100 protein-coding genes and 1 pseudogene (1 of these 101 cut by a window edge) are annotated in these 115006 nt (G+C 73.2%); 58 read left to right on the top strand and 43 right to left on the bottom strand.

Annotated features, from left to right (window positions below; translation table 11 throughout):
- From infB to J4557_RS04900, 13 genes are all read left to right on the top strand, one after another.
- On the top strand, positions 1-1635 hold the 3' portion of the coding sequence (infB, locus tag J4557_RS04960) for a translation initiation factor IF-2 (protein ID WP_208265151.1). 1362 nt of this gene lie to the left of the window's left edge; 1635 of the gene's 2997 nt are visible here — the last part of the coding sequence; its start codon lies beyond the left edge, outside the window; the stop codon is at positions 1633-1635.
- 227 nt (positions 1636-1862) lie between these two features.
- Positions 1863-2171, top strand: a complete 309-nt coding sequence (locus tag J4557_RS04955; RefSeq protein WP_307799411.1) for a DUF503 domain-containing protein — start codon at positions 1863-1865, stop codon at positions 2169-2171.
- A gap of 114 nt (positions 2172-2285) precedes the next feature.
- Positions 2286-2795 carry a 30S ribosome-binding factor RbfA gene (gene rbfA, locus J4557_RS04950; protein ID WP_208265150.1) on the top strand — a complete coding sequence of 170 codons (510 nt, stop codon included), beginning with the start codon at positions 2286-2288 and terminating at the stop codon, positions 2793-2795.
- 344 nt (positions 2796-3139) lie between these two features.
- Entirely contained in the window at positions 3140-4138 is a 999-nt protein-coding gene (locus J4557_RS04945; RefSeq protein WP_208265149.1) for a DHH family phosphoesterase, read from the top strand.
- Positions 4139-4149: 11 nt separating this feature from the next.
- Positions 4150-5022 (top strand): tRNA pseudouridine(55) synthase TruB, encoded by an 873-nt coding sequence (gene truB / locus J4557_RS04940; RefSeq protein ID WP_208265148.1) that lies wholly within the window; start codon positions 4150-4152, stop codon positions 5020-5022.
- Positions 5023-5207: 185 nt separating this feature from the next.
- Complete coding sequence (gene trhA / locus J4557_RS04935) at positions 5208-5912, top strand: PAQR family membrane homeostasis protein TrhA (protein WP_208265147.1); 705 nt, start codon at positions 5208-5210, stop codon at positions 5910-5912.
- A 109-nt stretch (positions 5913-6021) separates the two neighbouring features.
- Positions 6022-6963 carry a bifunctional riboflavin kinase/FAD synthetase gene (locus J4557_RS04930; RefSeq protein ID WP_208265146.1) on the top strand — a complete coding sequence of 314 codons (942 nt, stop codon included), beginning with the start codon at positions 6022-6024 and terminating at the stop codon, positions 6961-6963.
- 189 nt (positions 6964-7152) lie between these two features.
- On the top strand, positions 7153-7422 hold the full coding sequence (gene rpsO, locus J4557_RS04925) for a 30S ribosomal protein S15 (protein ID WP_021599383.1): 270 nt from the start codon (positions 7153-7155) through the stop codon (positions 7420-7422).
- A gap of 280 nt (positions 7423-7702) precedes the next feature.
- Positions 7703-10039 carry a polyribonucleotide nucleotidyltransferase gene (locus J4557_RS04920; RefSeq protein ID WP_208265469.1) on the top strand — a complete coding sequence of 779 codons (2337 nt, stop codon included), beginning with the start codon at positions 7703-7705 and terminating at the stop codon, positions 10037-10039.
- A gap of 109 nt (positions 10040-10148) precedes the next feature.
- Positions 10149-11462: a M16 family metallopeptidase gene (locus J4557_RS04915; RefSeq protein ID WP_208265145.1), complete on the top strand. Its 1314-nt coding sequence runs from the start codon at positions 10149-10151 to the stop codon at positions 11460-11462.
- Between the two features lie 274 nt (positions 11463-11736).
- Positions 11737-12111, top strand: a complete 375-nt coding sequence (locus tag J4557_RS04910; RefSeq protein ID WP_208265144.1) for a phage holin family protein — start codon at positions 11737-11739, stop codon at positions 12109-12111.
- A 73-nt stretch (positions 12112-12184) separates the two neighbouring features.
- A complete protein-coding gene (gene dapB / locus J4557_RS04905; protein WP_208265143.1) occupies positions 12185-12925 on the top strand; it encodes a 4-hydroxy-tetrahydrodipicolinate reductase in 741 nt (246 codons plus the stop codon).
- On the top strand, positions 12925-13464 hold the full coding sequence (locus J4557_RS04900) for a transglutaminase-like domain-containing protein (RefSeq protein ID WP_208265468.1): 540 nt from the start codon (positions 12925-12927) through the stop codon (positions 13462-13464). Before dapB ends, J4557_RS04900 begins: the two co-directional genes overlap by 1 nt.
- Here the strand turns inward: J4557_RS04900 and J4557_RS04895 are convergent.
- Positions 13461-13934: a nitroreductase family deazaflavin-dependent oxidoreductase gene (locus J4557_RS04895; protein WP_208265142.1), complete on the bottom strand. Its 474-nt coding sequence runs from the start codon at positions 13932-13934 to the stop codon at positions 13461-13463. The two genes, J4557_RS04900 and J4557_RS04895, sit on opposite strands and share 4 nt — an antisense overlap.
- A 50-nt stretch (positions 13935-13984) precedes the next feature.
- The gene (locus J4557_RS04890; RefSeq protein WP_208265141.1) at positions 13985-14860 is read right to left on the bottom strand and encodes a sigma-70 family RNA polymerase sigma factor; all 876 of its coding nucleotides are present in this window, start codon (positions 14858-14860) and stop codon (positions 13985-13987) included.
- Positions 14861-14961: 101 nt separating this feature from the next.
- Between J4557_RS04890 and J4557_RS04885 the strand changes: the two genes are divergently transcribed.
- Positions 14962-15813: an SCO6745 family protein gene (locus J4557_RS04885; RefSeq protein WP_208265140.1), complete on the top strand. Its 852-nt coding sequence runs from the start codon at positions 14962-14964 to the stop codon at positions 15811-15813.
- Here the strand turns inward: J4557_RS04885 and ftsH are convergent.
- The gene (gene ftsH / locus J4557_RS04880; protein ID WP_307799409.1) at positions 15810-17864 is read right to left on the bottom strand and encodes an ATP-dependent zinc metalloprotease FtsH; all 2055 of its coding nucleotides are present in this window, start codon (positions 17862-17864) and stop codon (positions 15810-15812) included. The genes J4557_RS04885 and ftsH overlap by 4 nt on opposite strands.
- A gap of 159 nt (positions 17865-18023) precedes the next feature.
- Entirely contained in the window at positions 18024-18818 is a 795-nt protein-coding gene (modA, locus tag J4557_RS04875) for a molybdate ABC transporter substrate-binding protein (RefSeq protein WP_208265138.1), read from the bottom strand.
- A gap of 114 nt (positions 18819-18932) precedes the next feature.
- Here modA and J4557_RS04870 point away from each other — a divergent pair, with 114 nt between their 5' ends.
- Together J4557_RS04870 and J4557_RS04865 are read left to right on the top strand one after the other, a co-directional pair.
- Entirely contained in the window at positions 18933-19613 is a 681-nt protein-coding gene (locus J4557_RS04870) for a uracil-DNA glycosylase (RefSeq protein ID WP_208265137.1), read from the top strand.
- Positions 19614-19729: 116 nt separating this feature from the next.
- Positions 19730-20755 (top strand): hypothetical protein, encoded by a 1026-nt coding sequence (locus J4557_RS04865; protein WP_208265136.1) that lies wholly within the window; start codon positions 19730-19732, stop codon positions 20753-20755.
- On the opposite strand, the gene J4557_RS04860 is transcribed toward J4557_RS04865, so the two are convergent.
- From J4557_RS04860 to J4557_RS04845, 4 genes are read right to left on the bottom strand one after another with little or no spacing between them, the layout of a single operon-like run.
- On the bottom strand, positions 20719-21585 hold the full coding sequence (locus J4557_RS04860) for a 1,4-dihydroxy-2-naphthoate polyprenyltransferase (RefSeq protein WP_208265135.1): 867 nt from the start codon (positions 21583-21585) through the stop codon (positions 20719-20721). The two genes, J4557_RS04865 and J4557_RS04860, sit on opposite strands and share 37 nt — an antisense overlap.
- 43 nt (positions 21586-21628) lie before the next feature.
- Entirely contained in the window at positions 21629-23293 is a 1665-nt protein-coding gene (locus tag J4557_RS04855; protein ID WP_307799406.1) for an MFS transporter, read from the bottom strand.
- Positions 23294-23353: 60 nt separating this feature from the next.
- The gene (locus J4557_RS04850) at positions 23354-23908 is read right to left on the bottom strand and encodes a GNAT family N-acetyltransferase (RefSeq protein WP_208265134.1); all 555 of its coding nucleotides are present in this window, start codon (positions 23906-23908) and stop codon (positions 23354-23356) included.
- A 51-nt stretch (positions 23909-23959) separates the two neighbouring features.
- Positions 23960-24505 carry a CGNR zinc finger domain-containing protein gene (locus J4557_RS04845; protein ID WP_208265133.1) on the bottom strand — a complete coding sequence of 182 codons (546 nt, stop codon included), beginning with the start codon at positions 24503-24505 and terminating at the stop codon, positions 23960-23962.
- A 100-nt stretch (positions 24506-24605) separates the two neighbouring features.
- On the opposite strand from J4557_RS04845, the gene J4557_RS04840 reads away from it, so the two are divergent.
- Together J4557_RS04840 and J4557_RS04835 are read left to right on the top strand one after the other, a co-directional pair.
- Positions 24606-24884 (top strand): hypothetical protein, encoded by a 279-nt coding sequence (locus J4557_RS04840; RefSeq protein WP_208265132.1) that lies wholly within the window; start codon positions 24606-24608, stop codon positions 24882-24884.
- Positions 24881-25234 (top strand): VOC family protein, encoded by a 354-nt coding sequence (locus J4557_RS04835; RefSeq protein WP_208265131.1) that lies wholly within the window; start codon positions 24881-24883, stop codon positions 25232-25234. The genes J4557_RS04840 and J4557_RS04835 overlap by 4 nt, the downstream gene beginning before the upstream one ends.
- A gap of 63 nt (positions 25235-25297) precedes the next feature.
- Here the strand turns inward: J4557_RS04835 and J4557_RS04830 are convergent, their stop codons facing one another.
- A complete protein-coding gene (locus tag J4557_RS04830; protein WP_208265130.1) occupies positions 25298-26686 on the bottom strand; it encodes an aminotransferase-like domain-containing protein in 1389 nt (462 codons plus the stop codon).
- On the opposite strand from J4557_RS04830, the gene J4557_RS04825 reads away from it, so the two are divergent.
- The 10 genes from J4557_RS04825 to J4557_RS04780 all read left to right on the top strand — a co-directional run bounded on the left by J4557_RS04825 (position 26685) and on the right by J4557_RS04780 (position 39387).
- A complete protein-coding gene (locus tag J4557_RS04825; RefSeq protein WP_208265129.1) occupies positions 26685-27707 on the top strand; it encodes a DMT family transporter in 1023 nt (340 codons plus the stop codon). The two genes, J4557_RS04830 and J4557_RS04825, sit on opposite strands and share 2 nt — an antisense overlap.
- A complete protein-coding gene (locus J4557_RS04820) occupies positions 27682-28707 on the top strand; it encodes a hypothetical protein (protein WP_208265128.1) in 1026 nt (341 codons plus the stop codon). Before J4557_RS04825 ends, J4557_RS04820 begins: the two co-directional genes overlap by 26 nt.
- 564 nt (positions 28708-29271) lie before the next feature.
- On the top strand, positions 29272-30327 hold the full coding sequence (locus tag J4557_RS04815; protein ID WP_243775308.1) for a glycoside hydrolase family 18 protein: 1056 nt from the start codon (positions 29272-29274) through the stop codon (positions 30325-30327).
- Between the two features lie 137 nt (positions 30328-30464).
- Positions 30465-30686 carry a hypothetical protein gene (locus J4557_RS04810; RefSeq protein ID WP_208242688.1) on the top strand — a complete coding sequence of 74 codons (222 nt, stop codon included), beginning with the start codon at positions 30465-30467 and terminating at the stop codon, positions 30684-30686.
- 201 nt (positions 30687-30887) lie between these two features.
- Positions 30888-31826, top strand: a complete 939-nt coding sequence (gene dapA, locus J4557_RS04805) for a 4-hydroxy-tetrahydrodipicolinate synthase (protein WP_208265127.1) — start codon at positions 30888-30890, stop codon at positions 31824-31826.
- The gene (locus J4557_RS04800) at positions 31823-33508 is read left to right on the top strand and encodes a ribonuclease J (protein WP_208265126.1); all 1686 of its coding nucleotides are present in this window, start codon (positions 31823-31825) and stop codon (positions 33506-33508) included. Before dapA ends, J4557_RS04800 begins: the two co-directional genes overlap by 4 nt.
- 134 nt (positions 33509-33642) lie before the next feature.
- Positions 33643-36306: an FtsK/SpoIIIE family DNA translocase gene (locus tag J4557_RS04795; protein WP_208265125.1), complete on the top strand. Its 2664-nt coding sequence runs from the start codon at positions 33643-33645 to the stop codon at positions 36304-36306.
- 218 nt (positions 36307-36524) lie between these two features.
- A complete protein-coding gene (locus tag J4557_RS04790) occupies positions 36525-37280 on the top strand; it encodes a helix-turn-helix domain-containing protein (protein ID WP_208265124.1) in 756 nt (251 codons plus the stop codon).
- Between the two features lie 95 nt (positions 37281-37375).
- Entirely contained in the window at positions 37376-38803 is a 1428-nt protein-coding gene (rimO, locus tag J4557_RS04785) for a 30S ribosomal protein S12 methylthiotransferase RimO (RefSeq protein ID WP_208265123.1), read from the top strand.
- Positions 38800-39387: a CDP-alcohol phosphatidyltransferase family protein gene (locus J4557_RS04780; RefSeq protein WP_208265122.1), complete on the top strand. Its 588-nt coding sequence runs from the start codon at positions 38800-38802 to the stop codon at positions 39385-39387. The genes rimO and J4557_RS04780 overlap by 4 nt, the downstream gene beginning before the upstream one ends.
- A gap of 12 nt (positions 39388-39399) precedes the next feature.
- Here the strand turns inward: J4557_RS04780 and J4557_RS04775 are convergent, their stop codons facing one another.
- Entirely contained in the window at positions 39400-40182 is a 783-nt protein-coding gene (locus J4557_RS04775; RefSeq protein WP_208265121.1) for an MOSC domain-containing protein, read from the bottom strand.
- A gap of 88 nt (positions 40183-40270) precedes the next feature.
- On the opposite strand from J4557_RS04775, the gene J4557_RS04770 reads away from it, so the two are divergent.
- The 4 genes from J4557_RS04770 to J4557_RS04755 all read left to right on the top strand — a co-directional run bounded on the left by J4557_RS04770 (position 40271) and on the right by J4557_RS04755 (position 43732).
- Entirely contained in the window at positions 40271-40783 is a 513-nt protein-coding gene (locus J4557_RS04770) for a DUF1990 domain-containing protein (RefSeq protein WP_208265120.1), read from the top strand.
- A gap of 450 nt (positions 40784-41233) precedes the next feature.
- A complete protein-coding gene (locus J4557_RS04765) occupies positions 41234-42646 on the top strand; it encodes a CinA family nicotinamide mononucleotide deamidase-related protein (RefSeq protein WP_243775307.1) in 1413 nt (470 codons plus the stop codon).
- A 111-nt stretch (positions 42647-42757) separates the two neighbouring features.
- A complete protein-coding gene (locus J4557_RS04760; RefSeq protein ID WP_151538353.1) occupies positions 42758-43111 on the top strand; it encodes a helix-turn-helix domain-containing protein in 354 nt (117 codons plus the stop codon).
- Positions 43112-43264: 153 nt separating this feature from the next.
- Complete coding sequence (locus J4557_RS04755) at positions 43265-43732, top strand: Dps family protein (RefSeq protein ID WP_190856244.1); 468 nt, start codon at positions 43265-43267, stop codon at positions 43730-43732.
- A gap of 176 nt (positions 43733-43908) precedes the next feature.
- On the opposite strand, the gene J4557_RS04750 is transcribed toward J4557_RS04755, so the two are convergent.
- From J4557_RS04750 to J4557_RS04720, 7 genes are all read right to left on the bottom strand, one after another.
- Positions 43909-44793, bottom strand: a complete 885-nt coding sequence (locus tag J4557_RS04750; protein ID WP_208265119.1) for a LysR family transcriptional regulator — start codon at positions 44791-44793, stop codon at positions 43909-43911.
- Positions 44794-45024: 231 nt separating this feature from the next.
- Entirely contained in the window at positions 45025-45813 is a 789-nt protein-coding gene (locus tag J4557_RS04745; protein WP_208265118.1) for a DNA-formamidopyrimidine glycosylase family protein, read from the bottom strand.
- Between the two features lie 15 nt (positions 45814-45828).
- Positions 45829-46293, bottom strand: a complete 465-nt coding sequence (locus J4557_RS04740) for an RrF2 family transcriptional regulator (protein ID WP_208265117.1) — start codon at positions 46291-46293, stop codon at positions 45829-45831.
- Between the two features lie 129 nt (positions 46294-46422).
- The gene (locus J4557_RS04735; protein WP_307799400.1) at positions 46423-47889 is read right to left on the bottom strand and encodes a glycoside hydrolase family 3 protein; all 1467 of its coding nucleotides are present in this window, start codon (positions 47887-47889) and stop codon (positions 46423-46425) included.
- The gene (locus J4557_RS04730) at positions 47886-48776 is read right to left on the bottom strand and encodes a carbohydrate ABC transporter permease (RefSeq protein WP_208265116.1); all 891 of its coding nucleotides are present in this window, start codon (positions 48774-48776) and stop codon (positions 47886-47888) included. Before J4557_RS04730 ends, J4557_RS04735 begins: the two co-directional genes overlap by 4 nt.
- Positions 48773-49744, bottom strand: a complete 972-nt coding sequence (locus J4557_RS04725; protein WP_208265115.1) for a carbohydrate ABC transporter permease — start codon at positions 49742-49744, stop codon at positions 48773-48775. Before J4557_RS04725 ends, J4557_RS04730 begins: the two co-directional genes overlap by 4 nt.
- Before the next feature lie 168 nt (positions 49745-49912).
- Positions 49913-51187 carry an extracellular solute-binding protein gene (locus J4557_RS04720; RefSeq protein WP_208265114.1) on the bottom strand — a complete coding sequence of 425 codons (1275 nt, stop codon included), beginning with the start codon at positions 51185-51187 and terminating at the stop codon, positions 49913-49915.
- A 252-nt stretch (positions 51188-51439) separates the two neighbouring features.
- On the opposite strand from J4557_RS04720, the gene J4557_RS04715 reads away from it, so the two are divergent.
- A complete protein-coding gene (locus tag J4557_RS04715; protein WP_208265113.1) occupies positions 51440-52663 on the top strand; it encodes an ROK family transcriptional regulator in 1224 nt (407 codons plus the stop codon).
- A gap of 117 nt (positions 52664-52780) precedes the next feature.
- Here the strand turns inward: J4557_RS04715 and J4557_RS04710 are convergent, their stop codons facing one another.
- On the bottom strand, positions 52781-52921 hold the full coding sequence (locus J4557_RS04710) for a hypothetical protein (RefSeq protein WP_208265112.1): 141 nt from the start codon (positions 52919-52921) through the stop codon (positions 52781-52783).
- A gap of 232 nt (positions 52922-53153) precedes the next feature.
- Here J4557_RS04710 and secA2 point away from each other — a divergent pair, with 232 nt between their 5' ends.
- On the top strand, positions 53154-55487 hold the full coding sequence (gene secA2 / locus J4557_RS04705; RefSeq protein WP_208265111.1) for an accessory Sec system translocase SecA2: 2334 nt from the start codon (positions 53154-53156) through the stop codon (positions 55485-55487).
- Here the strand turns inward: secA2 and J4557_RS04700 are convergent.
- Complete coding sequence (locus J4557_RS04700; RefSeq protein WP_208265110.1) at positions 55468-56046, bottom strand: TetR/AcrR family transcriptional regulator; 579 nt, start codon at positions 56044-56046, stop codon at positions 55468-55470. The genes secA2 and J4557_RS04700 overlap by 20 nt on opposite strands.
- A 79-nt stretch (positions 56047-56125) precedes the next feature.
- Here J4557_RS04700 and J4557_RS04695 point away from each other — a divergent pair, with 79 nt between their 5' ends.
- Positions 56126-57151: a DMT family transporter gene (locus J4557_RS04695; RefSeq protein WP_208265109.1), complete on the top strand. Its 1026-nt coding sequence runs from the start codon at positions 56126-56128 to the stop codon at positions 57149-57151.
- On the opposite strand, the gene J4557_RS04690 is transcribed toward J4557_RS04695, so the two are convergent.
- Positions 57072-61748, bottom strand: coding sequence for an ATP-dependent helicase (locus tag J4557_RS04690; RefSeq protein ID WP_208265108.1), 4677 nt, complete (start codon positions 61746-61748; stop codon positions 57072-57074). The two genes, J4557_RS04695 and J4557_RS04690, sit on opposite strands and share 80 nt — an antisense overlap.
- Before the next feature lie 118 nt (positions 61749-61866).
- Between J4557_RS04690 and J4557_RS04685 the strand changes: the two genes are divergently transcribed.
- Together J4557_RS04685 and J4557_RS04680 are read left to right on the top strand one after the other, a co-directional pair.
- Positions 61867-63144 carry an alpha/beta hydrolase fold domain-containing protein gene (locus tag J4557_RS04685; protein WP_208265107.1) on the top strand — a complete coding sequence of 426 codons (1278 nt, stop codon included), beginning with the start codon at positions 61867-61869 and terminating at the stop codon, positions 63142-63144.
- Between the two features lie 9 nt (positions 63145-63153).
- On the top strand, positions 63154-63348 hold the full coding sequence (locus J4557_RS04680) for a DUF3046 domain-containing protein (protein ID WP_208265106.1): 195 nt from the start codon (positions 63154-63156) through the stop codon (positions 63346-63348).
- Between the two features lie 24 nt (positions 63349-63372).
- On the opposite strand, the gene J4557_RS04675 is transcribed toward J4557_RS04680, so the two are convergent.
- From J4557_RS04675 to J4557_RS04665, 3 genes are all read right to left on the bottom strand, one after another.
- The gene (locus J4557_RS04675; RefSeq protein WP_208265105.1) at positions 63373-64530 is read right to left on the bottom strand and encodes a glutathionylspermidine synthase family protein; all 1158 of its coding nucleotides are present in this window, start codon (positions 64528-64530) and stop codon (positions 63373-63375) included.
- A gap of 2 nt (positions 64531-64532) precedes the next feature.
- Positions 64533-64850, bottom strand: a complete 318-nt coding sequence (locus tag J4557_RS04670) for a hypothetical protein (protein WP_208265104.1) — start codon at positions 64848-64850, stop codon at positions 64533-64535.
- A 170-nt stretch (positions 64851-65020) separates the two neighbouring features.
- Positions 65021-65890 carry an ATP-grasp domain-containing protein gene (locus J4557_RS04665; RefSeq protein WP_208265103.1) on the bottom strand — a complete coding sequence of 290 codons (870 nt, stop codon included), beginning with the start codon at positions 65888-65890 and terminating at the stop codon, positions 65021-65023.
- Between the two features lie 245 nt (positions 65891-66135).
- On the opposite strand from J4557_RS04665, the gene recA reads away from it, so the two are divergent.
- The 4 genes from recA (at position 66136) to J4557_RS04645 (ending at position 71763) form a co-directional block, all read left to right on the top strand.
- A complete protein-coding gene (recA, locus tag J4557_RS04660; protein ID WP_208265102.1) occupies positions 66136-67290 on the top strand; it encodes a recombinase RecA in 1155 nt (384 codons plus the stop codon).
- An 875-nt stretch (positions 67291-68165) separates the two neighbouring features.
- Positions 68166-68741 carry a regulatory protein RecX gene (locus J4557_RS04655; RefSeq protein ID WP_208265101.1) on the top strand — a complete coding sequence of 192 codons (576 nt, stop codon included), beginning with the start codon at positions 68166-68168 and terminating at the stop codon, positions 68739-68741.
- 458 nt (positions 68742-69199) lie between these two features.
- Entirely contained in the window at positions 69200-70771 is a 1572-nt protein-coding gene (gene rny / locus J4557_RS04650) for a ribonuclease Y (RefSeq protein WP_208265100.1), read from the top strand.
- Positions 70772-70824: 53 nt separating this feature from the next.
- Positions 70825-71763 (top strand): trypsin-like serine peptidase, encoded by a 939-nt coding sequence (locus J4557_RS04645; RefSeq protein WP_208265099.1) that lies wholly within the window; start codon positions 70825-70827, stop codon positions 71761-71763.
- A 90-nt stretch (positions 71764-71853) separates the two neighbouring features.
- Here the strand turns inward: J4557_RS04645 and J4557_RS04640 are convergent, their stop codons facing one another.
- The 5 genes from J4557_RS04640 to J4557_RS04620 form a co-directional block, all read right to left on the bottom strand.
- Positions 71854-73845, bottom strand: a complete 1992-nt coding sequence (locus J4557_RS04640; protein WP_208265098.1) for a S9 family peptidase — start codon at positions 73843-73845, stop codon at positions 71854-71856.
- Between the two features lie 200 nt (positions 73846-74045).
- Positions 74046-75053 carry an amino acid ABC transporter permease gene (locus J4557_RS04635; protein ID WP_208265097.1) on the bottom strand — a complete coding sequence of 336 codons (1008 nt, stop codon included), beginning with the start codon at positions 75051-75053 and terminating at the stop codon, positions 74046-74048.
- A complete protein-coding gene (locus tag J4557_RS04630; RefSeq protein WP_208265096.1) occupies positions 75050-75733 on the bottom strand; it encodes an amino acid ABC transporter permease in 684 nt (227 codons plus the stop codon). The genes J4557_RS04635 and J4557_RS04630 overlap by 4 nt, the downstream gene beginning before the upstream one ends.
- A gap of 106 nt (positions 75734-75839) precedes the next feature.
- Complete coding sequence (locus J4557_RS04625; RefSeq protein ID WP_208265095.1) at positions 75840-76709, bottom strand: glutamate ABC transporter substrate-binding protein; 870 nt, start codon at positions 76707-76709, stop codon at positions 75840-75842.
- 40 nt (positions 76710-76749) lie between these two features.
- Complete coding sequence (locus tag J4557_RS04620) at positions 76750-77472, bottom strand: amino acid ABC transporter ATP-binding protein (protein ID WP_307799460.1); 723 nt, start codon at positions 77470-77472, stop codon at positions 76750-76752.
- Between the two features lie 261 nt (positions 77473-77733).
- Between J4557_RS04620 and miaB the strand changes: the two genes are divergently transcribed.
- On the top strand, positions 77734-79272 hold the full coding sequence (miaB, locus tag J4557_RS04615; protein WP_279575978.1) for a tRNA (N6-isopentenyl adenosine(37)-C2)-methylthiotransferase MiaB: 1539 nt from the start codon (positions 77734-77736) through the stop codon (positions 79270-79272).
- Between the two features lie 76 nt (positions 79273-79348).
- A complete protein-coding gene (locus J4557_RS04610; RefSeq protein WP_208265093.1) occupies positions 79349-80101 on the top strand; it encodes a class III extradiol ring-cleavage dioxygenase family protein in 753 nt (250 codons plus the stop codon).
- Here the strand turns inward: J4557_RS04610 and J4557_RS04605 are convergent.
- Positions 80098-80319, bottom strand: coding sequence for an antitoxin (locus J4557_RS04605; RefSeq protein ID WP_208265092.1), 222 nt, complete (start codon positions 80317-80319; stop codon positions 80098-80100). The two genes, J4557_RS04610 and J4557_RS04605, sit on opposite strands and share 4 nt — an antisense overlap.
- A 124-nt stretch (positions 80320-80443) precedes the next feature.
- On the opposite strand from J4557_RS04605, the gene miaA reads away from it, so the two are divergent.
- Both miaA and dapF read left to right on the top strand, forming a co-directional pair.
- Entirely contained in the window at positions 80444-81334 is an 891-nt protein-coding gene (gene miaA / locus J4557_RS04600; protein ID WP_208265463.1) for a tRNA (adenosine(37)-N6)-dimethylallyltransferase MiaA, read from the top strand.
- Between the two features lie 30 nt (positions 81335-81364).
- Positions 81365-82195 (top strand): diaminopimelate epimerase, encoded by an 831-nt coding sequence (gene dapF / locus J4557_RS04595; protein WP_208265091.1) that lies wholly within the window; start codon positions 81365-81367, stop codon positions 82193-82195.
- Between the two features lie 261 nt (positions 82196-82456).
- Here the strand turns inward: dapF and J4557_RS04590 are convergent, their stop codons facing one another.
- Positions 82457-84421 (bottom strand): sensor histidine kinase, encoded by a 1965-nt coding sequence (locus J4557_RS04590; protein ID WP_208265090.1) that lies wholly within the window; start codon positions 84419-84421, stop codon positions 82457-82459.
- A 328-nt stretch (positions 84422-84749) separates the two neighbouring features.
- On the opposite strand from J4557_RS04590, the gene J4557_RS04585 reads away from it, so the two are divergent.
- The 4 genes from J4557_RS04585 to J4557_RS04570 are packed head-to-tail and all read left to right on the top strand — an operon-like array spanning position 84750 to position 90374.
- Positions 84750-85751 (top strand): ABC transporter permease, encoded by a 1002-nt coding sequence (locus J4557_RS04585; RefSeq protein WP_208265089.1) that lies wholly within the window; start codon positions 84750-84752, stop codon positions 85749-85751.
- Positions 85748-86656, top strand: a complete 909-nt coding sequence (locus J4557_RS04580; RefSeq protein WP_208265088.1) for an ABC transporter permease — start codon at positions 85748-85750, stop codon at positions 86654-86656. Before J4557_RS04585 ends, J4557_RS04580 begins: the two co-directional genes overlap by 4 nt.
- Entirely contained in the window at positions 86653-88695 is a 2043-nt protein-coding gene (locus J4557_RS04575) for a dipeptide ABC transporter ATP-binding protein (protein WP_208265087.1), read from the top strand. The genes J4557_RS04580 and J4557_RS04575 overlap by 4 nt, the downstream gene beginning before the upstream one ends.
- The gene (locus tag J4557_RS04570; RefSeq protein WP_307799396.1) at positions 88692-90374 is read left to right on the top strand and encodes an ABC transporter family substrate-binding protein; all 1683 of its coding nucleotides are present in this window, start codon (positions 88692-88694) and stop codon (positions 90372-90374) included. Before J4557_RS04575 ends, J4557_RS04570 begins: the two co-directional genes overlap by 4 nt.
- 15 nt (positions 90375-90389) lie before the next feature.
- On the opposite strand, the gene J4557_RS04565 is transcribed toward J4557_RS04570, so the two are convergent.
- The 5 genes from J4557_RS04565 to aceB form a co-directional block, all read right to left on the bottom strand.
- On the bottom strand, positions 90390-91091 hold the full coding sequence (locus J4557_RS04565; protein ID WP_208265085.1) for a hypothetical protein: 702 nt from the start codon (positions 91089-91091) through the stop codon (positions 90390-90392).
- Positions 91092-91232: 141 nt separating this feature from the next.
- Complete coding sequence (locus J4557_RS04560; RefSeq protein ID WP_208265084.1) at positions 91233-92519, bottom strand: (Fe-S)-binding protein; 1287 nt, start codon at positions 92517-92519, stop codon at positions 91233-91235.
- Entirely contained in the window at positions 92520-93725 is a 1206-nt protein-coding gene (locus J4557_RS04555) for an FAD-binding oxidoreductase (protein WP_208265083.1), read from the bottom strand.
- Positions 93725-95173: an FAD-linked oxidase C-terminal domain-containing protein gene (locus tag J4557_RS04550; protein WP_208265082.1), complete on the bottom strand. Its 1449-nt coding sequence runs from the start codon at positions 95171-95173 to the stop codon at positions 93725-93727. The genes J4557_RS04555 and J4557_RS04550 overlap by 1 nt, the downstream gene beginning before the upstream one ends.
- A gap of 78 nt (positions 95174-95251) precedes the next feature.
- Complete coding sequence (gene aceB / locus J4557_RS04545) at positions 95252-96859, bottom strand: malate synthase A (protein WP_208265081.1); 1608 nt, start codon at positions 96857-96859, stop codon at positions 95252-95254.
- Between the two features lie 222 nt (positions 96860-97081).
- Here aceB and hflX point away from each other — a divergent pair, with 222 nt between their 5' ends.
- The 6 genes from hflX to holA all read left to right on the top strand — a co-directional run bounded on the left by hflX (position 97082) and on the right by holA (position 106074).
- Positions 97082-98527: a GTPase HflX gene (gene hflX, locus J4557_RS04540; protein WP_208265080.1), complete on the top strand. Its 1446-nt coding sequence runs from the start codon at positions 97082-97084 to the stop codon at positions 98525-98527.
- 537 nt (positions 98528-99064) lie between these two features.
- Positions 99065-100279, top strand: a complete 1215-nt coding sequence (gene hutI, locus J4557_RS04535) for an imidazolonepropionase (RefSeq protein ID WP_173099701.1) — start codon at positions 99065-99067, stop codon at positions 100277-100279.
- Positions 100280-100302: 23 nt separating this feature from the next.
- Positions 100303-101148, top strand: coding sequence for a DegV family protein (locus tag J4557_RS04530; RefSeq protein ID WP_208265079.1), 846 nt, complete (start codon positions 100303-100305; stop codon positions 101146-101148).
- A 101-nt stretch (positions 101149-101249) separates the two neighbouring features.
- Complete coding sequence (locus J4557_RS04525) at positions 101250-102059, top strand: helix-hairpin-helix domain-containing protein (RefSeq protein WP_208265078.1); 810 nt, start codon at positions 101250-101252, stop codon at positions 102057-102059.
- A 776-nt stretch (positions 102060-102835) separates the two neighbouring features.
- Positions 102836-104953: a ComEC/Rec2 family competence protein gene (locus J4557_RS04520; RefSeq protein WP_307799393.1), complete on the top strand. Its 2118-nt coding sequence runs from the start codon at positions 102836-102838 to the stop codon at positions 104951-104953.
- A 170-nt stretch (positions 104954-105123) separates the two neighbouring features.
- Entirely contained in the window at positions 105124-106074 is a 951-nt protein-coding gene (gene holA, locus J4557_RS04515) for a DNA polymerase III subunit delta (protein ID WP_307799391.1), read from the top strand.
- Positions 106075-106196: 122 nt separating this feature from the next.
- Here the strand turns inward: holA and J4557_RS04510 are convergent, their stop codons facing one another.
- Both J4557_RS04510 and J4557_RS04505 read right to left on the bottom strand, forming a co-directional pair.
- On the bottom strand, positions 106197-106616 hold the full coding sequence (locus tag J4557_RS04510; RefSeq protein ID WP_208265077.1) for an SRPBCC family protein: 420 nt from the start codon (positions 106614-106616) through the stop codon (positions 106197-106199).
- Positions 106556-107482 carry a LysR family transcriptional regulator gene (locus J4557_RS04505; protein WP_208265076.1) on the bottom strand — a complete coding sequence of 309 codons (927 nt, stop codon included), beginning with the start codon at positions 107480-107482 and terminating at the stop codon, positions 106556-106558. Before J4557_RS04505 ends, J4557_RS04510 begins: the two co-directional genes overlap by 61 nt.
- 69 nt (positions 107483-107551) lie before the next feature.
- Between J4557_RS04505 and J4557_RS04500 the strand changes: the two genes are divergently transcribed.
- Positions 107552-108076, top strand: coding sequence for a hypothetical protein (locus J4557_RS04500; RefSeq protein ID WP_208265075.1), 525 nt, complete (start codon positions 107552-107554; stop codon positions 108074-108076).
- Here the strand turns inward: J4557_RS04500 and J4557_RS04495 are convergent.
- Both J4557_RS04495 and rpsT read right to left on the bottom strand, forming a co-directional pair.
- Positions 108021-108554, bottom strand: a complete 534-nt coding sequence (locus J4557_RS04495) for an RNA 2'-phosphotransferase (RefSeq protein ID WP_208265074.1) — start codon at positions 108552-108554, stop codon at positions 108021-108023. The genes J4557_RS04500 and J4557_RS04495 overlap by 56 nt on opposite strands.
- A 90-nt stretch (positions 108555-108644) precedes the next feature.
- Positions 108645-108914 (bottom strand): 30S ribosomal protein S20, encoded by a 270-nt coding sequence (gene rpsT, locus J4557_RS04490; RefSeq protein ID WP_208265073.1) that lies wholly within the window; start codon positions 108912-108914, stop codon positions 108645-108647.
- Between the two features lie 270 nt (positions 108915-109184).
- On the opposite strand from rpsT, the gene lepA reads away from it, so the two are divergent.
- The gene (lepA, locus tag J4557_RS04485) at positions 109185-111026 is read left to right on the top strand and encodes a translation elongation factor 4 (protein WP_208265072.1); all 1842 of its coding nucleotides are present in this window, start codon (positions 109185-109187) and stop codon (positions 111024-111026) included.
- A 51-nt stretch (positions 111027-111077) separates the two neighbouring features.
- Here lepA and J4557_RS04480 read toward each other — a convergent pair whose 3' ends face one another.
- From J4557_RS04480 to J4557_RS04470, 3 genes are all read right to left on the bottom strand, one after another.
- Positions 111078-111635, bottom strand: a complete 558-nt coding sequence (locus tag J4557_RS04480) for a DUF4870 domain-containing protein (RefSeq protein ID WP_208265071.1) — start codon at positions 111633-111635, stop codon at positions 111078-111080.
- Between the two features lie 138 nt (positions 111636-111773).
- Positions 111774-113198, bottom strand: coding sequence for a hypothetical protein (locus J4557_RS04475; protein WP_208265070.1), 1425 nt, complete (start codon positions 113196-113198; stop codon positions 111774-111776).
- A 127-nt stretch (positions 113199-113325) separates the two neighbouring features.
- Positions 113326-114237 (bottom strand): HU family DNA-binding protein, encoded by a 912-nt coding sequence (locus tag J4557_RS04470; RefSeq protein ID WP_208265069.1) that lies wholly within the window; start codon positions 114235-114237, stop codon positions 113326-113328.
- 205 nt (positions 114238-114442) lie between these two features.
- On the opposite strand from J4557_RS04470, the gene J4557_RS04465 reads away from it, so the two are divergent.
- Complete coding sequence (locus J4557_RS04465) at positions 114443-114883, top strand: antitoxin YezG family protein (RefSeq protein WP_208265068.1); 441 nt, start codon at positions 114443-114445, stop codon at positions 114881-114883.
- On the opposite strand, the pseudogene J4557_RS04460 reads toward J4557_RS04465, so the two are convergent.
- A pseudogene (locus J4557_RS04460) lies at positions 114880-115006 on the bottom strand (IS481 family transposase); the annotation flags it as partial. The gene J4557_RS04465 and the pseudogene J4557_RS04460 overlap by 4 nt on opposite strands.

Genomic DNA, 115006 nt, shown 5'->3' with positions numbered 1-115006 from the left:
GACTTCGAGGTCCATGTCGTCAGCCCCGAGGAAGAGGACCGCGCGCTGCTCGAGTCGTTCGACATCGAGTACGGCGAGGACGAGGGCGGCGAAGAGCACCTCGAGTCCCGTCCGCCGGTGGTCACCGTCATGGGCCACGTCGACCACGGTAAGACCAAGCTGCTGGACGCCATCCGGCACGCCAACGTGCAAGCGGGCGAGGCCGGCGGCATCACCCAGCACATCGGCGCCTACCAGGTCGAGACCGAGGTCGACGGCGAGGAGCGCAAGATCACCTTCATCGACACCCCGGGCCACGAGGCGTTCACCGCCATGCGTGCCCGCGGTGCCGACACCACCGACCTGGTGGTGCTGGTGGTCGCCGCGGACGACGGCGTGAAGCCGCAGACCACGGAGGCGATCGACCACGCCACGGCGGCCGGGGTGCCGATCGTCGTCGCGGTCAACAAGATCGACGTCGAGGGCGCCGACCCGAACCGGGTGCGGGCGCAGCTCACCGAGTACGGCCTGGTCGCCGAGGAGTTCGGCGGTCAGACCCAGTTCGTCGACGTGTCCGCCAAGCAGGGCACCAACATCGACGGGCTGCTCGAGGCGATCGTCCTGACCGCCGACGCCGAACTGGAGTTGCAGGCCAACCCCGACATGCCCGCCCAGGGCTCGGCCATCGAGGCCCACCTGGACAAGGGCCGGGGCGCCGTGGCGACCGTGCTGGTGCAGCGCGGCACGCTGCGGGTCGGCGACTCGATCGTCTGCGGCGTGGCCAGCGGCCGCGTCCGGGCGATGCTCGACGAGAACGGCAACAACGTCGAGGAGGCGGGCCCGTCCCGTCCGGTGATGGTGCTCGGCCTCGCGGCCGTGCCCGGCGCCGGCGACAACTTCCTGGTCGTCGAGGACGACCGGGTCGCCCGGCAGATCGCCGACAAGCGGGTGGCGCGCAAGCGCAACGCCGAACTCCTGCGCAGCCGCAAGAGCAGCTCCCTCGAGGAACTGTTCAAGGACTTCCAGGAGGGCAAGCGGCAGGAACTGCTGCTCATCCTCAAGGGCGACGTCTCCGGTTCCGTCGAGGCGCTGGAGGACTCGCTGCTCAAGATCGACGTGGGCGACGAGGTCAGCCTGCGGATCATCCGCCGCGGTGTCGGCGCGATCACGCAGGACGACGTCAACCTGTCGCTGGCGTCCGAGGAGGGCGCGGTCATCATCGGCTTCAACGTCCGGCCGGAGCGCAACGCGCAGGAACTGGCCGACCGCGAGGGCGTCGACATCCGCTACTACTCGGTCATCTACCAGGCGATCGACGAGATCGAGGCGGCCCTCAAGGGCATGCTGAAGCCGGAGTTCGAAGAGGTCCAGCTGGGCACCGCCGAGGTCCGGGAGATCTTCAAGGTGCCGCGGATCGGCAACGTCGCCGGTTCGATGGTCCAGTCGGGGATCATCCAGCGCAACGCCAAGGCCCGGCTCGTCCGCGACGGCGTCGTGGTCGCCGACAACCTCACGGTGTCGTCGCTGCGCCGCTTCAAGGACGACGCGACCGAGGTCCGCGAGGGCTTCGAGTGCGGCATCGGGGTCGGCTACAACGACATCAAGCTCGGCGATGTCATCGAGTGCTTCGAGATGCGGGAGAAGCCTCGCGTCTGAGGCCCGCGCTCGCGGCACCCGATCGTCCGCGGTACGGACCCGTCCGCGCGGACCAGGCCTCCGGGCCCGGTCCGCGCGGGCGGCCGTCCGGGACGGACCGGTGAGAAAATGTGACACGACGCCAGGCGGTTCTTCTAGCCTGGCGTCTGTCATTCCCGGGCGCCCGCCCGCCGGGCGGCCCGGGAACACGGCGGCCGACCGCCGTCGTTCCTACTGTGGATCCCGAGGTGATCGACCAGGTGTACGTGGGTGCGCTGACGCTCGACCTGCTGCTGGGGGACGTACGGTCGCTAAAGCAGAAGCGGTCGGTGGTCCGGCCCATCATCGCCGAGGTGCGCAAGCACTTCCCGGGGGTGGCCGTCGCCGAGACCGGTGACAACGACCTGCACCGCAGGGCGGAGATCGGGATCGCCGTGGTCTCGGGCACCGCGGCCAACTGCACCCGGGTGCTCGACCAGTGCGAGCGCCTGGTGTTCGGGCGGCCGGAGATCGAGCTGCTGTCCGCGCGGCAGCGGCTGTACAACGACGAGGACTGACCGGCAGGAGTCCGTGCGCCGCCCCGGCGGAGCGGAGGACGACCGGCCGGCACACCGGGGCCCGCGGGGGTTCGTCCCCCGCGGGACCCCACCATAGAGAAAGGGAGTGCGATCATGGTGGACGCAGCTCGGGCGCGCAAGCTCGCCGACCGCATCCAGCAGATCGTGGCCGAGATGCTGGAGAGGCGGATCAAGGATCCGCGGCTCGGCTTCGTGACCGTGACGGACACCCGCATCACCAACGACCTGCGCGACGCCACCGTGTACTACACGGTGTACGGGTCGGACGGCGAGCGCGCCGAGACGGCGGCGGCCCTGGAGAGCGCCAAGGGCGTCATCCGGTCGGAGGTGGGCAGGAAGACCGGGGTCCGGCACACGCCCAGCATCACGTTCGTCATGGACTCCCTGATGGAGAACGCGGCGCACATCGACGACCTGCTCGCCAAGGCCCGCGCGAAGGACGCCGAGGTGGCGAGGGCGGCGCAGGGCGCGGCCCCGGCCGGGGAGGCGAACCCCTACCGCGAGCCCCCCTCCGCCGAGGACCTCGCCGAGGACGAGGATCTGGACGACCTGGGCGCGGCGGAGGACGGTGAGGACGGCCGGTCCGGACGCCCGTCGTCGTGAACGGGCCGGAGGGGCGGGCGGAGGCATCGGGCTCCGCCCGGACCGGGGACTGCGCGCTGCACGGGACGGGCGGACATCCGGCGAGCGGCCATGACATCGTGCCCGGCGGTGCCGCAGTCCGCGGCGGTTCACCGGCGCAGCCCGCCCTGATCTCGAACGGCTCCGCGCCCATTGCGGCCGGTCCGAACGGGGCCGGTCCGAACGGGACTGGTCCGAACGGGGCCGGGGCGAACGGTGAGGAGGCGAGGGCGGCCGTACCGGCGGCCCTCCGGACGGCGCCGCGGACCCCGTGCGCCGCCACGGCCGCCGACGGCGCCGACGCACCGGACGCCGCAGCGCGCGGCATGGACTGGGACCGGGCCGTCGAGCTGATCGAGGCGGCCGACGAGGTGTGCCTCGCCTGCCACATCGCCCCGGACGGGGACGCGCTCGGCTCGATGCTCGCGCTCGCGCAGGCGCTGCACGCGCTGGGCAAGCGCTGCCTGGCCTCGTTCGGCGAGCCGTTCGCGGTGCCGGCGATCCTGCGGTTCCTGCCGGGCCAGGAGTTCCTGGTCGAGCCCGCGCGGATGCCGGCCGCACCGGCGCTGATGATCTCCCTGGACGCCGCGGGGCAGGCGCGGCTCGGGTCGCTCGCCGGGGCGGCGGGGCGGGCCGGCGCGCTGATCGTCATCGACCACCACGCGTCCAACGTCGGGTTCGGCGGCGTCCGGCTGGTCGATCCCGACGCGGCCGCGACCGCGGTGCTGGTCGAGGAGCTGATCCGGCGGCTCGGCGTGCCGCTCGACGGCGACATCGCGCAGGGCCTGTACGCGGGCCTGGCCAGCGACACCGGCTCGTTCAAGTACCCGTGCACGACGCCGGAGGTGCACGACCTGGCGGGACGGCTGCTGGCGGCGGGCGTCCGGCCGGAGGAGGTGAGCCGGGAGCTGTGGGACCGGGCGCCGTTCGGCTACCTGCAGGTGCTGGCCGGGGCGCTCTCGCGGGCCCGGCTGGAGCGCGACGCGGCGGACGGCCGCGGCCTGGTCTGGACGACCATCGCCCGCTCCGACCGGGAGGCCCGCGACGTCCCCTACGACCAGCTGGAAGGCGTGATCGACCAGCTCAGGCGGACCGACGAGGCCGAGGTCGCGGTCGTGCTGAAGGAGAACGACCGGGGCGAGTGGTACGTGTCGACGCGCGCGAAGGGCGCGGTCGACGTCGGCCGGGCCTGCGTGGAGCTGGGCGGGGGCGGGCACCGCACCGCCGCCGCGTTCACCATGGGCGGGGAGCCCGCCTGGATCATCGACCGGCTCCGGGCCGCGCTGCGCGAGCCGGACCGCACCGACGAGCAGACCGACGAGTAGAGAGCGCGCGCGTGGAGAACTCGGGACTTGTCATCGTGGACAAGCCGGCGGACTGGACCTCGCACGACGTGGTCGGGAGGATGCGGCGGCTGGCGAAGACGCGGCGCGTCGGGCACGCCGGGACGCTGGACCCGATGGCGACGGGCGTGCTCGTCCTCGGCGTCGGCAAGGCGACCCGTCTGCTCGGCCACCTCGCCCTGACCGAGAAGGGGTACGACGCGACGATCCGGCTGGGCGAGTCGACCAACACCGACGACGCCGAGGGCGAGATCACCGCGACCGCGTCCGCCGCGGCGGTGTCCGATGAGGCGCTGGCCGCCGGGATCGCGGCGCTGACCGGGCCGATCGAGCAGGTCCCGCCGCAGGTCAGCGCGATCAAGGTGAACGGGCAGCGGGCGTACAAGATGGCCCGCAAGGGCGAGGAGGTCGAGCTCGCCGCGCGCCCGGTGACGGTGCACGAGTTCCGGGTCCTGGACGTCCGCCGGCACGGCGAGGTGATCGACGTGGACGCGTCGGTGTCGTGCTCGTCCGGCACGTACATCCGGGCGCTGGCCCGCGATCTCGGCGCGTCGCTCGGCTGCGGCGGGCACCTGACGGCGCTGCGCCGCACCCGGGTGGGCCCGTACGACCTGGCGATGGCGCGCACGCTCGACCGGCTCGGCGAGAAGCTGGAGATCCTGCCGATGGCGGAGGCGGTCGCGGCGGTGTTCCCGCGCCGGGACGTCTCGGAGGACGACGCCCGCAGGGTCGCGCACGGCGGGCGCCTCGCCGCGGCCGGCCTGGGGCCGGGCCCCGTCGGCGTCTTCGCGCCGGACGGGACCCTGCTGGCCCTGGTAGAGGAGCAGGGCCGGCTCGCCAAGCCCCTCGCCGTCTTCGTCGGCTGACGAGGCGGCTCGGCCGGGGGGGTTGAGAACCGGGGCCCGGGCAACGGATCATGCGTGTCGACGGACACTCGCGCTCGCCGGGCGGAGGGGGCGCCGTGGCGAGCGTCACCTCCCGGCGGCGGTGCGCACGAACCTACGGTCGCGTAACCTACGTGACCGTAGGTTAGTTGCAGAGGAGGGTGCCAATGAGCACGGTGACCGATCCCGTGACCGACCCCGCGGGCGACCCGGAAGCGGGCGCCGCGGCCGCGTCCCCGACCAAGCCGCGGATGCGCGGCTGGCTGCACCTCGGCGCGTTCCCCGCCGTCATGGTCGCCGGGCTCGTGCTGGTCGCGCTCGGCCCCACCCCGCTCGCCCGGCTCTCCTCGGCCGTCTACGTCGCCACGTCCGGGCTGCTGTTCGGGATCTCGGGGACGTACCACCGGCAGGCCGACTCGCACCGGCTGATCGAGGTGCTGCGCCGCTTCGACCACGCCAACATCTACCTGATCATCGCGGGGACCTACACGCCGTTCGCCGTGCTGGCCCTCGACGGCGGCGTCCGCATCGCCGTCCTGATCACGGTGTGGACGGGAGCCGTCGCCGGCGTGGTGTTCCGCACCACCTGGATCGGCGCCCCGCGCGCGCTCTACGTGACCCTCTACATCGTGCTGGGCTGGGTCGCCGTGTTCTTCCTGCCACAGTTCCTGGACGGCGCCGGCGTCGTCGCCTGCATCATGGTCGCGCTCGGAGGCGTCTGCTACAGCGTCGGCGGGATCGTCTACGGGCTGCGCAGGCCCAATCCGTCGCCGCGCTGGTTCGGGTTCCACGAGGTGTTCCACGCCTGCACGCTCGCCGCGTACGTCCTGCAGTACATCGCCGTCTCGCTCGTCGTCTACCAGTCCGGGTGACGAGCGGGCGGGCCTGAAGCGCGCCCCCTCGGTAACGGCACCAGACGGCGCATGGCACCCTTATGTCGACAGAAGAACCCGCAGGGACGTCCGACGCAGGGAGAGCATGGTGCGGCGCTGGCATGGCCTCGACGAGGTTCCCGCCGACTGGGGCCGTTCGGTGGTCACCATCGGGGTGTTCGACGGGGTGCACCTCGGTCATCAGCGGATCGTCCGCGCCGCCGCCGAGGAGGCGCGCCGCCGCGGCCTGCGCTCGGTGACGATCACCTTCGACCCGCACCCCGACGAGGTCGTCCGGCCTGGCACCCACCCCCCGCTGCTGGCCACCACCCAGCGGCGCATCGAGCTGCTGGAGGGCCTCGGCACCGACGCCGTCGTGGTCGTGCCGTTCACGCTGGAGCTGTCGAGGACGCCGCCGGACGAGTTCGTCCAGCAGGTCCTGGTGGACCGGCTGCACGCCGCGCACGTCATCGTCGGCGAGGACTTCCGGTTCGGGCACAAGGCCAAGGGCGACGTCGCCCTGCTGAAGGAGCTCGGCGCCAAGTACGACTTCACGGCCGAGGGCATGCCGCTGGTCGCCAACGGCGACACGATCTCCTCCACCTACATCCGGGAGCGGCTGGAGTCCGGCGACGTCGCGGGCGCTGCGGCGGCGCTCGGCCGCCCGCACCGCGTCGAGGGCGTGGTCGTCCGCGGCCACCAGCGGGGCCGGGCGCTCGGCTTCCCCACCGCGAACCTGGAGACGCTGCCGCACACCGCGATCCCCGCGGACGGCGTCTACGGGGGCTGGCTGGTCGCCGACACCGACCGCTACCCCGGCTTCCGCTGGCCCGCCGCGATCTCCATCGGCACGAACCCGACGTTCGAGGGCGCGGGGGAGCGGACCGTCGAGGCCTACGCCCTCGACCGCGACGACCTCGACCTGTACGGCGAGCACATGGGCGCCGACTTCACCGCCCGGATCCGGGACACGCTGAAGTTCGACTCGATCGAGGCCCTCATCGAGGAGATGCGCCGCGACGTGGCGAGGGCCCGCGAGATCACGTCCTGAGGCCGCCCGGCGGGGTCCTCGGGCCGGTAACGCGGCCGAGCCGACATGGTACGGTGAATAGTCGCCGGGTGGGTCCCGGCGCGGCTGGCTGCACCCTCATGCGGCTCGCCACTTCTCAAAACGCACCATGCGGACCCGTGCGCCCACCGGGCCCGGATCTGCGGGTGACGATCTCATCGAAGGAGCCACGTGTCGCTCGACACCGCCACGAAGAACCAGATCATCGCCGAGTACGCGACCACTGAGGGTGACACCGGATCGCCGGAGGTCCAGGTCGCGCTGCTGACGCGCCGCATCAACGATCTGACCGAGCACCTCAAGGAGCACAAGCACGACCACCACAGCCGCCGTGGCCTGCTGCTGCTGGTCGGCCGTCGCCGCCGGCTCCTGAAGTACCTGAGCAACAAGGACATCAACCGCTACCGGCAGCTGATCGAGCGACTCGGTCTGCGCCGCTAGCACGGTGAGGGAGTGGCCGGACAGGCCGCTCCCTCTCTTTCTATGAGCCGGGCGGGGCAGCGACGTCCCGTCCGGCGGTCAAACCGAAGAGAAGAGCCTCGCGGACACCGCTGGTGCGGGCCGGTCCTCGGTAGTGGCTTCCGGATCCGTCCCGCCGCATCGGCGGGCCTGACGATCCGGGTGCTTCGATCGAAGACCGGCAGCGTGATAGCCACGGGAAACGGCCGCGAGGACCGACGAAGGAACCCTGAGGAGGTTTCCCGTGACAGAAGCCGTGCGCATCGACGGTGCGCAGAGCACCGAGGCCGTGATCGACAACGGCACGTTCGGCACCCGCACCATCCGCTTCGAGACGGGCCGGCTGGCCCGCCAGGCGGCCGGCTCCGCCGTCGCCTACCTCGACGACGAGACGATGGTGCTGTCGGCGACGACCGCGTCGAAGAAGCCCAAGGAGAACCTGGACTTCTTCCCCCTGACCGTGGACGTCGAGGAGCGGATGTACGCGGCCGGGCGCATCCCCGGCTCGTTCTTCCGCCGGGAGGGCCGGCCGTCCGAGGACGCGATCCTGACCTGCCGGCTGATCGACCGCCCGCTGCGGCCGTCGTTCCGCAAGGGGCTGCGCAACGAGATCCAGATCGTCGAGACGATCATGGCGCTGCACCCCGACCACCTGTACGACGTCGTGGCGATCAACGCCGCGTCGATGTCCACCCAGCTCGCCGGGCTGCCCTTCTCCGGCCCGATCGGCGGCGTCCGCGTCGCGCTGATCGAGGGCCAGTGGATCGGCTTCCCGACCCACCCCGAACTGGAGCGCGCGACCTTCGACATGGTCGTGGCCGGCCGGGTGCTGGAGGACGGCGACGTCGCGATCATGATGGTGGAGGCGGAGTCCACCCGCGACACCCTCAAGCTCGTCGCCGAGGGCGCGACCGCCCCGACCGAGGAGACGGTCGCGCAGGGCCTGGAGGCGGCCAAGCCGTTCATCAAGGTGCTGTGCCAGGCGCAGAGCGAACTCGCCGCCGTCGCCGCGAAGGAGACCGCCGAGTACCCGATCTTCCTGGACTACCAGGACGACGTGCTCGCCGCCGTCACCGACCACGTCGGCGAGGACCTGGTGCAGGCGCTGACCATCGCCGGCAAGCAGGAGCGCGAGTCCCGCCTCGACGAGATCAAGGCCGGCGCGGTCGAGAAGCTCGCCGAGCAGTTCGAGGGCCGCGAGAAGGAGATCTCCGCCGCCTACCGCGCCGTGACCAAGAAGCTCGTCCGCGAGCGGGTCATCCGCGACGGGCTGCGCATCGACGGCCGCGGCCTGAAGGACATCCGCCAGCTCACCGCCGAGGCGCACGTCCTCCCGCGGGTCCACGGGTCGGCGCTGTTCGAGCGCGGCGAGACGCAGATCCTCGGCGTGACGACGCTGAACATGCTCCGCATGGAGCAGATGATCGACACGCTGAACCCCGAGCGCACCAAGCGCTACATGCACAACTACAACTTCCCGCCGTACTCCACCGGCGAGACCGGCCGGGTGGGCTCGCCCAAGCGCCGCGAGATCGGGCACGGCGCGCTCGCCGAGCGCGCGCTGATCCCGGTGCTGCCGTCCCGCGAGGAGTTCCCGTACGCGATCCGGCAGGTGTCGGAGGCGCTCGGGTCCAACGGCTCCACCTCGATGGGCTCGGTCTGCGCGTCCACCATGTCGCTGCTGGACGCGGGCGTCCCGCTCAAGCAGATGGTGGCGGGCATCGCGATGGGCCTGATCAGCGAGGGCGGCGAGTACGTCACGCTGACCGACATCCTCGGCGCCGAGGACGCCTTCGGCGACATGGACTTCAAGGTCGCCGGCACCCGCGACGTCATCACCGCGCTGCAGCTCGACACCAAGCTCGACGGCATCCCCGCCTCGGTGCTGGCCGCCGCGCTGAAGCAGGCCAAGGGCGCCCGGCTGGCGATCCTGGACGTGATGCAGGAGGCCATCGAGGCGCCCGCCGAGATGAGCCCGAACGCGCCGCGGATCATCACGATCAAGGTCCCGGTCGACAAGATCGGCGAGGTCATCGGCCCGAAGGGCAAGATGATCAACTCGATCCAGGACGACACCGGCGCCGACATCACGATCGAGGACGACGGCACGATCTACGTCGGCGCGACCGACGGCCCGTCCGCCGAGGCCGCGCGGACCGCGATCAACGCGATCGCGAACCCGCACATGCCGGAGGTCGGCGAGCGGTTCCTCGGCACCGTCGTCAAGACCACGACGTTCGGCGCGTTCGTGTCGCTGCTGCCCGGCAAGGACGGCCTGCTGCACGTCTCGCAGATCCGCAAGCTGCACGGCGGCGCCCGGATCGAGAACGTCGAGGACGTCATGGGCGTCGGCGAGAAGATCCAGGTCGAGGTCACCGAGATCGACCAGCGCGGGAAGCTGTCGCTGGTGCCCGTCGAGGTGGTCGAGCGCGAGTCCGCCGAGCGCGCCGAGCGCGGCGACGAGCCCGCCGCCGCCGAGGCCGACGGCGGCTCGGACGACTCCGGCGAGCACCGCGGCGGCGGGGACGGCGACAAGCGCGCCCCGCGCCGCCGCCGCACCCGCCGCGGCTCCGACGACGCCGGCCAGCGCAACTCCTGACCGAGCACGCGATGACCGACCGGCCTGCCCGCCCCGGGCAGGCCGGTCGGCCGCTTTCCGCCCCCCGTCCCTTCCCGTTCCCGGACCACCATCGAATGCGAGCGACACCGTGACCCTGCCGGCGCGGGCGCAGGAGCCCGGCACCACCACCACGATCCACACCGACGACGCCGGCGCGGTCCGCCGCACCGTGCTGCCCGGCGGGCTGCGGATCATCACCGAGTCGACGCCGGCGGTGCGGTCCGCGGCGTTCGGCGTCTGGTCGGCCGTCGGGTCCCGCGACGAGGCGCCCGCCGACGCCGGCGCCAGCCACTACCTCGAGCACGTGCTGTTCAAGGGCACCCGGCGGAGGTCGGCGCTGGAGCTCTCCGCCGCGATCGACGCGGTCGGCGGCGACCTCAACGCGTTCACCGCCAAGGAGTACACCTGCTACTACGCGCGGGTCCTGGACTCCGACCTCCCCCTCGCCGTGGACATCGTGTCCGACATGGTCGCGGACTCCGTCAACCGGCCGGAGGACGTCGAGGCCGAGCGCGGGGTGATCCTCGAAGAGATCCACATGCGCGACGACGACCCCGGCGACCTCATCCACGACGAGTTCGCCACCGCGCTCTACGGCGACACCCCCCTCGGCCGCCCCATCCTCGGCACCGAGGACTCGATCAACGCGCTGTCCCGGGACCGCATCCACGGCTACTACCGGGAGCACTACACCCCGTCCAACCTCGTGGTGTCCGTCGCCGGGAACATCGAGCACGACGAGGTCGTCCGGCTGGTGTCGGACGCGTTCGCCGGGCACCTGACCGGCGACGCCGAACCCGCCCCGCCCCGCGTCGGCGGCCCCGCCGCGCCCGTCGACCCGCGCACCGTCATCATCGACAAGGACACCGAGCAGGCGCACATCGTCCTCGGCGTCCCCGGCGTGTGCCGCACCGACGACCGCCGCTTCGCCCTCGGCGTCCTCAACGCCGCGCTCGGCGGCGGCATGTCGTCCCGCCTCTTCCAGGAGATCCGCGAGAAGCGCGGCCTCGCCTACTCGGTGTACAGCTACACCGCCCAGTACGCCGACTCCGGCATCTTCGGCGTCTACGCCGGCTGCCAGCCCGGCAAGGTCGACGAGGTCCTGTCGATCTGCCGGGACGAGGTGAACCGCGCCGCCGAGCAGAGCCTCACCGAGGAGGAGCTCGAACGCGGCAAGGGCCAGATGCGCGGCGCCCTGGTCCTCGGCCTCGAGGACACCGGCTCCCGGATGAGCCGCATCGGCAAGAGCGAGCTGGTGTACGAGTCGCTGCTGCCGGTCGACGACGTCCTCGCCTGCATCGAGGCCGTCACCCTCGACGACGTCCGCGCCGTGGCCCGCGAGATCCTCTCCGCCCAGCACGCGCTGACGGTGATCGGCCCGGTCGGGGACCGGCTCGGTTAGCTGTGTTCTTCCAGGGGGGCGACCCCCTGGAACCCCCGTCACGGTCGTGAGGCTGCTTCCCCGCTCCGCTAGAGCTCCGCGGCGAAACAGCCTCACGACCGCCGGGCATGCCCGCTGCGCTCGCCGGCGCTCGCTCCGCGTGCCTGCCCGTGGCGGTGGCCGAGGTCTGGCCGTCCGTGGGGTTCGACCAGCCGGCATGCCTGTCGTGTTCGCTGTGCGGTGTGGGCGGCTGGTGGCCGGGGTTCGGCGTGGGGTGGTGGGGTATCGGCGCGGGGTGAAGATCCTCATCAGAGTGGTGATCTCGGCGATCGCGCTGTGGGTCGCGGCCGCCGTGGTGGACGGCATCGACCTGAAGGGCGGCAGCACGTGGGAGAAGGTGCTGACGCTGCTGGTCGTCGCGGTCATCTTCGGCATCATCAACGCGGTGCTGAAGCCGATCATCAAGGTGCTCGGCTGCGTGTTCTACATCATCACGCTGGGGCTGATCGCGCTGGTGGTGAACGCGGGGCTGCTCATGCTGACCAGCTGGGTGGCCGGGAAGCTGAACCTGCCGTTCCATGTGCAGTGGTTCTGGCCCGCGTTCTGGGGGGCGATCATCATCGGCGTGGTGAGCTGGCTGCTCAACCTGTTCGTCGCGGACGACGACTGATCGCCGCGGAACCGGCGCCAGGACGCGGTGCGGCGGCCGGTAGGCTCGTCGCACGCGTCATCGGGAGGAACACGTGATCAAGGTTGGGGTGCTCGGCTCGCGCGGCCGCATGGGGGCCGAGGTGTGCCGGGCCGTGCAGGGCGCGGACGACATGGAGCTCGTCGCCGCCGTCGACCAGGACGACGACCGGGAGCCGCTGACGGCCGCCGAGGTGGTCGTCGACTTCACCCGCCCGGCCGTCGTCATGGACAACCTCAAATGGTGCGTGGACCACGGACTGCACGCCGTCGTCGGCACCACCGGGTTCGACCCGTCGCGGCTCGACACGGTCCGGTCGTGGCTGACCGGCGGCAAGGGCCCGAACGTGCTGATCGCGCCGAACTTCGGGATCGGCGCGGTGCTGATGATGCACTTCGCGCAGAAGGCCGCCCCGTTCTTCGAGTCCGTCGAGATCGTGGAGCTGCACCACCCGAACAAGGTGGACGCCCCGTCCGGCACCGCGTACCGCACCGCCGAGCTGGTCGCCGCCGCCCGCGCGGAGGCGGGGGTCGCGCCGCCGCCGGACGCCACCACCGAGGAGTTCGACGGAGCCCGCGGCGCCGACGTGGACGGCGTCCATGTGCACGCGGTCCGGCTGTCCGGTGCCGTCGCGCACCAGGAGGTCGTGCTCGGCGGCCACGGCGAGCTGTTCACGATCCGGCACGACTCGATGAACCGCGAGTCGTTCATGCCGGGCGTGCTGCTGGCCGCCCGCAAGGTCGTGGACGCGCCCGACCGGCTCACGGTGGGCATCGAGTCGCTGCTCGGCCTGTGATGGAGTTCGCCGCCGAGCCCTGGGACTACCTCGCCGCGTCCGAGGCGATCGACATCGAGCACCCGCTCGTCCAGCGGACCGCCTCGGACCTGCGGACCGGCGACGACGTCGCCTATGCCCGCGCCGCGTTCGACCACGTCCGCGATCAGGTGACCCACTCGATGGACGCGGGCGACGACCGGGTCACCTGGCGCGCGTCCGACGTCCTCGAGCAGGGGACCGGCCTGTGCTACGCCAAGTCGAACGCCTACGTCGCGCTGCTGCGGGCCGGGGGCGTCCAGGCGGGGCTGTGCTACCAGCTGGTGGACGGGTTCGTTCACGGGCTCACCGCCGCGCTGGTGGACGACCGCTGGGTCCTTCTCGACCCGCGCGGCGACAACGACGAGGTCCACGTCGAGTTCTCCGCGTCGGAGGACCGCCTGGCGTATCCGGCGGTGCCGGTGCTGCCGACGGTCCACGCGGCGCCGCACCCCACCGTCCTGAAGGCCCTCAAATCGATGCGGAGGCTCTCCGTGGAGGCGCTCCCCACCACCCTCTAGCGGACGCGGGAGAGGCGCACGAAGGGAAGCTCGCGGCCGACGCGGCGGTAGTCGTCCTTGGTGCCGTCCACGATGAAGCCCATGTACCGGAGGAGCCTCGCGGCGGCCCGGGGATGGCGCGGCGCGTAGCGGATCATCAGCTCCCCGCCTTCCTCGGCGTCCAGCGGATGCGCCGTCACGGCGAACCGGCTCCGGCCCACCCGGACGGTCGCCCGGGGCGTCTTCCGCAGGTTGCGGTACCAGTCGGACCGGGGACCGAAGCCGGAGCACACGACGTAGTCGTCCCCGGAGTGCTCGACGACCTCCACGACCGCCTGCCGGGGCTCGCCGGACGCGCGGCCCACGTGCTCCAGGAGCAGGAAACGGTCCCCGAACAGCGGGCCGAGGCCCATCCGGTACAGGTGGACGGGCAGCCGGAACAGGGTCCGGCGCAGCCCCGACGGCGGCGCGGGCCGCTTGGGGATCTCCATGGCGCTCCCTTCCCGGCCCGTCCTACCCGTGACGGGCCGGGGAAGTCGCGTCAGTCGAGGACGGACAGGTCGAGGCGTTCCAGGCGGACCGGGTCGGCGAGGATGTCGATCGCGACGATCCGGCCGTCCGCGACGGTGAACGACAGCACCGACGCCGGGCGGCCGCCCTCCATCGAGACGACCCCGGCGGTGCCGTTGACCAGCGCGGGACGCGACGTGTAGGCCGCGCTACGGCTGAACATGACCGCCTGGTCGGCGACGATGCGGGCGCCGCGCAGATGCTGCCGGCCGGCCGCGCCGAGGTCGGCCCGCAGCTCCACGTCCGGGTCGAGGACCGCGACGAGGGCCTCGAAGTCGCCGGCGCGCGCCGCGGCTTGGAAGGCGTCCACGACGGCGCGCTGGCGGGCCGGGTCGCGTTCCGGTACGGGTGAGGCGCCCCGCACCCGGCGGCGGGCCCGGCTGGCGAGCTGCCGCGCCGCGTCCGGCGACCGGCCGACGATCGGCGCGATGTCCTCGAACGGGACCGCGAACGTGTCGTGCAGCACGAACGCGAGGCGCTCGGCGGGCGTCAGCGACTCCAGCACGACCAGCAGCGCGAGCCCGACGGAGTCGGCGAGCAGCGCCTCCTGCTCGGGATCGGTGCCCGAGGCCGGCCCGATCACCGGGTCGGGCAGCCGCTCCTCGAGCGGGTCCTCGCGGCGGGACGTGCGGGACCGCAGCATGTCCAGGCACACCCGCCCGACGACGGTGGTGAGCCATCCGCCGAGGTTGGCGACCTCGCCGGCGTCGGACCGGCTCAGTCGCAGCCACGCCTCCTGGACGGCGTCGTCAGCCTCCGCCAGCGATCCGAGCATCCGGTAGGCGACCGCCTTCAGGTGCGTCCGGTGCTCCTCGAACCGGTTCGCCAGAAAGTCGCGCTCGTCCATCTCGGTCCCCCCTCGTCGGCCACGTCCACCACACTGACGGATCGGCCGGGCCGAATGTGACGGCTTGTCGGGTGCGACAGCGTGCCCTTAGCGTTCGTCGGGTGGACGACTCGATCGCGCGGGACCTGTGGACGGTCCTGGAGCCGCTGCACGCGGTGACGTACTTCGAACCGGAATGCCTGGCGGCGAACAAGGAGGCCGGGCTGAAGGGCTTCTGGATGGGCTACTTCGGCAGCCGCGCCGCGCCGCTCGGCGCGGTCCCGGCGGGCGTGGTCGAGGCGACGTTCTTCGGGTTCCATCCGTCCCGGGTGCGCCGGGCCGTCCCGGACGCGTGGCGGTTCGCCTCGCCCGAGCGCATCCTCGGCATACGGGGCGCGGCGGCGGCGCGGGCCCTGCGCCGGATCGTGCCGGGGATCGAGCGGACGGCCGCCGAGGCGGCGCCGGTGCTGCGCAGGGCGGTCGAGGAGGCGGACGCGGCGGGCCGCCCGCTGTTCGGCGCCAACCGCGACCTGGACGTCCCGGACGACCCCGTCGAGGCGCTCTGGCAGGCCGCGACGGCGCTGCGCGAGCACCGCGGCGACGGGCACGTGGCCGTCCTGACGAGCGAGGGGCTCGACGGCCTGACCTCGAACGTCCTCGCCGCCGCCGTCGGCGCGGTCACCCCCGACCAGATGCTGCTCAGCCGGGGGTGGTCGCGGGAGCAGTGGGACGACGCGGCGGACGCCCTCGCCGCCCGCGGCCTCGTGGAGGGCGGCACCGCGACCGGCGCGGGGCGGTCCCTCAAGGCCCGCGTCGAGGAGCGCACCGACGCGCTCGCCGCCCCGCCCTACCGCGCCGTCGACGACCCGAAGGCCCTCTACGACCTGCTGGTCCCCGCCGCGCAGGCCGTGGCCGACGCGGGCGAGATGCCCTACCCCAACCCGATCGGGCTGCCCCGCGTCGGCCGGGCCTAGCTTCGCGTCGGGGTCTTGGAGAGGTCGATCTCGGTGATGGTGCGGGTGATCCCCGCGGCGGCGTAGGCGGCCTCCTCGTCGAGCGTCTCCGCCTCCAGCAGCGCGGCGGCGAGCGAGTCGAGCTGGTCGCGGTGCGTGCGCAGGGTCTCGAGGGCCTCGGCGTAGCACTCGTCCACGATCCGGCGGGCCTCCAGGTCCACGGCGTCCAGGGTGCCCTGGGCGGCGTACTGGCCCATCGGCTCCATGCCGTCGGACGGCAGGATCGACAGCGGGCCGACCTTCGGGGACATGCCCCAGCGGCCCACCATCCCGCGGGCGATCTTGGTGACCTGCTCCAGGTCGCTCTCCGACCCGGTGGTGATCACGCCGAACACCAGCTCCTCGGCGGCCATCCCGCCGAGCGCGCCGATGATCCGGCCGCGCAGGTACCGCTCGTCGTAGGCGTAGCGGTCGCTGTCGGGCGTGGAGACGGTGACGCCGAGGGCGCGGCCGTGCGGCACGATCGTGATCTTGCGGACGGGGTCGGCGCCCGGCTGCAGCATGCCGAGCAGGCCGTGCCCGGACTCGTGGTAGGACGTGCGGCGCCGCTCCTCGAACGGCATGACCAGCGCGCGGCGGGTGCCGAGCTGCACCTTCTCCAGCGCGGTCTGGAAGTCGTCCATGTCGACCGCGTCCTTCTCGCGCTTGACGGCGAGCAGCGCGGCCTCGTTGACGAGGTTGGCCAGCTCGGCGCCCGTCATGCCGGGCGTCATCTTCGCGACCGAGAGGATGTCGGCGTCGCCGCCGAGCGGGACCTCGCGGGTGTGCACCCGCAGGATCGCGACGCGGCCGTCCAGGTCGGGCGGCGACACCGCGACCTGCCGGTCGAACCGGCCGGGCCGCATCAGCGCGGCGTCGAGGATGTCGGGCCGGTTGGTGGCGGCGATGACGACGACGCCCTCGGAGCCGGAGAAGCCGTCCATCTCGGTGAGGATCTGGTTCAGCGTCTGCTCGCGCTCGTCGTGCCCGCCGAGGCTGGCGCCGCTGCCGCGGGTCCGGCCGATGGTGTCGATCTCGTCGATGAAGATGATCGACGGGGCGGTCTTGCGGGCCTCGGTGAACAGCTCGCGGACGCGGGCGGCGCCGACGCCGACGACCATCTCGATGAACTCCGACGCGGCGGCGGAGTAGAACGGCACGTCGGCCTCGCCGGCGACGGCGCGGGCCAGCAGCGTCTTGCCGGTGCCGGGCGCGCCGGTGAGCAGCACGCCGCGCGGGACGCGGGCGCCCATCCGGCGGTACTTGCCCGGGTCCTTGAGGAAGTCGACGACCTCGCTGAGCTCGGCCTCGACCTCGTCGATGCCGGCGACGTCGGCGAACGTGGCGCGCTTCTCGTCGGGCGCGACGGGCTTCGGCGAGCGGCCGAAGCCGCCCATGATCCCGCCGCCCCCGCCGCCGGTCATCCGGCGCTGCAGCCACACCATGACGCCGATCCACAGGCCGACGAACAGCAGGGTGGGCAGCAGCGACAGCGCCAGGTTGGCGAGCAGGCCGCGGTCCTCGTTGACGGGCTTCGCCTCGACCGCGACGCCCTTGTTCACCATCTCGGTGTAGATCTTGTCGTCGGCGAACGCGGGGCGCAGCGTCTCGAACGCGGTGTAGGTCTTCTTCGGGTCCTCCTGCCCGGGGACCTGCTGCGCGCTCTTCAGCTTGCCCTGGATCTGGTAGCCCTTGGTGTAGACGTCCTTGACGTTCCCGGCCTGCACCTGCTGGGTGAAGGCGGTGTAGGGGACGCTCACCTTGTCCTGCTGGCCGGTGTAGTGCATCGAGACGTAGCTCAGCCCGAACACCACGAGCAGCAGCAGCCAGAACAGGGAGGTGTTGCGGCGGGGACGCCAGCCGCCGAAGCCGCCGCCGGCCTTCTTCGGCCGCTCGGGCACGCCCTCGGCGCGCCAGGGCCGCTCGGGGTCGTTGCGCGGCGGCACCGACTCGCGCCGGTCGCGCTCCGCGGAACCTGCACGCTGCGCCGCCGCCTCGCTCGGCTGTGGCGCGGGGGGTCGCTTGGACGGCACGTCTGGCATCTCCCGGTACGCATCGCTCGCGTCGCACGAGTGATCGGCTTCAACGAAGTCCCGGTTCGGGGCTCCGGGGAGGTAAACGGGAATCCGGTACGAGACGTTCCCGTGCCGTATCAGCGGTGGGCGAACGCACACCCCGGGACGTGGCGCCGGTCACTGCGGCCCGGCGGGGCTGGTGAACCCGTACTTGTTGAACAGCCGCTGCGCCTCGGGCGTGACCAGCCAGGACACGAAGTCGTCGGCGGCCCGGCGGTGGGGCCCGTCCTTGACGGCCGCCGCGGAATAGGTCGCGGTGACGTTCTGGACCGCCGGGATCGGAACGCTGCTGACCGCGATCCCGGCGGACCGGAGGTCGGTGATGTAGACCACACCGGCGTCGGCGTCGCCGACGCGGATCTCGTCCAGCACGGCCCGGGAGCTGATCTCCTCGGCGCTCGTCCGGACGGTCACCCCTGCCTTTGCGAACGCCTGGCGGGTGTAGCGGCCGATCGGCACGGACGAGGCGCCCGCGACGACCCGCAGCCCACGCCGCTCCAGGTCGCCCAGGCCCTGGACGCGCTTGGGGTTGCCGGGGCCGACCGCGATGGTGAGCGAGTTCCCGGCGATGGCCCGGCGGTGGCCGTCGAGGTACCGGTCGGCCTGGTTCAGGCTGACGGTGTCCGCGGTCGCCAGCACGTCGCCGGGGTCGCGCTCGGCGAGCCGCTCGGCCATCTCCGCCGAGCCGCCGAACTCCGGCCTCACCCGGACGTCCGGATGCGTCTGGCGGTAGGCCGCGCTCATCTCGCCGAACACCTCGGTGAGCGACGAGGATGCCAGTAGCGTCAGCGTCACGGGCCCGGACGACCCGCCGCACCCGGCGGCGAGGCCGAGGAGGACGAGGACGAGAAGGGCGGACGCGCGGGCACGCCCGACGGCGCCGTCGAGGCGCGCTCGGGGGGAGTCGGGCATATCGCAGAATCCTAGGGAGGGGCCCGGTCCGTCCCCGGGATTCCGACCTCAGCGTGTCGGTGCCCGGCGCTACTGTTCCCTCAACCGAGATCACCTTCCCCGGAGGCACGGACGATGTCCCTCGACCTGATGGAACTGCTCCCCGACGACTGGCGGCAGCGGCTCGACCCGCTGCTCGACCCGGTCGCCACCGCCGCGCTGGGCGCCTTCGTGGCGGGGGAGTACGACGGGCAGACCGTGTACCCGCCACGCGAGGACCTGTTCAACGCGTTCCGGCACTGCCCGTTCGACCGGGCCCGGGTGCTGATCCTCGGCCAGGACCCCTACCACGGCCCGGGCCAGGCGCACGGGCTCAGCTTCAGCGTCCGCGACGGCGTGCGGCTGCCCCCGTCGCTGCGCAACATCTACAAGGAGATGGCGTCCGACCTGGAGATCCCGCCCGCCGTGTCCGGCGACCTCACCCCGTGGGCCGACCAGGGCGTCCTGCTGCTGAACGCGGTGCTGACCGTGCGCGGCGGGGAGGCCGGGTCGCACGCGGGCAAGGGCTGGGAGGACTTCACCGACGCCGCGATCCGCGCGCTGAACGACAAGACCGACCGCGTCGTGTTCGTGCTGTGGGGCGCCTACGCCCGCAAGAAGGCGCGGCTCATCACCGGCCCGCAGCACACCGTGATCGAGTCCGCGCACCCGAGCCCGCTGAGCGCGAAGAAGTTCTTCGGGACCCGCCCGTTCAGCGCCGTGAACAAGGCGCTGGTCGACGCCGGCCAGCCCGAGATCGACTGGAGCCTCGCCTGACCGCGGCGGGCTGAGCGCCGCACCGGGCCCGCCTCACCCGCGCGGGGGAGGCGGACCTGTCCCGGTTCCCCATGCGGCGGGAGGCGCGCCGGAGCGCGCGCGGCGATGCTCGACGCATGACCGTTCCAGTTGAGCCCTTCGCCGTGGGCGCGCCGGCCCGGGGCCCGGGCGCCCTGCGGCTCGCCGTCTGCGCGGCGACCGTGGCCGCCTGCGTCCCCTACCTGTCCATCAAGATCGCCTGGCTGTCCGGCAGCACCGTCGGATGGAACGACGCCGCGGCGGCGCGGGACTCCGTCCTGTACGTCGGGAACGCGATCACGCTGGGCATGGACGCGCTGGCAGTGCTGGTCGCCTGCGCGTTCACGTTCCCGTGGGGACGGCGCGTCCCGGCGTGGCTGGTGCTGCCGCCGATCTGGATCGCGACCGGGCTGCTCGCGCCGATCGCGCTCGCGGTCCCGCTGGGGACGCTGATCCAGAGCGTGGTGTCCGCCGAGCCGGTGACGGGGGCCGGGAACGCGTTGCAGGGCTGGGTGTACGGCGTCGTCTACACGGGGTTCACGCTGCAGGCGATCGGGCTGCTCACCGCGTTCGTGCTCTACGCGCGGCGGCGGTGGCCGGAGGTCTTCACCGTCCGCACCGCTGACGTCCCTCAAGGGCCGACCCGATCACTGCAGATGCTGCTGGCGCGGGGAGCGGCCGTCCCCGCCGCCGTCTGCGCGGCCGTGCACTTCTTCTGGGCGTTCGGCGGGACGGCGGGGCTCCCGCACGACCTGGCGGCCGCCCGGAACGCACCGCAGCAGGTCCTCGACGGGGTGTGGGGCCTGCTCGCGCTGGGAGGCGCCGCGGGGCTCCTCGCGCTGGCGGGGCGGGCGCGCCGCCCGGCCCGGTTCGTCCTGCCGCTGGCGGCGGCCTGGGTGGGCGCGGGCGCGATGTTCGCCTGGTCGCTGTACGGGCTGATCGTGACGCTGGCGGCGGCGGACGCGCTCGGCGCCGACGCGGCGCCGGCGAGCGGCCTGGTCGCGCTCGGCGGCACGCTCACCGGGCTCGTCATCGCCCTGACCGGCGCTTTCCTGCTCGCCGAGCACGGCGGTGCCCGGCGCGCGGTTCAGAGCGCCAGGCCGATGGCGAGCAGCACCCCGTAGGCGATCTGGAGGCGGCCGGTCTCGCCCAGCACCGGGATCAGGGCGGGGCCGGACGCGCCGCCCAGCACCTTCTGCGTCGGCGGGATCGACAGCGGCGCCGCGAGCAGCGCGATCAGCGCCCACGGGTGCGGCGCCGCCAGCACCAGCACGAACATGAACGGCAGCGCGGCGCACGCGGCGTACAGGATCCGGGTGCGGCGGTCGCCGAGGACGACCGCGAGCGTCCGCTTGCCCGACTCGCGGTCGGTGGGGATGTCGCGCAGGTTGTTGGCGACCAGCAGCGCGCAGGCGAGCAGACCGACCGGCACCGCCGCCGCCCAGCCCTCCCAGGGCAGCTTCTCGGCCTGCACGTACACGGTCCCGACGACGGCGACGAGGCCGAAGAACACGAAGACCGACACCTCGCCGAGGGCCCGGTAGCCGTACGGGGTCTTCCCGCCGGTGTAGAACCACGCGGCGAGGATCGCGACCGCGCCGACCAGCAGCAGCCACCAGGTGGTGACGGCGGCGAGCACCAGCCCGGCGACGGCGGCGGCCAGGAAGCAGCCGAGCGCGGCAGCGAGGACCTGCTTGGGCGGCGCGACCTTCGAGCCGACGAGGCGCAGCGGCCCGACGCGGTCCTCGTCGGTGCCGCGGATGCCGTCGCTGTAGTCGTTGGAGTAGTTCACGCCGATCTGCAGGACGAGCGCGACGAACGCCGCCAGCAGCGCGCGCCACCAGACGGCGTGGTCCATCCCGGCGGCGACGCCCGTACCGACGACGACGGGAACGAGGGACGCGGGAAGGGTGCGGGGCCGGGATCCGGCGACCCATTGGTTCAGCGTGGCCACAGTTACCGCTCGTTCTCGTGGGACGACAGGGGTTCAGGGGGTGTCAGCCGCCCTGGGGTTCCGATTCTTCCCGATGTCGATCAGTGCTCGGGCGCAGCCGGAGCGAGAGGGCCAGCCCGGCGGCGAGGATCGCGGCGGTCGTGAGCGCGGCGTGCCTGGTCGCGACGGCGAGGCTCGCGTCCGCGGCGTGCGCCTCGACCGCCGTGCCGGGACTGTCGTGAAGATCACGTCCGTACGTCCCGGCGCTCTCGCGCAGGTGCCGGGTCACCGACGCCTGCACGTCCGGCGCCAGCGCCGTCCCGGCGAGCCGGTCGCTCATCGCGTGCCCGAGGCTCGTGGCGAACACCGTCCCGATCAGGGCGATGCCGAGGGCCGCGCCGACCTGCCGCGCGGTGGACTGCGTGCCGGAGGCCTGCCCGGCCTGCCCCGGCGGGACGTCCGCGAGCGAGACGTTCGTCAGCTGCGCCGACGTCAGGCCGAGGCCCAGGCCGTACAGCAGCATCCAGGGCGCGAGCCCGAATCCGCCGGTGGTCGCGGACACGGTGACGCCGAGGGCGAGGACGGCGGCGACCTCCAGCACCATGCCGATCTGCACGACCCGGTGCGCGCCGCGCTTGTTGGCGAGCCTGCCCGCGTACCCGCCGGTGAGGAACGCCCCGACGGCCAGCGGCAGGATCGCGACGCTGATCTGCAGCGGGTTCGTGCCGTGCACGCCCAGCAGGAACAGCGGCAGGATGAACAGCAGCCCCAGCTCGCCCACGTTGATCAGGGACGAGGCGAGGTTGCCGTGCCGGAAGTTCGGGATCCGGAACAGGTCGAGGTCCAGCATCACCGGACGGCCCGCCGCCGCCCGCGCCCGCTCGACGACCACCAGCGCCGCGATCAGCACGATCCCGAGCGCGATCACCACCGGGACGGGCGACACCGCCGTGCCCGGCCAGTCGAACCCGGCCACCGAGAACCGCCGGGTGGCCGCCCACCAGCCGTACGTCTGGCCCTCGATCAGCCCGCACACCAGGGCGGCGAGCCCGAGCGCCGACAGCGCCGCCCCGGACCAGTCGATCTCGCGGAGCGCCCCCCGCGCGGCCGTGCCCGCGGCGCGGGTCTCCGGCATCAGCCGGAACGCGCCCGCGATGAGGGCCGCGCCGAGCGGGACGTTGATCCCGAACGCCCAGCGCCAGCCGCCGCCGGTCGCGACGGCCCCGCCGACCAGCGGCCCGAGCGCGGCCATCCCGCTGATCATCGAGCCCCAGATCCCGAACGCGACGGCACGGTCCCGTCCGGTGAACACCGCGTTCACCGTGGACAGCGTCGCGGGCAGGATCATCGACGCGCCGACGCCCTGCGCCGCCCGCGCGGCCACCAGCGCGCCGCCGCCGCCCGCCGCCGCGGCGGCCAGGCTCGCGACCGCGAACACCGCCACGCCGAGCACGAACATCCGGCGCCGCCCGAACAGGTCGCCGGCCCGGCCGAACGGGATCAGCAGGGCCGCGAACACCAGCGAGTACACCGAGGTGATCCACTCCGCGCCGGCGGTCGTCAGGTCCAGGTCGGACACGATCCGCGGCAGCAGCACGCCGACGATGGTGGCGTCCACGACGACCAGCGAGACGCCCAGGCTGATGACGACCATGCCGAGCCACCGGCGGTGGTCGGCGCTCGGCGGCGTCGCCGGGGCATGCGGCGTCAGGGAGGTGGACTCGGGCACGGCCTCAACGATATGGCCGGACGGCCCGTGCCCCTCACCGGCCCCCGCCGGACGGCGCCGCTACCGGACGGCGATGTCGGTGTGGAGCCGGATCTGCCGGACGGGCTCGCCCATGTCGAGGGTGCGGGCCGTCCCGTCGGGCGCCCAGCCCGCGCCGCCGAGGAACCGCCGGATGACCTCGTCCTTCTCGAAGACCCAGCTGATCAGGGTGGTGAAGCCGTCCTCGCGGAGCAGGTCGACGGTGGCGGCGAGCAGCCGGCTGCCGTGCCCGGCGCGGGCGTGCAGCGGGTCGACCAGCAGCGTGATCAGCTCGGCCGTGGTGGCGGCGTCGAGGTCGGCGTCCTCGGCGGGGGCGTGCGCCGCGAACCCCACGACCAGGTCGGACGCGACCGCGACGAGCAGCCGGTGCCGCGGGCTCGGCGGGTTCGCCGCCGCGTCCGCCCAGCGCTCCCGCCACGCCTCCAGGGCGTCCGGGCCGGTCACCCGCTCGAGGACGCCGGCGGGGAGCAGGTCGCGGTAGGCCTGCCGCCAGGCGCGCACCTGGATGTCGGCGACGGCGGCCGCGTCCGCGCGCCGCGCGTCCCGCACCCCCGCATCGGCCCCACCAGCGGTCATGGCAGCCCCTCTCCTGGACGATCACCGCACACCCTAGGGCCCGGCACCGGCTCAGGCGCGGTTGCGGGCCCGGTAGGCGCGGGTCTTGGTGCGGTTGCCGCAGGTGCGCATCGAGCACCAGGACCGCGACCGGTTCTTGGACGTGTCGAGGAACGCCCAGCGGCAGGTGCCCTCCTGGCAGACCTTGAGGCGCGGCCACGTCCCGGCGGCGGCCGCGTCCATGATCGCGGCGGCGAGGCGGGCGAGTCCCGCGGCGGCGGTCGCGGGCGGGTCGAGCGGGACGAGCGCGGGCCGCGGCCCGGTCAGGTCGACGCGCAGCGGCAGCGCGGCGAGCGCGTCGTCCAGATCGCCGGGGAAGTCGGCCTCCTGCGGCCCGTGGTGGGCGGCCATGGCCTCGCGCAGGCCCTCGCGCAGGGTGATCGCGGTGCTCAGGTCGGCGGGCCCGGCGGGCGTCCCGGGCGGGACGAGCCCGCGCCCGGCCAGCCATCCGGCCAGCGCCTCCGGCGCGGGGAGGCCCTCGGCGCCGGAGTCGAGGTCCAGCGTGTTGACGAAGTCCTGCAGCAGCAGGGCCGGGTCGTCGGTCTGCGCGTCCGCCATCGGTCCCTCCACCCGTCCGTGAGCAGCCTACCAACCGTCGACACCAGTGAACGTCTTTTACTGGTTGCGCGATTCCGACACCATCGTTACCGTTTCACTGGTGTCAACGAAGGGAGGCGCGATGAACGCGCTGCCGTACCTGGCGGGCCTCGCGGCCCGGCACGCCTGGGCCGGGCGGGAGTTCGCGCGGCTGCAGGCCGACATCGTCGAGGCGCGGCTCACCGCCGGCGCCCTGGCGAGGGAGCGCGCGGCGCGCAGGCGCGCCCGGCTCCGCGCCCTGCTTCCGGCGCGTCCGGTCCGCCGCCCTGAGCCGGTGCACTGCCGGCGCGCCACCGCGCGCTCGGCGCGGATCGCCCGTCCCGTGGGAGGAGCCCGATGACCGGCCTGAAGCTCGGCGTCGTGGTCGACTGCGCCGACCCGAAGGCGCTGGCCGCGTTCTGGGGCGGGCTGCTCGGCGTGCGGACCGCCGCCGCCGAGGACGACTGGCTCGACCTGGAGCCGGCCGGCGAGGGCGGCCCGGTGCTGTCGTTCCAGCGCGTCCCGGAGCGCAAGGCGATCAAGAACCGGATCCACTTCGACCTGGACGTCCCCGACATCCACGCCGCCGGCGAGCGCGCCGCGCGGCTCGGCGCGACCCCGGCCGGCGGGCCGATGGGCGACCCGCGGGCCCCGTTCCGGGTGTGGCGCGACCCGGAGGGCAACGAGTTCTGCTTCTGCACGGCGCCCTGACGACCCGGGGGCCCGACCGCACGGCGCCCTGACCGCACGGCGCGCCGGCCTCCGGGCGGGCCGTCAGCGCAGGACGGTGGCGAGGCGCCGGACGCCCTCCGCCAGCTCCGCCTCCGACGACGCGCTGCCGTAGCTCAGCCGCAGGAACGGCGCCGGCGGCTCGGCGGGGAAGAACGGCCGCCCGGCGCTGACCAGGACGCCCGCGCGCAGGGCGGCGTCGGCGACCGCGACGTCGTCGACGCCGTCCGGCAGCCGGACCCACAGGTGGAGGCCGCCCGCCGGACGGTTCGGGCGCAGCTCCGGCAGGTCCCGGGCGAGCGCGGCGCGCAGTGCGTCGCGGCGCGCAGGCAGCGCCGTGCGGATCGCCCGCAGGTGCCGCGGCCAGCCCGGCGAGCTGACGAGCTCGAGCAGCGTCTCCTGCAGCGGACGGGCCGGGAAGAACTCCTCGACGAGCTGCGTCGCGCGGATCCGCTCGGCGACCGGGCCGCGCGCGATCACCGCGGCGATCCGCAGGCTCGGCGCGGTGGCCTTGGTGAGCGAGGCGATGTGCACGACCCGGCCGTCGGCGTCCTGCGCGATCAGCGGCGGCGGGGGCGGGTCGATGCCGAGGTGCCGCGCGTAGTCGTCCTCGACGACGAAGGCGCCGGCGGCGCGCGCGACGTCGAGGACCCGCGCGCGCCGTTCGGCGCTCAGCACCGCCCCGGTCGGGTTGTGGAAGGCCGGCTGGCAGTAGAACGCCCGCGCGCCGCTCATCGCGAACGCCTCGGCGAGCAGGTCGGGGCGGACGCCCTCGGCGTCCACCGGCACGGGGACGGGCCGCAGCCCGCTCGCCCGCGCGACGGCCAGCACGCCGAGGTACGTCGGCGACTCGACCAGGACGGGCGCGCCGGGCGGGAGCAGCGCCCGCAGCACGGTCGTGAGCGACTGCTGCCCGCCGTTGGTGACGGTCACGTCGCCGGGGGACACGCCGCCGCCGACGCCGCGGGCGAACCAGGCGCGCAGCTCGGGCACGCCGCCGGGCCGGGGCATGTCCCACGCGCTCGGCCGCCGGGCCGCCCGCCCCGCGGCGTTCGCCAGGGCGCGGACCGGCTGCAGGCTCGGGTGCGGGTAGCCGCCGCTGAGCGCGACGGTGCCCTCCGGCGGCGGGGTGAGCAGCCAGGACACGCCCGCCGCGTCCACCGAGCGGCCCGCCAGCGCCACCGCCTGCCAGCCGAAGTCGGCGGGCTCGGACGCGGGGGAGGGCCGCCGCGCGGCGAAGGCGCCCGCGCCCGGGCGCGTGACGACCAGCCCCTCGGCGGCGAGCAGCCCGATGGCCCGCGACACCGTGACGGGGCTGACGCGGTGCCGCTCGACCAGCGCCCGGCTCGACGGCAGGCGCTCGCCCGGGCTCAGCCGGCCCACCTCGGTGCGCAGCGCGTCGGCGAGAGCCGCCACACTGCTATCGTTGTTCATGAGTACCAAGGATAGCGCTACTGCACCCAGCCCGGTAGCGGGCACGAGGCCGGGGCTCGGCATCTGGCTCGCCGCACTGGGCGTGCTGATCTTCTCTTTCACCCTTCCGGGCACGGAGTACGGACTGGAGGGCCTCGACCCCTACCTGATCGGGGTCGGCCGGTCGGCCGCCGCGAGCGTCCTCGCCGCGATCGCACTGCTATCGGTCCGGGCCCGCCGGCCGCGCGGCCGCGAGTGGGGTGCGCTCGCCGTCGCGGCCGCCGGGGTGGTCTTCGGGTTCCCGATCCTGTCCACGCTCGCGCTCGACCGGGGCGCCTCGTCCTCCCACTCGGCCGTCGTGGTCGGGCTGCTGCCGGCGGCGACCGCCGTCCTCGGCGCGCTGCGCGCGGGCGAGCGCCCGTCCCGCGCCTTCTGGCTCGCCGGCGCCGCCGGGGCCGCCTGCGTCACCGGCTTCGCGCTGGTCCGCGGCGCCGGCCGGTTCAGCGCCGCCGACCTGCTGCTGTTCGGCGCGCTGCTGGCCGCAGCCGCGGGCTACGCCGAGGGCGGCCGCCTCGCCCGCGACATGCCCGGCTGGCGGGTGATCTCCTGGGCGCTCGTCCTGGCCGCGCCGATCACGGTCCCGGTGACCGGCCTCCTGCTCGCGACGACCCGCCCGCACTGGACGGGCCACGCCGCGCTCGGCTTCGGCTACGTGACCGCCTTCTCCGCCTACCTCGGCTTCTTCGCCTGGTACGAGGGGCTGGCGCGGGCCGGGATCGCCCGCGCGAGCCAGGTGCAGCTCGCCCAGCCGGTGATGACGCTCGGCTGGTCGTGGCTGCTGCTCGGCGAGTCGATCGACGCGGTGACGGCGGTGGGCGCCGCCGGTGTCCTCGTCTGCGTGGCCCTCACCCAGCGGACGCGGGTGCGCCGCGCCCCCGCCGCCTTCCCGGTCGCGACCGGGTCGCCGACAATGGACGGTAGGGCGTCACGAGACGGTGACCATCGAGGAGCCTTCCATGGCCGACAAGCCGACCGTTCCTGAGGGCGGGTTCTGGCCCGCCCCGGACATCCCGCAGCCGAACATCTACCCGATGGAGTGGCGGGTCGAGACCGACAAGCTCGCCGCGATCTACGAGAAGTCGAAGCGGACCGTCTGGAACCCCGCCGACCTGCCCTGGGACGAGCTGCGCCCGGACGGCTTCCCGCCGGAGCAGCGCCTCGGGCTCATGTACTGGTTCGCGGTGCTCGCCAACTTCGACGCCTCCGGGCCCGCGGTGTTCGCCCGCGCGACCATCCACGCGTTCGAGCAGCACGAGGAGGACCCGGTCCGCAAGTGCTTCTTCTCGATCACCCGCGACGAGATGAACCACGAGGAGTGCTGCCAGCGGTCGATCGCGCGGATCTGGCCGGGCGGCCCGCTCGACTGGACGCCGCGGACCGACCTGGAGAAGGCCGCGCACAACAACATCGGCTGGCTCTACCACAACGGCGGCCGCTACTGGCAGGGCTACAACAGCGCCGTCCGCAGGTACTCGCTGGCCGTGCTGTTCACCAGCTTCATGATGGGGGAGATGGCCGCGTCCACGCTGTTCCGCGGCATGGCGTCCGGCACCCGGCACCCGCTGTTCGGCGAGATGTTCAAGCGGATCGGCCGGGACGAGTCGCGGCACCTGCAGATCTGCATGACGATCCTGGAGAACGAGTGGCCCGGCCTCACCGAGGACGTGAAGGGCCAGATCACCAAGCAGCTGCGGGCCGGCTTCGTGTTCCTGTCGATGATCCTCTGGGAGCCGCCGGAGGGCTTCTGGGACCTGCCGCCCTACTTCCTGCACAACCACCGCGTGCTGATGGACCACGCCCGCGACGCGGGTCTCGGCGTGCTGTCGTTCGACGAGCAGGCGGAGAACTGGCGGGTCGCGATCGCCCGGGTCCGCGCGATCGTGGAGCGCTGGGGCATCGAGTTCCCCGCGATCCCCGAGCTGGACATCTCCGGCGTGGACGTCACCGGCATCGAGGCGGCGGACATCATCCCGGTCTTCTGATGGCGGTGCGTTCGGCGCCGGGCGCCCGGCGCCGAACGCGCCGCCGGAGAAATATCGGTCCTCGACGGTTCAGTCTTTGACGATCTGGGCCAGCAGGGTGACGACGCCGACTCCGACCCCGATCGGGATCGCGGCCTGCGGTGCCATTGCGGTCAGAGCGCCGGCGCCGATCGCCACGAGGACGATCAGGAGCGCCCGGGTGCTGAGCAGTGCCTCTCGAGGGGGAACGACCCCCCGCCCCCGGGCCGACTTCGTCGGTAGCAGGGGTCTCGGTTCGGCCTGGTCCGGTCGTGCTCGCATGTCGGTTCGACCTCCATCCCGGTATTCGGAACAGGATCGGGGCGGCCCCCCAACAGAGACCCAGTCGAGACCGGGGGCCCGGCACCGCTAGGCCGCCTCGTCACCCAAGAATTCCCCCGTTGTCAACGCTTGCCGCGCCCGCCGCGCGGTTCGGGGACAATCATGATCGACCCATGGCCGGCGCGTGCCCTCCGGCTTGCCGCACGCGGACCCGGCGGGCTCCGGTTCGTCCGATGTGCCGGACCGATACGCGATCATTGCTAAATGACGGGGATCAGGCGTTCTGGCGGGAAATGGCGCGGTGCGCTGCGGTGGGCGGGCTGGACGGCCGCGTACGTGCTGGGGCTGGTCGCGCTCACCCTCGCCGGCGCGTGGACGTGGTGGCAGCCCGAGCCGGAGGCGCGCGGCACCGAGGCGAACGCGCTGTGGGCCAGGCACCAGTGGGTGGGGGAGCCGCACACCGACGCCGAGTACCGGGCCCTCGCGGAGCTCCTCGAGCAGAACCGCATCACCGACGTGTTCTTCCATGCCGGGCCGTTCGAGGCGGACGGGACGGTCCCCGCGGCCAAGTACCGGTACGCGGGGCCGCTCGCCAAGGCCGTCCACCGGTACGCGCCGGGGGTGCGAGTCCAGGCGTACCTCGGCCAGATCCGGGAGGTCGAGGGCAAGGGGGTCATCGACCTGGACGACCCCGCCGTCCGGGAACGGGTGCTGCGGACCGACGCGGCCTTCCTCGACCTCGGGTTCGACGGCGTCCACTACGACTTCGAGCCGATCTACCCCGACGACGGCGCGTTCCTCGCGCTGCTGGACGCGACCCGCGCGCTGACCCGCTCCCGCGGCCGCCTGCTGTCGGTGGCGCTGGAGCAGTCGACGCTCGTCGACGCGGCGCAGCCCGTCTACAAGGCCCTGCTCCCGCGTACCGGGCCGTGGCACTACCCGCCGCGTCCGACCGACGCCTTCCTGCGGAAGGTCGCCGCGCGCGTCGACCAGGTGGCCGTCATGGCCTACGACGTTTCCCTGCCGACGCAGTCGCTCGCGGGCTGGCACTTCGCCCGGCACACCCGCCACACCCTCGAACTGATCGGCGATCGGGTCACGGTCTTCATGGGCGTGCCCACATATCGGCCCTTGATGGACTGGGCTGAGAATCTCACCGTCGCCCTTCGTGGTGTACGGCGCGGAATCGGCGAGCTCAAACGCCCGCCGAAGCGTCCGTACGGCGTCGGCGTGTACGCGGACTGGACCACCACGCCGGCCGAATGGGCCCGATATCGCGCGACATGGCTGCCCGCGGCGACAGAAAAAGTTGGCCGCTGAGAAACCCGGCCGACTACGTACCGATTTCTCCGTCCGCCCAGCTGAGAAGGGGTGTATAGCCGGACATCGGCGGGGTACGCATCGGTGCGGTAGAGCGGGCCGTACCGTCGGCTGGCAAGGAAGCGAGGACGAGGCCGATGCGCATTCAGCAGACCGCGTGGCATGACGCCGACCGGCTCAGCGAGCTGTCAGCCGAGTTCACCGGATGGCGGATCGGGCGGGGCGGATCCGGCCACTGGTGGGCGGTCCGGGGCAATGATCTCGTGCGCACGCCGGACGTCGAGGAACTGCGCGGCCGGCTGCGCGAACTGACCGGAGGGTCACGTTATCCAACCGAGTCCGGGAAGTGGCCGGACTGACCCCGTAACGAGGCATTTGCGTGCCACGATGTCGGGTGTGGGAGCCGCCGCCACGCGTACCCCCGAGCGTGTGGCGGCGGCTTCTTCCATGCCCGCTCCGAGCCCGGCCCGGAGGGCCGCCGGCGCTCCCGTCCCGACCCGGCCGCCGAACCCCTCCACCTGCGGCTCCAACCCGGCGGCCGGAACGGTACCGTTCGATGCATGGCACCCAGCACAACGACCGACGCCCCGTTCGGGCGGATGCTGACCGCGATGGTCACGCCGTTCCTGCCGGACGGCGGAGTCGACTACGACGGCGCCGCACGCCTCGCGACCCACCTGGTCGACGAGCGGCGCCACGACGGCCTGGTCGTCAACGGGACGACCGGCGAGTCGCCGACGACGAGCGACGACGAGAAGAGCAAGCTTCTGCGCGCGGTCATCGAGGCGGTCGGCGACCGCGCCGTGATCGTCGCCGGTGCCGGAACCAACCACACCGAGCACACCCTGAAACTCGCGCGGCAGGCCGAGGCCGCCGGCGCGCACGGTCTGCTCGTGGTCACCCCGTACTACAACAAGCCTCCGCAGGAGGGCCTGCTCCGCCACTTCTCGGCGGTGGCCGACGCGACGGGGCTGCCCAACATGCTCTACGACATCCCGGGGCGCGCCGGGGTGCCGATCCAGAACGACACGCTGATGCAGCTCGCCGAGCATCCGCGGATCATCGCCGTCAAGGACGCCAAGGGCGACCTGTTCGGCGCCTCCCGGGTGATGGCGGAGACCGACCTGGTCTGGTACTCCGGCGACGACGTGCTGAACCTGCCCTGGCTGTCGGTCGGCGCCGCCGGGTTCGTCAGCGTGGTCGGCCATGTCGTGGGAATCGAACTCCATGAGATGATCGACGCATACCGCGCCGGTGAGCATGGGCGGGCGCTGGAGATCCACCGGCGGCTGCTGCCCGTGGTCACCGCGATCATGACCCGTACGCAGGGCGCCATCGCCGTCAAGGCAGCGCTGAACCTGCTGGGCCTTCCCGGGGGCGGCCCGCTGCGCGCCCCGCTGGTGGAGGCCACGCCGGAGTTCGCGGCGCGCCTGCGTGAAGACCTCACGATAGGGGGAGTCAAAGTGCCGGAGGTCGTCATTCCGGAGGTCGCCCGGTGAGCCATCCTCACCCGGAGCTCTCGCACCCGCCCGCGCCGCCCGAGGGCGGTCTGCGCATCGTCGCGCTCGGCGGGCTGGGGGAGATCGGCCGCAACATGACGGTCTACGAGTACGGCGGTCGCCTGCTCGTCGTCGACTGCGGCGTGCTCTTCCCCGAGACCGAGCAGCCCGGCGTCGACCTGATACTGCCGGACTTCGAGTACATCAGGGACCGCCTCGACGACATCGAGGCCGTCGTCCTCACGCACGGGCACGAGGACCACATCGGCGCGGTCCCGTACCTGCTGCGCGAGCGCCGCGACATCCCGCTGGTCGGCTCGAGGCTCACGCTGGCCCTGCTGGAGGCCAAGCTCACCGAGCACCGCATCAAGCCGGTCACCGACGTGGTGGCCGAGGGCGACCGGCGCACGTTCGGGCCGTTCGACTGCGAGTTCTTCGCCGTCAACCACTCGATCCCGGACGCGCTCGCGCTCGCCGTCCGCACGTCCGCCGGGCTCGTCCTGCACACCGGCGACTTCAAGATGGACCAGCTGCCGCTGGACGGCCGGCTCACCGACCTGCCCGGGTTCGCCCGGCTCGGCACCGAGGGCATCGACCTGCTGCTGTCGGACTCGACCAACGCCGAGGTCCCGGGCTTCGTCACCAGCGAGCGCAACATCGGCCCGGTCGTCGACGAGGTGTTCCGCACCGCGCAGGAGCGGCTCATCGTCGCCTGCTTCGCCTCGCACATCCACCGTGTGCAGCAGGTGCTGGACGCGGCCGTCGCCAACGGCCGCAAGGTCTGCTTCGTCGGCCGCTCGATGGTGCGCAACATGGGCGTCGCCCGCGAACTGGGCTACCTGAACGTCCCCGAGGACGTGATGGTCGACCAGAAGGAGCTGGACGACATCCCCGGCGACCGGCTGGTGCTGGTGTGCACCGGCTCGCAGGGCGAGCCGATGTCGGCGCTGTCGCGGATGGCCAACCGCGACCACTCGATCCGCATCACCGACCGCGACACCGTGATGCTGGCGTCCTCGCTCATCCCGGGCAACGAGAACGCGGTCAACCGCGTCATCAACGGCCTCACCCGGTGGGGCGCGCGGATCGTGCACAAGGGCAACGCGCTGGTGCACGTGTCCGGGCACGCGTCGGCGGGCGAGCTGCTGTACGTGCTGAACGTGACGAAGCCGGGCAACTTCATGCCGATCCACGGCGAGTGGCGGCACCTGCGGGCGCACGCCAAGCTCGCCGCGCTCACCGGCGTGCCGGACGACAACATCGTCATCGCCGAGGACGGCGTCGTCGTCGACCTGGTGGACGGGCGGGCCCGGATCGTCGGCGCCGTCCCGGCCGGGTACGTCTACGTGGACGGCCTGTCGGTCGGCGAGGTCACCGAGACCTCGCTGAAGGACCGGCGGATCCTCGGCGAGGAGGGCTTCGTCTCCATCGTCGTCGGCATCGACTCGACCTCCGGCAAGCTGGTGGCCGGGCCCGAGGTGCACGCCCGCGGCGCCGGCATCGTCAACGAGGACTTCGACGAGATCATCGAGCGGATCGAGGGCGTGCTGGCCGGCGCGGCCGGCGACGCCGTGAACGACACGCACCAGATCAACCAGCTGATCCGGCGCACGGTCGGCAAGTGGGTGAGCGACAACTACCGCCGCCGCCCCATGATCATCCCGGTGGTCGTCGAGGTGTAGCCGCCGCCCGGGACGGCCGTGCCGCGCACCGCGCGCGGCCGTCCCGGGCCGCGTCGTTCCCGCTCGTCCGGTATGGGCAACACGCCCGTTCGCCGTCCCCGGAACCCGGACGCTCCTTGGTTACTCTCATGACCATGGCCACACGTGCGTCCGGGGGAGCGAAGACCACCTCCTCGCGTACCGGGGGCAGCGCGGCTCGCAAACCCGCAGGGTCGGCCCCCCGGAAGCGAACGAACGGCAGCGCCAGGAGCGGCGGAGCGAAGGGCGGTGGAGCGAGGGGCGGCGCCAAGGGCGGCGCGGGCCGGGGATCCGGCCGGGGCCGCCCGCAGCAGAAGCCGGACCCGATCTCGCAGGCCGTCCTCGGCTTCTTCAAGCTGCTGTTCAAGCTGTACCTGCTCGCGGCGGTCGCCGTCGGCTCGATCTTCCGCGCCTACGGCGACGGCGCCCGCAACCTCGATCCCGAGCACCGGCGCGACGGGCTCGGGCTCGCGCTGCTCGGCTCGTCGATCGTGCTGGCGTCGGTGACCTGGTTCCGGCCGGACGGCGTCGTCACGATCGCCCTGGAGAAGGTCGTGCGCGGCGGCATCGGCATCGTGGCCATGGCGCTGCCGGTCGTGCTGGCGCTGCTGGCGTGGCGGACGCTGCGCCATCCCGAGCAGAGCGAGGAGACCGGGCGCGTCGTCATCGGCCTGACCGCGCTCACCGTCGGGGTGCTCGGCATCCTGCACATCGCGGCGGGCGTCCCGTCGCCGGCCAAGGACATGGCCGGCGTGCGCGACGCGGGCGGCGTCGTCGGCTGGCTGGTGTCGGCGCCGCTGGACGCCGCGCTCAGCGGCTGGGTGGCGGTGCCGCTGCTGCTCCTGCTGTCGGGGTTCGGGCTGCTGGTCATCACCGCGACCCCGATCGCGAAGGTGCCCGAGCGGGTCGGCGACCTGTGGGCCGTCGCGACGCTGCAGGGCCGCCCCGAGCACCCGTCCGGCGCGGCGGACGAGGAGGAGGCGCCGAAGAAGCGCCGCCGCAAGAAGAAGCCGGACGAGTCCGAGGACGAGCTGGAGGTCGGCGAGCACTCGCGGCCGTACGACACGCCGCTGCTGGAGGACGAGCCGAAGCGCCCGGACCGGCCGAGCCGCGACCTCGCGGACGAGCTGTTCGAGCCGGACCCGTTCGGCGGGGACGTCCCGCCGCCGGCGCCGCCCGTCGACGACGTGCCGCCGCCGGCCGACCCGGTCCTGGAGGAGCCCGCGCCGCCCGAGGAGCCCGCGCACGCCGACGTCCCGGACCCGACCCCGGCGCCGCGCAGCTCCGAGCAGCTGCCGCTGTCGTCGTCCGGCGAGATCTACGTCCTGCCGGACCCGTCGGCGCTGCGGCCGGGCAGCGTGGCCAAGCCGCGCACGAAGGCCAACGACACGGTGGTCAACGCGCTCACCGGCGTGCTGGAGCAGTTCGACATCGACGCGCAGGTCACCGGGTTCACGCGGGGCCCGACGATCACCCGCTACGAGATCGAGCTGGGTCCCGCGGTGAAGGTGGAGAAGGTCACCGCGCTCACCAAGAACATCGCGTACGCGGTGAAGAGCGCGGACGTGCGGATCATCTCCCCGATCCCCGGCAAGTCGGCGATCGGCGTGGAGATCCCGAACACCGACAAGGACATCGTCAGCCTCGGCGACGTGCTGCGCTCCCCGGCGGCGACCAACGAGCACCACCCGATGGTGGTGGGGCTCGGCAAGGACGTCGAGGGCCGCACCGTGGTGGCGAACCTGGCGAAGATGCCGCACATCCTGATCGCGGGCGCGACGGGCGCGGGCAAGTCGACCTGCATCAACGGGCTGATCACGTCGGTGCTGATGCGGGCGACGCCGGACGAGGTGCGGATGATCCTGGTCGACCCGAAACGGGTCGAGCTGACCATGTACCAGGGCATTCCCCATCTGATCACCCCGATCATCACCAACCCCAAGAAAGCGGCGGAAGCCCTCGAATGGGTCGTCGGCGAAATGGACCGCCGGTACGACGACCTCGCCGCGTCCGGGTTCCGGCACATCGACGACTTCAACAAGGCGGTGAAGGCGGGCAAGCTCACCGCGCCGCCCGGCAGCGAGCGCGTCTACACCCCCTACCCCTACATGCTGGTGATCGTCGACGAGCTCGCCGACCTGATGATGGTCGCGCCCCGCGACGTCGAGGACTCGGTCGTCCGCATCACCCAGCTCGCCCGAGCCGCCGGCATCCACCTCGTCCTCGCGACGCAGCGCCCGTCCGTCGACGTCGTCACCGGCCTCATCAAGGCCAACGTGCCGTCCCGGCTGGCGTTCGCGACGTCCTCGCTGTCCGACAGCCGCGTCATCCTCGACCAGCCGGGCGCGGAGAAGCTCGTCGGGCAGGGCGACGCGCTGTTCCTGCCGATGGGCGCGAGCAAGCCCATGCGGATCCAGAACGCCTACGTGTCGGAGAAGGAGATCCACTCGGTCGTCGACCACTGCAAGGGGCAGATGGAGGCGAAGTACCGGGAGGACGTCGCCGAGTCGTCCGCGCCGAAGAAGGAGATCGACGAGGACATCGGCGACGACATGGACCTGCTCGTCCAGGCGATCGAGCTGGTGGTGTCGACGCAGTTCGGGTCCACCTCGATGCTGCAGCGCAAGCTGCGCGTCGGCTTCGCCAAGGCGGGCCGGCTGATGGACCTGATGGAGAGCCGCGACATCGTCGGGCCGAGCGAGGGCTCCAAGGCGCGCGACGTCCTCGTCAAGCCCGACGACCTGCCGGGAGTGCTCGCGGAACTGCGCGGCGGGGGCTGACCGGGCGCTCCCGCGGCGCACTTACCGCAGGGAAACAACGGAATGCCGTCGCGGTTACCGTCATATGGCCACCGGATACCAGGAACGGCATGGCGGAATGATGCGAAATCTTGCCCTGTTTCGAACGTGTTGGCGCTCGCCGAGCGGGCATTCCCGTTTCTAGACTGGTGTCGCATCAGCGTGGAACCAGCCGCGAACGCGCTCGAAGGAGGCCCGGCGTGAGCATCGGTGAGACCTTGGCCCAGGAGCGTCGGCAGGCGGGTCTCTCGGTGACGCAGGTCAGTCTCCAGACGCGGATCCGCGAGACGGTGATCCGCGGCATGGAGTCCGACGACTTCTCCGCCTGCGGCGGCAACTTCTACGCGCGCGGGCACATCCGCAGCGTCGCGCGGGTCATCGGCATCGATCCGGAACCGCTGGTCAGCGAGTTCGACGCCGCGCACGGCGGCGCGCCGCAGCCGGTGTCGGCGACGGCGGCGTTCGAGCCGGAGCGCCCGATCCCGTTCCGCGAGCGCCGCTCGGCGAACTGGAGCGCGGCGATGGCGCTCGCCCTCGCCGTCGTGGTGATCGCCGGGGTGGTCCAGGCCGTCCGGCACGACGGCGGGCACGAGCGGCACACCGCGCGGCAGGTCGCGGGGACGCCCTCGCCGGGCACCCCGAAGCCGACGCAGCCCGCGCCCGCCAAGTCCACCGACCCGGTGGCGGCGGCGCCGCGCACCACGGTCGAGGTCGAGGTCATCGCCAAGCGGACGGTGTGGGTCAACGTCCGCGGGGACAAGGGCAAGGCGCTGTACTCCGGCGTGCTGCGCAGCGGCGACCAGAAGAAGTGGACCGCCAAGAAGAAGATCAGCATGGTGATCGGCATCGGCGGCGGCGTCCGGCTCACCGTGAACGGCAAGGACATCGGCACGCCCGGGAAGGGCAAGGGCGTCCAGCGGCTCAGCTTCGACCGCAACGACCCCGCCGCCGCCTGAGGCCCCCGCCCGCCGGGCCCGGCGGCACCTGACCGCTCGGTCACCAGGGCGGGGCGGCGGTCCACGGCGCTGCCCGGGCCCATTACCTTAGGGGCATGTCGACTCGCCGCAAGGTCTCGCTCATCACCCTCGGATGCGCCCGCAACGAGGTGGACTCCGAGGAGCTCGCCGCGCGCATCGAGGACGCCGGGTGGGACCTGTCGGACGGCGCGGACGGCGCCGACGTCGTGGTCGTCAACACCTGCGGCTTCATCGAGGCGGCCAAGAAGGACTCCATCGACACGCTGCTCGCGGCGCACGACTCCGGCGCCAAGGTCGTCGCGGCCGGCTGCATGGCCGAGCGGTACGGCCGGGAGCTGGCGGAGGCCCTGCCGGAGGCCGACGCGGTGATCGGCTTCGACGACTACCTGTCGATCGGGGAGCGGCTCGACGACGTGATGGAGGGCCGGGCGCGCGAGGCGCACGCCCCGCGCGACCGCCGCACGCTGCTGCCGATCAGCCCGGTCGAGCGGTCCGCGTCCGCGGAGGGCGTGGCGATCCCGGGGCACGGCGGCCCCTCCGGCGAGCAGGGCGACCTGCCGGACGGGGTGGCGCCCGCGTCCGGCCCGCGGGTGCTGCGGCGGCGCCTCGGCGGCGGCCCGGTGGCGCCGCTCAAGCTCGCGTCCGGCTGCGACCGGCGCTGCACGTTCTGCGCGATCCCGGCGTTCCGCGGCGCGTACGTGTCGCGGCCCCCGGCGGAGGTGCTGGAGGAGGCGCACTGGCTCGCCGGCCACGGTGTCCGGGAACTGGTCCTCGTCAGCGAGAACTCCACGTCCTACGGCAAGGACCTCGGTGATCTCCGCGCGCTGGAGAAGCTGCTGCCCGGCCTCGCGGCGGTGGACGGCATCGAGCGCGTCCGCGTCAGCTACCTGCAGCCGGCCGAGACCCGGCCGGGGCTGATCGAGGCGATCTGCGGCACGCCCGGCGTCGCGCCCTACTTCGACCTGTCCTTCCAGCACGCCAGCGGCCCGGTGCTGCGCTCCATGCGCCGGTTCGGCGACCGCGTCCGGTTCCTGGAGCTGCTCGACCAGATCCGCGCGCAGGCCCCGGAGGCGGGCGTGCGATCCAACTTCATCGTCGGGTTCCCCGGCGAGACCGAGGACGACTTCGAGGAGCTGGTGGAGTTCCTGTCCGCCGCGCGGCTGGACGCCGTCGGGGTGTTCGGCTACTCCGACGAGGACGGCACCGAGGCCGCGAACCTCGACGGCAAGGTCGACCGGGACGAGATCGCCCGCCGCGTCGAGGAGCTGTCGGAGCTGGCCGAGGAGCTGACCGCGCAGCGCGCCGAGGACCGCGTCGGCTCGCGGATCGACGTGCTGCTGGAGGACAAGGTGGACGGCGGGTTCGAGGGCCGCGCCGCGCACCAGGCGCCCGAGGTGGACGGCACGGTGCTGGTCCGGGGCGAGGGCCTGGCCCTCGGCGAGATCGTCGCCGCCCGGGTCACCGGCAGCGAGGGCGTGGACCTCGTCGCGGACGTGTCATGATCGCGGGCACGCCGGAGCCGGTCGCCGGGTCGCCGGACCCGCCGCCGGCGAGCGTCTACAACATCGCCAACGCGCTGACGCTGCTGCGGATCGTGCTGGTCCCGCTGTTCGTGTGGCTGCTGTTCATGGACGGCACCGGCTGGCGGATCGGCGCGTTCGCGGTGTTCGCGGCCGCGTCCGTCACCGACAAGATCGACGGCGACCTGGCCCGGGCCCGCGGCCTGGTCACCGACTTCGGCAAGATCGCCGACCCGATCGCCGACAAGGCGCTGACCGGGGCGGCGCTGGTCAGCCTGTCGGCGCTGGGCGAGCTGTGGTGGTGGGTGACGGCCGTCATCATGGCCCGCGAGATCGGCATCACGGTGATGCGGTTCGTCGTCATCCGGTACGGGGTGATCCCGGCCAGCAAGGGCGGCAAGCTGAAGACGATGCTGCAGGTCTTCGCGATCGGCTTCTACATCCTGCCCGGCCCGCTGGACTACCTGCGCTGGGTCACGATGGCCGCCGCGCTGATCGTCACCGTGGTCACCGGCGTGGACTACGTCGTCCAGGCGTGGCGCCTGCGGCGTGCTCCCCGCAGCTGACCCTCTCGCGGGTCAGGACGCGGTCAGCTCGTCGCCGACCCGGAGCGTGCCGAGCGCGCGCGGGACGCCCAGGCGTCCGAACACGATCTCGCGGGCGCCGTCGAAGCGCCCGGTGCGGTACGTGGCGAGCGCGCGCAGGGTCGCGGGGGAGCGCTCGCCGGTCTCCTGGTCGGTGTTGACGATGACGCAGCGCCCGCACGGCCTGATGAGCTCGATCTCGGCGGCGCCGCGCAGCCGGGTCACCCCGTCCTCGCCGTAGGGGCCGAGGCCGCTCAGGAGGATGTTGGGGCGGAACCGGTTCATCGGGAGCGGTCCGGCCGTCCGGCGGTTCAGGTCGTCGAGCGACTCCTGCGACCGCACCGAGACCGGGTAGCCGTCGGCGTACGCCAGCGTCCCGCCGCCGCGCATCGTCGGGCGCGTCCCGGTGAAGCGGACCAGGCGGCAGGGCAGCCCGAGCGCGTCGGAGAACCAACCGGCGGCGTCGTCTCCCTGGTCGATCCCCTGGCAGGGCCGCCGGTGCACGGTGACGTCGCGGGGCGGGCCGTCGGCCGCCTCGCAGATCAGCGGCGCGTCCGCGAGGGGCGAGGAGACGGTGAGCTTCACCCCGTCGTAGGCAGGGTGGACCAGCGCGAGGGCGGGCACCTCGCGCTGCGACAGGTGCCGGCCGTCCGGGCGGACGAGCATGAACGCCCGGTCGTGGCGCAGCCCGTCCGGCGTCATGTCCGCCTCGGCGAGCGGGACGCCGGCCGCGCTCTTGACGGGGTACACGTTCAGTGCGGCGATGACGGCGATCATGAGGCGACGGTAGATCGGCGCCCGGGCGGGTGGCCAGGAGAACCGGCGATACTTGACATCGATTGGTCAGTTTGGAGGCCGCACACCGATGAGCGGGCAGGACTTCACCTATCCCGAGGTCGGCGCGACATGGGACGCCGAGTTGCCGGCGGGCTACCGGCACCTGCGGGTGCGGACGCTCGTCGGCACGGGGCCGGCCGCGATGCGCAACGCCTCGGACGCGCTCATGGAGTTCTGGATGCACCGGGCGATCCCCGTGCGCGTGCGGGCGTCGGCTCCGCGCGCGGAACCCGGCGTGAGCGTGGAGATGGGCATCGGGCTCGGTCCGTTCCGGCTGAACGCGCCGTGCCGGGTCGTGTGGACGCGCGACGAGGACCGCCGTGCCGGATGGGCGTACGGGACGCTGCCGGGCCATCCGCAGTCGGGGGAGGAGTCGTTCGTCGTGCATCTGGACGACGAGGGCGAGGTGTGGCTGACCGTCACCTCGTTCAGCCGCCCGGCGACGGCGCCGGCGCGGCTGGCCGGGCCGCTCGGGCCGCTGGCCCAGCGCGCGTACGCGCGCCGCTGCGGGGCCGTCCTGCGGCGCCTGGCACGCCCCTGAGCGCGACGGGCGGCCGGGGACCGGGACGGCCGGTGGCCGGGAACCGGGACGGCGGGTGGCCCCGACGGGCCGAGACGAGCACGGCCGCCATGCGGGCTGCGGGAGCACGCCCACCCCGGTCGTGCCCCGCAGCCCCGTTCATGGCGGCCGCACTGGCAATTATCCCCGTGAATGGGGAGTGGTCGCGACATGGCAAATGAGTTCTGACTCACAAAATGACGGCGCGGTTGGCCGATGGTGGACCGCCGGCGCAATGGCGCAGGTCGGAGCGGTGCGACGATGCGCGCCTCGGTCGCGTTCCCACTCACGCGCAGTGTGCGGGGCCCGGCGGGTGTGTGACACAATGCACGGCTCGCGTTTTTCTTGACCAACGAAATGCGATATGCGAGGACTGATCGGGCGAGCAGGTGTTAGTCGGCCAAAGAGGTCTTCGTCCTGATTTGGCCGTCGATGGCGGTCAACCCGGCGGGTCGTGCCGCCGTCGCCCGCAACCGCCCGCCGGCCGCGGGCCGGACCGTCGTCCCCCGCCGGTACATTCGGGTGATCGGCGACGGGGAGGCGGAGGCGATGCGGGTCGAACTGCTCACCGTCGGGGACGAGCTGCTCCTCGGCGACACCATCAACGGGAACGCGGCCTGGCTCGGCAAGCGGCTCGCCGAGCACGGCGTCGACGTGACCCGCAGCGTCGTCGTCGGCGACGAGGCGGACGTCATCGTCGCGGCGGTGCGGTCCGCGCTGGCCCGCGCCGACGCGGTGATCACCACCGGCGGGCTCGGCCCCACCTACGACGACCTCACCCGGGACGCGCTCGCCGAGGCCGCGGGCGTCGCGCTCGTCCGCGACCCGGCGCTGGAGCGGCGGCTGCACGAGCGGGCCGAGGCGGCGGGCCGCGAGCTCCAGCCGATGGCGTTCCGCATGGCCGAGGTGCCCGAGGGCGCCGTGCTGCTGCACAACTCCGCAGGCACCGCCCCCGGCCTGCGCGTCGAGCTGGACGGCGGGATCGTCTACGCGCTGCCCGGCGTCCCGTTCGAGATGCGCACGATCATGGACGAGGTGGTGCTGCCGGAGCTGGCCGGGATCGCCGGGCTGCCCGCGGTCGCCCGCCGGACGCTGCGCACCGCCGGGATCTGGGAGTCGGTCGTCGCCACGCGGCTCGCCGAGGTCGAGGCGATGGACGGGGTGAAGCTCGCCTACCTGCCCGATCCGGCCGAGGTCAAGATCCGGATCACGGTGGCCGGCACGGACGCCGAGGGCCGGCTCGCGGTGGTCGAGGAGCGCGTCCGCGAGCTGCTCGGCCCGGTCGTCTACGGCGTGGAGGCGGACACGCTGGACCGCGTCGTCCACCGGCTGCTCGCCGAGCGCTCGGCCACCGTCGCGGTCGCCGAGTCGCTGACCGGCGGCCTCATCGGCGCGGAGCTGACCGCGATGCCCGGCTCGTCGGCGACGTACGCGGGCGGGATGGTGACGTACGCGACGGAGCTGAAGCACCGCCTGCTCGGCGTCTCCGACGTCCTGCTCGCCGAGCACGGGGCCGTCCACCCGGACGTGGCCGCCGCGATGGCCGAGGGCGTCCGGGACCGGCTCGGCGCGACCTACGGGCTCGCGGTGACGGGCGTCGCGGGCCCCGAGCCGCAGGACGGCAACCCGGTGGGAACGGTCTATATCGGCGTGACCGGACCCGGGAATACGCGCACCGTGGTCAGGCCGAAACTCCCCGTGCCCGGCACCGGCCCGGAGATCCGCCCGGTGATCCGCCGGATGACCGTCGTGCACGCGCTTGAGCTGCTCAGACGCGTCCTGCTGGGACTTGACGCCGAGGTCGAGACCGGGGACGCTCGGGAAGATCGGGAAGTTAGGGGCTGATTACAGCGTTACGTTCCGAGCGAACACGAAATCAACGGTCTGCCATGGCCACCGTCAAGCCGGGTACGGTGGAACCGGCAGATGGTCCGAACTGAGGGAGGGAGCGAGACGATGGTCCTGCTTCGCCAGCTGCTCGGTGACGTACTGCGGCAGCTGCGGCTGCGCCAGGGACGCACCCTCCGTGAGGTTTCCGCGGCCGCGCGGGTTTCCCTCGGCTACCTGTCCGAGGTCGAACGAGGGCAGAAGGAGGCCTCCTCCGAACTGCTCTCCTCGATCTGCAAGGCGCTGGGCGTTCCGCTGTCGCACGTGCTCAGGGAGGTGGCCGACTCGCTGGCCCTCGCCGAGCTGCAGCACGAGCCGGTCATGGCGGGCGCGCCCGAGCACGAGCGGATCCCCGCCGAGCGCATTCCGGAGACCCCCGAGGAGATCACCGGCGAGTTCCGCGGCGACATGGTCGCCGCGTAGCCCACACCCCGGACCGCGGTGCGAGCCGCGGCGCCGGGTTCATGCCCGATCAGAGGCCGCGGGTGTGCGCGGCCTCACGCATGAGCTCGGCATAGGGGGGCACCCTTTCCCGTTGTAGCGGACAACCGTAACGACGCGGAAGGAGCCTGAACAATGGCGGCCGTCAAGAGCCCGCTCTCGGACGAGGCACTGAAGGTCACCGGGCAGGCCCTGCAGGGCGCCCTGGTGGACCTCATCGATCTTTCGCTCGTGGCCAAGCAGGCGCACTGGAACCTGACCGGTCGCAACTTCAAGGTCGTGCATGAGCACCTGGACGAGGTCGTCGACCTCGCCCGCGCCGGCCAGGACGACGTCGCCGAGCGCGCCGTCGCGATCGGCGTGAACCCCGACGGCCGCGCCCGCACGGTCGCCGACCGCACCGAGATCCCGCAGCTGGAGGCCGGGTACCTGGCCGACGACAAGGTGGTCGCGGCGGTGACCGACGTGCTGGCGCAGATCATCGCGCGGTTCCGCGAGCGGATCGCGGCCACCGACGAGCCGGACCCCGTCACGCAGGACCTGCTCATCGGCATCGCGGCCCAGCTGGAGAAGCAGCACTGGATGTTCCAGGCGCAGACCTGATCGCCATAGAACGCGGATTCCCCGCGCCGCCGCGATCCTCGGCGCGGACCCGGATCCGGACGGAAAGGCCCGGCCTCTCGAGGCCGGGCCTTTCCGTGTCTTGAGGGGCACGCGCCCGCCCGGGGCCCTGAGCGCGCCCGCACCTCCGGGCCGGGTGCGCGGGGGTGCCGGGACGGTCACGTGCGCAGGTGCGCCAGGACGGTGTCGGCGAACTCGATGGCCAGCGGGCTCAGCGCGTCCCAGCTCCGCGCCGCCCATCCCGCCGTGAGGGGCGGCAGGTCCGCGATCGGGATCAGCCGCACCTCGCCCCGGCCGCCGCCCCAGCCGGGCAGCGCCGGCACGATCGCGTGGCCGAGGCCGAGCTCGGCGAGCAGCAGCGCGGTGTCCCAGTCGGCGACGCTGGTGGTGGACGTCAGCCGGACCCCGTGCCGCTCGAGGTGCGTCTCCAGATGGACGCGGGACGTCGAGTGCGCGGGCAGTTCGATGTGCCGGATGCCCGCCAGGTCGTCGAGGCGGATGGAGTCGCGGCGGGCCAGCGGGTCGTCGACGTGCACGGCGAGCGTCCACGGCAGCTCGCAGGCCGCCCGCTGCTCGACGCCCTCCAGCGGCGGGCCGATCGTCACCCACGCCAGGTCGGCGGTGTGCGCCCGCACCGTCTCCAGGCAGCGCCGGCTGGATCCCGCCGTCTCGAACTGCAGCGCCGCCTCGGGATGGCGGGCCCGGAACGCGGCCACCCCGGCGGCCATGAAGTGCCGGACGGTGGTGGCGCCCGTCGCGATCCGGACCGTCCCGCCGACGCCGCGGCGCAGGTCGTCCAGGTGCCGCAGCGCCGCGTCGATCCCGGCGATGCCCTCGGTGGCGGCCCGGTGCAGGATCCGGCCGGCGCGGGTGGGCAGCACCCCGCGCGGGCGCCGCTCCAGCAGCACCAGCCCGGTCTCCCGTTCGAGCCGCTTGACGTGCTGGCTGACCGCGGACTGGCTGCAGGACAGGTCGCGCGCGACGGCGCTCAGGTTGCCGGCCGCGCAGACGGCGACGAACACGCGGAGGTCGTCGAGGGTCACCCGCCCCAAGGTAGACCTGGGGGATCGATAAGAAAACCCGAGAATTGACTTGGAACGATCGCGATCGGAGGATGCTTCTGCGGGCGCAGGATCCGGCGACCCGCTCCCGGCGGCGACCCGTCCGCGACCTCGAGGCGCGGGACGGGCGCCGACCGCGTCCGGACGCGACGGGCCGGCTCGGCCCGGCCGGAGATCTTCGGCGGCGCCGGCCGCCGCGCCGGGCGGCGCTCTCTAGCGGGGCGGCTGGCAGCGGGGGCACCAGAACGCCGTCCGGTCCCCGACGTCGGAGTGCTGGGGAGCGCGCTCCACGCGGGTGCCGCAGCGGCGGCAGGGGCGCCCGGCGCGCCCGTACACCCAGTGCTCCCGGCCGCGCCCCAGGTCGCCCGTGGTGACGTGGCCGTGCCGTTCCTTGTTGGCGTCCAGCAGCCTGTGAGCGAGCTCCACGAGGGCGGGCAGGCCGGGAACGTCCGACACGGGCGTCCAGGGGTGGACGCCCCGCAGGAACAGGACCTCGGCCTTGTAGACGTTGCCGATGCCGGCGAGGCGGGTCTGGTCCAGCAGCGCCTCGCCGATCGCGCGGGACGGCTGCTCCTCCAGCCGCGCGACGGCCCGCGCGGCGAGGGCGCCGTCCCAGCCCGGGTCGAGGAGGTCCGGGCCGAGATGGCCGACGGCCGCGTCCTCCTCGGCGGTGCGCAGCAGCTCGACCAGGCCGAGCGACTGGCCGACCGCCTGCCGCTCCGTGTTCGCCAGCACCACCCGGACCCGGTGGTCGCGCGGCATCGGCCCCGCCGGCCGGATCTGCCAGCGGCCCTCCATGAGCAGGTGGGTGTGGATCGTCAGGCCGCCCTCGACGCGGATGAGCAGATGCTTGCCCCGCGACACGACCTCCAGGACCGTCCGGCCGCGCAGGTCGGCGGTGGCGAGGCGCGGCACCCGGAACTGGGCACGGGTCAGCGGCCGCCCGGCGAGCGCCTCGTGCAGGCGCCGGGCGGTCAGCCAGACGACGTCGCCTTCCGGCACGGTGCCGACCCGCCGCTAGATCAGGGAGGGGCTCTCCCAGGCGGACGGGTCCTCGGTGAGCTTGCGGACGTCCTCGGGCAGCTCGCCCGCGGCGATGTGGGCGAGGGTCACCCGCTCGAGGATGGCCCGCTCGCTGGCGCGCAGCGCGATCCACACCTCCTGGAGCGACCGGGCGGGACCCTCGTAGCCGACGTGCTCGGGGCGCTCGCCCCGGACGCCGAGCAGCGGGCCGTCGATGGCGCGGATGATGTCGGCGAGGGCGATCTGATCGGCCGGGCGCGCCAGCCAGTAGCCTCCCTCGGGGCCGCGCTGGCTGCGGACGAGCCCGGAGCGGCGCAGCTGGCCGAGGATGTTCTCGAGGAATTTGGGCGGGATCTGCTGGGCCTCCGCGAGCTGGACCGCGGTCACCGGGTGACTCCCGGCCACCGCCAGCTCCGCGGCGGCACGCAACGCGTAGTCGACCCTGGCGGACAATCGCATGTAGGTATTATCCCTTGCCGATCGGACTGGTCTGGCTTACCCGCCGATCCGCGGCCCGGAAAGGTGTGACGCGCCCGCCGGTACCGGGCCTTGTCGACCGGCGGGCGCGCCACGGCTCGCGGGCCGCGATCAGGCGGCGGGGACCAGCCCGAGGATCTCGGCGGCGGCCTGCGCGTTGGCCGCCGCGGCGCCGTAGGTGGCCACGTGGACGGCGGCGCCCGGCCGCCAGACCGGCAGCCCCATCTCCACGATCACCGCGTCCGGACGGGCGGTGAGCAGGGCGGTCGCGAGCGCCCGCTGCGCCGCGTGCCGGTGGGCGTCCCGCAGCACGACCACCAGACCGCGTCCCCTGGCACGTTCCAGGACGCCTTCCGCCTCTCCGGGCGCCCCCGCGGCCCGGACGGCGTCGGGCGCCCAGGGACGCAGGCCCCAGGGCGTCGGCCCCACCGCGATGTTGCCGGTCGCCTCCGCCTCGACGACCAGCGGCGCGCCGTCCCAGCCGGGCAGCGCCCCGGTCACCCGGACGGCCCGGCGGGCGCCCTCCAGGCCCGCGGCGCGGTCCACCGCGGCGGGGCCGCCGCCGGCGAGCCACGTCCGCAGCCGCCGCGTCCGCTCCGCCGCGTCGTGCAGCCGGGTCGCGGGCAGCCGCCCGGTCCGCACCGCCTCCTCGATCGCGTCCAGGGTCGCCCGGAGCGACTCGGCGTGCTCGTTCGGGCCGAGGCACAGCAGGTCCGCGCCCGCGATCAGCGCCCGCACCGACGCCTCCGGGATGCCGATGGCGCCGCTCGCGCCCTGCATGTCCAGCGCGTCGGTGACGATCACGCCCTCGTAGCCGAGGTGCTCGCGCAGCAGCCCGGTGATCGCGGCGCGGGACAGCGTCGCCGGCGTCCCGCCGGTGATCGCGGGCAGGTTGAGGTGCCCGGTCATCACCGCGCGGGTGCCGGCCGCGATCGCCGCCCGGAACGGGACCAGCTCGCGGCGGTCCAGCAGCTCCAGGTCGGCGTCGACGATCGGGACGCCGAGATGGGAGTCCTCCACGGTCGCGCCGTGGCCCGGGAAGTGCTTGCAGCAGGCGGCGACCCCCGCCTCCTGCGTGCCCGTCACGGCCGCCGCCGCGTGCCGGGCGACGAGGCCGGGGTCCGCGCCGAAGGAGCGCGTCCCGATCACCGGGTTGTCGTCGGCGGTGTTGACGTCCACCGACGGCGCGAAGTTGAGGTTGACGCCGACCTCGGCCAGCTCCGCGCCCAGCGACCGGTAGATCCGCCGGGTGAGCTCCGGGTCGTCGACCGCGCCGAGCGCGGCGTTGCCCGGGTAGGGGCTGCCGGTGGCGTGCCCGCCGAGCCGGGTGACGTCGCCGCCCTCCTCGTCGATGGTCACGAACGGCTCGCCCGCCTTGCGCATCTGCGCGGTGAGCGCGGCCAGCGACTCCGGGCTCGGCACGTTGCCGGTCAGCGCGAACAGCGTCACCCCGCCGAGGCCCGCCTCCAGCTCGTCCAGCACCCAGCGCGGCGCGGACGCGCCCGGGAAGGAGGGCAGCAGGGTGCCCCGCGCCAGCCGGGCGATCTCGCCGGTGGTCGCGATGTCGTCGGTGGTCACCCCTTCACCGCCCCGGCGGTCAGCCCGGACACCATGCGGCGCTGGACGAGCAGGAAGAAGGCGATGACGGGAATGGTGAGCAGCGTCGACGCTGCCATGATGGGCCCCCAGGCGGTGCTGCTGCGGCCGAAGAAGAACTGCAGCATGATCGGCAGGGTGTACTTGTCCTGGTCGTCCAGGAACGTGAAGGCGAAGATGAACTCGTTCCACGCGGTGATGAACGAGAAGATGCTGGTCGCGACCAGGCCGGGCGCGACGAGCGGGAGCATGACGGTGAAGAAGGTGCGGACCGGGCCGGCGCCGTCGATCGCGGCGGCCTCCTCCAGCTCCTTCGGGACGGCCGCGACGAAGCCGCGCAGCATCCAGATCGCGAACGGCACCGCGAACCCGATGTAGACGACCGCGAGGCCCGGCAGCGTGTTCAGCATGTCGAGCCGCTTCAGGTCCAGGAACAGCGGGATGACCAGCGACTCGCACGGCACCATCTGCACGACCAGCAGCATGACCAGGAACGTGGTCCGGAACCGGAAGCGGAACCGGGCCACCGCCGTCGCCGCCAGCAGCGCCAGCAGGCTCGACGCCACGACGGTGATCAGCGCCAGCAGGATGCTGTTGCGGAAGTACGTCCAGAACGACACCTGCGCGATGCCGCCGTTCAGGACGAAGTCGAAGTGCGTCAGCGTCGGATGCGCCGGCAGCGGTTTCGGCGTGGTGCTGAAGATCTCGCTGTTCGGCTTGAAGGCGGTGGACGCCATCCAGAAGACGGGGAACACCGCCAGCACGAACACCAGCACGCCGAGCCCGTTGAGGCCGATCTTGCGGGCCCGCCTGCGCGCGGCCGGGCGGCCGCGCCCGGAGCGCCCCGCCTTGACGGTTGCCTGGGTCATCGGGTCTCCCCCTGACGCACCATGACCCGCACGTACAGCGCGGTGACGACGAGCAGGATCAGCGTGAGCACCGCCGCGATGGCCGAGCCCATCCCGAGCTTGGGGTTGAGCGCGCCGAACGCCTCCGAGTAGCCGTACAGCGACAGGTTGAACGCGTCGCGGTTGGCCATCCCGGACATGATGAACAGCTGGGTGAACACCTTGAAGTCCCAGATGATCGACATCACCAGGACGACGAGGAAGATCGGCTTGAGCATCGGGTAGGTGAGGCTCCAGAACGTCCGCCAGGGGCCCGAGCCGTCCACCCGCGCCGCCTCGTACAGCTCGCGCGGGACGCTCTTCAGGCCGGCCAGCACCGACACCGCCACGAACGGGCACGCCTGCCAGACGACGCAGACCGTCAGCACCGTGTAGGTGGACAGCGGCGTGGCGAACCAGTTGTAGTCGTTCCAGCCGCCGCCGACCAGGGCGTCCGGCAGCTTGTCGAGGAACCAGTTGACCAGGCCGCCGGTCGAGCCGAACAGCCAGCTGAAGATGATCGCGGCGGTGACCGGCGGGGTCGCCCAGGCGACCATCACGCCGCCGGAGACGAAGCTCGACATCCGCTTGCCGAGCCTGTTGAGCAGCAGCCCGACCAGCGTCCCGATCACCATCGTGAGGGTGACCGCCACGACGGCGAACAGCACGGTGTGCCGGAAGGCCGCCCAGAAGAGCGGGTCCTTGAGGATCGTGTCGAAGTTCCCGGTGCCGACCGACTCGGCCGGCTCGCCGCGCAGCTGGCGGTTGCCGACCTTCTGGAACGACATGATCCCGATCTGGATCATCGGCCAGAACATCAGCACGGCGATCACGACGACGGTCGGCGCGATCAGCAGGTAGGGCCCGAAGCGGGGCCGGCGGCGCGGGCGCCCGCGGCCGGACGGTCTCCGGCCCGGCGGCCTGCGCACCGCGGGAGCGGTGTCGAGCATGAACGCTTCCGATCAGCGGGGACGGGTGGCGTGCGGAACCCGGCGTGGCGGGGACCGGTGCGGCGGGATCCGGTGGGACGGGATCCGGCGGAGCGGGATCCGGCGGGCCCGCGGGGGACTGCGGCGCGGGCCCGCCGGACGCGCGGTGCTACGTGACGAGCGGCCGGGCTACTGGTTGAGCAGCTCGTTGGCCTGCTCGTTGGCCTTCTTCATCTCGTCGTCGGCGGACTTGCCCTGCATGATCGCCTTCACCGCGTTCGGCAGCACCTTCTTGGACTGCTCGAAGTCGCCCCAGCCGGCGCTGATCGGGGTGAACTTGGTGTTGGTCGCGATCTGCGTGAACGGGGCGAGCGCCGGGTCGGAGAACTGGACGTCCGAGCGCATCGAGGAGAAGCCGCTGATGTCGGCCCACTTCTTGGCGTTCGCGGCGTTGTTGAGGATCGTGATGTAGTCGAACGCGGCCTTCTTGGCCTTGCTGTCCTTCCACACCGCGAGGTCGGAGCCGCCCGCCATGACCGGCGCGTTCCCGCCGTTCTTGGCGGGGATCGGGAAGACCGCCCACTTGCCGGCGTTCTTCGGGGACATCTTCTTCATCTGCGCCAGCGCCCAGCTGCCGTCGATGTACATGCCGAGCTTGCCGAGCGCGAAGTCGCGCTGCGGGCCGTCCAGCTCGTTCTTGCCGACGTACTTCTCCGGCGCGACCTTGTCCTTGGTGACCAGGCCGGCGTAGAAGTTCACGGCCTCGACCGCCTGCGGCTGGTCGAGCTTGCCGGTCCACTTGCCGCCGTCCTTGACGGCGACCTCGCCGCCGTTGCCCCAGATGAAGCTGACCAGCGCGTTGGTCTGGTCGCTCGGGGCGCCGATGCCGGGCACCTTCTTGGCGTCCTGGATCTTCTTGGCCGCGGTGACCAGGTCGGCCCAGTTCGCCGGCGGCTGGATCTTCAGCTCGTCGAACCAGTCCTTGCGGTACCAGATGGCGCGGACGCCGCCGTACCACGGCACCGCGTAGGTCTTGCCGTCCGCCTGGTCGTTGGCGAGGGCGGTCTTGTTCAGGGTCTTGCCGTCCGCCCAGCCCGACATCTCGTCGGTGACGTCGGCGAGGTTGCCCTGCTCGATGTGCGACTGGACGTCGGTGTTGCCGAGCTCGGTCACGTCCGGGCCCTCGCCGCCGGCGGCCGCCTTCTGGAAGGTGGTGGCGACCTGCGGCCACGGCACGTACTTGATCTGGACGGCCGTGTTCGGGTGCTTCTGCTTGAACTCCGTCTCGACGCCCTTGAGGAAGTCCGTCTGCTCGGTGGTCCCGTCGCCCATCATCCAGACCTTGAGCTGCGCCGGGTCCTTGCCCGCGCCGGAGTCGTCCTTCTTCTTGCCGTCTCCGCCGCCGCAGGCCGTGGCGGCCAGGGCGATCGCGGCCGCCGTGGCCGCAACCTTGATGTACTTCACTGGGGGTTCCTTTCCGGCTTCGCCTCGCGGGGCCTTGCGGCCTGCGGTGCGAGTGGAGCGCGCCCCGACCCTTTAGGGTCCGGGACATGCCCCGCTCGCCGTCGCGTCGCCCGCGGGCGCCCTGCTCGCCAGTCGGCGCTCTGCACGCCCCTCCCCGGATGAGGGGTCGGTCGGCGCTTGCGGGTAAACTAACAAGAAACTTTCCTAAACAAAACCGCCCGTTAGCGGATTGAGACATCGAGGGGTACCAGCATGGCCAGACGCCCGGGAACGCCGCGGCTGCTGCGTGAGCTGAACGACCGCGCGGCGCTGGACCTGCTCGTCGAGCACGGACCGCTGACGCGCGCGCAGATCGGTGAGCACACCGGGCTCTCCAAGGTCACCGCCTCCCAACTGCTGTCCCGGCTCGAGGAGCGCGGGCTGGTGGCGGTCGTCGGGGAACAGGCCGGGGGGCGCGGGCCGAACGCCGCCCTGTACGCCGTGGTGCCGTCGAGCGCCTACGTCGCGGGTCTGGAGGTGGGGCCGGACGGTGTCACCGCGGGCGTCGCCGACATCACCGGACGCATGGTCGCCCAGGTTACCGTCGATCCGAACGGTGCTGACGAGCCGGTCAAGATGGTCCACAACGCGGTTGTCAAGGCGTGCCGCTCCGCCAAGGTCGCGGTGAACCGGCTGAGCGCCTTCGTCATCGGCACCCCCGGCGTCGTCGACCCGCGCTCCGGCGACGTCCAGTTCTCCTTCGACCTTCCCGCCTGGCACGAGGGCGTGCTCGCCGCCCTCCGCACCGACCTGCGCCGGCCCGTGACGATCGAGAACGACGTCAACCTCGCCGCCGTCGCCGAGCGCGCCTACGGCGCCGCCCGCGACGCCGACGACTTCGCGCTGATGTGGTTCGACCGCGGCATGGGCCTGTCGGTGATGCTCGGCGGCCGGCTGCACCGCGGCCGCTCCGGGGGCGCGGGCGAGATCGGGTACCTGCCCGTCCCCGGGGCGCCGCTCCCGCTGAGCACGGCCCGGCGCGTCCCCGAGGAGGAGGGCGGCGTCACGGAGTCGACGTCGTGGGGGATCCCGACCCTCGCCGGCGGCTACGGGGCGCTCGTCGGCGCGGACGGGGTCCGCGCCCTCGCCCACGAGCACGGCATCACCGAGCCGACGGCGGTGGAGTGCGTCCGCGCGGCCGCCGCCGACGAGTCCCGCGGCGGCGCGTTCCTGGACGAGCTCGCCAACCGGTTCTCCTATGGCGTGACCTCGGTCAACATCGTGCTGGACCCGGGCCTGGTGGTGCTGTCGGGCAGCCTCGGCCGGGCCGGCGGGGCGCCGCTCGCCACCCGCATCGAACGGGCCGTCGGGCGGATCAGCCCGACCCGGCCCACCGTCGCGGTGACCGAGGTGGAGGGCAACCCGGTGCTGCGCGGCGCCCTGCACGCCGCTCTGGAGCAGGCCCGCGACGAGGTCTTCTCGGCGGGCGAGGGCTGAGCCGGCCGGGCTTCGCGCGAGGCGGGCGCGGGCCGTGCGGGCATACCGAAGCGCCCCCGCCACCGGCGGGGGCGTTCGCCCGCGCAGGGGCGGCCCGCGCGGGCGCTCGTCGCCCGGTTACTTCTCCTGCGCCCCGACGGCCGCGACCTCGACCTGCTCGTGGCGGCGCGGGTCGTTGAGCGCGCGGTCGATGACCGTCTGGCTGATGATCTGGCGCTTGCGCCGCTGCGCGGCGGCCCACCGTGCCGTAGGTGTCATGGTGAAACCCCGTTCCGCGGTGGCGCTCTCCCCGTGGCCACCGCAACCCCGTAATGCGTCCATGGTCTCGAACCGGCGGCTCGGGGGGATCCATCTTGGGGATGAATTCGAGGTCAGACCTCGTGCGGAGACCTCCCGGAGATCTTCCGGAGACCTTCCGCGGTGATCATGTGGAACGAGGGGTCCGACCCGGCCGTTGGGGGGACCGTGACCGAGCCATCGAGGGGGCGTTATGGCATTGCTTGACCGATTCCGGCGGCTCGTCCAGAAGCCGGGAAGCGTCGACCTCGCGCCCTTCCGCGCCGTCGCCGAGGAGGCCGGACGGCGCGAGGAGCGGGTCCGCGCGCTGACCGACGCGGAGCTCACCGCCGCGGCGGCCGCCCCGGACCTCGTCGCCGACCTGCCGGAGTTCTGCGCGATCGGCCGCGAGGCCGCCCGCCGCGCGATCGGCGAGCGGCCCTTCGACGTCCAGCTCACCGGCACGCTGGCGCTGCTGTCGGGGCACGTCGCCGAGATGGCCACCGGCGAGGGCAAGACCCTGGCCGGCGCCCTCGCCGCCGCCGGGTACGCGCTGCGCGGCGAGCGCGTCCACGTGATGTCGGTGAACGACTACCTCGCCCGCCGCGACGCCGAGTGGATGGGGCCGCTGTACGCCCTGCTCGGGGTGTCCGTCGCCTCGATCGGGCAGGCGTCCACGCCGGACGAGCGGCGCGCGGCCTACGGGGCCGACGTCGTGTACGCCCCCGTCAGCGAGATCGGCTTCGACCTCCTGCGCGACCGGCTCGTCACCGACCCCGCCGACGCCGTCCAGCGGGCCGCGTCCGTCGCGCTGGTCGACGAGGCCGACTCGGTGCTGGTGGACGAGGCGATGGTGCCGCTGGTGCTGGCCGGCGCCGCCGACCTCGACCCCGCCGACCCTCGGTACGCCGACCTCGTCCGGCGGCTGCGGCCCGGACTGCACTACGCCACCGACGAGGAGGCCCGCAACGTCCAGCTGACCGCCGCCGGCTCCCGCGAGGTCGAGCGCGTCCTCGGCCTCGACCTGTACGCCCCCGAGAACCTCGCGACGCTGACCGCCGTGAACGTCGCACTTCACGCCGAGGTGCTGCTGCACCGCGACGTCGACTACATCGTCCGGGACGGCGCGGTGAAGCTGATCAGCGAGTCGCGGGGCCGGGTCGCGCTGCTGCAGCGCTGGCCGGACGGCCTGCAGGCGGCCGTCGAGGCGAAGGAGGAGTTGGAGGCGTCGCCGTCCGGGGAGATCCTCGACTCGATCACCGTGCAGGAGCTGATCGGCCGCTACCCGGTGCGCTGCGGGATGACCGGCACCGCGATGGCCGTCGCGGGCCAGCTCACCGAGTTCTACTCCCTGCAGATCGCCGTCGTCCCGCCGAACCGGCCCTGCGTGCGCGACGACGGGCCGGACCGGCTCTACGCCACCACCGCCGACAAGGAGGTCGCGGTCGTCGAGGAGATCGTCGCGGCGCACGCCGCCGGGCGGCCCGTCCTGGTCGGCACCGGCGACGTCGCCGAGTCCGAGCGGCTCGCCCGCCGGCTCGTCCGCGCGGGCGTCGAGCCCGTCGTGCTCAACGCCAAGAACGACGCCGAGGAGGCCGCGATCATCGCCGAGGCGGGCGCGCCCGGCGCGGTCACCGTCTCCACCCAGATGGCGGGCCGCGGCACCGACATCCGGCTCGGCGGCGGCCCCGGCGCGCCGGTCCCCGGCACCGCGCCCGCCGAACAGGAGGGAGAGCGGCGCGACCAGGTCGCCGCCGCGGGCGGCCTGCTGGTGATCGGCACCGGCCGCTACCACAGCAGCCGGCTGGACGACCAGCTCCGCGGCCGCGCCGGCCGCCAGGGCGACCCCGGCGGGTCGGTGTTCTTCACGAGCCTCCAGGACGACCTCGTCACCCGCTACGCGCCCGACGAGACCTACCGGGGCCCGATCGGCGACGAGGGCCGCGTCGAGGACAAGGGCGCGCACTGGATCGTCGGCCACGCGCAGCGGGTCGCCGAGGGCGTCGACCTCGAACTGCACCGCAACACGTGGCGCTACAACCAGCTGATCGGGCTGCAGCGCCGCGAGGTGCTCACCGAACGCGAGGCCGTCCTCACCGGTGACGCCGCCGACGCGGCGATGGCCGCCGACGCGCCCGCCAAGCACGCCGAACTGGTGGAGACCGCCGGTGCCGAGGCGGTGGCGGAGGCCGCCCGGCAGGTCGTCCTGTACCAGCTGGACCGCTGCTGGGCCGAGCACCTGGCCTTCCTCGCCGAGCTGCGCGAGGGCATCCACCTGCGCTCGCTCGGCCGCGGCCTGGACCCCCTGGTCGAGTTCAACCGGGAGGCCGTCCCGGCCGGCAAGCGGCTCCTCGGTGACGCCCGCCGGCGGTCGGTGGCCGCGTTCGAGGAGCTCACCGCGACCGAGGCCGGCGTCGACCTCGACGCGGCGGGCCTCAAGCGGCCGTCCGCGACGTGGACCTACCTCGTCCACGACAACCCGTTCGGCTCCCTCGACGAGCGGGCCCTCCGCGGGCTGATCTCCATGTTCAAGGGCCGCCGCCGCTGACCCTCCCGGGCAGGAGCGCGTCGGCCGCGGCGCGGGCCTTGGCGGTGGCGTCGCGGACGCCGCCGACGCTGAACGCGACGACCGCGCCCTCGTGCAGGATGAGGAGCTGGTCGGCCAGCGTGCCGTCGGCGACCAGGCCGGCGTACAGGTCCCTGACCCACGCCTTCTGCTCCGCGGCCACCGCGTGGACGGGGTGGCGGGGGTCGGGGAGCTCGGCGCAGGCGTTCACCATCGAGCAGCCGCGCCCGCATTCGGTGGACAGCCATTCCCCGAGGGCGTCGAAGGTCGCGAGGACGCGGTCGCGGGGACCGGGGACCGCGTCGATCCACCGGGTCAGGAAGTCCCGCCAGCGCTCGTCGCGGGCGCGCAGGTAGGCCAGGACGAGCGCCTCCTTGGAGCCGAACCGGTCGTAGACGGTCTTCTTGGTGACCCCGGCCTCGGCCGCGACGAGCTCCATGCCGACCGAGCCGATGCCGCGCTCGTAGAACAGCTCGCCCGCGACCTGGAGCACCCGCCGCGCGGCGGGGGTGAGCGGGCGTTCCCCTGCGGTGGCCGGCATCGGCGGCTCCTTCGCTCCTGGCCTCTCCTTCGATGCGCCAGTTTACATACCGGTATGGATACCGGGTAACTATACCGGTATGTATACCTCCCGAGGGATCACGGCCGCCCCGCACCGCGACGCCCTGCTCGGCGCCGCCATCGGCACCGCGTTCGTCGTGACCTGGAGCTCCGGCTTCATCGGCGCGCAGCTCGGCGCCGGCGCCGCCCCGGCGAGCACCCTGCTGGCCTGGCGGTTCATCGTCGCGGGAGGGCTGCTGCTGGCCTGGGCCGCCTGGCGGCGCCCCCGCATCCCGCCCCGCGACCTCGCCCTGCACGTGCTCATCGGCGCCCTCGGCCAGGGCGGCTACCTCTACGGTGTCTTCGCTGCCGCCGAGCACGGCGTCAGCGCCGGCGTCGACAACCTCATCACCGCACTGCAACCGCTGATCGCCGCCGTCCTCGCCGTGCCCGTGCTCGGTGAGCGGATCACCCGGCGGCAGCTGGCCGGGTTCGCCGCCGGAGTCGGCGGCGTCGCGCTCGTCGTCGGCGGCGACCTGCGCGGAGGAGCGCCGCCCTGGGCCTACGCGCTCCCGCTCGCCGCGACGCTCTGCCTCGTCGGCGCCACCCTCCTCGAACGCCGCACCCGGCCGTCCATCGGACTCCTCGACGCCCTCACCGTCCAGGCCGGGATCAGCGCCCTGCTCTTCACCGCCCTCGCCGGCGCCACGGGCGGCCTGGCCCCGCCTGCGGACCCCGCCTTCTGGACCGCCGTCGCCGTCCTCGTGGGGCCGGCGATGTTGGGCGGCTACGGCCTGTACTGGGTGAACGTCCGGCGCAGCGGCGTCGGCCGCGCCTCCGCCCTGCTCTACCTCACCCCGCCCGCCACCATGCTCGGCGCGTGGGCGCTGTTCGGAAGCACGCTCACCCCGCTCTCGCTCGCGGGCGTCCTGGCGTGCGCCGCCGCCGTGGCCGTCGTGCTGCGCGCACCGGCCGCCGGTTCCCGGCGGAACGGCCGCGGCCCGCGGGCGCTCCGGCGGTCGCGGGTCAGGCGCGCAGCCGCAGACCCCGAGGCGTGGGGTGGAAGCCCGCCGACTCCAGAGCGGCGGCGAGCGGCGAGTCGTTGATCGCCGCGCCGTCGGCGCGCTCGACGGTCAGCTTGCCGAGCGCCCCCTCGCGGACCGCGAGCGCGAGCGCGTCGACCGCCGGCCGCAGCACCTCCGCGTCGTCGTCCCAGGTCAGCAGCGTCTTGCCGCCGCGCTCCACGTAGAGGGCGAGGCGCCCCTCGACCAGCACGACCAGCGCGCCCGCCTTGCGGCCCGGCTTGTGGCCGCTCGCGACCTCGTCGTCGCGCTCCGGCCACGGCAGCGCGGCGCCGTACGGGTTCGCGGGGTCGGCGGCGGCGAGCACCAGCGCGCGGACGTCCGGTCTGCGCGGCGCCTCCCACAGCGCCGAGAGGTCGTCCGGCGCGGTGCCCTGCGGGCGCAGCGCGCGGAGCCGGTCGACCGCCCCGGGCAGCGCGAACTGCGCGGCGCCGAGGCCCTCGACGAAGTACCCGCGCCGGCACCGGCCGCTCTCCTCGAACGCGCGCAGCACCGGATAGACCGCGGAGAACCCGCCGGGCGTGCGCTCGGCCGCCACCGCGCCGCGGATGACGATGCCGTACCGCTCCAGCAGCGCCTCCGCCAGCGCGTGCGAGCGCAGCGTCGCGGCGGTCTCGCGCGCCGGCAGCGGCCACCAGCGGCCCGCGACCGTGGGCGGGCCCGTCCTCGACGGCAGGACGGGACGGCCGCGCCGGGTCGTCCGCGACCGGTGCGTGGGACGCCCCGAGCCGAGCGCCGCCCGCAGCGGGGCGAGGGTGTCGTTGGTCAGGTGACCCGCCCACACCAGGTCCCACACGGCGGTGGCGAGGTCGGCGTCGGAGGTGGTGACCTGCGCGTTCACCCGGTCCGAGAGGGTGCGGAAGAACAGCGCGCCGCCGCCGCCGAGGGCGTCCAGGACGGCCTGGTGCGCGGGCGTGAGGGTGATCTCGGCGGGCTCCGGCATGAGCAGCGGCGCGGTGTCGGCCAGGTACAGCGAGACCCAGCCGTCGCCGCCGGGCAGCCCGCCCTGCCCCGCCCAGACGACCTCGCCCGCGGACGTCAGCTCGTCCAGCATGGCGGGGGAGTAGCCCGCCACCCGCGACGGCAGGACCAGCGACTCCAGCGCCGACGCCGGCACCGCCGCGCCCTGCAGCTGCTCGATCGCCTGGACGAGCGCGTCGATGCCGCGCAGCCGCGACCCGCCCGCGATCCCGTGCCAGGCCGGCAGGAACCGGCCGAGCGACTCCGGCGGGGACGGCTCGACCTCGGCGCGCAGCCGGGCCAGCGACCGGCGCCGCAGCGTCCGCAGCACCCCGGCGTCGCACCACTCGCTGGTCAGCGGGCCCGCGACGGCCTCGACGGGCAGGAACTCGCCCTCGGCGACCCGTCCCGCGCCCGCCAGCCGCCGGAGCGTCTCGGCGACCACGGCGGCGCCGAGCCCGAACCTGGCGGCGACGTCCCCGGTCCGGAACGGGCCGTGCGTGCGCGCGTAGCGGGACACCAGGTCGCCGAGCGGGTCGTCCACCGGCTCGAGGAACGCCTCGGGGACGCCGACGGGCAGCGGCGCGCCGAGCGCGTCGCGGAGCCGCGCCGCGTCCTCGATCGCGGCCCACCGCTCCTCCCCGGCGACGCGGACGCGGATCGCCCGGCGCGTGGCCTCGAGGTCCTCCAGCCACCGCGACGCCGCCACCAGCACCTCCCGCGCCGGTCCGGTATCACCCGCCGTTCCAGGCTCGGTGCTCTCGTCGCCGGGGGTCAGGGTCGTCCTGAGGGCCACCTCGGCGGTCGTCATCGGGCCGAGGGCGCGCAGCAGGTCCGCGACGCCTTCGAGGTCGCGGGCGCGGCGGTCCGCGACGAGGCGCTGCAGCTCGCGCTCGATGTCGGCGACCGCGTCCGGGTCGAGCAGCTCGCGCAGGTCGGCCTGGCCGAGCAGCTCCGCGAGCAGCGCCGAGTCGAGCGCCAGGGCCTGGGCGCGGCGCTCCGCCAGCGGCGAGTCGCCCTCGTACATGAACGCGCCGACGTAGTGGAACAGCAGCGAGCGCGCGTAGGGCGACGGCTCCGGCGTCTCCACCTCGACCAGGCGGACCTTGCGGCCGGACATGTCGCGCATCAGCTGGACGAGGCCGGGGACGTCGAACACGTCCTGCAGGCACTCGCGCATCGTCTCCAGGACGATCGGGAACGACGGGTACTTGCTCGCGACCGCCAGCAGCTGCGCGGCGCGCTGGCGCTGCTGCCACAGCGGCATCCGCTTGTCGGGGCGGCGGCGCGGCAGCAGCAGGGAACGCGCCGCGCACTCGCGGAACCGCGCCGCGAACAGCGCCGAGCCGCCCAGCTCGTCCACCACGATGCGCTCGATGTCGTCGGCGTCGAACACCGCGAGGTCGAGGCTCGGGGCCTCGTCCATGTCGGGGATGCGGATGACGATGCCGTCGTCGGCGTGCATGGCCTGCGCGTCGACGCCGTACCGTTCGCGCAGCCTGCCCGCGATGGCCAGCGCCCACGGGGCGTGCACGCGCGCGCCCAGCGGGGAGTGGACGACCATGCGCCAGTCGCCGAGCTCGTCGCGGAACCGCTCGACGACCATCGTCCGGTCGTCGGGGACGTGCCCGGTGGCCTCCCGCTGCTCGCCCAGGTAGGACACGAGGTTCCCGGCCGCCCAGTCGTCGAGGCCGGCGGAGGCGACGCGCTCGCGGGCCGCCTCGGCGGGCAGCTCCGCCAGCTCGCGGGTGAACGCGCCCAGCGCGCGGCCCAGCTCGGCGGGGCGGCCCAGCGCGTCGCCGTGCCAGAACGGCAGCTTGCCGGGCTGGCCGGGAGCGGGCGAGACCAGAACGCGGTCGGGGGTGATGTCCTCGATCCGCCAGGAGCTGGCGCCGAGGACGAACACGTCGCCCACCCGCGACTCGTAGACCATTTCCTCGTCGAGCTCGCCGACGCGGGACGACTTCTCGCCGACGAGGAACACGCCGAACAGTCCGCGGTCGGGAATGGTCCCGCCGCTGGTCACGGCGAGGCGCTGCGCACCGGGGCGGTCGTGCAGGACGCCGGTGACGCGGTCCCAGACCAGGCGCGGGCGCAGCTCGCCGAACTCGTCGCTGGGGTAGCGCCCGGCGAGCATGTCGAGGGTCGCCTCCAGCGCCGACCTCGGCAGCGTCGCGTACGGGGCGGCGCGCTTGACGAGGGTCTCGAGGTCGTCGACGGTCCACTCGTCCATGGAGACCATCGCGACGATCTGCTGCGCGAGCACGTCGAGGGGGTTGCGCGGGTAGTGCAGCTCCTCGATCTCGCCGCCGCGCATCCGCTCGGCCACCACGGCCGTCTGCACGAGGTCGCCGCGGTACTTGGGGAAGATGACGCCCTTGGACACCGCCCCGACCTGGTGCCCGGCGCGGCCGACCCGCTGCAGGCCGCTGGCCACCGACGGCGGCGACTCCACCTGGACGACCAGGTCGACCGCGCCCATGTCGATGCCCAGCTCCAGGCTGGAGGTGGCGACGACCGCGGGGAGGCGGCCCTCCTTGAGCGCGTTCTCGATCCCGGCCCGCTCCTCCTTGGAGACGGACCCGTGGTGGGCGCGCGCGATCTCCTGCGGCGCGCCCCGGGCCGAGCCCGCCTCGGCCATCAACTCGGCGGGGGAGTGGTCCTCCGGCAGCGGCTCGCCGGTCGCCCGCTCATAGGCGAGCTCGTTGAGGCGCCCGCAGAGGCGTTCGGCCAGGCGGCGCGAGTTGGCGAACACCAGCGTCGAGCGGTGCGCCTGGATCAGGTCGAGGAGCCGGTCCTCCACGTGGGGCCAGATGCTGCGCTGCCGCGGGTCGGCGGTGCCGGACTCCGCGACGAACTGCCCCACCTCGCCCATGTCCTCGACCGGGACGACGATGTCGAGGTCGAACACCTTGTCCGACCCCGGCTGCACGACCGACGCGGCCCGCGTCCCGCCGAGGAACGCCGCGACCTCCTCCGGCGGGCGCACGGTCGCCGACAGGCCGATCCGCTGAGCGGGCCGCTCCAGCAGGGCGTCCAGACGCTCCAGGGACAGCGCCAGGTGCGCGCCGCGCTTGGTGCCCGCGACGGCGTGCACCTCGTCGACGATCACCGTCTCGACGCCGCGCAGCGACTCGCGGGCGCGCGAGGTGAGGATCAGGAACAGCGACTCCGGCGTGGTGATCAGGATGTCCGGCGGCTTCACGGCGAGCCGGCGGCGCTCGTCGGCCGGGGTGTCGCCCGACCGCATCCCAACCCGGACGTCCGGTTCGGGCAGGCCGAGCCGGCGGGCGGCGTGCCGGATGCCGGTGAGCGGCGCCCGCAGGTTGCGCTCCACGTCGACGGCCAGGGCCTTCAGCGGCGAGACGTACAGCACGCGGCAGCGGCGCAGCGGGTCGGCGCCCGGGGCGGATCGGCCCTCCGGTGCGGCCTCACCGGCCTCGTCCGCGCCGCCCGCGGGCGGCGGGGCGGTGAGGCGGTCCAGCGACCACAGGAACGCGGCGAGGGTCTTGCCGGACCCCGTCGGCGCCACGACCAGGGTGTTGTCGCCGCCGGCGATCGACTCCCACGCGCCGGCCTGCGCGGGGGTGGGTGCGGCGAAGGCCCCGGCGAACCAGGCACGGGTCGCCGGGGAGAAGCGTTCGAGCACGTCACCGCCCATGGCGCCATACTGCCTCGCGGGTCCGACAGAATGCGCCCGCGTGGCGCGCGTCACGTTGTAAGCAAGCGCTTGTATGGGCATGGTCTACCGGAAGGACGCATGCCGCCAAGGAGACGCGATGCCCTACCTGCTGCTCGCCCTCGGGATCCTGTTCGCCCTTCTCGCGGCCAACGCGCACGCCCCCCGGCACGGCGCACTCCTGCTGGTGCCGAGCTTCTTCTCCGGCTGGCTCACCATCGAGATGGCCCCGCACCTGCTCGTCACCGAGGCCGTCGCGCTCTCCCTCACCGCCGCGTACGGCGGACTGGCCGGCTGGGCCGGGTGGGCAGGCCTCGTCCTCGGCGTCGCCGCCGTCGCGGGGACCGTCGCCATCATCCTGGCGTCCCGCCGTACCGTCGTCACGCTCCGCGAGAGCGGCGCCCCCCTCGACCTCGACCCGGACGGCGCACCGCGCTTTCCGCTGGCGCCCCTGTTCGTCCCGCCGCTGTGCCTGATCCCGCGCAGGGGCGTGAAGGTGGAGCGCAACGTCGTCTACCACCAGGACGGGCGGCTGCGCCTGAAGCTGGACGTCTACAGCCCTGCCGGAGACGGCCAGGCGGACGGGCTGCGGCCGGGGCTCATGCAGATCCACGGCGGCGCGTGGGTCATCGGCGACAAGCGCGAACAAGGGCTGCCCCTGCTCAACCACATGGCCGTCCAGGGGTGGGTCGGCTTCAACGTCAACTACCGCCTCAGCCCGCGCGCCACCTGGCCGGAGCACCTGATCGACCTCAAGCGCTTCCTGGCCTGGTGCAAGGAGCACGCCGAGGAGTACGGCGCCGACCCCGATTTCCTGTGCGTGACGGGCGGCTCGGCGGGCGGCCACCTCACCGCGATGGTCGCGCTCACCGCGAACGTGCCCGACTTCCAGCCCGGCTTCGAGGACGTCGACACCTCCGTCCAGGGCGCCGTCCCCTTCTACGGCGTTTACAACTTCGTGGACGCCGGCCCATGGCCGGTCCCCATGGGCTCCACCCGGCTGGTGGAGAAGATGGTCGTCAAACTGCCCTTCGAGGAGAACCGCGAGGCATACGCCAAGGCGTCGCCCGTCACCTACATCCGCAAGGACGCCCCGCCCTTCTTCGTCATCCACGGCACCCACGACTCGCTCATCCCCGTCCTGGAGGCGCGCCGCTTCGTCGAGCGGCTGCGGGACGTCTCCGAGGCGCCCGTCGTCTACGCCGAAATGAAGGGCGGGCAGCACGCCTTCGACGTCTTCCCCTCCTACCGGACGGCCCGCGTCGTCGAAGGCGTCGAGCGCTACCTGACGGGCCTGCACCGCCTGCACCGCCAGGGGACCGGCCCCGCCGTGCCCGGCGAGGTCGCGCGGTCCTTGGACGGCCCGCCCGTCGGATAGCGTGGACGCGTGCGTCTAACAGTCTTCTGGGATCGGATGAACCAGCAGTTCGGCGAGGCCTACGCCCAGAGCGTGGCCAAGGACTACGTCATGGCCGAACTGGGCGGGCGCACCATCGAGCAGGCGCTCGCGGACGGCGAGCCCGCCAAGCGGGTCTGGCAGGCCGTCGTCGCCACCTTCGACGTCCCCTCCAGGCTCCAGTAACGCCGCACCGCCTCCTGCGGACCGCTACAGGGCGATGCGGTGCGGGACGAACGACGAGGTGTCATCGGTGATGAGCCCCGACGTCTCGCGGATGCCCACGCCCGCCGACTCGTCCTCGATCACCCACGCGCCGAGCACCGGGTGCTCGCCGTCGAAGTCCGGCAGCGCGCAGAACTCCTGGAAGACGAACCCCTCCGCGCCGTAGTCGCCCTGGGTGCGCTGCTCGCTGCCGTCCGGCGCGACGATCCGCATGCTCGCGCCCTCCCGTCCCAGGAGCGGCTTCTGCACGTAGGAGGTCAGGCCGGAAGGCGTGTTCAGGTACGTCGGCAGCAGGTTCGGATGCCCGGGGAACAACTCCCACAGCAGCACGAGCAGCGCCTTGTTCGACAGGACCATCTTCCAGATCGGCTCTATCCAGGACGTCGGCGCGCCCGGGATCTCCCGCCCGAACGGCTCCGCCACGATCCATTCCCACGGGTAGAGCTTGCAGAGCGTGCGGATCTCCTGCTCGTCCATGTCGACGAACCGGCGCCGCGCCCGATCCCAGCCGATGTCCTCCATCGCGATCGCCACGCCCGGCAGGCCCGCCTCCTCGGCGGTCTCCTGCATGTAGGCGATCGTCATGACCTCCTCGCCGGTCTCGTCCTCCGTGGTCCACGCGAAGTGCACGGGCCCGCCGCCGAGCCTCGGCGCGAGGTCCTTCCACCGGGCGACCATCCGCTCGTGGATGGAGTTCCACTGGTCGTCGTTCGGATACACGTCCTGCATCCAATACCACTGCACCACCGAGCTCTCGACGAGCGCGGTCGGCGTATCGGCGTTGTACTCCAGCAGCTTGGCGGGACCGTGGCCGTCATAGCGGAGGTCGAACCGCCCGTACAGGTGCGGGTCGCGTCGCCGCCACGACTCCTCGACGAGGGGCGCGACCCAGTCGGGTATGCCGAGCACGTGGTAGCGGCCCGTGCTGACGACGTGCTCCACCACCTGCAGGCACATCCCGTGCAGTTCCTCGACGACGGCCTCCAGCGCCAGCACCTCGTCCATGTCGAAGACGTAGTGCACGGACTCGTCCCAGTAGGGGCGGGTCAGATGCTCGGGGTGCGCGGTCCGGTGGAACGCCAGCCCGTGCGCCTCGACCTTCTCGGCCCATCCGTCCCTCGGCGTCGAACGCATCCGGCGCACGGTCAGCTCCCGCTCTTGCCGCTGCCGCCGAAGCCGCCCCGGCTCAGCGTCTTCCCGCTACCGGACCTGATCTTCCCGTTGCTCGGCCGGTACTGGCTGCCGCCCGAGACGAAACCGTTCGAGCCGCGCTTGCCGCCGTAGTACCAGAAGTACCGGTTGTAGGAACCGGTGCCGCCGTTGTCGATGTCGTCGACGTCGCAGTATCTGTCGGAGACCACCCGGTAGCCGCCCTTGCCGGACGGCGCGTTGCGGTCGACGCACCGCGCGGTGGTGGAACTGGAACCGCAGGCGACCAGGGTCAGCGACAGCGCGCTCACCATTCCTACCTTGACGGTGCGGGAACTGAGCCGGCGACCGGGCTCCTGTGGAGGCAAGGGGAACACGTCCTTCGCAAGGGGGGCTGAACAGCGGCCACAGCCTAGGGGCGGCCCAACATGGGACGGAAGAGGGCATATGCCGGTTCCGTCACGCCCCGGACACGCGCCGTGGGTCAGTCCGGGACGGGCAGGTGCGCGTACAGGTCCATCGCGTCCACCGACGCGGGCAGGTCGCTGACCTGGCCGTCGCCGACCTCCACGACCCGCCACTCGCCGTCGGTGCGGCGCGCCAGGTCGGTCGTGATGAAGCGGCAGCCCAGCGCCCGGACCGCGTGCGCGACCGCGTCCAGTTCCGGATCGGGCTCCACGCCCGGCGTGTCCGGATGGGGACCCACGAGGGCGGGCTCCCCGTCCACCCACCACACGCGCGCCTCGCCCTCGCCGTCGTACGACTCGAACTCGCGCACCACCAGGCCGCCGGCCAGGTACTCCTCCTGCAGGGCGATCATCTTGGCGGCCGTGTCGCGCAGCCGCGCGAGGTTCTTCACGTCCGGGACGAAGCACGCCTCGTCCCACTCGTGCTTGCGCGACTTCACGTAGTCCTTGACGATGCCGGGGCCGCCGCGCAGCGGCCGGACCAGCTCGGCGAGCGCGTTCAGATCCCCCGGGTCCTGCCCGGGGGAGAGAGGGCGCCACACGCTGTGCGGTGTCAGCCCGGCGAACGTGTCGTGCCAGCCGGGCAGCTCGTGCGCGCGCGTGTAGTCGTCGGGATGCGTCAGCAGCACCGTCCCGCGCCGCTTCAGGGCGGCGGCCATCGCGGCGTACTCCGGGCCGGTGACCATCCAGCCGCGATACCAGACGGGGCCCAGGTCCGCGGGGACCGCGCGGATCGCGGCCTCCACGTCCCCGCGCCGCAGCGCGTCGTGGTCCAGCAGCGCCGTCTCGCCGTAGTGGTCCCGCACGGCCGCGGCCTCGCGTGCATAGTGGGGGTCAACGCGCCGGGGGTGGATCGGATCGACGCAGAAGAGGACGGTCAGCGTCATGATGGAACCCTCCGTTGACGGCGCCAGCGTACGGGGTCCGGACCACGGCGCGCACGGTGATTCCCACCCGAATCGGTGCACCGGGCGATGATCGAACGAGTGTTCGGTAAGCTGGCCCCGGCCGGTGTCGTCGTCCACAACCGCGCCCGCATCTCGAAAGTGTCGGTGGCCCGCCGTAACGTCGCCCTCGACATCGCAGACCAGCGGCCGAGAGCCGACAAGTCACAACGAGAAGGACATCTCACATGGCAGCGAACGACCGGGAGAAGGCTCTCGAGACCGCACTCGCCCAGATCGAGCGGCAGTTCGGCAAGGGCTCGGTCATGCGGATGGGCGAGGAGGCGCGGGCACCCGTCGAGGTGATCCCGACCGGCGCGATCTCCCTCGACATCGCGCTCGGCATCGGCGGCCTGCCCCGCGGCCGGGTCGTCGAGGTGTACGGCCCCGAGGGCTCCGGCAAGACCTCCATCGCCCTGCACGCGGTGGCCAGCGTGCAGAAGAAGGGCGGCATCGCCGCGTTCGTCGACGCCGAGCACGCCCTCGACCCCGAGTACGCCGCCAAGCTCGGCGTCGACATCGACGCCCTGCTGGTCTCCCAGCCCGACACCGGCGAGCAGGCCCTGGAGATCACCGACATGCTGATCCGCTCCGGCGCGATCGACATCGTCGTCATCGACTCCGTCGCCGCGCTCGTCCCGCGCGCCGAGATCGAGGGCGAGATGGGCGACAGCCACGTCGGCCTGCAGGCCCGCCTCATGTCGCAGGCGCTGCGCAAGCTCACCGGCGCGATCAACCAGACCAAGACCACCGCCATCTTCATCAACCAGCTGCGCGAGAAGGTCGGCGTCATGTTCGGCTCGCCGGAGACCACCACCGGCGGCCGCGCGCTGAAGTTCTACGCCTCCGTCCGGCTGGACGTGCGCCGCATCGAGACCCTCAAGGACGGCACCGAGGCCGTCGGCAACCGGGTCCGCGTCAAGGTCGTCAAGAACAAGATGGCCCCGCCGTTCCGGGTCGCCGACTTCGACTTGCTCTACGGCCAGGGCATCAGCCGCGAGGGCGGTCTGATCGACCTCGGCGTGGAGCACGGCTTCGTCCGCAAGTCCGGCGCCTGGTACACCTACGACGGCGACCAGCTCGGCCAGGGCAAGGAGAACGCCCGCAACTTCCTCAAGGCCAACCCGGACATGGCCGACGGGATCGAGAAGAAGATCAAGGAGAAGCTCGGCATCGGGCCGAAGGTCGACAAGCAGGCCGAGCCGGCCGCCGTGCCGGTGGACGGCGCCCCGGCGCCCGCCGCCGCGCCCGCCGCGCCCGCCGCACCCGTCGCGGCCGCCGCCACCGGCCGGGCCGCCGCCGGAAGGAAGGCCAAGGCGGGCAAGGCCGCGGGCGATTCCTGACGGCGAATCCCCCGTTCCGGGTGACTCTTGACGAAGAGTGAGCGATGATCTCGTATGCAGGGCGACGGCGCCCCACCCCGTACCGGCGCGCCGGTGCGGGACCTTCCCCAATGGCGCCGTCGCTCTATTCTCTTTGCATTGCCCTTGGCGGTCGGGCGTTGGACGCCCTCCCTTCGGCGGGCACTGCGTGCGATCGCTGCATCGCTCCGACTCGCCCTGGGGGCTCGCTGTGCGATCGGATTCTCGCTTCGCTCGAATCCGGCTTCGCTCGCGATCGCGACGGTGGAGGTCGTCGCGTGGCCGGGCACAGACCCTGTCGTCGGTTGCGGTGGGCGGTTCTCGCTCGCTCGTGAGCGCGACGGTGGAGGTCGTCGCGTGGCCGGGCACAGACCCTGTCGTCGGTTGCGGTGGGCGGTTCTCGCTCGCTCGTGAGCGCGACGGTGGAGGTCGTCGCGTGGCCCGACCCGAACCCCGAGGACGGTCGCGGTGGGCGCTCTCGCTCGTGAGTGCGATGGTCGAGGTCGTCGCGCGGGCGGGCACGGACCCTGACGCCGGTCGCGGCGGGCGATCCTTGCTCGGTCGTGGGCGCGATGGTCCTGGTGCCGTGTGAGTCGGCGCATCTCCGGCGTCTGCTGCGGTCGATTCCCGCTCGGTCGTGATCGGGAAGCGGTCGAGGTCGCCGCGTGGTCGGCGCAGCTGTGGCGTCGGGTCCCGGTGGGCGGAACTCCGGTCGTGAGCGCGACGGTCGAGGCGCCGTGAGGGCCCTGGCATTCAGTGTCTGCCGCGGCCGGGCGGTGGCTTCCGTCTCGGGCGGTGAGGCCGGGCCGGTCCTGGGACGGTGGATGCGGGAGGTGAGCGGTTTGGAGGAACGGAGCATGGGCGGTCGGCGCCGGAGCGGCGCGCGTGAGAAGGGCGGAGCGGAGTCCGGCGGGCGGGCGCCCGCGGACCCCGAGGCCACGGCACGGGAGGTGTGCCTGCGGCTGCTGGCCTCCTCGCCGCGCACCCGCGCGCAGCTCGCGGACGCCCTGCGGCGCAAGGACGTCCCCGACGACGTGGCCGAGAAGGTCCTCGGCCGGTTCACCGACGTCGGCCTCATCGACGACGAGGCGTTCGCCCGCGCCTGGGTGCAGTCCCGGCACGCCGGCCGGGGCCTGGCCAAGCGCGCGCTCGCCGCCGAGCTGCGCCGCCGCGGCGTCGCGGACGAGACCGTCAGCGACGCGGTCGAGGCCCTCGACCCGGGCCAGGAGGAGTCGACCGCGCGGGCCCTGGTCGACCGCAGGCTCCCCGCCACCCGCGGCGTCGACCCCGCCAAGCGCATGCGCCGCCTCGTCGGCATGCTCGCCCGCAAGGGCTACCCGCCGGGCCTGTCCTACCGGGTCGTCAAGGAGGCCCTCGCCGACGAGGGCGCCGACCCGGACGCCTTCCCCGACGAGCCGCCGCCGCTCGACTGATCTCGACTGCTTCTGCCCGATCTGTTCCGGTCGGTGGGCGACACGCCGGAAATGACGGCCGGGCTGACCGCGCGCCGCTCCCTGCCCGACTCCGGCGCCGGGTGATCCGGCAGGTGGCGCCGGGTGCGGGCGGTCAGGGGGACCGGTAAGGGAGGACTCACGCCGACGTTCGGTTAGTCCGGAATGCCCGGCGTTTGCTTGCTCATTACCTCCATGCCGCTTACCGTTACGGCAGTGAGGAGTTACTCCGCGTCTCGCGGATTGCCATACGACCGAGCACGTTCCAGCAGCTGAGAGGCATACAGGACACGTTCGCCGACCGGAACCGGCCGTAACGTCCGGGGCGCGCCGCGCGGCCCGGCGGTGCCGTGTACCCGGCCGTCGGCCTGGCGCGAGTAAATCCTCGCTAGTCAGGGCCCCGAACCGGGGCGGGCCCGCGGCGAGGAAGGATCTGCCTCATGGAGAGCGTCCTGCTGGGTGCAGCGTTGCTGGTGACCCTGGTCGCTCTCGTCATCGTCATCCTGTGGCGTCCCGGCGTGCCCGGGAAGGCCGCGGCGGAGATGGCGCGCGCGCGGAGCGAGGCGGACGAGATCCGGAGCCGGGCCAAGCAGGAGGCCCGGGAGGCGCGCGAACGGGCCGAGGCGCAGGCGGAGCGGATCGCCGCGTCGGCGCGCGCGGACGCCGAGGAGGAGGCCCGGGCCCTCCGGGACGACCTGCGGACCGCCAGGGAGGACCTGGAGCGCAGGGAGACTCGGCTCGCGGAGCGGGAGCAGCGCCTGGACGGCGAGATGCGCCGGCTCCAGGAGTGGGCGGACCGGCTCGCCGAGACCAAGCGGACCCTGGAGGCGCGCAAGAAGGAACTGGCCGGTGCCGAGGACGAGCGCCGCAAGGTGCTGGAGCGCGCGGCCGGCCTGACCGCCGAGCAGGCCAAGGGCGAGCTGGTCGCGGCGATCGAGAACCAGGCCAAGCGGGAGGCCATCCCGATCACCCGGGAGATCGAGAACGCGGCGCGGGCGGAGGGCGACAAGCGCGCCCGCAAGATCGTGACGCTGGCGATCCAGCGGGTGGCCAGCGAGCAGACCGCCGAGTCGGTCGTGTCGGTCCTGCACCTGCCGAGCGACGAGATGAAGGGCCGGATCATCGGGCGCGAGGGCCGCAACATCCGCGCGTTCGAGACCACCACCGGGGTGAACCTCATCATCGACGACACGCCGGAGGCGGTGCTGCTGAGCTGCTTCGACCCGGTGCGCAGGGAGGTCGGCCGGCTGACCCTGGAGAAGCTCGTGCTGGACGGGCGGATCCACCCGCAGCGGATCGAGGAGGTCTACGAGCGCAGCCGGAGCGACGTCGAGCAGCGGTGCGTGCGGGCCGGCGAGGACGCGCTCGTGGAGGTCGGCATCGCCGACATGCACCCGGAGCTGATCGCGCTGCTCGGCCGGCTGCGGTACCGGACGTCCTACGGGCAGAACGTGCTGAAGCACCTCATCGAGTCCGCGCACATCGCCGGGATCATGGCGAGCGAGCTGCGGCTGCCTGCGGACGTCGCGAAGCGGTGCACGCTGCTGCACGACATCGGCAAGGCGCTCACGCACGAGGTGGAGGGCAGCCACGCGCTCATCGGGGCGGAGATAGCGCGCCGGTACGGCGAGGACGAGGACGTGGTGCACGCGATCGAGGCGCACCACAACGAGGTCGAGGTCCGCACCGTCGAGGCGGTGCTGACGCAGGCGGCGGACGCGGTGAGCGGCAGCCGCCCGGGGGCGCGCCGGGAGTCGCTGGAGGCCTACGTCAAGCGGCTCGAGCGGCTGGAGCAGATCGCCCGGGAGAAGCACCAGGGCGTGGAGAAGGTCTTCGCGATGCAGGCGGGCCGGGAGATCCGGGTGATGGTGAAGCCGGACTCGGTGGACGACATCCAGGCGCAGGTCATCGCGCGCGACATCGCCAAGCAGGTGGAGGACGAGCTCACCTATCCCGGACAGATCCGGGTGACCGTGGTGCGGGAGTCCCGGGCGATCGAGTTCGCGCGCTGACCGGAGTGATCGTTCCCGTTGTGCGGAGCCGGTGAGATCGGTAGTTTTGCGCGATGCGCAATCGGTGGATGCGGTGGACGGCCGCGGGCGGCGCCTGCGCCGGCATCGTCGCGGCGGGTGCCGCCACGGTCTGGTACACGGAGGGCGACGCCCAGGGACGAGCGGTGGCCGACACGTCCGCGAGCATGCGGATCAGCGCGGCCGACGCCGGCGACGCGTCCCGCTACTGGACGGCGAACCGGATGGCCGCGGCGACGCCCATCGACCGCCCGACCGGCGGCGCGTCCGGGCGGTCGCTGTCGGCGCAGTCGATCGCGCAGTCCAAGGCGTTCGCCGGGGTGCCGACGATCGGCGCGCTGTTCTTCAACAACGGCCAGGGCGACCACTTCTGCACCGCGAGCGTCGTGCAGAGCTCGTCGCAGCGGCTGCTGATCACGGCGGCGCACTGCATCCACGGCGGCATGGGCAAGCACTACGCGACGAAGGTGGCGTTCGTCCCGAAGTACGACCGTGGGAAGCGGCCCTACGGCACCTGGACGGCCAAGATGCTGCTGGTCGACCAGCGCTGGATCACCAGCACGGACCGCGACCTGGACTTCGGGTTCATCGCGCTGAACGACCGGAACGGCAAGACGATCCAGAAGGCGGTCGGCTACAACAAGCTCGCGATCAACCAGGGCGTCGGCAAGACGGTGAACGTGGCCGGCTACCCGAAGATCGCCTTCGACCCGCGCGACCGGCCCATCTACTGCCGGACGAAGACGGCACAGCAGTCCAGGTTCCAGATCCGGATGGACTGCACGGGCTTCTACGGCGGCACGAGCGGCAGCCCGTGGCTGCTGAACTACAGCTACACGACGCAGAAGGGCTACATCAACGGCGTCATCGGCGGCTACCAGGGCGGCGGCAACACGGCGTCCCGGTCGTACTCGGCGTACTTCGACAAGGACGTCTACAACCTGCGCGCCGCCGCCGACAAGCGCGCCGTCTGACCTGCCCGCCCGGGGGGCCCGCTCAGCACGAGGGGCCCGCTCCGTCCGCCGAGGGCCTGGCGGCCGCCGGCGGACGGGACGGCGGAGGGCTCAGGCCACCGTCAGGTCGATGGGGGCGACGCCCCGCGGCTCGAACCCGAGGGTCTGCCCGTAGAACGCCAGCTCGGCCTCCAGGCACGCGATGACGGTGTCGGCGCGGCGGAAGCCGTGCGACTCGCCCTCGAACGTCAGGTAGGCGTACGGCATCTTCTTGTTGGCGAGCGCGACCGCGAACCGCTCGGACTGGTCCGGCGGCACCACCGGGTCGTTGAGGCCCTGCAGCAGCAGCACGGGGCATGCCGTCCGGTCGGCCCGGTTGAGTGGCGAGCGCTCCTCGTAGGCCCGCTCGAAGCCGGGCAGCGGGCCGATCAGCCCGAACAGGTAGTGCGACTCGAAGTCGTGCGTGGCCGCGGCGAAGCTCTGCAGGTCGCTGATCCCGAAGTAGGACGTGGCGGCCTTGAACAGGTCGGTCTGCGTGGCGGCGGCGAGCGTCGTCCAGCCGCCCGCGGAACCGCCCCGGATGGCCAGCCGCGCCGGGTCCGCTATGCCGCCGTCGACGAGCGCCTGGGCGGCGGCTATGGCGTCCTCGACGTCCACCACGCCCCACTGGCGGCGCAGCCGCTCGCGGTAGGCGCGCCCGTACCCGGTCGATCCGCCGTAGTTGACGTCGATGACGCCGATGCCGCGGCTGGTGAAGTAGCACCGCTCCAGGTCGAGGTCCTTGGAGACGCGGCCGGTCGGGCCGCCGTGCACGAACACCACGTAGGGAGGCAGCTCGCCCTCGGGGGCGGCGGCCTCCGGGTTGGTCGGCGGGAACACGTAGGCGTGGACCGGGCGCCCGAACGGCCCTTCGAGGCGCTCGGTGCGCGGCTTCGACAGGTACGCCACGTCGGGCAGTTCGGCGAGCTCGCGGCGGAGCCCCTCGACGCGGCCCGTGGTGGTGTCGACGCGCACCACCGACGTCGGCAGGTCGGGGCCGCCCGCGATGCCGACGATCGTGGTGCCGTCGGCCGACAGCTGCGGGTGCCAGTCCTCGTACGGCACCTCCACGTCGACCAGGTCGAGCGTCTCGGGGTCGTAGATGCCCAGCCGCATGTCGCCCTCGCCGTGCAGGACGGCGAGGCGCCCGTCGTCCAGCAGCGCGTACGGCATGCCGCCGAGCTGCCAGAGCGCCCCGGTGAACTCCTCCTCGGCCGGGTACAGCGCCTGCGGGGACTCGCCGTGCAGGCCGACCTGGTAGATGTTCCACCAGCCGGGCCAGTCGGAGATGACGTAGAGGGACTCGTCGTCGCGCCACAGCGGCGCGACGACGGACTCGGTCAGGCCGCCCTTGACGGTGCGGGGCGCGACCGTGGTGCCGTCCTCGATGGCCGCCACGCGCAGCTCGGTGCCGTCCCAGGGCATGCGGGGGTGGTTCCACTGCACCCAGGCGAGGTGCCCGCCGCTCGGAGAGGGGGCCGGCGACGCGTAGAAGTGCGCGCCGGTCACGAGCTCGCGGATGGCCCCGGCGTCGTCGGCGGCGCTGCCGTCCAGGGGGACGGCGACGATGGCGCGGCGGATCCCGGCGGCGGTGTCCCCGCCCTCCGGCGGCTCGGCGATGTGCCCCTCGCACACGCACCAGATCTCGGTGCCGTCGGGGGAGAGCACGTAGTCGGCGTAGCGCAGCCCCGCCTGGACGGCCGGCTCCGGGGTGAGCGGGTACGGCTTGGGGTCGCCCTCGTCCAGCCGGTGGAGGCGCTGGTCCTCGTAGTTGGAGAACACCAGCGACACGCCCTCGGCGGTACGGACCGGCAGGTATGACCGCCCGCCGTACTCGTGGACGCGCGTGCGGGCGTCCCACGGGGCCTGGAGCACCTCGGTGCGATGCCCGCCCTTGAGGTGGATGACCGTCGTCCGCCCGCCCTCCTCGGGTCGGGTCTCCTGCCACCACACGTCATCACCCGCGACGGTGGGGAAACTGAGGCGCAGCCGGGCGCGGGCCACATCGGCCGCGGAGATGGGGGAAGGCCAGGAGCCGTAGGGGAGGGTCACACGAGCGGTCATAACAGGAATCGTCCCGCATACGGGGATCGGTTGGGGCCATGACGGGCGCTTTGACTTCGGAAAGATATGTGCCGGTCACGGGTGATCGGCACCCCTTCGCCGTGCGGGCGGTCCGGGGCCGGGAAAGCGGAGGGCGCCACCGGAGACCGGTGGCGCCCAGCGCGGCGGCCCGGAGCGGTCGGGCCCGCTCCCGGCACAGGTCAGAGCCCAGGGGCCCCCATCTCGCCCGCGGTCACGTTCTTGACCGACATCTCGGCCGCGGCCCCGGGGGTTCCGGCGCCGAGCGTCGTCCCGCCGGTCTTGCGGTTGCGGCGGCCGCGGCTCTCGAGCCACGTCGCGAACCGGCTCACCGCCATGTTGATCGCGATGTAGATGATCGCGATGACGATCCCGGCCTGGATCTTGTTGTTGTGGTAGTTCGCCGGGATCAGGTTGAAGCCCGCGTTGAGCAGCTCGCTGTAGGCGATGATGAACCCGAGCGCGGTGTCCTTGAGCAGGACGACGATCTGGCTCACGATCGCCGGCATCATCACCCGGATGGCCTGCGGCAGGAGCACCAGCCGCATGACGCCGTTCTTGCGCAGGCCGATGGAGTAGGCGGCCTCCGCCTGCCCCTTCGGGACGGACAGCACGCCCGCCCGCACGACCTCCGCCAGCACCGAGCCGTTGTACAGCACCAGGCCGAACACGACCGCGGCGAAGGCCGGCACGATGACGGTCCCGGCGTTGATCTCCACGCCGAAGAGCGAGAAGAAGTCGTCCACCAGGATCCGCTGGAGGGTGCCGAACTGCGAGTCGGCGATCGACGGGCTGATCTTGTTCGGCACGAAGAACATCAGGAAGATCAGGATCAGCAGCGGGATCGCCCGGAAGAACTCGACCACCGCGCCCGCCGGGATCCGGATCCACCAGTGGTCCGACAGCCGGCCGAGGCCGAACACGATCCCGAACAGCATCGCCAGCACGGCGGCGACCGCGGCGGCCTTCAGCGTGTTCCCGAGGCCGGGCAGGATCAGCTCTTTCCAGACCGTCCACTTCAGGAACGGGTTCCACAGCTCGCCCGCGAACTGGCCCTTGTCGTTGAAGCGCCAGACCAGGGCGGCGAAGATCGCCAGGAGGACGACCGCCGAGACGACGGTCAACACCCGGTTGCGCGCCTGCGCCCGCGGTCCGGGGGCGTCGAAGAGGACCGTCGCTTCCTTGCTCACCGCGCCACCGCCATCCGCTTGGCCAGCCAGCCGAAGAAGAACCCGGTCGGCAGGATCAGGATCATGAAGCCGACGGCCACCCCGATGAACAGCGGGATCGCGCCGCCGGTGAAGGTCGGCGCGTCCAGCAGCGTCTTGCTCACCAGCGCCACCTCGGCGTAGCTCGCCGCCGCCGCGACCGTCGTGTTCTTGATCATCGCGATGAGGATGCTGCCCATCGGCGCGATCACCGAGCGGAACGCCTGCGGGAGGATGATCATCCGCAGCGACTGGATGAAGGTCAGCCCGATCGACCGCGCCGCCTCGGCCTGGCCGAGCGGCACCGTGTTGATGCCCGAGCGCAGGGTCTCGCAGACGAACGCGCCGGTGTAGCCCGACAGGCCGAGCACCGCCCACCAGTAGTAGGTCGTCGAGGAGTTCGACGAGAACGTCAGGTGCAGCGTGTCATTGAGCCCCTGGGCGCACAGCAGCAGCACCAGGGTCAGGGGGGTGTTGCGGACGATGTTGACGTAGCCCGCGCCGAAGGACCGCAGCACCGGGACCGGGGAGACCCGGAAGCTCGCCAGCACCGTGCCGATGATGAGGGACAGGACCGCCGACGCCGCGGCCAGGCGGATCGTCGCCCAGAACCCCTGGAGGATCTCGTCGAAGTGGTCGAAGAAGGCGCTGAAGTCAAACATTGCTTAGCTGTTCCATAGCGTTCCAGCCGGTCGAGTCCACGCCGGTGCCTCCCCGGGAGCGACGCTCCGGGGGAGGCACCGGCCGAGGGGGAGCCTCAGCCTGGGATCAGGCGCAGCCTTCCATCTGCGGGACGGTCGTGACGAGCTTCAGACCCGTGCCCGTGAAGTTCTTCTCCAGGTACGTCTTCGCGCTGCCGTCGGAGTACATCTTCTGGATGGCGGCGTTGACGGCCTCGCAGGTCTCCTTGTCGCCCTTCTTGATGCCGACGCCGTACTTCTCGTCGGTGAAGGGGTCGTTGATGACCTTGAACTGGCCGGGCTGCTGCGCGGCGAAGCCGGCGAGGATCAGGTCGTCGGTGCTGACCGCGTCCAGGGCGCCGGCCTTCAGCTTGCTCACGCAGTCGGAGTAGCTGTTGGCGTCGACCAGCGTGACGCCCTTGATGTTGAGCTTGCCGTCCGGCGGCGGCTCGGTGACGCGGCGGAAGGAGTTCGACCCGGCGGCGCGGCAGAGCTTCTTGCCCTTGAGGTCCTGGGCCTTCTTGATGGAGTTGTTCTTGGCCTGGACCATCGTGTCCTGGTGCGCGACGTAGTACGGGCCGCCGAAGGTGATCTGCTGCTTGCGCGCGTCGGTGATGGAGTAGGTCGCCACCACCAGGTCGACCTGGCCGCCGCCGAGGAACGACTCGCGGTTGGCGGAGGTCGTCTCCTTGAAGGTGATGCCGCTCTCCGGGACGCCGAGCTGCTTGGCGATGTACCGGGCGACGTCGACGTCGAAGCCCGCGAACGTGCCGTCCGGCTTCTTCAGCCCGAGCGAGGGCTGGTCGAACTTGATGCCGATCGTCAGCTTCTTGTCTTCCTTGGCCTTCTGGACGACCGTCTTCGCGTCGGTCTTCTCCTTGTCGCTACCGCAGGCCGACACGGCCAGCGACAGGGCCAGGCCCGCGCCGATCAGAGCGCCGAAACGCTTGAATCGCATTACTCGTCACACCTCTGCTTCTCTGCCGGAGCCCCGCGGCTCAGTGCGTGAGGATCTTGGAAAGGAAGTCCTTCGCGCGGTCCGTGCGCGCGTTGGTGAAGAACTCGTCGGGGGTGTTCTCCTCCACGATCTGCCCGTCCGCCATGAACACGACCTTCTGCGCGGCCCGGCGGGCGAAGCCCATCTCGTGGGTCACCACGATCATGGTCATGCCCTCCCGGGCCAGGCCCGTCATGACGTCGAGCACCTCGTTGACCATCTCGGGGTCGAGTGCCGAGGTGGGCTCGTCGAAGAGCATGACCTTGGGCCGCATGGCGAGGGAGCGGGCGATCGCGGCGCGCTGCTGCTGCCCGCCGGAGAGCTGGGCGGGGTACTTGGCCGCCTGGTTCGCGATGCCGACGCGCTCCAGCAGCTCCATCGCGTGCTTCTCGGACTCCTGCTTGCCCTGCTTGCGGACCTTCACCGGGCCGAGCGTGACGTTCTCGAGGATCGTCTTGTGGGCGAACAGGTTGAACGACTGGAACACCATGCCCACGTCCGCGCGGAGCCGCGCCAGCTCCTTGCCCTCCTTGGGCAGCTCCTTGCCGTCGACGAGGATCCGGCCGCCGTCGATGGGCTCGAGCCGGTTGATCGACCGGCACAGGGTCGACTTGCCGCCGCCCGAGGGGCCGATGACGACGACGACCTCGCCGCGGTCCACGGTGAGGTTGATGTCCTTGAGCACGTGCAGCTCGCCGAAGTGCTTGTGGACGTGCTCGACCACGACGAGCGGTCCCGTGCCGGTTGCGGCGGCCTGCGTGATGGCGTCCTCCGGCCCTTGCCCCTTGGTCAGGTCGGGCCCGCCTTCGCTGTCCGTCATGCGGTCGGACTCTACGTCATCCCGTTGCGTCCGTTGGTTCCGTAGCGGTACCGATCCGATCACGACTGCGCAGTTCGGCGGGTAGATGAGGCGTCGCAGCGTGATCATCCGTGCCCGCCGCGCACCCTCCGGCGCGTACGCTTGGGGACTGTCATGAGTGCGCCTATGGAGACGAGCACCCGCACGTACGAGATCCGTACCTACGGGTGCCAGATGAACGTCCACGACTCCGAGCGGCTGTCCGGGTTGCTGGAGGCGGCCGGCTACGTGCGCGCGGGCGGGACGGAGCCCGACGTGGTGGTGTTCAACACCTGCGCGGTGCGGGAGAACGCCGACAACCGGCTCTACGGGAACCTGGGCCATCTGCGGCCCGTCAAGGACGGTCATCCGGGCATGCAGATCGCCGTGGGCGGCTGCCTGGCGCAGAAGGACCGCGACACCATCGTCAAACGCGCGCCCTGGGTGGACGTGGTGTTCGGGACCCACAACATCGGGTCGCTGCCCGCGCTGCTGGAGCGGTCGCGCGTGCAGAGCGAGGCGCAGGTCGAGATCGAAGAGTCGCTGGTGACCTTCCCGTCGACGCTCCCGACGCGCCGCGAGTCCCCCTACGCCGCGTGGGTGTCGATCTCCGTCGGCTGCAACAACACCTGCACGTTCTGCATCGTCCCGTCGCTGCGCGGCAAGGAGAGGGACCGCCGGCCCGGCGAGATCCTCGCCGAGATCGAGGCGCTGGTCGGCGAGGGCGTCCTGGAGATCACGCTGCTGGGGCAGAACGTCAACGCCTACGGCTCGGGCTTCGGGGCCCTGTCGGCGGCGCCGGACGAGGTGCGCGCCATGACGGAGGGCGGCCAGTCCGCGTTCGCGGGCCTGCTCCGCGCGTGCGGGAACGTGGACGGCCTGGAGCGGGTCCGGTTCACCTCGCCCCACCCCAAGGACTTCACCGACGACGTGATCGCGGCGATGGCCGAGACCCCCAACGTCATGCCGTCGCTGCACATGCCGCTGCAGTCCGGGTCGGACGCGGTGCTGCGGGCCATGCGCCGGTCCTACCGGCAGGAGCGCTACCTCGGCATCATCGAGAAGGTGCGCGCCGCCATCCCGGACGCCGCGATCACCACGGACATCATCGTGGGCTTCCCGGGCGAGACCGAGGCGGACTTCGAGCAGACCCTGCACGTGGTGCGCGAGGCGCGGTTCTCCTCGGCGTTCACGTTCCAGTACTCCAAGCGGCCGGGGACGCCGGCGGCCACCATGGACGGGCAGCTGCCCAAGGAGGTCGTCCAGGAGCGGTACGAGCGGCTGGTCGCCCTGCAGGAGGAGATCTCCTGGGCGGAGAACAAGAAGCAGCTCGGCCGCACTCTCGAGGTCCTCGTGGCCGAGGGGGAGGGCCGCAAGGACGAGGAGACCCGCCGCCTGTCGGGCCGCGCGCCCGACAACCGCCTGGTCCATTTCCGGGCACCGGACGAGCCCGTCCGTCCCGGCGACATGGTCACCGTGGAGGTGACCTACGCGGCGCCCCACCATCTGGTGGCCGACAAGCCGGTCCAGGGCGTCCGCCGTACGCGGGCGGGTGACGCGTGGGAGGCGCGCCAGGGCGAGGGCCCGAAGGGCGTCTCGCTGGGCATGCCGACCATCGGCCGCCCGGCGGCGCAGGACCAGGCCGCCGCACCGGGCTGCGCCGCCCACACGCCGACGCCCGCATGACCGGTCGGGACCCGGAGCGCCGAGCCGCCGGGCGAGGCCGCTGGGCCGTGGCCGTGGTCGTGGCCGTGGGGACGCGGTGCTGATCTCGGCGGCGGTGTGCCCGCACCCGCCCATCCTGGTGCCCGACCTGGCGGCGGGGGCCGCGCCGGAACTGGACGATGTGCGTGCGGCCTGTGACGAGGCCATCGGCCGGCTCGGGGCGCGCGACGCGGACGCCCTGATCGTCGTGGGCGGGGCCCAGGACACGCGCGCCTACGGCGCCGGCGCCTACGCGTCACTCCGCCCGTACGGGCTGGACTGGACGAGCCCGGTCGATCCGGCGGACGGGTGCGGCGGCGAGGCGCTGCCGCTGTCCCTCACCGTCGGGTGCTGGCTCCTCGGGCGGCACGGCCTCGCGGCGGACGCGCGCTACCAGTCGGTCGCGTTCGACGCCGACCCGGATACCTGCCTGCGCCTGGGCGCCGGACTCGCCGGTTCGGCGGAACGCGTCGCGCTCCTGGTGATGGGCGACGGGTCGGCGTGCAGGTCCGAGAAGGCGCCGGGGTACCTCGACGAGCGCGCGCAGGGCTATGACGAGGGCGTCGCGCATGCCCTCGGCAAGGCCGACGCCACGGCGCTGGCCGCCCTGGATCCCGTCGTCTCGGGCGAACTCCAGGTGGCCGGTCGCGCGGCGTGGCAGGTGCTCGCGGGCGCCGCGACGCCCGCGGACCATGCGGGCGCCCCGTCCGCCGGGGCCGCGTCGGCGGCCGCTCTGCTGGCGGACGAGGCGCCCTACGGAGTCGGCTACTTCGTGGCGAGCTGGTCCATGGAGGGCGGCAGGACGCGCTAGCGGGGCTCGTTCGGGCCCGGCTGCCCTCCGGTGCCGCCCTCGTCGCCGCGGTCGCCGCGGTCGATGTAGTCGTCCGCCTTGTCCTGGGCCTTGTCGACCTTGTCGGCGTACTTGCCGCCGGTCTTCTGGTCGAACATGTCGCCGCCCTTGTCCACGCCCTTCTTGGCCTGGTCGGAGTGCTGGCCCAGCATTTCCTTGACCTTGTCGACGAAGGACATCGCGATTCCCCCCGGATCCCTCGGCTCGGCGGCCCCCGCGGGCTTGAGCGGCCTCGCGCGGAGCCCGTACAAGCAGGGCCATACCCAATCTGTTGCCACAATTGCAGGCGTGACCTCTCCTGATGTGATCGCGGTCGTGGGGGCGACGGCCGCGGGAAAGTCCGATCTCGCCGTGGAACTGGCGCTCCGCCTGGGCGGGGAGGCCGTCAACGCCGACTCGATGCAGCTCTACCGCGGCATGGACATCGGCACGGCGAAGCTGACGCCGGCCGAGATGCGCGGGGTCCCGCACCACCTGCTGGACGTCTGGGACGTCACCGAGACGGCGAGCGTCGCCGAGTACCAGCGGCTCAGCGCCGACGCGATCGCCGGGATCCGCGCGCGCGGGCGCGTTCCCGTCCTGGTCGGCGGATCCGGCCTCTACGTACGGGCCGCGCTGGACCGGCTGGAGTTCCCCGGGACCGACCCGGCCATCAGGGCGCGCCTCGAAGGAGAGCTGGAACGCGAGGGGAGCGCCGCCCTCCACGCCCGCCTCCGCGAACGGGACCCCGCGGCGGCGGAGGCGATCCTGCCGAGCAACGGCCGCCGGATCGTCCGCGCCCTGGAGGTCATCGAGATCTCCGGCCGCCCGTTCACCGCCATCCTGCCCGAGCACATCTACCGCTACGGCTCCGTCGTCCAGATCGGGCTGGGCGTCCCGCGCGAGACGCTGGACGAGCGGATCGCCTTGCGCGTGCGGCGGATGTGGGACGCGGGACTGGTGGACGAGGTCCGCGCCCTGGAGAAGCGGGGGCTGCGCGACGGCCTGACCGCCGGCCGCGCCCTCGGCTACGCGCAGGTCCTGCGGTTCCTCGCCGGGGAGTGGACGGAGGAGCGGGCCATGGAGGAGACCATCCGGACGACGCGGCGCTTCGCCCGCCGCCAGGAGTCGTGGTTCCGCCGCGACCCCCGCGTCCACTGGCTACCCCACGACGCCCCGGACCTGGTGGACCGGGCCCTCGGCCTGGTCGGATGAGCCGTCCGGCCGAGGCCATACGATCGAGGAATGCGGTTTGTTAAGGGGCACGGCACCGAGAACGACTTCGTGATCCTCCCCGACCCGGACGGCGAGCTGGATCTCACGCCGGAGGCGGTGGCGCGGCTGTGCGACCGGCGCGCCGGCATCGGGGCGGACGGCGTGCTGCGGGCCGTCCGGACGAAGGCGATGGACCTCGGCGGCACCGGGGGGCCCGGCGCGCAGGGGCTCGACGGCGCGGAGTGGTTCATGGACTACCGCAACGCCGACGGCAGCGTCGCCGAGATGTGCGGCAACGGCACCCGCGTGTTCGCCCGCTACCTCGTCGACGCCGGCCTGGCCGACCCGGGCGAGTGGGACATCGCCACGCGGGCCGGGCTCAAGCGGGTGACGCTCGGGGCGTCCGGGGACGTCAGCGTCGACATGGGCGCCCCCGTCGCGCTCGGCTCCGGGGAGGCGTCCCTCGCGGGCGCCGTCTTCCGCGGGGAACGCGTGTCCATGGGCAACCCGCACCTCGCGTGCCGTATCGACCGGCCCGTCGCCGCGCTGGACCTGACGCGCGCCCCGGACTTCGATCCCGAGGTCTTCCCGGACGGCGTGAACGTCGAGTTCTACCGTCCCGTCGGGGACCGGCACCTGGAGATGCGGGTGTACGAGCGCGGCTCGGGCGAGACCCGCTCCTGCGGCACGGGAACCGTGGCGGTGGCCGTGGCGGCGGCGGCCGGCACGGACGGGCCCGGCGAGTGGACCGTGGACGTCCCCGGTGGGCGGCTGACCGTCACCCTCGACGGCGCGACCAGCCATCTGCGCGGCCCGGCCGTCCTGGTCGCCGAGGGCGAGACCCGGCCGGGCTGGATCTGACGAAGTCAGGTCTGACCAGGGCAGACGGTACTTCCGGCGCGGTCCCGGATCGATCGGGACAAGTGTCCCTCCGCAACGGGACCGTGCACCGCGTAACTTCTCTCTTGCACACCCTCTGGTGAATGGCCCGTATGGACCGGGATGGGAGCCCCGGCGCCGTACGGAGCCCGAGGGCCGGTGGCGACCTTCTTGGCGGGGGGCGGTCACCGGCCCTCCCACCAGGAGAGAGCCGGCAGGAACCGCAGGCCCCGGCGAGAGGGCTCAGGATCGGGCGCCGTTGACGGGCAGCCGTGCGCGGACCAGCGTCCCGCCCTTGGGCCCCGGCCCCACCGTGCAGGAACCCCCGAGCTCGGCCGCGCGCTCGCGCATGGACGACATCCCGATCCCCGAGCGCATCTGCGCGGGCAGCCCCACACCGTCGTCGCCCACGGTCACGTGCAGATCGCCGTTCAGGTACAGGCGCACCACCGCCGAGTCCGCCTTGGCGTGCCGGTGCACGTTCGTCAGCGCCTCCTGGACGATCCGGTACGCGGCCACCTCGGCGGCGGCGGGGAGCCGCTCGAGATCGCCCTCGACGTGGACGTCCACCCGAGGGCCGTCGCCCGTCGCGACGACGCCGCCGAGCGCCTGGATCGCGCCCGCGAGCCCGAGGTCGTCCAGCGCGGGCGGCCGCAGCCCGTAGACCAGCTCGCGGATGTCGCCGATGGTGCGGCCCATCATCGTCCGCAGGTTCTCCAGCAGCGCGTCGGCGGCCTCGGGGTCGGTCTTGAGGGTGATGCGCGCCGCGTCCACCGTCATGGCGAGGCTGGCGAGCGTCGGGCCGAGCCCGTCGTGCAGGTCGCGGCGGAGGCGGCGGCGCTCCTCCTCGCGGGTGCGCAGGATGCGCTCGCGGGAGCGCGCCACGTCCGCCGTGAGCCGGGCGGCGTTCGCCAGCTCGGCGAGGTTGCGGGCCAGGATGCCCGACATCCGGGCGTCCGGCGGCCGGGAGACGCCGAACAGCAGCCGGCCCACCGGCTCGCCGTGCCAGACCAGCGGGATGAGCTGCGGGCGTTCGCCGAGCACGCCGTCCTCCGCCGAGACCGTCCGGCCCTCGCGGTCCAGCACCTCGATCACGACGCCGGTGGCGTGCAGCGCCGAGCGGGCCACCTCGGCGGCGACGGCGAGCGCCGCGGCCGGGTCGACGGCGGTCTGCAGCCGCCGGTTCAGCCGGTCCGCGAGCCGGTACGGGTCGCGCTCGCCGTGGATCAGGGCGTCCACGGCGCGCTGGAGCCGCCGCCGGACCGGTTCGAACACCGCGCCGGCCACGATCGCGCCCGCGAGGCCCGCCAGCGTCCCGTAGCCGTGCGCGAGCAGGCCCGCCGCGCCGACCAGCGCGAAGTACACGCCGGTGATCATCACGACCAGCCCGGCGTACACCAGCGTCCGGCTGACCACCAGGTCGATGTCGTACAGCCGGTAGCGGCGGATCGCGATCCCGATGCAGATCGGCACGGCCGCGATGCTGAGATCGCGCAGCGGGTCGCCGATCGGGCTGTTCTCCCCGACGAAGATGACGGCCTGCGCGATCACGCCGGGGTAGACGACCCATGCGATCTGCCGCCGCACGTCCGGCGCCGACCGCGCGAACCGCACGACCAGCGACAGCAGGCCCCCGGCGAGCGTCCCGAGGATCAGGACGCTGATCGGGACCGGGATCTTGTCGAACGGGTACACGGACACGCCGTTGTGGAACCGCCTGGCGCCAGGGTCGAGCGTCAGGTGGACGCACACGACCACCGGGACCAGCCAGGCCAGCCACAGCACGGGCCGGAACCAGCGCGTCACCACCCGGCCGTCCGGGAAGATCAGCGGCAGGACCAGGGTGAGCGTGTAGGTGTCGACGGCCCAGAGCCACGTGGCCAGCCAGCGGAGGGACGCGGCCCCGACCCAGCCGTGCAGCGTGAACCACGGCGCGAGGTTGAGGACCAGGACGTACACCGCCGCGCTGAACCCGGCCCCGAGCATCAGCCAGCCGACCCGGAGACCGGGCCGCTTGCGCAGCAGCGTGGCGGCGACCGGCGTCCAGAAGATCGCGATGACGATCTCCGGATGCCACCAGACCAGCCGCGCGTCACCGGGCAGCAGGGTGCCGAGCACGAGCGACGCGGCGACGGCCAGGACCGCCGCCAGGGCGAGCGGGACCGCCGCGCGTGCCGCGAGCCCGCGGCCGTGCTCGGCGGTCTCCATGGATGCCCCCCGAATCAAAAGTAATGGAATGTTAAAACGTGCGGCCCCTCCTCCTGCACTACCGGCGGCGTCCGCCTCAGGACAGCGGGTCCGCGGGGCCGGTCGGCGGCGCCGCGCGTGCCGTGATGGTAGCCGCGGAATCCGGCACACGGAACAGATGTCCCAGCTCAGGACAGTTCGGGCGGGGGTGGGCGGGATGGAGCGGGGCCCTCGCCGGGGGCGCCGCGGCAGTCCGGCAACGGAAACGGGAACCGTCGGCGTTTCCCCCGCGCATCGCGTGATCGATCCATGACATTCTGTGACCGGCGCATGTGGCGGGAGGAGGGACATGGCGGCGTTCCTGCTGCGGCGGCTCGCGAACTACGCGGTGCTGGTCGTGGCGGCCACGAGCCTTGCCTACCTGCTCGCCGCGGCCGCGCTCGACCCCCGGTCCAACTTCGACGACCGGGCGCCCCGCCCGCCGGAGTCGGTCGTGGACGCGCGGCTCACCCGGCTCAACCTGAACGACCGAACGCCCCTGACCGTGCGGTACGGCACCTGGGCCGCGGGCGTCCTGCACGGCGACTTCGGCCGCACGTGGGAGGGACAGCCCGTCAACGCGGAGCTGTGGCGGCGGCTGGGAGTGAGCCTGCGGCTGCTGTCCCCGGGCGCGTTCCTGGGGTCGGCCCTGGGAGTCCTGCTGGGCGCCTACGCGGCGATACGGCAGGGATGTGCGGCGGACCGTTTCATCACGTTCGGCTCGTACCTGCTGCTGGCCGTGCCCGTGTTCGTGCTGGCGGTGCTGCTGCAGATCGTCGCGGCCAAGGCCAACGACGCGATGGGGATGCACCTGTTCGCCTGGGTGGGGGAGACCACTCCGGGAGCGGCCTACGGGACGTTCGGCGCGCTCGGCGGACTCGCGGACCATGTGCGGCACCTGTTCCTCCCCACCGTCACCATCGCCACGGCGCAGGTCGCCTTCTACAGCCGCTACCAGCGCGGCCTGATGCTGGACGTCCTGCACGCGGACTTCGTGCGCACGGCCCGGGCGAAGGGGCTGCGCCGCCGCACGGCCCTCCTGCGGTACGGCCTGCGGACCGCGCTGATACCGATGACCACCTACTTCGCCTACTCGTTCGGGTTCCTGGTGCTGGGCGGCATGTTCTGCGAGCAGGCGTTCGGCTGGCACGGCATGGGCGAATGGCTGGTCGAGGCGGTCTCGCGGGGCGACGTCAACGTGGTCGCCGCGATCAGCTGCCTCGCGGCGTGCGGGGTCCTGTCCGCCGGGCTGGCGTCGGACGTCCTGCACGGGGCCCTCGACCCCCGCGTCCGGACCGGGGCGGCCTCATGACCACCGGACTCGCCCCCCGCACGGCGCCCGGGGCGCCGGCCGCCGCCGCGCCGCCTCCCCCCGACCCGCCCTCGCTGCCGCGCCGGCTCGCGCGCAGCAGGCGGGCCGTCGCGGGGCTGGTCCTGCTCGCGGCGCTGCTCGCGGTCGCGTTCGGCGCGCCGCTGCTGTCCCGCTGGGGCTGGGACGACACCGACTTCACCGCGTTCCGGCAGGGGCCGTCCGCGCGGCACTGGCTCGGCACCACGCCGAGCGGCCGGGACGTCCTCGCCCTCACCCTGCGCGGCACCCGGCGTTCGCTGGTCATCGGCCTGTCCGCGGCCGTGCTGTCGACCGGGCTCGCGGGGCTGGTCGGCACCGTCGCCGGGTTCGCCGGCGGGCGGCTCGACCGGATCCTGATGTGGGGCACCGACCTGCTGCTCGTCCTGCCGTCGTTCCTGCTCGTCGCCGTGCTGGCGCCGGCGCTCGGCGGCGGCGCGCTGGTGCCGCTGCTCGCGGCGGTCCTGTGGATGATCACCGCGCGGGCGGTGCGGGGCATGACGGCCTCGCTGCGCGAGCGCGAGTACGTGCTCGCCGCCCGGTTCCTCGGCGCGGGCCCGGTGCGGGTGATCGTCCGGCACGTGCTGCCGCACCTGGCGTCGCTGCTGGTCGTGGACGCGAGCGTGAACGTCAGCGTCGCGGTCATCGCCGAGAGCGGGCTGTCCTGCCTCGGGTTCGGCGTGCGTCCGCCGGACGTCTCGCTGGGCACGCTGGTCGCGGAGGGCCAGGGCGCCGCGACCGCCTTCCCGTGGCCGTTCGCGGCCGCCGCGGCGATGCTCGTGCTGATCGTCCTGGCGGTGAACCTGCTGGGGGACGGGCTGCGCGACGTCCTGGACCCGGAGGCCGGGCCGCGGCGAGGTGGCCGGTGACGGTCCTCGCGGTGCGGGATCTGGCGGTCCGGTACGCGCCCGGCGTGCACGCGGTCCGCGGCGTGGGCTTCGACGTCGGCGCGGGCGAGGTCCTCGGTGTCGTCGGCGAGTCCGGGTCGGGCAAGACCGCGCTGGCGCTGGCGATGGTGGGGCTGCTGCCGCCGGACGCGCGCGTGACGGGCTCGGTCCGGCTGCGCGGCGAGGAACTCGTCGGACGGTCCGACGCCGAGCTGTCCCGGGTCCGCGGCAAGGACCTCGCGATGGTGTTCCAGGATCCGCTGTCGGCGCTGACGCCCGTCCATCCGGTCGGCGACCAGATCGCCGAGGCCGTGCGCGTCCACTCGGGCGCCACGCGGGCGGCGGCGCGGGCCCGGGCCGTGGAGCTGCTCGACCTCGTCGGCATCCCCGGGGCGGCGCGCCGGGCGCGCGCCCACCCGCACGAGTTCTCCGGCGGCATGCGGCAGCGCGTGATGATCGCGATGGCGATCGCCAACGACCCGGTCGCGATCGTCGCGGACGAGCCGACGACGGCGCTGGACGTGACCGTGCAGGCGCAGGTCCTGGACGTGCTGAAGGCCGCGAAGGAGGCCACCGGCGCCGCGATCGTGCTGATCACCCACGACCTCGGGGTCGTCGCCGGGTTCGCCGACCGGATCATGGTGATGTACGCGGGCCGGGCGGTGGAGTCGGGGCCGGTGGAGGAGGTCTACCGGCGCCCGCGGATGCCGTACACGATCGGGCTGCTGCAGTCGCTGCCGCGGATGGGGACCGGGGGCGCCCGTCCCGCGGCGATCGACGGGGCGCCGGCTCCGGCGCCCGCGCCGGGCGGCGGGTGCGCGTTCCTCCCTCGGTGTCCCGTCGCGGTGGACGCGTGCGGCGACCACGATCCGGAGCCCGTCCTGGTCGGGCCGTCGGGGCACACGGCCGCGTGCGTCAACACCGAGGCGACCGCCGATCCCGACGCGGTGTTCCCGCTGCCCGACGCGGTGCCGCCGCCCGCCCGTCCGCCCCGGCGCGAGCGTCCCGTCGTCCTGGAGGTGGACGGCCTGGTCCGGCACCATCCGCTGTACCGGGGGACGCTGTTCAGGCGGCGTGCGGGCACCGTGCACGCCGTGGACGGCATCGGGTTCGACGTCCGGGAGGCCGAGACGCTCGCGCTCGTCGGGGAGTCGGGCTGCGGGAAGACGACGGCGCTGATGGAGATCCTGCGGCTGGCGCGCCCGCAGGGCGGACGCGTCGCCGTGCTCGGGCAGGACACCGCCGCGCTGCGCCCGTCCCGCCGCAAGGCGCTGCGGCGCGACGTCCAGGTCGTCTTCCAGGACCCGTTCACGTCCCTCGATCCCCGGATGCGCGTCGCCGACATCATCGCGGAGCCGCTCGCCGTGCACGGCGTGCGCGCGCGGGGCGGGCGCGTCCGGGAGCTGCTGGAACTGGTGGGGCTGGAGCCGGTCCATGCCCGGCGGTACCCGCACGGGCTGTCGGGCGGGCAGCGTCAGCGCGTCGGCATCGCACGGGCGCTCGCGCTGGAGCCGCGGCTCCTGCTGCTGGACGAGCCCGTGGCGGCGCTGGACGTGTCGGTGCAGGCGGGCGTCATGGACCTGCTCGAAGGGCTGCGCGCCCGGCTCGGCATCGCGTACCTGTTCGTGGCGCACGATCTGGCGGTCGTGCACCGCATCGCCGACCGCGTCGCCGTCATGTACATGGGGCGCATCGTGGAGATCGGCTCCGTGGACGAGGTGTACGGAAGGCCCGCCCACCCCTACACGCGCGCGCTGCTCGACGCGGTGCCGCTGCCGGATCCGCGCCTGGAACGCCGCCGACGGCGCGTCCCCCTGCGCGGGGACCCGCCCGACCCCACGGCCCCGCCGCCGGGTTGCCGGTTCCGCTCGCGCTGCCCCCGGTACACGGTGCTGGACGAGGCGGACGCCCGCCGATGCGAGGAGCACGACCCCCTGCCCCGTCCCATGAGCAACGACCGAGAGAGCGACCAATGGGCCGCCTGCCATCACCCCCTCGTCGAGGCCGGAGCCGGCCGGTGAGACGCCTGCTGGGCGCCCTGCTCCTGCTCGCCGCGACCACGGCCGCCGGCGGATGCGGCGGCCCGGGACCGGGGGAGGCGACGACCCGCGCGGCCGGGCGGCTGCCCGCGACGGACGTCAACCGGGTCCCGCGCGACCACGTCCGCAACGGCGGCACGCTGCGCTGGCCGCTCCCCGAGTTCCCCTCGCAGTGGAACTTCAACGACGTCAACGGGACGAAGGGATCGGTCGAGCAGGTGATCCAGGGCGCGCTGCCCCACCTCATGCGCGCCGACGAGAAGGCCGTCCCGCATCCGGTGCCCGAGTACCTCCGCTCGGCCGAGTTGCGGCGCAGCGGGCGCGGGCAGGTCGTCACCTACCGGCTCAACCCCGACGCGCGCTGGTCCGACGGCCGGCCTCTCGGCTATCGCGACTTCGCGGCGCAGGCGCGCGCGCTGTCCGGTCGCGACCCGCGCTACGAGGTCTCCACCGTCACCGGCTACAAGCAGATCCAGAGCGTCGAGCAAGGAGCGGACCCTCACACCGTCGAGGTGACCTTCGCGGGGACGTACGCGGACTGGCGGAGCCTGTTCAGCCCGCTCTATCCGGCGGTGGCCTACTCGACGCCCGCCGCGTTCAACACGGGCTGGATCGACCGCATGCCGGTCACGGCGGGCCCGTTCAGGCTCGGGCGCATCGACCAGACGGCCAAGACGGTCACGATGGTGCGCGACCCCGGATGGTGGGGTCCGCCCGCCAAGCTCGACCGGATCGTCTACCGGGCGATGGACACCAGCGCGATGCCCGGGGCGTTCGCCGCCAACGAGATCGACCTGATGGACGTCGGCCTGGACGCGGGCGCCCTGCACCGCGCCGAGGCCGTCCCGGGGGCCGCCGTGCGGAGGGCGGGCGGCCCCGACTGGCGGCACTTCACGTTCAACGCGGCCGGGCCGATCCTGTCCGACCCGCGGGTGCGGCGCGCCGTCATGCTCGGCATCGACCGCCGCGCCATCGCCCGCTCCGACCTGTCCGGGCTGGGCGTGCCGATCCAGACGCTCGGCAACCACTTCTACGTCAACACGCAGGACGGCTACCAGGACGACTCGGCGGAACTGGGCGGCTACGACCCGGCGGCCGCGCGGCGGCTCCTGGACCAGGCGGGCTGGGCCCGGCACGGACGGTACCGGCAGAAGGGCGGCCGGACGCTCGCGCTGCGATTCGTCATCCCGTCCGGCGTGCCGATCAGCGAGCAGGAGGGGGAGCTCACGCGCGCGCTACTGCGGCGCGTCGGCGTACGGGTCGACATCGACGCCGTCCCCGCCGACGACGTGTTCGACCACTACGTCACCCCCGGGAACTTCGACATCGTCCCGTTCTCCTGGCTGGGCACGTCGTTCCCGGTGTCGCCCATGAAAGCGGTCTTCGCCCGGCCGCGCGGGGGCCGGATCCAGCAGAACTATTCGCGCACGGGAACGGCCGCCATCGACGCGGCCATGGACCGCGCGATCGCGGAGGTCGATCCTGCGAGGATTCACGCCCTTGTGAACGAGGCGGACCGGCTGGTCTGGCGGCAGGCCGTCGTCCTTCCCCTGTACCAGCGGCCCCAGATCGTCGCGGTCCGCGCCGACCTGGCCAACATCGGCGCCCGCGGCTTCTACGAGCCCGGATACCAGGACATCGGCTTCACGAGCCCGGGCTGACCCGGGGCGCCCGGGCTAGGGGAAGGCGATCTCGACGCCCTTGCGGTCGCTGGTGTAGCGGGCGTTCCACACGTACATCTTCAGGTCGCCGGCGGGCAGGCCGTCCTTCACCGGCAGGTCGGTCGCGATCCGCACCAGGTAGGTGGCGCCCGCGGGCATCATCTGGTCGCCGTCGTCGTCGACCGGCGCCTTCGACCCGCCGAGCCGGGCGGTGATCTTGCTGTGGTTGGGGAGGGTGCACAGGTCGTCGGGGATGCCCGGCTGCGGCATGCAGCGGTCCTGCGCGTCGGCGGGGACCTGCGACTTCGGCATGAACAGGTCCGCGGGGAAGTCCAGCAGGACAGGCCTGCGCTGGCTGTTGGTGAGGACGTAGTCGGCGTAGGCGTACGTCGTGCCGGACGGCGGCGCCTCGGTCGCGCCCAGCGGCTGCCGGTCCGTCCCGGCCTTCACCGCGGCGAGGCCGTAGCCGTACCCCTCGGGGGTGGTGAAGTTGACGGGCGGCCCGGTCTTCGGCAGCGGCGCGGTGCTCTGCACCCCGGTCTCGCCCTGGCTGGCGAGCGACGGACGGCCGCCGCCCGCGTCGCCGTCCGGGCGGAAGTAGACGATCCCGGCGGCGACGGCGGCGATGCCGACGACGCCCGTGACGGCGCCGGCGAGGCCCAGCCGGCCCGCGGCGCTCTTCCTTCTTCGTCGGTGTGAGTGGTAGCTGTTCGACACGTTCCTCGTGCTCCCTCGGGCCTGTTTCGTGCCCGGTAAGGGCGTCCTGCCTGCAGGGGCCAGACACGATACAGGACGGCCGGAACGACGGCGGCCGGGCCTCCCTCGCCGGGGAAGCGGCGGAACCACCTGGTCAGGGCCTTACGAAGTGCGTCCGACAAGGGCGTCGCGGCCGAGCCCGCGCAGCGAGGCGTCCAGCACCTGCGCGGTGTGCGCGACCGCGATGGGGGCGCCGCGGCGTTGCAGCGCGGTGGCGATCTGCATGGAGCAGCCGGGGTTGGCGGCGACGAGTAGTTCGGCTCCGGTGGCGTCCACGTTCACCGCCTTGCGGTCGCCCAGAGCGGAGGCGGCCTCCGGCTGGAGGAGATTGTAGGTGCCGGCGGACCCGCAGCAGAGGTCCGGCTCGGCTATCTCCACGACGGTCAGCTCGGGGATCCCGGCCAGCAGGGCCCGCGGCTGGGCGCGGACGCCCTGCGCATGGGACAGGTGGCACGCGTCGTGGTAGGCGAGGGTGACCGGAAGTGGCCGCCGTTCCGCGCGGGGCCCGAGCTCCACGAGGAACTCGGCGAGGTCCCTGGTCCTGGCCGACAGCGCCTCGGCGCGCGCCGCCCAGGCCGGGTCGTCGGCGAGCAGCGCCCGGTACTCCTTCATCGCCGAGCCGCAGCCCGCCGAGTTCACCACGATGACGTCGGCGGACTCGAAGGTCTCGACCGTCCGGCGGGCGAACGCGCGGGCCTCGTCCTCGCGGCCGGAGTGCAGCGACAGCGCCCCGCAGCAGCCCTGGTCCCCGGGGATGACCACGTCGCAGCCCTCCAGCGCCAGGACGCGCGCGGTGGCCGCGTTGACGCCGGGGAAGAACTCGCCCTGGACGCAGCCCGTCAGCATCCCGACCGTCGCGCGGCGCTCCCCGCGCGCGGCGACGAACTCGGGCAGGCGGGGCGCCTTCCCCAGCGGCGGCGCGAGACGCTCCATCGCCGCGATGGACGGCGAGATGCGTTCCAGCACGCCGCTGCGCCGCACCAGGCGGTCCAGACCCGACTTCTGGTAGGCGCGCAGCGGGCCGCGCAGCGCGCGGAGCCGACGCCTGTACGGGAACAGGCGGAAGATGGCCTCGCGTATGGCCCGCTCCTTCAGCGAACGGGGATGCTCGCGTTCCACCTCCGCCCGGGTGGTCTCGATGAGCCGGTCGTACTGCACGCCCGACGGGCATGCCGTCACGCACGCCATGCATCCCAGGCACTGGTCGAAGTGCTGCACCATCGGCGCGTTGAGGGGCGCGCCCTCGACGTGCTGCTGCATGAGGTGGATGCGGCCGCGCGGGGAGTCCATCTCCTCGCCCCACAGCACGTACGTCGGGCACGTCGGCAGGCAGAAACCGCAGTGCACGCAGTCGCCGAGGAGCTTCGGGAGGTCGTCCTGGGCGCTCATCTAGATTCCTCCCACGAAGCGGCCGGGGGACAGCCGGTGATCGGGATCGAACTGGTCCTTCACCCGGCGCATGAGGGAGAGGGCCGGCACGGGCCCCCACAGGTCGATCTCGCCGCGGACCTCCTGCGGCGCGTAGCGGACGACGGCGCCGCCCTTGTGCCGGCTCAGGACGTCGCGCAGCGCGCCCAGTACCGCGGCCACCTCCTCGGACGGGGTGCCGGAAGGGAGACCGATCTGACCGTGCCCGCTGCCGCTCCATGCCATCGCCACGCCGGGCCGTAGGCCGTCGACGAGGCCGACCAGGTCGCGGAGGGACGGCGGTGGTGCGGTCACCTCGATGAGGGTGGTGCCGTCCGGGTACAGGCCCCAGCCGTCCGGCGCGTCCCCGGTGACCTGGGCGTCGCCGCCGAGGAGCCCGACGAGCTGCCCAGCGCGCGCGGCGACACCGTCCGGGACGCCTTCAAGCAGCGCCGCGACCGTCCCGGGACCGATGAATTCGAGGGCGCTCGGAGCCGCAGGGGAGTGCAGGACGGCCTGGACGGCCTCGTGCGCCTCGTCCGGGCCGGCGACCCGGCGCGTGACCCACGCCGTGGCGGCCGGCACCGGATGCAGGCGGAACGTCGCCTCCACGATGAGCCCGAGGGTGCCGTACGAGCCGGAGAACAGCCGCCCGAGGTCGTAGCCCGCGACGTTCTTGACGACCTTGCCGCCGGAACGTGCGATCTTCCCGTCCGCCCGGACGATCGTGAGCCCGATGACGAGGTTGCGCGGCGTCCCGAACAGCGTCCGGAGCGGGCCGGCGGCCCCGGTGGCGATCGTCCCGCCGACCGTGGAGCCGGGCAGCGGGACGTCCAGGGACAGCCGCTGCCCCTTCTCCGCGAGCCGCTCGGCCAGCGTCTCCAGCGGGAGCCCGGCCTCGGCGGTGGCGACGAGGTCGCCGGCGGCGTGCTCGACCAGCCTGTCCAGCCGGTGCGTGTCCACCAGCAGATCGCAGCGTTCCGGGGGCGTCCCCCAGTCCAGCCGCGTCTCGGCGCCGCGCGGGACCACGGACAGGCCCCGCTCGGCGGCGACGCGCATCACCTCCGCGGCCTCCGCGGCGGACGCGGGCGCCGCCACCAGCGCGGGCTGCACGCCCAGCACGCCCTCCTCGGGCTCACCGGCGCGGACGTCGCCGCAGACCTTCGCCAGAGCCTCCAACGGCCGCATCAGAAGATGTCCGCCTTTCCCTCGTACGGGTGCGGGCCCTTGCGCACGCCCGGGACCTCGCCGCACAGCCGCGGCGTGGGGAACACCTTTCCCGGGTTGCACAGTCCGGCGGGATCGAACCCGCAGCGGACCATCTGCATCGTGTCCAGGTCGGCGTCGGTGAACATCCGCGGCATGTAGAGGGACTTGTCGACGCCGACGCCGTGCTCGCCGGTGATGGACCCGCCGTGCTCGATGCACAGGTCGAGGATCGCGCCCGACACCTCCTCGGCGCGCTCGGCGGCGCCCGGCTCGGCGTCGTCGAAGAGCACCAGCGGGTGCAGGTTGCCGTCCCCGGCGTGGAACACGTTCGCCACCCGCACGCCCGACTCGGCCGACAGCGCGTCGATCCGCGCCAGCACCTGCGGCAGCGCGGTGCGCGGGATCACGCCGTCCTGGACGAGGTAGGCGGGGCTGATCCGGCCGACCGCCGCGAACGCCGACTTGCGGCCCTTCCAGATCAGAGCGCGCTCCGCGTCGTCCGCGGCGATCCGGATCTCGAACGCGCCCGCGTCCCGGCACAGCCGCTCCACCTCGGCGAACTGCGCGGCGACCTCCGCGTCCGGGCCGTCCAGCTCCACGATCAGCACCGCGCCGGCGCCCGGCGGGTACTCGCAGCGCACCGCCGCCTCCGCCGCCTCGATGGACAGCGCGTCCATCATCTCGATCGCCGCCGGCACCATCCCGGCGCCGATGATCGCCGAGACGGCCGTCCCGCCCGCCTCGATCGAGCCGAACGCCGCCAGCAGCGTCTGCACGGTCTCCGGTACCCGGGTCAGCCGCACCGTGATCCTGGTCGTGATGCCGAGCGTGCCCTCCGCCCCGACGAACACGCCGAGCAGGTCGTAGCCGGGCCCGTCCGCCGCCAGCTCCACCAGCTCGCCGTCCGGCGTCACGACCTCGCAGGCGAGCACGTGGTGGGCGGTGAAGCCGTACTTCAGGCAGTGCGCGCCGCCGGAGTTCTCCGCCACGTTCCCGCCGACCGAGCAGATCTGCTGGCTGGACGGGTCGGGCGCGAAGTAGTACCCGTACGGGCGCACCGCGCGGGTCACGTCCAGGTTGATCACACCGGGCTCGACCACGGCCCGCTGCCCCGGGATGTCGATCTCCAGGATCCGCCGCATCCGGGACGTGACGATCAGCACCCCGTCCGCGCGGGGGAGCGCGCCGCCCGACAGGCCCGTCCCGGACCCGCGCGCCACGTAGGGCACGCCCGCCTCCGCGCAGGCGCGCACGATCGCCGCGATCTCCTCGGCGGTGTCGGGCAGCACGACGATCCCGGGCGTCGAACGGTGGTTGGTGAGGCCGTCGCATTCGTACGTGCGCAGCCGCACCGGGTCGGTGATGACCCGATCGGGTCCGAGCAGCGCGTCCAGGCGCAGGGCCAGCGCCTTGAGTACCGGTTCCATCCCCTCCACCATCCTCCGGGTCCCGTGCGGACGGCAAGATCGGACCGCCCGGTCCGGGCGGCCCGATCCTCTGTCAGATCACGGGAACTGCTGGTAGGCGGGGGTGGTGAGGAACTCGGAGTACTCGTCGGCGAGCGTGACCTCCTTGAAGAGGGTCACGGCCTGGTCGTAGCGCGGCTCGTTGTAGGCGTCGCCGAGCTCGGCGCGGATCTTGGCCAGCTCCTCGTCCAGGAGCTGCTCGACCCACTCCTTGGTGATCTTCTTGCCCTCGGTGGTGGAGACGCCGTTGTAGATCCACTGCCACACCTGGGAGCGGGAGATCTCCGCGGTGGCGGCGTCCTCCATGAGGTTGTGGATGGCGACGGCGCCGGAGCCGTTGAGCCAGGTGGCCAGGTAGCGCAGGGCGACGTCGATGTTGTTGCGCAGGCCGGCCTCGGTGATGTCGCCGGGGGTGGCCTTGACGTTGAGCAGGTCGGCGGCGGAGACGCTGACGTCCTCGCGGAGCCGGTCGCGCTGGTTGGGCTTGTCGCCCAGCACGCCGTCGAAGACCTCGCGGCAGACCGGGACGAGGTCGGGGTGGGCGACCCAGGAGCCGTCGAAGCCGTCGCCGGACTCGCGGGTCTTGTCGGCCCGGACCTTCTCCAGCGCGACCTTGTTGACCGCCTCGTCCTTGCGGGACGGGATGAACGCGGCCATGCCGCCGATGGCGTGCGCGCCGCGCTTGTGGCAGGTGCGGACCAGCAGCTCGGTGTAGGCGCGCATGAACGGCGCGGTCATCGTGATCGCGTTGCGCTCGGGCAGCACGAAGTCGGCGCCGCGGTCCCGGAACTTCTTGATCACCGAGAACAGGTAGTCCCAGCGGCCGGCGTTCAGGCCCGCGGAGTGGTCGCGCAGCTCGTAGAGGATCTCCTCCATCTCGAACGCGGCCGGGATCGTCTCGATCAGCACGGTGGCGCGGACGGTGCCGCGCGGGATCCCCAGGGCGTCCTGGGCGAGGTTGAAGGCGTCGTTCCACAGCCGCGCCTCGAGGTGGCCCTCCATCTTCGGCAGGTAGAAGTACGGGCCCTTGCCCTTGTCCAACTGCCGGCGGCCGCAGTGGAAGAGGTACAGGCCGAAGTCGAACAGCGACCCCGACATCGGCTCGCCGTCGACGAGGAGGTGCTTCTCCTCCATGTGCCAGCCGCGCGGGCGGACCACGATGGTGGCCAGCTCGGCGTCGTCCTTGAGCGCGTAGGACTTGCCGGACTTGGCGTCGGTGAAGTCGATGGTGCGGTCGAGGGCGTCGCGCAGGTTCAGCTGCCCCTCGATCATGTTGTTCCACAGCGGGGTGTTGGCGTCCTCGAAGTCGGCCAGCCACACCTTCGCGCCCGAGTTGAGCGCGTTGATGGTCATCTTCCGGTCCGTCGGGCCGGTGATCTCGACGCGGCGGTCCTCAAGGCCCGGCGCCGGGTCGGCGACCCGCCAGGTCGGGTCCTCGCGGACGGACGCGGTCTCGGGCAGGAAGTCCAGCGTCCCGCCCCCGGACAGCTCGCGCTGCCGCTCCGCGCGGGCCGCCAGCAGCTCCTTGCGGCGGGCGCCCAGTTCACGCTGCAGTGCGGCGAGCAGGCCGAGCGCCTCGGGCGTCAGGATCTCCTCGTACCGCTCCCCGAGAGGCCCGTTGACCTCGACACCTTCCAGTTCGGCCATCTGCTCGCCCTTTCGTATGGTGAAATTCCACTTCTGTCTTACGGAGTAACGCTACTCGGCGGTACAGAGCCCGGTCAAAGCGGGGGCGCCGCTCCGGCCGTGCCGTTGACCTCCCCGCGCGCGCGGCGGGTACGCACCTGATAACCGCGTGACCCGCGACGACGGCCCGTGAGACGATCCCCGGGAAGACACGGCCGCGCCGCGGCGTTCTACCGAGGACATATGACTCTTCCTTTCTCTGCAGACCAGACCCACGAAGACCGGACCTACGACGAGATCGACGCCGAGCCCTTGACCGGCGAGCTCGACCTCGAGGACCGGCGGGCACTGCGCCGCGTCGCGGGACTGTCCACCGAGCTCACCGACGTCACCGAGGTCGAGTACCGCGCCCTGCGGCTGGAGCGGGTCGTCCTCGTCGGCGTGTGGACGGAGGGCACCGCGGCCGACGCCGAGAACTCGCTGCGCGAACTGGCGCTGCTCGCCGAGACCGCGGGCTCCCAGGTGCTCGAGGGGCTCGTCCAGCGCCGGTCCCGGCCCGACCCGGCCACCTACATCGGCTCCGGCAAGGCCGCCGAGCTGCGCGACGTCGTCATCTCGACCGGCGCCGACACCGTCATCTGCGACGGCGAGCTGGCGCCCAGCCAGCTGCGGCACCTGGAGGAGACCGTCCAGGTCAAGGTCATCGACCGGACCGCGCTGATCCTCGACATCTTCGCCCAGCACGCCAAGAGCCGCGAGGGCAAGGCGCAGGTCGAGCTCGCGCAGCTCAACTACCTGCTGCCGCGCCTGCGCGGCTGGGGCGGCAACCTGTCCCGGCAGGTCGGCGGGCGCGCCGCCGGCGGCGTCGGCATCGGCGGCCGCGGCCCCGGTGAGACCAAGATCGAGCTGGACCGGCGGCGGATCCGCACCCGGATGGCCAAGCTGCGCCGGCAGATCGCCGAGATGTCCAAGGCCCGCGACACCAAGCGCGGCGAGCGGCGCCGCAACGAGGTGCCCGCCGTCGCCATCGCCGGCTACACCAACGCCGGCAAGTCGTCCCTGCTGAACCGGCTCACCGGCGCCGGAGTGCTGGTGGAGAACGCGCTGTTCGCCACCCTCGACCCCACCGTCCGGCGGGCCGAGACGCCGGGCGGGCGCGCCTACACCCTCGCCGACACCGTCGGGTTCGTCCGGCACCTGCCCCACCAGCTCGTCGAGGCGTTCCGCTCGACGCTGGAGGAGGTCACCGACGCCGGGCTGATCCTGCACGTCGTGGACGGCTCCGACGCCGACCCCGAGGCGCAGATCGACGCCGTCCGTGAGGTGCTCCGCGAGATCGGCGCCGACGCGATCCCCGAGATCATCGTGATCAACAAGGCGGACGCCGCCGACGACCTGGCCATCGCCCGCCTCCAGCGGCGCGAACCGCACAGCGTCGTCGTCTCCGCCCGCACCGGGTTCGGCATGGACGACCTGCGGGAGGCCATCGAGGCCGACCTGCCGGGCCTGGAGGCCGAGCTGCGCGCGCTGGTGCCGTACGAGCGCGGCGACCTGGTCGCGCGGGTGCACGACCGCGGCGAGGTGCTCAAGCAGGAGCACGTCGCCGAGGGCACGCTGCTGCACGCGCGCGTCCCCGAGGACGTCGCGGGCGAGCTGTCCCGGTACGAGATCGCGGCGCAGATCGTCTGACCGCGCCGGTCTCCCGACCGCACGCGTTCGCCCGGGCTCGGGCCGTCCGAAAGGGCGGTCCGGGCCCGTCCGAATATCGTTCCCGGGCGGATCCTGGTCGCCGAACGGTGACAGGTTCCCCAATCGGCTTGACGGTTCAGTTGAAATCCGTACGGTCGAAGGGCTAGGGGGCGGGTGATGGCTGTCGATGGGCTGCGAACGCGCATTACGAGGCGCACGGACGAGCGTGCGGGTCGTGTCCGGTCGCCCGGCCGGGCCCGCTCAGAGCTTGTCGGGCGGGCCTTCAGTGCACTACCGTGACGAAACCGATATCTCCGGTCTCGTTGCCAGTGGTGGTCGCCCGATCACCCGACCCTCCAACGGTGAATCGCCGGCACCCAGTCGGCGTTTCGGATCGAGAGCAGGTGGCCCCATCGATGGCAGGTGCGAACACCGGACGGCGTGCAGGCGGCCCGCTCCCTCCCTCCCTGCTCCTTGCCCACAGAGCGTCCGGTACCGCGCCCGGCGGCGCGTCGTCCCAAGCAGGTCGGTGACCCTATGACGGTACGGCTGTTGACGAACATCGGCAGGCTCTGGACGGGCACCGACGTCTGCAGCAACGCCGCCGTGCTGATCCACGACGACCGGATCGTCTGGGCCGGTCCCGCCTCGGACCTCCCGCAGAGCGTCCCGGGGATCATCGACGACATCGTCGACGTGGACCACGTGGAGAACCTCGGCGGCGGCCTGGTCACCCCCGGCCTCATCGACGCCCACTCCCACCCCGTCTACGCGGGCAACCGGTGGGCCGAGCTCGCCATGCGCACCAGCGGCTCCTCGCACTCGGCCATCGCGGCGGCGGGCGGGGGCGTCAACTCCACCGTCACCGTGACCCGCGGCACCGACCCGTGGACGCTGTGCAACGGCGTCCGGGAACGGCTGCGCCAGTGGATCCTCGCCGGGACCACCACCGTCGAGGCCAAGACCGGCTACCACCTCACCCGCGACGGGGAGCTCGCCGACATCCGGATGCTGCGGTCGCTGGAGGGCGAGCCGTCCATGCCGCGCATCCACGCGACGTTCCTCGCCGCCCACATCCTCCCGCCGGAGTTCTTCGGCCGCCGCCGCGACTACATCGAGGCCGTCCGCCTGTGGGCCGGCGACGCCGCCGTGGCCGGCGCCGACTCGATCGACGTCTACTGCGACGAGGGCCACTTCACCGCCGAGGAGGCCCGCGCCCTCCTGCTCACGGGCAAGCGCGCCGGGCTCAAGGCCCGCATGCACGCCTGCGCCAACGAGCGCATCGGCGCGGCACAGGTCGCCGCCGAGGTCGGCTGCGCGTCCGCCGACCTGCTCACCCAGGCCAACGACGACGACATCAAGGCCCTCGCGCACGCCGGCGTCACCGCCACCGTCTGCCCGGGCAGCGCCCTCAACAGCAGCCGCGCCCCGGCGCCCGTCCGGCAGATGCTCGACCGCGGCGTCACCGTCGCGCTCGGCACCGACCACAACCCGGGCCAGTGCGGCATCACCTCGATGCCGCTGGTCATCGGCCTGTCCGTCGCGATGTTCGGGCTGAGCGTCACCGAGGCGCTGCGCGCCGCCACCCTCGGCGGGGCCGCCGCCCTGCGCGTCGGCGACCGCGGCTCCCTCGCCCCGGGCATGCTCGCCGACATCGTGCTGTGGGACGCTGACCACGAGGGCGCGTTCGCGTGGGCGTTCGGCCTGCGCGCCCTGCGCGTGTGGCGCGGCGGCGTCCCGGTCCAGCCCTGACGACCGGGGGTAACGTCCCCTTCATGGGCAGCGCCGTCGCGGTCGTCACGGATTCCACCGCCTACCTCCCGCCGGGGCTCGCCGAACGGCACGGGCTGACCGTCGTCCCCATGCAGATCTCCCTTGGCGGCCCCATGCGCGACGAAGGGGACATCGGCGGCGACGAGGCGGTCCGGGCGCTCCGAGACCGGAGACCCGTCACCACGTCCCGCCCCTCGCCCGGACGGTTCGCCCAAGCCTACGAGAGCGCCGCGCAGGCCGGCGCGCGCGCGGTGGTGTCGGTGCACCTGTCCGCCGCCATGTCCGGGACGCTCGCGGCCGCCCGCCTCGCCGCCGCGGACGCGCCCGTTCCCGTCCACGTCGTCGACAGCGGGACCATCGGCATGGGGCTCGGGCTCGCCGCCCTCTCCGCGGCCGCCGCCGCGATGGCGGGCGCGGACGCCGAGACGGCCGCGCACGTCGCGGCGCGCCGTGCCGGGATGTCCCGGTCCCTGCTCTACGTCGACACGCTCGAGCACCTGCGCCGCGGCGGCCGGATCGGCGCGGCCGGGGCGCTGCTCGGCTCCGCGCTCATGGTCAAGCCCCTCCTGGACATCGCCGGCGGGCGGATCGTGCCGCTGGAGAAGGTCCGCACGTCCGCGCGAGCCCTGGCCCGGCTGGAGGAGATCGCCGTCGAGGAGGCGGGCTCCCGCCGCGTCGACCTCGGCGTCCAGCATCTCGCCGCCGCCGCCCGCGCCGACGCCCTCGCCGCCCGGCTGCGCGACCGCATCCCGCACGTCGAGGACGTCTACGTCGGTGAGGTCGGCCCCGTCATCGGCGCCCACGTCGGCCCCGGGATGCTCGGCGTGGTGATCGCCCCGCAGCTCTGATCCTTTCGCTGTAGCCCCTGATCAGAGGGGTTGCGTCGGGAGTTATCCACATTTTCCGCGGACCCTGCTCGCGGGCGGCCGGCGCACCTAGCGTCGGCGTCATGACAGCCAACGACCGCCTCCGGTCGCTCGCCGACCGGCTCAAGCCGTCCGCGCAGCCGCCGTCCGCGCAGCCGCCGTCCGCGCAGCCGCCGTCCGCGCAGCCGCCGTCCGCGCAGCCGCCGTCCGCCCGGCTGCGCTCCGGACCCGAGAAGGCGAACGTCCGTGTCCTGGCCGTCATCGCGGTGATCGCCGCGCTCGTCGCCGGCGGCTACCTCTGGCTGGCCCGCCCCCGCCCGGACCCGGCTCCCTCCACCGCGGACGCCGCCGCGACCGAGGTCCCCGCCGGGGCTCCGTCCCCGGCCTCACCGTCCGGCCCGTCACCCGGCGCCGTCCCCGCCGGTGCCGCGAACCCGGCGGCCGTGGTCGTCCACGTCCTCGGCAAGGTCAAGCACCCCGGGGTGGTCACCCTGCCGTCCGGCTCCCGCGTCGAGGAGGCCATCAAGGCCGCGGGCGGCGTGCGTCCCGGCGCCGGTACCGGCACCCTCAACCTCGCCCGCAAGCTCGTCGACGGCGAGCAGATACCGGTCGGCGTCCGCCTTCCCTCGCCCGCCCCCGGCATGCCGCCGCCAGGGCAGCCGCCACCCGGCCAGCCGCCACCCGGGTCCGCCGCGCCGGGGACGCCCGTTGACCTCAACGCCGCCACCGCCGAGCAGCTCGACCAGCTTCCCGGCGTCGGCCCCGTGCTCGCCCAGCGCATCGTCGACTACCGCACTCAGCACGGCGGCTTCCGCTCCGTCGACCAGCTCCAGGACGTCGACGGCATCGGCGCCCGCCGCTTCGCCGACCTGAGACCGATGGTGCGCGTATGACCCGCGACCTCCGCCTGGCCGCCCCGGCCCTCGCCGCCTGGATCACCGCCGCCCTGACGATGGGCTTCCCGGCCGCCCTCACCTGGACCGTGGCCGCCGCCACGACCGCGGCCGCCATTTGCCTCCTCGTCACCCCCTCCCGCCGCTCACCCGCGGCCCGAGGGACGCCCTCAGAACCCCGTCCTCACTCTCATCGACCCCCCAACTCCGGCACTGCCCAGAGCCGCAACAACCACGAGCAAGGAACGCCACCGGTACTTCCACCCCTGACCCCGACCGCGCCCCTACAACCGGACGCGGCGATGACGCGTTCGCCGTCGGACTCATCGGCGCGAGCGCCGCTATCCGAAGACACCGCCGGGCCCTCCTGCCGGACCGGCCCGCACCCCGACGGTGGCCAGCAGCGGTCCTCGCTGAAGTCGGCGCTGCGGACGGAACATCCGGGCGCCCCGGACGTGCCGCTTCTGAGGGGTGTCGCGGGGAGGGGGCCGCGTAGGGCGGAGGAGGCCGTTGAGCCTTCGCTTGAGAGCGGACAGGGGCTGGACGGCGGAGAGCAGCGGACGCCACCGGGACGAGCGTTCAGGCGCGGAGGTTCGGCCGCCGCCCGCGACGAGCCCTTGCTGGCGGACGTGGCGGTCGAAGGAGCGCGACGCACGGTCGCGGGATCAGCGATCGCGCAGGGCGCGCCGGTGCGATCGGCCGCCGAGGAGGGGCGCTCGACTCGCGCACTCCTCAGGGTGATCGGGAACCGGGGCGGCGCGATTGGGGCCTCACGTGTGCTCAACCGGCGGCTGCTGGGGATGGTGCTGGTCTGCGTCGCCGCGTCCGCGACGGGGGTGGCGTTCCGTGCGACCGCTGTCGGCACCGGGCCCGTGCGGGCGCTCGCGCGGGTCGGGGGAACGGCGGCGGCCGAGGCGGTGCTGACCGGAGACCCGCAGGCCAGGAAGGCCGGCGGGCGGCCCATGGTGATCGTCCGGGCGCGGGTCGAGGCAGTGGAACGGGCCAGGGTGCGCGTGCCGGTGCTCCTGATCGCGCACGACCCGCGCTGGCTCGGGCTGCTGCCGAGCCAGCGGGTGCGGCTGCGCGGCCGGTTCGAGAAGCCGCGCGGCGCCGAACTGCTCGCCGCCGTGGTGATCGTGCGGGGCCCGCCCGCGCTCCTCGGCGGCCCGTCCGCCGTCCAGCGGGCCGCCGAATCCGTCCGGGCGCGGCTGCGCGCGGCGGTCGACCGGCTCCCGCCCGACCAGCGGGGCGTCCTGCCCGGCATGGTCGACGGCGACACCTCCCGGCTCGATCCGGCCCTCGCCGAGGACTTCCGCACCGCGGGCCTGAGCCACCTGCTGGTCGTCTCCGGCGCCAACCTCGCGATCGTCATCGGCGCGGTGCTCTGGCTGTGCCGGGTCGCCGGGCTCGGGCGGAGGCGCGCCCCGCCGGTCGCGGCCGTCGCGGTGGCCGCGTTCGTCCTGGTCGCGCGGCCGGACCCGAGCGTCCTGCGGGCCACGGTCATGGGCCTGGTGGCACTCCTCGCGCTGTTCACCGGGCGGTCGCGGCAGGGCGTGCCCGCGCTCCGCGCCGCGGTGCTCCTCCTCGTCCTGATCGACCCGGAACTGGCGCGGTCGTACGGCTTCGCGCTCTCCGTGCTGGCGACGGCGGGCCTGCTCGTCCTGGCGCCGCCCTGGCGGGAGCGGCTCGCGCGCCGCCTGCCCGGCCCGTTCGCGGACGCCCTCGCCGTCGCGGCGGCCGCCGAGGTCGCCGTCGCGCCCGTCCTGGTGATGCTCTCCGGAGAGGTCGGCGTGGTGTCCCTGTTCGCGAACCTGCTCGCCGCGCCGGCCGTGGCGCCCGCGACGCTGCTCGGCGCGCTCGGCACCGCGATCGAGCCCGTGTCGCCGCCGCTCGCCCGCCTGACGGTCCGGCCCGCCGGCCTCGCCGTGGGCTGGATCATCTGGATCGCGCGGACCGCCGCCGCCCTCCCGTACGCCACCATCCCGTGGGCCGGCGGCGGCCTCGGCGCGGTGACCCTGCTGATGGCCGGCGGGATCGCCGTCCTGATCCTGCGTCACCCGGGGCTCCGCACGGCCGCTGTCGCGGCGATGGCCGGAGTGCTGATCGCCGTCGTCGTGCTGCGCATCACGGCCCCCGGCTGGCCGCCGCCGGGCTGGCAGATGGTCGCCTGCGACGTCGGCCAGGGCGACGCCCTCGCGCTCGCCGCCGGACCCGGTCGCGCCGTCGTGGTGGACACCGGCCCCGCCCCGGCGCCGGTCGACCGCTGCCTTTCCCGCCTGAGAGTGAAGGAGGTGCCGCTGCTGGTCCTGACCCACCCGCACGCCGACCACATCGGCGGAACGTCCGGCGTCCGGCACGGGCGCACCGTCCGCCAGGTGGTGAGGACGTCCCTGACCGACGGCGCCGAGAACCGCTTCATCGGCGGCCTTCCGTCCCGTCCCGCGCTCGCCGGACGGCAGTGGCGCGTCGGTGACCTCACCCTCCTGATCCTCGCCCCTCTGGCCACCGGCCCCGCCCTGTCACCGCAGGACGACGGCACCACGATCAACAACGCCAGCGTCGTCCTCGTGGCCCGCCGTCCGGGATTCAGCGCCCTGCTCGCCGGCGACGTCGAGACCGACGCGCAGCGCATCCTGGAGACGAGCGTCCCCCGCGTCCAGGTCCTCAAGGTCCCGCACCACGGCTCACGCAGCCAGGACCCGCGCTTCCTGGCCGCCGCCCACGCGGCGATCTCCCTGGTCTCGGTCGGACGGGACAACGACTACGGCCACCCGGCCCCGTCCACCCTTGCGCTCCTGCACCGCCTTCACACCCAGGTCCACCGCACCGACCAGGACGGCGACATCGCCATCGTCCGCACCCGGACCGGCATCGCCGCCGTCCCCCGACATTGACCAACCCGCCCACCGTCGCCGAGCCCTCCCAAGCGGCACGGCGGCCCGAACGCCGCAGCCCGCCAGACGCCGTCCACGCCCGGCATGTGCGGCGCCCCCGCGCTGCCGTTGCAGAGCGGTGGGGTGCAGAGGTGGCACGGAGAGGGGGTAGGGCGTGGCATGCTGCAAGGGTGTCCGAGGCCATCACCCTGATCGTGGGAGACGAAGAGCTGCTCGTGGAGCGGGCGATCGGCGAGGTCGCCGCCTCCGTGCGGGCGAAGGACCCGGACGCCGAGGTGATCGACCTCGCGCCGGGCGGGCTGGAGCCCGGGCGGATCTCGGAGCTGACGTCGCCGTCCCTGTTCGGGGGCGGGAAGGTGCTCGTGATCCGGTCCGCGCAGGACCTCGGCAAGGACCTCACCGCCGAGGTGCTCAAGTACGCCAAGGACCCGGCGGACGACGTGATGCTCGTGGCCGTCCACCACGGCGGCGCCAAGGGCAAGGCGCTGGTGGACGGGCTGACGAAGCTGAAGGCGCGCAAGATCGCCTGCCCCAAGGTGACCAAGATGGGGGAGCGCGTCGACTTCGTCCGGACGGAGATCCGCCGGTCCGGCGGGAGGATCTCGGCGGACGCGGCGCGCGGGCTGCTGGACGCCGTCGGCAACGACCTGCGCGAGCTGGCGGCCGCGTGCAGCCAGCTCGTCTCCGACACCGGCGGGAAGGTCGACGACGCGGCCGTCGCGCGCTACTACCGCGGGCGCGCCGAGGTCAGCGGGTTCACCGTCGCGGACAAGGCGATCGAAGGGCACCTCGCGGAGGCCCTGGAGCAGCTGCGGTGGGCGCTCGCGACCGGGGTGGCGCCCGTGCTGATCGTCAGCGCGCTCGCCCAGGGCGTGCGAGGGCTGGCCAAGGTCGGCGGCGCGCCCAGGGGTGCCCGCGGCGCGGCGCTGGCCAAGGACCTGGGGATGCCGCCGTGGAAGATCGAGCGCGTGCAGAAGCAGTTGCGCGGCTGGTCGGGCGACGGGGTGGCGCGCGCCCTCACCGCGGTGGCGGAGGCCGACCTGCAGGTGAAGGGCGGCGCGGCCGACCCCGCCTACGCGCTGGAGAAGACCGTCGCCGACATCGTCGCCGCCCGCGGCTGACCGCCGTTCGCGACCCGCGGCTGGCCGCCGTTCGCGACTAGCGGCTGACCGCCGCTCGCGGCTCACCGCCGTCTGCAGCGCCGTTCGCCGTGCTTTCGGCGGTCCCCGGGCGGAGGCGCGGGTCAGGGGGACTCGGCGGCGGCCTTCAGGCCGTTGGCCTCCATGGTGACGTAGCGGCGGGTCCGCGAACCCATGAGGAGGGCGATCAGCGGGGCGAGGGGCCCGCTCTGGTCGAGGGTGAGGCGGAGGGTGCTGCCGCCCGACGGGCGGGGGAGGACCTCGTGGCCGCCGGTCGTGGTGACGCCGGGGGAGCGGGACCGCCAGGTGAAGTTCTCGTTCTCGGTGAACGTGGTGACCGTCCAGACCGCGGCGGGCAGGCCGGGCTGGTGGACGCGGGCGCGGGCGCCTTCGCGGAGAGGGGCGTCGAGGAGTTCGACGCGGTTCATCGAGGCGGTGAGATCGGGCCACCGCTCGACGTCCTTCAGCAGGTTCCAGACGGTCTCGGGGGTGGCGTCGATGTCGACGGCGATCTCGAAGTGCACGGTGGGCTCCCGGTGGTCAGGGCGGTGCGGATCCTGGTCAGCAGGCCGGTGACGAGGGGGTCGGCGTCGCGGCCCGGCAGATGGACGGCGTAGTAGGGGACGGCGGGCAGGTCGATGATCTCGCGGAGGACGACCCCCGGCGGCGGGACGACGCAGCCGTTCACGACGGCGAGACCGGCGCGCAGGGACACGAAGTGCAGCAGGAGCGGCCAGCCCTCGGCCTCGACGGCGGCCGTCCACGGCACGCCGGCGGCGCGGAGCGCGCGTTCGAGGGCGACGCGGTGCGGCCCGGCCGGCGGCGGGACGACCAGGGACGCGCCGGCGAGGTCAGCGAGCGCGAGGGACCGGCGGGCGGCGAGCGGATGGTCGTCCGGGACCGCGAGGGCCTGCGGGTACGCGGCCAGCGGGACGGCCGCGAGGTCGGCGGGCAGGACGTCCAGGACGGCGACGCCGAGGTCGGCGCGGCCGGTGCGGACGGCGGTGAGGGTGCGGACGCGGTCGCCGTTGATCAGCCGGACGCCGTGCCGGACGGCGTCGCCGAGCAGGTAGAGGTAGGCGCCCTCGCCGGCGGCGAGGACGGGGAGCCGGGACGGGGCGGTGCCGTCGAGGTCGGCGAGGAAGGCGGAGACGCGGGCGTCGAGGTCGCGGGCGAGGCGGGCGACGGCCTCGCCGGCGGGGGTGAGGGTGATGCGGCGGCCGTGCCGGGTGTAGAGGGGGCGGCCGAGGGTCTCGGCGAGCTTGCGGATTTTGACGTGCAGGGCCGGCTGGGAGATGTGGAGGTCCTCGGCGGCGCGGGTGAAGTTGAGGTGCTCGGCGAACGCGGCGAAGGAGGCCAGCGCGTCGGTGGACACGCGGCTCAGCTCCATAGACGAGAACTATAGACCGCCGAGCATTCGATAGTTCAGTTCTAGCGGCGGCGCGGCCAGGCTCGAGGTATGGAACCTCGTCTCGGCATCGATTTCGGCCGCGTGATCCAGGGCGTCTCGGCTCCGGGGACGGCGGACACGGCCTTCCTCGGCGGGTCCTTCGCGGAGGCGCTGGCGTCGCCCGCGGCGGACGGCGTGTACGACGTCCTGCCGGGGCTCGTGGACGCGTTCGGCGGGCGCGCGTGGATCATCTCCAAGTGCGGCGACCGGGTCCGCGAGCGGACGCTGGCGTGGCTCGACCACCACGACTTCTACGGCAGGACCGGGCTGGCCAGGGGGAACGTGCGGTTCTGCCGGAAGCGGCCCGAGAAGGCGCTGCACTGCGCGGAGCTCGGGATCACCCACATGATCGACGACCGGCTGGACGTGCACCGGGCGATCCGCGAGGTCGTCCCGTACCGGTACCTGTTCGGGCCGCAGAAGGGCGAGGTCCCGGACTGGGTGCGGCACGTCCCGGCGTGGGCGGACGCCGCGGCGATCAGCGAAGATATTCCGGCGGGACGGCGCCGGCCAGCCACACGCCGTTCGCGCTGACGCGGAACTCGTGGCCGTCGGCGGCCATCCGCCCGGCCTCGACGACCAGCACGACGGGCCGGCCGCGGCGGGCGCCGACACGGCGCGCCGTCTCGGGGTCGGGGGACAGGTGGACGGCGTGCCGGTCCATGCGCCGCAGGCCCTCGCGCCGGATCGCGGGGGCGGCGGCGTCGGTGGTGCCGTGGTAGAGCAGCTCGGGCGGCGGAACGGCGGGGAGCCCGAGGTCGACGTCGATGCTGTGGCCCTGGACGGCCCGGATCCGGTCGCCGTCGAGGGCGTAGCGCCGCTTGTCGTTGACGGCGACGACGTGCTCGAGTTCGGCGCGGGTGAACGGGAAGCCGTGCCGGGCGGCGGCGTCGAGCAGGTCGGGGACGCGCGCCCAGCCGCCCGCGTCGAGGGTGAGGCCGATCCGCTCGGGGCGGTGCCGCAGGTGCTTGGCGAGGTACTTGGAGATCTTCACCGTACGGCGAGCGTCCATGGGTCCCCGACCGCCTTCCCGCCCGGGCATGCGTCAGGGCCGGTCGCGATGGACCGGCCCCGGGCGTGCGCGTCTATCTGAGCGCCGTGCTCACTTCACCTGCAGGGCGGCGGCCTGCTTGGCGATCGCCGACTTGCGGTTGGCGGCCTGGTTCTTGTGGATGACGCCCTTGCTGACGGCCTTGTCCAGCTTGCGGGCGGCGGCGCGCTGCGCGGCGACGGCGGCCTCGATCTCGCCGGACTCCGCGGCCTCGCGGAACTTGCGGATCGCGGTCTTCAGCTCCGACTTGACGGCCTTGTTGCGCAGCCGCGCCTTCTCGTTCTGCTTGTTGCGCTTGATCTGGGACTTGATGTTAGCCACGTCGTAGTGCCTCAGCCTTGGTTGCGATCATGGCCTGCCGTCTCGGCAGGCGCGAACAGGATGTCTGACGGGGGCGGACGGTGCCCCCGGGGCACGACGCTACGCCACACGCAGTCGCACAGCCTACCAATCGGGCCCGTCCGCCGCGAACCGGCCGGGTCCGGCGGCCCCCGGGCCGCCGCGGAGACCGTGCACGGAGCATCAGGTCCGGCATGGGACTATGGGATGTACAGATCCATTGTCCACCTGTGAGTTTGCGAACGGACCCCGGTGCCAGCGCCTGAGCCTGACAAGACCGATCCCGCGATCATCCGCAACTTCTGCATCATCGCGCACATCGACCATGGCAAGTCGACGCTCGCGGACCGCATGCTGCAGCTGACCGGCGTGGTCGAGGAGCGCCAGATGCGCGCCCAGTACCTCGACCGGATGGACATCGAGCGCGAGCGCGGCATCACGATCAAGAGCCAGGCCGTCCGGCTGCCGTGGGCCTCAGGCGGCACCGACTACGTGCTCAACCTGATCGACACCCCCGGCCACGTCGACTTCTCCTACGAGGTGTCGCGGTCGCTGGCGGCGTGCGAGGGCGCGGTGCTGCTGGTGGACGCGGCGCAGGGCATCGAGGCGCAGACGCTGGCGAACCTGTACCTGGCACTCGAGGCGGACCTGCACCTGATCCCGGTCCTGAACAAGATCGACCTGCCCGCGGCGCAGCCGGAGAAGTACGCCGAGGAGCTGGCCGGGATCATCGGCTGCGACCCGTCCGACGTGCTGAGGGTGTCCGGCAAGACCGGCGAGGGCGTGCGCGAGCTGCTCGACAAGATCGTCGCGGACGTGCCGGCGCCGGTCGGCGACCCGGACGGCCCGGCCCGCGCGCTGATCTTCGACTCGGTGTACGACACCTACCGCGGCGTGGTCACCTACGTCCGGATCGTGGACGGCCACCTGTCGCGCCGCGAGAAGAGCCTGATGATGTCGACGGGCGCGGCGCACGACACGCTGGAGGTCGGCGTGATCTCCCCGGAGCCGAAGCCCGTCCAGGGGCTCGGCGTCGGTGAGGTCGGCTACCTGATCAGCGGGGTGAAGGACGTCCGGCAGGCGCGGGTCGGCGACACCGTGACCGTCGCGAGCCGTCCGGCGCCCGAGGCGCTCGGCGGCTACCAGGACCCGAAGCCGATGGTGTTCTCGGGCCTCTATCCGGTGGACGGCGACGAGTACCCCGAACTGCGCGACGCGCTCGACAAGCTGCAGCTGAACGACGCGGCGCTGATCTACGAGCCGGAGACGTCGGCGGCGCTCGGGTTCGGGTTCCGCTGCGGGTTCCTCGGGCTGCTGCACATGGAGATCGTCCGGGAGCGGCTGGAGCGCGAGTTCGGCCTGTCGCTGATCTCGACGGCGCCGAACGTCGTCTACCGGGTGGTCATGGAGGACGGGTCGGAGCACACCGTCACCAATCCCAGCGAGTTCCCCGAGGGCAAGATCGGCGCGGTGTACGAGCCGATGGTGAAGGCGACGCTGCTGTCGCCGTCCGACCACATCGGCGCGATCATGGAGCTGTGCCAGGGGCGCCGCGGGGTGCTGCTCGGCATGGACTACCTGTCGGAGGACCGGGTCGAGATCCGCTACACGCTGCCCCTCGCCGAGATCATCTTCGACTTCTTCGACCAGCTGAAGTCGCGGACCCGCGGGTACGCCTCGCTGGACTACGAGCCGAGCGGCGAGCAGGAGTCCGACCTGGTGAAGGTCGACATCCTGCTGCAGGGCGAGTCGGTGGACGCCTTCAGCCAGATCGTGCACCGCGACAAGTCGCGCGAGTACGGGCTGATGATGACCGCGAAGCTCAAGGAGCTGATCCCGCGGCAGCAGTACGAGGTGCCCATCCAGGCCGCGATCGGGGCGCGCATCATCGCGCGCGAGAACATCCGCGCCATCCGCAAGGACGTCCTCGCCAAGTGCTACGGCGGCGACATCTCCCGCAAGCGCAAGCTGCTGGAGAAGCAGAAGGAGGGCAAGAAGCGGATGAAGACGATCGGGCGGGTGGACGTCCCGCAGGAGGCGTTCGTCGCCGCGCTGTCCACCGGCGGCGAGTCCACCGACAAGGGACGCAAGTAGCGGCGCCGCGGCCGGGCGGAGCGCCGCCCGGCCGGCCCTTCCGGCGACCGGCTACTTGACGATCGGCCAGGCGACGACGACCGGGACCTCCCGGAACTCGCCGCGGTTGGCGGCCCGCGCCGCGTAGACGAGGAAGAACAGCACGACCGCGGTGAACAGCAGCGGCACCCAGACCAGGACCTCGACGGCGAGCGCGAGCAGGCCGCCGACGATCCAGACGGCGATCGCCGCGATGCCCATGTTCAGGCCCTGCGCGGCGTGCCGGCGGACGAACGGCGAGCGCGCCTTGCCGAGGTAGACGACGGCGGGCGCGATGGCGCCGACGAGGAACTGGCCGAGGTAGGCCATCAGCGACCAGGTCTTCTCGTCGTCGCTGACGGGACCGAAATGGCCGGGCATCTGCGCTGTGCCGCGCCCCTGGGCCGGCTGCTGCCAGTCCTGGCCCGGGTCGGCCTGCGGCGGCTGCTGCCACGCGCCACCGGGCTGCGGGGGCTGCTGGGGCTGCTGCCAGGCCGATCCGGGCTGCTGCCACGGGCTCTGCTGCTGGGGCGGCTGCTGCCATCCGGGCTGCTGTCCCTGGCCGGGCGACGGGGGAGGCCCGTAGGCCATGGCGGGTGTCCTCTCCGGGTTCGCTGAGCGAGCTTTGGCGAAGTGTACGACTCCTAGGACGCACCCGGAGTTCGCCCGGTTTCCCGCATTTCCTGCCCCGCCGCCCGGCGGGCGGCCGCTCACGGCCGGCGCCCGACCTCAGGGGCGCCAGAGGACGGCCGACGGGTTCTGCGGCGTGAGCGCGACCGAGCCCTTCCAGGTCAGGAACGAGCTCTGCGGCAGGTACGAGGCGTCCAGGAAGAAGCCCCGGTTGACGGCGGTGACGGTGGCGGGCGCGCCGTTGTCGCCGAGCCCGGTGGGCCGCCGGATCGCCTCGACGCTCGCGATGTCGGACGGCCGCGTCCCCTCGGGCAGTTCGACCGTCGTCGCGACGGGCCCGTCCCGGTCGATCGACCAGGTCGGCTGGTCGTGGTCGGACCGGTAGACCCGCGACGGGTCGGACTTCAGCCGCACCCCGAGCGCGACGCCCGGTACGGACCCCGTCCCGGTGGCGGCGCCGGTGGTCTTGGCGAACTCGGCGAACAGGTACGTGCGCTGGTCGCCGACCGCCGTCGTCGCGGGATCGGACGGGTTCTCGATCTTGCCTTCGCGGAGCATCTCCTGCGCCATGACCCGGTACGTCCACGGCTGCTGGTCCATCACGTACTCGCGGGTGCGGTCCTGCGGGCGCGTGGCGGTGACGTCCGGCATGAATCGCAGCGGCGAGTCCGGCGGCGTGACGACGTCGCACATGTTGTTGTTCACCGTGCAGGTCTGGAGGACCGGGTGATCGGCCTCGTACTTGCCGGTGAACTGCAACGTGGCGTGGTTGGGCGCCTGGTAGACGCCGGTGCCGTCCACGCGGTTCCCCTTGGCGTCGACCTCCACGCGGTAGATCCACTCGATGTCGGTGGTGCGGCCCCAGCGGGCCATGAGGGCGGGCGTGTCGGTCCCGCCGTCCTCGTTGCTCCAGACGACCGAGTACTCGAGGATCCGGTGGCCGGGCGTCTGCGCCGGCCTGGTCTCGTGCCACGCGATCAGCGGGGTGTCGGTCGTGGCGTTCTGGTACGCGTCGCCGGTCACCGCGAGGGTCCGTCCCACCACGACGGGCGCATAGCGCAGGACGAGCTGGTCGGCGGCGGGCATCCGGACGCCGGTGTGCGCGAGCCGCACCCGCTGCGCGGCGGGGGCGCTGCCCTTGGCGAACCGGAGCGTGACCTTGTGCCGGCCCCGTCCGACACGGCCGAGGGCGAGGCTGCGGGGCGTCGGGTCGGACGACGGGACGACGAGGTCGGTGACGTGCCGGCCGTCCACCGCGATGGACACCACGGCGGACTCGGCGCCCTTCCTCGCCCACGACACCCCGGGCGCGGACGCGGTGAAGCCGATCAGGGCCTCTCCGGCGCGGCCGGCGGTGAAGGTGAACGAGCGGGCGGGACCGCCCCGGTGGACGTTGATCGTCCCCGCGGCGGCGGCGTCGGTGGAGGGGGCGGCGGCTTCGGCGGGGGAGGCGAGGGCGAGGGGAGCGGCGGCGAGGGCGGCGGCGGACAGGGCGAGGGCTGTGTGACGCGCACGGCTTCTCATGATCGGGAAACCTAGGGCGGCCGGATTGCGCGCCGGTGACGGGCCGGTCCCCGGTGGATGTCGGGATCGTTGCCGCGAGGACGATCTTCGGAACGCCCCGCGCGCCCCCGGCTTCGGGCGGTACGGCTCAGGCGCCGGTCCAGAGCTGCGCGGAGGGCGCCGGATGCTGCATCGACACGGCCGCGAACCGCTCCTCCCCGTCCGCGGGCCGCCGGGCGGGGCGCGCCGACCGGCCGTCCGGCCCGTACAGGGTGAGGCCGAGGCCGGGCAGCCGCACGGCCCGCCCGCGCCGCACCACCTCGTGGCCCAGCTCGGAGAGGAGCGCGGTCACGTCGGCGGCGGGCTCGTCCAGCAGGTCGATCCCGTCGAGCCGGAACCGCATCTCCGGGTTGCCGCTCCAGCCGGGCCGCCGCGTCCCGCAGATCTCCGCGACCCGCTCGGCGCCCGTCCCGGACCGGTCCGTCGACAGCGACAGCACCCCGCGCCCGACCTGCACGCTGCGGTGGTCGGCCCACCCGCACAGGAACTGCGCCCTCGGCGGCGGCGTGCCGCACCGCTCCGCGACGGCGGCGAGCGTCGCCCAGGCGTCCGAGGCGGGCGTGCTGAACAGCAGGTGGGCGTCCGGGAGCAGCGCGCCGCGCCCCGGCTCCAGCGCGATCACGAACGGGGCGACGCGGCCCGGGAACCGCGCCGGATCGGCCTCCCGGAGCGTGACCAGGCCCTCCCACTCCACCGGGTCGTCCACCGCGAACCAGGTGATCGCGGCCTCCACGCCGAGGTCGCCGAAGGTCGCGTCGGTGAGCCGCTCGGCGATCACGGCGCGCAGCCCCTCGGCGGTCTCGGCGAGCCTCCGCCGCCACCACGGCGGCTCCGGATCGGAGCGCCCGCCGGTCTGCCAGAGGGTGCCGGGGCCGTCGAACGCGGTGCGCCGCTCCGCGCCCTTGTCGTCCACGACGACGTAGTGCCAACCGCCGGGGCCGCCGCGCAGCAGCACGCGCGCGGGCACACGCCCCCAGTCCACCGGCCCCTCGTTCCGCATTCGGACGACCCTATCCGCCCAAGAGGGGCGGCACGCGTCATTGCGGCCCGTGCCGCCCGCCCGCCGCCCGGCTCGACCAAGATCGTCCCGCCTGGGCGGCGATCGCGGCCGGCGGTTTCGCCGCGACACGGCCGGCGCTCCTCGATCCGGGCCAGGATGTCGGTACGGTCGGGGGCAGTGCGTCGACGGTACCGGAGGTTCGAGCGTGACCCACTCCGAGCAGGTCCTGCGTTCCCCCGAGGAGCGCGAGACCGTGAACGGCGCCGTGCGCGCGCTGCGCTCGGCCGCCCCCCTGGGCTGGGAGCGGCTCGGCTTCGAGTTCCGCGCCACCGTCGGCATCGACAGCGCGTCCTTCGAGGTGGAGAACGCCGCCGGCGAGCGCCGCAAGGCCACGCCGCCCGGCCAGGCCGTCGGCAAGATGGACGAGCTGCGCCGCGTGATGTACCGGCGCGGCAAGGGCGCCTGGTTCACCGCCCGGCTGGAGATCGAGCGCTCCGGCCGGTTCAGCGCCGAGTTCGACTACGACGGCGAGCCCGAGTTCACGCCGCCGCTGACGCCCTCCGCCTACGCGCTGGACCTCGACCGCTTCCCCCGCACCGACGCGCACATCCCCACCTGGCTCCGCCGCAAGCTCGACGAGGCCTAGCTGTTCTGTCTATGGAGGTTGGGGACGCGGCTGGCGGGTGGTTGGCCGTCGAGTGCGGTGTGGCCGCGGTGGTGATTGTAGGTGTGCAGCCATTGCGGGAGTGCTCGGCGGCGTTCGGCTTCG

The organism is Actinomadura nitritigenes (genome assembly GCF_017573545.1).
Lineage (GTDB): Bacteria > Actinomycetota > Actinomycetes > Streptosporangiales > Streptosporangiaceae > Spirillospora > Spirillospora nitritigenes.
This window is presented reverse-complemented; position numbering and strand designations above follow the sequence as displayed.

What these genes read in the sequence shown, in the direction of transcription:
- J4557_RS04845 (WP_208265133.1), bottom strand. Translation starts at nt 24,505, where the DNA reads ATGGCGGACGCGCAGACCGACGACCCGGCCCTGCTGCTGCAGGACTTC.
- J4557_RS04765 (WP_243775307.1), top strand. Translation starts at nt 41,234, where the DNA reads ATGGCGGTCAACCCGGCGGGTCGTGCCGCCGTCGCCCGCAACCGCCCG.
- J4557_RS04685 (WP_208265107.1), top strand. Translation starts at nt 61,867, where the DNA reads ATGCCCTACCTGCTGCTCGCCCTCGGGATCCTGTTCGCCCTTCTCGCG.
- trhA (WP_208265147.1), top strand. Translation starts at nt 5,208, where the DNA reads ATGAGCACGGTGACCGATCCCGTGACCGACCCCGCGGGCGACCCGGAA.
- J4557_RS04525 (WP_208265078.1), top strand. Translation starts at nt 101,250, where the DNA reads ATGACAGCCAACGACCGCCTCCGGTCGCTCGCCGACCGGCTCAAGCCG.
- secA2 (WP_208265111.1), top strand. Translation starts at nt 53,154, where the DNA reads ATGGCATTGCTTGACCGATTCCGGCGGCTCGTCCAGAAGCCGGGAAGC.
- J4557_RS04890 (WP_208265141.1), bottom strand. Translation starts at nt 14,860, where the DNA reads ATGGACGAGCGCGACTTTCTGGCGAACCGGTTCGAGGAGCACCGGACG.
- J4557_RS04585 (WP_208265089.1), top strand. Translation starts at nt 84,750, where the DNA reads ATGGCGGCGTTCCTGCTGCGGCGGCTCGCGAACTACGCGGTGCTGGTC.
- J4557_RS04560 (WP_208265084.1), bottom strand. Translation starts at nt 92,519, where the DNA reads ATGAGCGCCCAGGACGACCTCCCGAAGCTCCTCGGCGACTGCGTGCAC.
- J4557_RS04740 (WP_208265117.1), bottom strand. Translation starts at nt 46,293, where the DNA reads ATGCGATTGTCCGCCAGGGTCGACTACGCGTTGCGTGCCGCCGCGGAG.
- J4557_RS04645 (WP_208265099.1), top strand. Translation starts at nt 70,825, where the DNA reads ATGCGCAATCGGTGGATGCGGTGGACGGCCGCGGGCGGCGCCTGCGCC.
- aceB (WP_208265081.1), bottom strand. Translation starts at nt 96,859, where the DNA reads ATGGCCGAACTGGAAGGTGTCGAGGTCAACGGGCCTCTCGGGGAGCGG.
- J4557_RS04495 (WP_208265074.1), bottom strand. Translation starts at nt 108,554, where the DNA reads ATGGACGCTCGCCGTACGGTGAAGATCTCCAAGTACCTCGCCAAGCAC.
- J4557_RS04895 (WP_208265142.1), bottom strand. Translation starts at nt 13,934, where the DNA reads ATGGAGATCCCCAAGCGGCCCGCGCCGCCGTCGGGGCTGCGCCGGACC.
- miaB (WP_279575978.1), top strand. Translation starts at nt 77,734, where the DNA reads ATGGAGACGAGCACCCGCACGTACGAGATCCGTACCTACGGGTGCCAG.
- J4557_RS04835 (WP_208265131.1), top strand. Translation starts at nt 24,881, where the DNA reads ATGACCGGCCTGAAGCTCGGCGTCGTGGTCGACTGCGCCGACCCGAAG.
- J4557_RS04865 (WP_208265136.1), top strand. Translation starts at nt 19,730, where the DNA reads ATGACCGTTCCAGTTGAGCCCTTCGCCGTGGGCGCGCCGGCCCGGGGC.
- hutI (WP_173099701.1), top strand. Translation starts at nt 99,065, where the DNA reads ATGACGGTACGGCTGTTGACGAACATCGGCAGGCTCTGGACGGGCACC.
- J4557_RS04870 (WP_208265137.1), top strand. Translation starts at nt 18,933, where the DNA reads ATGTCCCTCGACCTGATGGAACTGCTCCCCGACGACTGGCGGCAGCGG.
- J4557_RS04945 (WP_208265149.1), top strand. Translation starts at nt 3,140, where the DNA reads ATGGACTGGGACCGGGCCGTCGAGCTGATCGAGGCGGCCGACGAGGTG.
- J4557_RS04550 (WP_208265082.1), bottom strand. Translation starts at nt 95,173, where the DNA reads ATGGAACCGGTACTCAAGGCGCTGGCCCTGCGCCTGGACGCGCTGCTC.
- J4557_RS04760 (WP_151538353.1), top strand. Translation starts at nt 42,758, where the DNA reads ATGGTCCTGCTTCGCCAGCTGCTCGGTGACGTACTGCGGCAGCTGCGG.
- J4557_RS04715 (WP_208265113.1), top strand. Translation starts at nt 51,440, where the DNA reads ATGGCCAGACGCCCGGGAACGCCGCGGCTGCTGCGTGAGCTGAACGAC.
- J4557_RS04820 (WP_208265128.1), top strand. Translation starts at nt 27,682, where the DNA reads ATGGCCGACAAGCCGACCGTTCCTGAGGGCGGGTTCTGGCCCGCCCCG.
- J4557_RS04695 (WP_208265109.1), top strand. Translation starts at nt 56,126, where the DNA reads ATGTATACCTCCCGAGGGATCACGGCCGCCCCGCACCGCGACGCCCTG.
- J4557_RS04815 (WP_243775308.1), top strand. Translation starts at nt 29,272, where the DNA reads ATGACGGGGATCAGGCGTTCTGGCGGGAAATGGCGCGGTGCGCTGCGG.
- J4557_RS04480 (WP_208265071.1), bottom strand. Translation starts at nt 111,635, where the DNA reads ATGGCCTACGGGCCTCCCCCGTCGCCCGGCCAGGGACAGCAGCCCGGA.
- J4557_RS04725 (WP_208265115.1), bottom strand. Translation starts at nt 49,744, where the DNA reads ATGCTCGACACCGCTCCCGCGGTGCGCAGGCCGCCGGGCCGGAGACCG.
- J4557_RS04670 (WP_208265104.1), bottom strand. Translation starts at nt 64,850, where the DNA reads ATGGTGAGCGCGCTGTCGCTGACCCTGGTCGCCTGCGGTTCCAGTTCC.
- J4557_RS04475 (WP_208265070.1), bottom strand. Translation starts at nt 113,198, where the DNA reads ATGAGAAGCCGTGCGCGTCACACAGCCCTCGCCCTGTCCGCCGCCGCC.
- J4557_RS04625 (WP_208265095.1), bottom strand. Translation starts at nt 76,709, where the DNA reads ATGCGATTCAAGCGTTTCGGCGCTCTGATCGGCGCGGGCCTGGCCCTG.
- dapA (WP_208265127.1), top strand. Translation starts at nt 30,888, where the DNA reads ATGGCACCCAGCACAACGACCGACGCCCCGTTCGGGCGGATGCTGACC.
- dapF (WP_208265091.1), top strand. Translation starts at nt 81,365, where the DNA reads ATGCGGTTTGTTAAGGGGCACGGCACCGAGAACGACTTCGTGATCCTC.
- J4557_RS04580 (WP_208265088.1), top strand. Translation starts at nt 85,748, where the DNA reads ATGACCACCGGACTCGCCCCCCGCACGGCGCCCGGGGCGCCGGCCGCC.
- J4557_RS04730 (WP_208265116.1), bottom strand. Translation starts at nt 48,776, where the DNA reads ATGACCCAGGCAACCGTCAAGGCGGGGCGCTCCGGGCGCGGCCGCCCG.
- rny (WP_208265100.1), top strand. Translation starts at nt 69,200, where the DNA reads ATGGAGAGCGTCCTGCTGGGTGCAGCGTTGCTGGTGACCCTGGTCGCT.
- J4557_RS04900 (WP_208265468.1), top strand. Translation starts at nt 12,925, where the DNA reads ATGGAGTTCGCCGCCGAGCCCTGGGACTACCTCGCCGCGTCCGAGGCG.
- J4557_RS04505 (WP_208265076.1), bottom strand. Translation starts at nt 107,482, where the DNA reads ATGGAGCTGAGCCGCGTGTCCACCGACGCGCTGGCCTCCTTCGCCGCG.
- J4557_RS04470 (WP_208265069.1), bottom strand. Translation starts at nt 114,237, where the DNA reads ATGCGGAACGAGGGGCCGGTGGACTGGGGGCGTGTGCCCGCGCGCGTG.
- J4557_RS04810 (WP_208242688.1), top strand. Translation starts at nt 30,465, where the DNA reads ATGCGCATTCAGCAGACCGCGTGGCATGACGCCGACCGGCTCAGCGAG.
- rbfA (WP_208265150.1), top strand. Translation starts at nt 2,286, where the DNA reads ATGGTGGACGCAGCTCGGGCGCGCAAGCTCGCCGACCGCATCCAGCAG.
- modA (WP_208265138.1), bottom strand. Translation starts at nt 18,818, where the DNA reads ATGCCCGACTCCCCCCGAGCGCGCCTCGACGGCGCCGTCGGGCGTGCC.
- J4557_RS04795 (WP_208265125.1), top strand. Translation starts at nt 33,643, where the DNA reads ATGGCCACACGTGCGTCCGGGGGAGCGAAGACCACCTCCTCGCGTACC.
- J4557_RS04590 (WP_208265090.1), bottom strand. Translation starts at nt 84,421, where the DNA reads ATGGAGACCGCCGAGCACGGCCGCGGGCTCGCGGCACGCGCGGCGGTC.
- J4557_RS04780 (WP_208265122.1), top strand. Translation starts at nt 38,800, where the DNA reads ATGATCGCGGGCACGCCGGAGCCGGTCGCCGGGTCGCCGGACCCGCCG.
- J4557_RS04710 (WP_208265112.1), bottom strand. Translation starts at nt 52,921, where the DNA reads ATGACACCTACGGCACGGTGGGCCGCCGCGCAGCGGCGCAAGCGCCAG.
- J4557_RS04655 (WP_208265101.1), top strand. Translation starts at nt 68,166, where the DNA reads ATGGGCGGTCGGCGCCGGAGCGGCGCGCGTGAGAAGGGCGGAGCGGAG.
- hflX (WP_208265080.1), top strand. Translation starts at nt 97,082, where the DNA reads ATGACTCTTCCTTTCTCTGCAGACCAGACCCACGAAGACCGGACCTAC.
- J4557_RS04665 (WP_208265103.1), bottom strand. Translation starts at nt 65,890, where the DNA reads ATGACGCTGACCGTCCTCTTCTGCGTCGATCCGATCCACCCCCGGCGC.
- J4557_RS04850 (WP_208265134.1), bottom strand. Translation starts at nt 23,908, where the DNA reads ATGACCGCTGGTGGGGCCGATGCGGGGGTGCGGGACGCGCGGCGCGCG.
- J4557_RS04605 (WP_208265092.1), bottom strand. Translation starts at nt 80,319, where the DNA reads ATGTCCTTCGTCGACAAGGTCAAGGAAATGCTGGGCCAGCACTCCGAC.
- J4557_RS04500 (WP_208265075.1), top strand. Translation starts at nt 107,552, where the DNA reads ATGGAACCTCGTCTCGGCATCGATTTCGGCCGCGTGATCCAGGGCGTC.
- J4557_RS04775 (WP_208265121.1), bottom strand. Translation starts at nt 40,182, where the DNA reads ATGATCGCCGTCATCGCCGCACTGAACGTGTACCCCGTCAAGAGCGCG.
- J4557_RS04830 (WP_208265130.1), bottom strand. Translation starts at nt 26,686, where the DNA reads ATGAACAACGATAGCAGTGTGGCGGCTCTCGCCGACGCGCTGCGCACC.
- rimO (WP_208265123.1), top strand. Translation starts at nt 37,376, where the DNA reads ATGTCGACTCGCCGCAAGGTCTCGCTCATCACCCTCGGATGCGCCCGC.
- J4557_RS04755 (WP_190856244.1), top strand. Translation starts at nt 43,265, where the DNA reads ATGGCGGCCGTCAAGAGCCCGCTCTCGGACGAGGCACTGAAGGTCACC.
- J4557_RS04555 (WP_208265083.1), bottom strand. Translation starts at nt 93,725, where the DNA reads ATGCGGCCGTTGGAGGCTCTGGCGAAGGTCTGCGGCGACGTCCGCGCC.
- J4557_RS04640 (WP_208265098.1), bottom strand. Translation starts at nt 73,845, where the DNA reads ATGACCGCTCGTGTGACCCTCCCCTACGGCTCCTGGCCTTCCCCCATC.
- J4557_RS04825 (WP_208265129.1), top strand. Translation starts at nt 26,685, where the DNA reads ATGAGTACCAAGGATAGCGCTACTGCACCCAGCCCGGTAGCGGGCACG.
- J4557_RS04770 (WP_208265120.1), top strand. Translation starts at nt 40,271, where the DNA reads ATGAGCGGGCAGGACTTCACCTATCCCGAGGTCGGCGCGACATGGGAC.
- J4557_RS04690 (WP_208265108.1), bottom strand. Translation starts at nt 61,748, where the DNA reads ATGGGCGGTGACGTGCTCGAACGCTTCTCCCCGGCGACCCGTGCCTGG.
- J4557_RS04630 (WP_208265096.1), bottom strand. Translation starts at nt 75,733, where the DNA reads ATGTTTGACTTCAGCGCCTTCTTCGACCACTTCGACGAGATCCTCCAG.
- J4557_RS04530 (WP_208265079.1), top strand. Translation starts at nt 100,303, where the DNA reads ATGGGCAGCGCCGTCGCGGTCGTCACGGATTCCACCGCCTACCTCCCG.
- recA (WP_208265102.1), top strand. Translation starts at nt 66,136, where the DNA reads ATGGCAGCGAACGACCGGGAGAAGGCTCTCGAGACCGCACTCGCCCAG.
- J4557_RS04700 (WP_208265110.1), bottom strand. Translation starts at nt 56,046, where the DNA reads ATGCCGGCCACCGCAGGGGAACGCCCGCTCACCCCCGCCGCGCGGCGG.